At 58.2% G+C, this 115343-nt stretch carries 110 protein-coding genes, 2 tRNA genes and 1 riboswitch (2 of these 113 cut by a window edge); of the genes, 90 read left to right on the top strand and 22 right to left on the bottom strand.

Annotated features, from left to right (window positions below):
- A protein-coding gene (trhA, locus tag H9X81_RS01700) for a PAQR family membrane homeostasis protein TrhA (RefSeq protein WP_204719348.1) crosses the window boundary here: on the bottom strand, positions 1-457 show its 5' portion. Its footprint begins 200 nt before the window's first position; the window shows 457 of its 657 coding nt (coding positions 1-457); the start codon lies at positions 455-457; the stop codon falls past the left edge of the window.
- Positions 458-642: 185 nt separating this feature from the next.
- Between trhA and H9X81_RS01695 the strand changes: the two genes are divergently transcribed.
- Positions 643-1245, top strand: a complete 603-nt coding sequence (locus tag H9X81_RS01695; RefSeq protein WP_204719347.1) for a DUF1836 domain-containing protein — start codon at positions 643-645, stop codon at positions 1243-1245.
- 52 nt (positions 1246-1297) lie between these two features.
- Here H9X81_RS01695 and H9X81_RS01690 read toward each other — a convergent pair whose 3' ends face one another.
- The 4 genes from H9X81_RS01690 to H9X81_RS01675 form a co-directional block, all read right to left on the bottom strand.
- On the bottom strand, positions 1298-2737 hold the full coding sequence (locus H9X81_RS01690; protein WP_204719346.1) for a leucyl aminopeptidase family protein: 1440 nt from the start codon (positions 2735-2737) through the stop codon (positions 1298-1300).
- Between the two features lie 95 nt (positions 2738-2832).
- Entirely contained in the window at positions 2833-3615 is a 783-nt protein-coding gene (locus H9X81_RS01685; protein WP_204719345.1) for a polysaccharide deacetylase family protein, read from the bottom strand.
- A gap of 100 nt (positions 3616-3715) precedes the next feature.
- Positions 3716-4165, bottom strand: coding sequence for a hypothetical protein (locus tag H9X81_RS01680; protein ID WP_204719344.1), 450 nt, complete (start codon positions 4163-4165; stop codon positions 3716-3718).
- Between the two features lie 82 nt (positions 4166-4247).
- Positions 4248-4321 (bottom strand) — tRNA-Gln (locus H9X81_RS01675).
- 189 nt (positions 4322-4510) lie between these two features.
- On the opposite strand from H9X81_RS01675, the gene H9X81_RS01670 reads away from it, so the two are divergent.
- Positions 4511-5455: a S1 RNA-binding domain-containing protein gene (locus H9X81_RS01670; protein ID WP_204719343.1), complete on the top strand. Its 945-nt coding sequence runs from the start codon at positions 4511-4513 to the stop codon at positions 5453-5455.
- 63 nt (positions 5456-5518) lie between these two features.
- Here H9X81_RS01670 and H9X81_RS01665 read toward each other — a convergent pair whose 3' ends face one another.
- Positions 5519-6721, bottom strand: coding sequence for a coenzyme F420-0:L-glutamate ligase (locus tag H9X81_RS01665; protein WP_177504568.1), 1203 nt, complete (start codon positions 6719-6721; stop codon positions 5519-5521).
- A gap of 409 nt (positions 6722-7130) precedes the next feature.
- Between H9X81_RS01665 and H9X81_RS01660 the strand changes: the two genes are divergently transcribed.
- Positions 7131-8033: a DMT family transporter gene (locus H9X81_RS01660; RefSeq protein ID WP_191392398.1), complete on the top strand. Its 903-nt coding sequence runs from the start codon at positions 7131-7133 to the stop codon at positions 8031-8033.
- A gap of 46 nt (positions 8034-8079) precedes the next feature.
- Here H9X81_RS01660 and H9X81_RS01655 read toward each other — a convergent pair whose 3' ends face one another.
- On the bottom strand, positions 8080-8838 hold the full coding sequence (locus H9X81_RS01655) for a 4Fe-4S binding protein (protein ID WP_204719342.1): 759 nt from the start codon (positions 8836-8838) through the stop codon (positions 8080-8082).
- A 154-nt stretch (positions 8839-8992) separates the two neighbouring features.
- On the opposite strand from H9X81_RS01655, the gene H9X81_RS01650 reads away from it, so the two are divergent.
- Positions 8993-9442, top strand: coding sequence for an Rrf2 family transcriptional regulator (locus H9X81_RS01650; RefSeq protein ID WP_204719341.1), 450 nt, complete (start codon positions 8993-8995; stop codon positions 9440-9442).
- A 77-nt stretch (positions 9443-9519) separates the two neighbouring features.
- On the opposite strand, the gene H9X81_RS01645 is transcribed toward H9X81_RS01650, so the two are convergent.
- Positions 9520-9990, bottom strand: coding sequence for a hypothetical protein (locus tag H9X81_RS01645; RefSeq protein ID WP_204719340.1), 471 nt, complete (start codon positions 9988-9990; stop codon positions 9520-9522).
- Positions 9991-10231: 241 nt separating this feature from the next.
- Here H9X81_RS01645 and H9X81_RS01640 point away from each other — a divergent pair, with 241 nt between their 5' ends.
- The 14 genes from H9X81_RS01640 to H9X81_RS01575 all read left to right on the top strand — a co-directional run bounded on the left by H9X81_RS01640 (position 10232) and on the right by H9X81_RS01575 (position 23624).
- A complete protein-coding gene (locus tag H9X81_RS01640; RefSeq protein ID WP_191392402.1) occupies positions 10232-10987 on the top strand; it encodes an exodeoxyribonuclease III in 756 nt (251 codons plus the stop codon).
- A complete protein-coding gene (locus H9X81_RS12065; RefSeq protein ID WP_430673025.1) occupies positions 10987-11700 on the top strand; it encodes a GNAT family N-acetyltransferase in 714 nt (237 codons plus the stop codon). Before H9X81_RS01640 ends, H9X81_RS12065 begins: the two co-directional genes overlap by 1 nt.
- Before the next feature lie 77 nt (positions 11701-11777).
- On the top strand, positions 11778-12029 hold the full coding sequence (locus tag H9X81_RS01630; RefSeq protein WP_177504580.1) for a (2Fe-2S) ferredoxin domain-containing protein: 252 nt from the start codon (positions 11778-11780) through the stop codon (positions 12027-12029).
- The gene (locus tag H9X81_RS01625) at positions 12022-13710 is read left to right on the top strand and encodes a [Fe-Fe] hydrogenase large subunit C-terminal domain-containing protein (RefSeq protein WP_204719339.1); all 1689 of its coding nucleotides are present in this window, start codon (positions 12022-12024) and stop codon (positions 13708-13710) included. The genes H9X81_RS01630 and H9X81_RS01625 overlap by 8 nt, the downstream gene beginning before the upstream one ends.
- Positions 13707-14876, top strand: a complete 1170-nt coding sequence (locus H9X81_RS01620; RefSeq protein WP_177504584.1) for a SpoIIE family protein phosphatase — start codon at positions 13707-13709, stop codon at positions 14874-14876. Before H9X81_RS01625 ends, H9X81_RS01620 begins: the two co-directional genes overlap by 4 nt.
- Positions 14877-15224: 348 nt before the next feature.
- Positions 15225-15464 (top strand): FeoA family protein, encoded by a 240-nt coding sequence (locus H9X81_RS01615; protein ID WP_177504586.1) that lies wholly within the window; start codon positions 15225-15227, stop codon positions 15462-15464.
- A gap of 11 nt (positions 15465-15475) precedes the next feature.
- The gene (gene feoB / locus H9X81_RS01610; protein ID WP_204719338.1) at positions 15476-17485 is read left to right on the top strand and encodes a ferrous iron transport protein B; all 2010 of its coding nucleotides are present in this window, start codon (positions 15476-15478) and stop codon (positions 17483-17485) included.
- 33 nt (positions 17486-17518) lie between these two features.
- Positions 17519-17683, top strand: coding sequence for a FeoB-associated Cys-rich membrane protein (locus H9X81_RS01605; RefSeq protein ID WP_177504590.1), 165 nt, complete (start codon positions 17519-17521; stop codon positions 17681-17683).
- 210 nt (positions 17684-17893) lie between these two features.
- Entirely contained in the window at positions 17894-19246 is a 1353-nt protein-coding gene (locus tag H9X81_RS01600) for a YibE/F family protein (RefSeq protein WP_204719337.1), read from the top strand.
- A gap of 531 nt (positions 19247-19777) precedes the next feature.
- Entirely contained in the window at positions 19778-21067 is a 1290-nt protein-coding gene (locus H9X81_RS01595; protein ID WP_204719336.1) for a UDP-N-acetylglucosamine 1-carboxyvinyltransferase, read from the top strand.
- Between the two features lie 91 nt (positions 21068-21158).
- Entirely contained in the window at positions 21159-21953 is a 795-nt protein-coding gene (locus H9X81_RS01590; RefSeq protein ID WP_191392407.1) for an MBL fold metallo-hydrolase, read from the top strand.
- A 15-nt stretch (positions 21954-21968) separates the two neighbouring features.
- Positions 21969-22451, top strand: a complete 483-nt coding sequence (gene rlmH, locus H9X81_RS01585; RefSeq protein WP_243423887.1) for a 23S rRNA (pseudouridine(1915)-N(3))-methyltransferase RlmH — start codon at positions 21969-21971, stop codon at positions 22449-22451.
- An 86-nt stretch (positions 22452-22537) separates the two neighbouring features.
- Positions 22538-22807: a metal-sensing transcriptional repressor gene (locus H9X81_RS01580; RefSeq protein WP_191392408.1), complete on the top strand. Its 270-nt coding sequence runs from the start codon at positions 22538-22540 to the stop codon at positions 22805-22807.
- Positions 22808-22904: 97 nt separating this feature from the next.
- Positions 22905-23624 carry a TraX family protein gene (locus H9X81_RS01575; RefSeq protein WP_204719335.1) on the top strand — a complete coding sequence of 240 codons (720 nt, stop codon included), beginning with the start codon at positions 22905-22907 and terminating at the stop codon, positions 23622-23624.
- Positions 23625-23680: 56 nt separating this feature from the next.
- Here the strand turns inward: H9X81_RS01575 and H9X81_RS01570 are convergent, their stop codons facing one another.
- On the bottom strand, positions 23681-25210 hold the full coding sequence (locus tag H9X81_RS01570) for a YifB family Mg chelatase-like AAA ATPase (protein WP_204719334.1): 1530 nt from the start codon (positions 25208-25210) through the stop codon (positions 23681-23683).
- Between the two features lie 180 nt (positions 25211-25390).
- Between H9X81_RS01570 and H9X81_RS01565 the strand changes: the two genes are divergently transcribed.
- The 10 genes from H9X81_RS01565 to H9X81_RS01520 all read left to right on the top strand — a co-directional run bounded on the left by H9X81_RS01565 (position 25391) and on the right by H9X81_RS01520 (position 36995).
- Positions 25391-27070 carry a phospho-sugar mutase gene (locus tag H9X81_RS01565; RefSeq protein ID WP_204719333.1) on the top strand — a complete coding sequence of 560 codons (1680 nt, stop codon included), beginning with the start codon at positions 25391-25393 and terminating at the stop codon, positions 27068-27070.
- Positions 27071-27187: 117 nt separating this feature from the next.
- Positions 27188-27391, top strand: coding sequence for a 50S ribosomal protein L31 (rpmE, locus tag H9X81_RS01560; protein ID WP_177502593.1), 204 nt, complete (start codon positions 27188-27190; stop codon positions 27389-27391).
- Between the two features lie 114 nt (positions 27392-27505).
- Positions 27506-28135, top strand: a complete 630-nt coding sequence (locus H9X81_RS01555) for a YigZ family protein (protein ID WP_191392412.1) — start codon at positions 27506-27508, stop codon at positions 28133-28135.
- A 174-nt stretch (positions 28136-28309) separates the two neighbouring features.
- Positions 28310-29308, top strand: coding sequence for a deoxyguanosinetriphosphate triphosphohydrolase (locus H9X81_RS01550; RefSeq protein WP_191392413.1), 999 nt, complete (start codon positions 28310-28312; stop codon positions 29306-29308).
- Between the two features lie 23 nt (positions 29309-29331).
- Entirely contained in the window at positions 29332-31098 is a 1767-nt protein-coding gene (gene dnaG / locus H9X81_RS01545) for a DNA primase (protein WP_204719332.1), read from the top strand.
- A gap of 15 nt (positions 31099-31113) precedes the next feature.
- Positions 31114-32208: an RNA polymerase sigma factor RpoD gene (gene rpoD, locus H9X81_RS01540; RefSeq protein ID WP_204719331.1), complete on the top strand. Its 1095-nt coding sequence runs from the start codon at positions 31114-31116 to the stop codon at positions 32206-32208.
- A gap of 98 nt (positions 32209-32306) precedes the next feature.
- Positions 32307-32735, top strand: coding sequence for an RrF2 family transcriptional regulator (locus H9X81_RS01535; protein ID WP_204719330.1), 429 nt, complete (start codon positions 32307-32309; stop codon positions 32733-32735).
- A gap of 340 nt (positions 32736-33075) precedes the next feature.
- Complete coding sequence (locus tag H9X81_RS01530) at positions 33076-35052, top strand: fructose-1,6-bisphosphatase (protein WP_204719329.1); 1977 nt, start codon at positions 33076-33078, stop codon at positions 35050-35052.
- A 115-nt stretch (positions 35053-35167) separates the two neighbouring features.
- Positions 35168-35746: an HDIG domain-containing metalloprotein gene (locus H9X81_RS01525; RefSeq protein ID WP_204719328.1), complete on the top strand. Its 579-nt coding sequence runs from the start codon at positions 35168-35170 to the stop codon at positions 35744-35746.
- 70 nt (positions 35747-35816) lie between these two features.
- Positions 35817-36995, top strand: a complete 1179-nt coding sequence (locus tag H9X81_RS01520) for a M20/M25/M40 family metallo-hydrolase (RefSeq protein ID WP_204719327.1) — start codon at positions 35817-35819, stop codon at positions 36993-36995.
- 169 nt (positions 36996-37164) lie between these two features.
- On the opposite strand, the gene H9X81_RS01510 is transcribed toward H9X81_RS01520, so the two are convergent.
- Positions 37165-37740 carry a Crp/Fnr family transcriptional regulator gene (locus H9X81_RS01510; protein ID WP_204719325.1) on the bottom strand — a complete coding sequence of 192 codons (576 nt, stop codon included), beginning with the start codon at positions 37738-37740 and terminating at the stop codon, positions 37165-37167.
- Positions 37741-37964: 224 nt separating this feature from the next.
- Between H9X81_RS01510 and H9X81_RS01505 the strand changes: the two genes are divergently transcribed.
- From H9X81_RS01505 to H9X81_RS01495, 3 genes are read left to right on the top strand one after another with little or no spacing between them, the layout of a single operon-like run.
- Entirely contained in the window at positions 37965-39131 is a 1167-nt protein-coding gene (locus H9X81_RS01505; protein ID WP_204719324.1) for a M20/M25/M40 family metallo-hydrolase, read from the top strand.
- A 16-nt stretch (positions 39132-39147) separates the two neighbouring features.
- Positions 39148-39819: a nucleoside recognition domain-containing protein gene (locus H9X81_RS01500; RefSeq protein WP_191392421.1), complete on the top strand. Its 672-nt coding sequence runs from the start codon at positions 39148-39150 to the stop codon at positions 39817-39819.
- Between the two features lie 35 nt (positions 39820-39854).
- Complete coding sequence (locus H9X81_RS01495) at positions 39855-40310, top strand: nucleoside recognition domain-containing protein (RefSeq protein WP_243423885.1); 456 nt, start codon at positions 39855-39857, stop codon at positions 40308-40310.
- A gap of 424 nt (positions 40311-40734) precedes the next feature.
- Here H9X81_RS01495 and H9X81_RS01490 read toward each other — a convergent pair whose 3' ends face one another.
- The gene (locus tag H9X81_RS01490; protein WP_204719323.1) at positions 40735-41769 is read right to left on the bottom strand and encodes a hypothetical protein; all 1035 of its coding nucleotides are present in this window, start codon (positions 41767-41769) and stop codon (positions 40735-40737) included.
- A 22-nt stretch (positions 41770-41791) separates the two neighbouring features.
- Positions 41792-42418, bottom strand: a complete 627-nt coding sequence (locus H9X81_RS01485; protein WP_204719322.1) for a TraX family protein — start codon at positions 42416-42418, stop codon at positions 41792-41794.
- 324 nt (positions 42419-42742) lie between these two features.
- Here H9X81_RS01485 and H9X81_RS01480 point away from each other — a divergent pair, with 324 nt between their 5' ends.
- From H9X81_RS01480 to atpC, 13 genes are all read left to right on the top strand, one after another.
- Positions 42743-43471: an ATP-binding cassette domain-containing protein gene (locus H9X81_RS01480; protein ID WP_204719321.1), complete on the top strand. Its 729-nt coding sequence runs from the start codon at positions 42743-42745 to the stop codon at positions 43469-43471.
- Entirely contained in the window at positions 43468-44394 is a 927-nt protein-coding gene (locus tag H9X81_RS01475; RefSeq protein WP_177502577.1) for a SufB/SufD family protein, read from the top strand. Before H9X81_RS01480 ends, H9X81_RS01475 begins: the two co-directional genes overlap by 4 nt.
- Before the next feature lie 75 nt (positions 44395-44469).
- On the top strand, positions 44470-45534 hold the full coding sequence (locus tag H9X81_RS01470) for an FkbM family methyltransferase (RefSeq protein ID WP_204719320.1): 1065 nt from the start codon (positions 44470-44472) through the stop codon (positions 45532-45534).
- A 389-nt stretch (positions 45535-45923) separates the two neighbouring features.
- The gene (locus tag H9X81_RS01465; RefSeq protein WP_191393118.1) at positions 45924-46184 is read left to right on the top strand and encodes an AtpZ/AtpI family protein; all 261 of its coding nucleotides are present in this window, start codon (positions 45924-45926) and stop codon (positions 46182-46184) included.
- A complete protein-coding gene (locus H9X81_RS01460; protein WP_191393119.1) occupies positions 46184-46567 on the top strand; it encodes an ATP synthase subunit I in 384 nt (127 codons plus the stop codon). Before H9X81_RS01465 ends, H9X81_RS01460 begins: the two co-directional genes overlap by 1 nt.
- Positions 46564-47271: a F0F1 ATP synthase subunit A gene (gene atpB / locus H9X81_RS01455; RefSeq protein WP_191393120.1), complete on the top strand. Its 708-nt coding sequence runs from the start codon at positions 46564-46566 to the stop codon at positions 47269-47271. The genes H9X81_RS01460 and atpB overlap by 4 nt, the downstream gene beginning before the upstream one ends.
- A gap of 100 nt (positions 47272-47371) precedes the next feature.
- Positions 47372-47626, top strand: coding sequence for an ATP synthase F0 subunit C (atpE, locus tag H9X81_RS01450; protein WP_177502572.1), 255 nt, complete (start codon positions 47372-47374; stop codon positions 47624-47626).
- A 45-nt stretch (positions 47627-47671) separates the two neighbouring features.
- Positions 47672-48187, top strand: coding sequence for a F0F1 ATP synthase subunit B (atpF, locus tag H9X81_RS01445; protein ID WP_177502571.1), 516 nt, complete (start codon positions 47672-47674; stop codon positions 48185-48187).
- Positions 48188-48190: 3 nt separating this feature from the next.
- Positions 48191-48733, top strand: a complete 543-nt coding sequence (atpH, locus tag H9X81_RS01440) for an ATP synthase F1 subunit delta (protein WP_204719319.1) — start codon at positions 48191-48193, stop codon at positions 48731-48733.
- Positions 48734-48814: 81 nt separating this feature from the next.
- Positions 48815-50329 (top strand): F0F1 ATP synthase subunit alpha, encoded by a 1515-nt coding sequence (atpA, locus tag H9X81_RS01435; RefSeq protein WP_204719318.1) that lies wholly within the window; start codon positions 48815-48817, stop codon positions 50327-50329.
- Between the two features lie 25 nt (positions 50330-50354).
- Positions 50355-51227: an ATP synthase F1 subunit gamma gene (gene atpG, locus H9X81_RS01430; RefSeq protein WP_204719317.1), complete on the top strand. Its 873-nt coding sequence runs from the start codon at positions 50355-50357 to the stop codon at positions 51225-51227.
- A 63-nt stretch (positions 51228-51290) separates the two neighbouring features.
- On the top strand, positions 51291-52682 hold the full coding sequence (gene atpD, locus H9X81_RS01425; RefSeq protein WP_204719316.1) for a F0F1 ATP synthase subunit beta: 1392 nt from the start codon (positions 51291-51293) through the stop codon (positions 52680-52682).
- 3 nt (positions 52683-52685) lie between these two features.
- Positions 52686-53117, top strand: coding sequence for an ATP synthase F1 subunit epsilon (gene atpC / locus H9X81_RS01420; RefSeq protein ID WP_204719315.1), 432 nt, complete (start codon positions 52686-52688; stop codon positions 53115-53117).
- 724 nt (positions 53118-53841) lie between these two features.
- Here atpC and ucpA read toward each other — a convergent pair.
- Together ucpA and H9X81_RS01410 are read right to left on the bottom strand one after the other, a co-directional pair.
- Entirely contained in the window at positions 53842-54639 is a 798-nt protein-coding gene (ucpA, locus tag H9X81_RS01415; protein ID WP_204719314.1) for an SDR family oxidoreductase UcpA, read from the bottom strand.
- A gap of 101 nt (positions 54640-54740) precedes the next feature.
- Positions 54741-56153 (bottom strand): APC family permease, encoded by a 1413-nt coding sequence (locus tag H9X81_RS01410; protein WP_204719313.1) that lies wholly within the window; start codon positions 56151-56153, stop codon positions 54741-54743.
- A 512-nt stretch (positions 56154-56665) separates the two neighbouring features.
- On the opposite strand from H9X81_RS01410, the gene H9X81_RS01405 reads away from it, so the two are divergent.
- Positions 56666-56851 carry an alpha/beta-type small acid-soluble spore protein gene (locus H9X81_RS01405; RefSeq protein WP_177502353.1) on the top strand — a complete coding sequence of 62 codons (186 nt, stop codon included), beginning with the start codon at positions 56666-56668 and terminating at the stop codon, positions 56849-56851.
- Between the two features lie 311 nt (positions 56852-57162).
- On the top strand, positions 57163-58518 hold the full coding sequence (locus tag H9X81_RS01400; protein ID WP_204719312.1) for an MATE family efflux transporter: 1356 nt from the start codon (positions 57163-57165) through the stop codon (positions 58516-58518).
- Positions 58519-58524: 6 nt separating this feature from the next.
- Here the strand turns inward: H9X81_RS01400 and H9X81_RS01395 are convergent, their stop codons facing one another.
- The 4 genes from H9X81_RS01395 to sdaAB all read right to left on the bottom strand — a co-directional run bounded on the left by H9X81_RS01395 (position 58525) and on the right by sdaAB (position 61627).
- Entirely contained in the window at positions 58525-59040 is a 516-nt protein-coding gene (locus H9X81_RS01395; protein ID WP_177502355.1) for a hypothetical protein, read from the bottom strand.
- A gap of 93 nt (positions 59041-59133) precedes the next feature.
- Entirely contained in the window at positions 59134-59994 is an 861-nt protein-coding gene (locus tag H9X81_RS01390; protein ID WP_204719311.1) for an aminoglycoside 6-adenylyltransferase, read from the bottom strand.
- 74 nt (positions 59995-60068) lie between these two features.
- Positions 60069-60944: an L-serine ammonia-lyase, iron-sulfur-dependent, subunit alpha gene (gene sdaAA, locus H9X81_RS01385; protein ID WP_191392342.1), complete on the bottom strand. Its 876-nt coding sequence runs from the start codon at positions 60942-60944 to the stop codon at positions 60069-60071.
- 14 nt (positions 60945-60958) lie between these two features.
- Positions 60959-61627: an L-serine ammonia-lyase, iron-sulfur-dependent subunit beta gene (gene sdaAB, locus H9X81_RS01380; RefSeq protein WP_177502358.1), complete on the bottom strand. Its 669-nt coding sequence runs from the start codon at positions 61625-61627 to the stop codon at positions 60959-60961.
- Positions 61628-61998: 371 nt separating this feature from the next.
- On the opposite strand from sdaAB, the gene H9X81_RS01375 reads away from it, so the two are divergent.
- The 5 genes from H9X81_RS01375 (at position 61999) to H9X81_RS01355 (ending at position 67724) form a co-directional block, all read left to right on the top strand.
- Positions 61999-63774: a leucine-rich repeat domain-containing protein gene (locus H9X81_RS01375; protein WP_204719310.1), complete on the top strand. Its 1776-nt coding sequence runs from the start codon at positions 61999-62001 to the stop codon at positions 63772-63774.
- 168 nt (positions 63775-63942) lie between these two features.
- Positions 63943-64932, top strand: coding sequence for a UDP-glucose 4-epimerase GalE (galE, locus tag H9X81_RS01370; RefSeq protein WP_177502360.1), 990 nt, complete (start codon positions 63943-63945; stop codon positions 64930-64932).
- 141 nt (positions 64933-65073) lie between these two features.
- Entirely contained in the window at positions 65074-65832 is a 759-nt protein-coding gene (locus H9X81_RS01365) for an ABC transporter ATP-binding protein (protein WP_177502361.1), read from the top strand.
- Positions 65832-66674, top strand: coding sequence for an ABC transporter permease (locus H9X81_RS01360; RefSeq protein ID WP_177502371.1), 843 nt, complete (start codon positions 65832-65834; stop codon positions 66672-66674). The genes H9X81_RS01365 and H9X81_RS01360 overlap by 1 nt, the downstream gene beginning before the upstream one ends.
- Before the next feature lie 36 nt (positions 66675-66710).
- A complete protein-coding gene (locus H9X81_RS01355; protein WP_204719309.1) occupies positions 66711-67724 on the top strand; it encodes an ABC transporter substrate-binding protein in 1014 nt (337 codons plus the stop codon).
- A gap of 159 nt (positions 67725-67883) precedes the next feature.
- Here H9X81_RS01355 and H9X81_RS01350 read toward each other — a convergent pair whose 3' ends face one another.
- A complete protein-coding gene (locus H9X81_RS01350; RefSeq protein ID WP_204719308.1) occupies positions 67884-68414 on the bottom strand; it encodes a lipoprotein in 531 nt (176 codons plus the stop codon).
- Between the two features lie 328 nt (positions 68415-68742).
- Here H9X81_RS01350 and H9X81_RS01345 point away from each other — a divergent pair, with 328 nt between their 5' ends.
- From H9X81_RS01345 to spoIVA, 5 genes are all read left to right on the top strand, one after another.
- Complete coding sequence (locus H9X81_RS01345; RefSeq protein WP_204719307.1) at positions 68743-69864, top strand: FAD:protein FMN transferase; 1122 nt, start codon at positions 68743-68745, stop codon at positions 69862-69864.
- 7 nt (positions 69865-69871) lie between these two features.
- Positions 69872-70228 carry a hypothetical protein gene (locus H9X81_RS01340; protein WP_204719306.1) on the top strand — a complete coding sequence of 119 codons (357 nt, stop codon included), beginning with the start codon at positions 69872-69874 and terminating at the stop codon, positions 70226-70228.
- A 119-nt stretch (positions 70229-70347) separates the two neighbouring features.
- On the top strand, positions 70348-70515 hold the full coding sequence (locus H9X81_RS01335) for a hypothetical protein (protein ID WP_177502366.1): 168 nt from the start codon (positions 70348-70350) through the stop codon (positions 70513-70515).
- Positions 70516-70752: 237 nt separating this feature from the next.
- On the top strand, positions 70753-72273 hold the full coding sequence (locus H9X81_RS01330) for a DUF3794 domain-containing protein (protein WP_204719305.1): 1521 nt from the start codon (positions 70753-70755) through the stop codon (positions 72271-72273).
- 22 nt (positions 72274-72295) lie between these two features.
- Positions 72296-73774: a stage IV sporulation protein A gene (gene spoIVA / locus H9X81_RS01325; protein WP_204719304.1), complete on the top strand. Its 1479-nt coding sequence runs from the start codon at positions 72296-72298 to the stop codon at positions 73772-73774.
- 397 nt (positions 73775-74171) lie between these two features.
- On the opposite strand, the gene H9X81_RS01320 is transcribed toward spoIVA, so the two are convergent.
- Both H9X81_RS01320 and H9X81_RS01315 read right to left on the bottom strand, forming a co-directional pair.
- Positions 74172-74912, bottom strand: coding sequence for an alpha/beta hydrolase-fold protein (locus tag H9X81_RS01320; RefSeq protein ID WP_204719303.1), 741 nt, complete (start codon positions 74910-74912; stop codon positions 74172-74174).
- Between the two features lie 45 nt (positions 74913-74957).
- Positions 74958-76010 carry a hypothetical protein gene (locus tag H9X81_RS01315; RefSeq protein WP_204719302.1) on the bottom strand — a complete coding sequence of 351 codons (1053 nt, stop codon included), beginning with the start codon at positions 76008-76010 and terminating at the stop codon, positions 74958-74960.
- A gap of 154 nt (positions 76011-76164) precedes the next feature.
- Here H9X81_RS01315 and H9X81_RS01310 point away from each other — a divergent pair, with 154 nt between their 5' ends.
- The 34 genes from H9X81_RS01310 to H9X81_RS01145 all read left to right on the top strand — a co-directional run bounded on the left by H9X81_RS01310 (position 76165) and on the right by H9X81_RS01145 (position 113229).
- Complete coding sequence (locus tag H9X81_RS01310; protein WP_204719301.1) at positions 76165-76746, top strand: uracil-DNA glycosylase; 582 nt, start codon at positions 76165-76167, stop codon at positions 76744-76746.
- Between the two features lie 160 nt (positions 76747-76906).
- Positions 76907-77482, top strand: coding sequence for a PduL/EutD family phosphate acyltransferase (locus H9X81_RS01305; protein WP_177504188.1), 576 nt, complete (start codon positions 76907-76909; stop codon positions 77480-77482).
- 160 nt (positions 77483-77642) lie between these two features.
- Positions 77643-78065 carry a Fur family transcriptional regulator gene (locus H9X81_RS01300; protein ID WP_204719300.1) on the top strand — a complete coding sequence of 141 codons (423 nt, stop codon included), beginning with the start codon at positions 77643-77645 and terminating at the stop codon, positions 78063-78065.
- Between the two features lie 83 nt (positions 78066-78148).
- Positions 78149-78225 (top strand) — tRNA-Pro (locus H9X81_RS01295).
- A 258-nt stretch (positions 78226-78483) separates the two neighbouring features.
- Positions 78484-79128, top strand: a complete 645-nt coding sequence (uppS, locus tag H9X81_RS01290; RefSeq protein ID WP_204719299.1) for a polyprenyl diphosphate synthase — start codon at positions 78484-78486, stop codon at positions 79126-79128.
- Between the two features lie 168 nt (positions 79129-79296).
- Positions 79297-79408, top strand: a riboswitch (NiCo riboswitch).
- 100 nt (positions 79409-79508) lie between these two features.
- Positions 79509-80414 carry a cation diffusion facilitator family transporter gene (locus tag H9X81_RS01285; protein ID WP_204719298.1) on the top strand — a complete coding sequence of 302 codons (906 nt, stop codon included), beginning with the start codon at positions 79509-79511 and terminating at the stop codon, positions 80412-80414.
- A gap of 166 nt (positions 80415-80580) precedes the next feature.
- Complete coding sequence (locus tag H9X81_RS01280; protein WP_204719297.1) at positions 80581-81312, top strand: hypothetical protein; 732 nt, start codon at positions 80581-80583, stop codon at positions 81310-81312.
- A 254-nt stretch (positions 81313-81566) separates the two neighbouring features.
- Positions 81567-82190 (top strand): ECF transporter S component, encoded by a 624-nt coding sequence (locus H9X81_RS01275; RefSeq protein ID WP_204719296.1) that lies wholly within the window; start codon positions 81567-81569, stop codon positions 82188-82190.
- A 131-nt stretch (positions 82191-82321) separates the two neighbouring features.
- The gene (locus H9X81_RS01270) at positions 82322-85654 is read left to right on the top strand and encodes a PD-(D/E)XK nuclease family protein (RefSeq protein ID WP_191392359.1); all 3333 of its coding nucleotides are present in this window, start codon (positions 82322-82324) and stop codon (positions 85652-85654) included.
- Positions 85642-89178: a helicase-exonuclease AddAB subunit AddA gene (gene addA, locus H9X81_RS01265; protein ID WP_204719295.1), complete on the top strand. Its 3537-nt coding sequence runs from the start codon at positions 85642-85644 to the stop codon at positions 89176-89178. Before H9X81_RS01270 ends, addA begins: the two co-directional genes overlap by 13 nt.
- A 45-nt stretch (positions 89179-89223) precedes the next feature.
- Positions 89224-90021 (top strand): HNH endonuclease, encoded by a 798-nt coding sequence (locus H9X81_RS01260; RefSeq protein ID WP_204719294.1) that lies wholly within the window; start codon positions 89224-89226, stop codon positions 90019-90021.
- Positions 90022-90273: 252 nt separating this feature from the next.
- Positions 90274-90777 carry a translation initiation factor IF-3 gene (gene infC / locus H9X81_RS01255; protein ID WP_207750999.1) on the top strand — a complete coding sequence of 168 codons (504 nt, stop codon included), beginning with the start codon at positions 90274-90276 and terminating at the stop codon, positions 90775-90777.
- Between the two features lie 22 nt (positions 90778-90799).
- Positions 90800-90997 carry a 50S ribosomal protein L35 gene (gene rpmI, locus H9X81_RS01250; protein WP_177504204.1) on the top strand — a complete coding sequence of 66 codons (198 nt, stop codon included), beginning with the start codon at positions 90800-90802 and terminating at the stop codon, positions 90995-90997.
- A gap of 64 nt (positions 90998-91061) precedes the next feature.
- Entirely contained in the window at positions 91062-91415 is a 354-nt protein-coding gene (gene rplT, locus H9X81_RS01245; RefSeq protein WP_177504206.1) for a 50S ribosomal protein L20, read from the top strand.
- Positions 91416-91573: 158 nt separating this feature from the next.
- The gene (locus H9X81_RS01240; protein ID WP_204719293.1) at positions 91574-92377 is read left to right on the top strand and encodes a TrmH family RNA methyltransferase; all 804 of its coding nucleotides are present in this window, start codon (positions 91574-91576) and stop codon (positions 92375-92377) included.
- Positions 92378-92412: 35 nt separating this feature from the next.
- Positions 92413-93624: a DNA-processing protein DprA gene (gene dprA, locus H9X81_RS01235; RefSeq protein ID WP_204719292.1), complete on the top strand. Its 1212-nt coding sequence runs from the start codon at positions 92413-92415 to the stop codon at positions 93622-93624.
- A gap of 86 nt (positions 93625-93710) precedes the next feature.
- Positions 93711-95795 carry a type I DNA topoisomerase gene (topA, locus tag H9X81_RS01230; RefSeq protein ID WP_204719291.1) on the top strand — a complete coding sequence of 695 codons (2085 nt, stop codon included), beginning with the start codon at positions 93711-93713 and terminating at the stop codon, positions 95793-95795.
- The gene (trmFO, locus tag H9X81_RS01225) at positions 95792-97105 is read left to right on the top strand and encodes a methylenetetrahydrofolate--tRNA-(uracil(54)-C(5))-methyltransferase (FADH(2)-oxidizing) TrmFO (RefSeq protein ID WP_204719290.1); all 1314 of its coding nucleotides are present in this window, start codon (positions 95792-95794) and stop codon (positions 97103-97105) included. The genes topA and trmFO overlap by 4 nt, the downstream gene beginning before the upstream one ends.
- 3 nt (positions 97106-97108) lie before the next feature.
- On the top strand, positions 97109-98152 hold the full coding sequence (gene plsX / locus H9X81_RS01220; protein ID WP_191392366.1) for a phosphate acyltransferase PlsX: 1044 nt from the start codon (positions 97109-97111) through the stop codon (positions 98150-98152).
- Between the two features lie 5 nt (positions 98153-98157).
- A complete protein-coding gene (gene rnc / locus H9X81_RS01215) occupies positions 98158-98829 on the top strand; it encodes a ribonuclease III (protein WP_204719516.1) in 672 nt (223 codons plus the stop codon).
- 1 nt (position 98830) lies between these two features.
- The gene (locus H9X81_RS01210; protein ID WP_345941512.1) at positions 98831-99829 is read left to right on the top strand and encodes an elongator complex protein 3; all 999 of its coding nucleotides are present in this window, start codon (positions 98831-98833) and stop codon (positions 99827-99829) included.
- An 85-nt stretch (positions 99830-99914) separates the two neighbouring features.
- Positions 99915-103502, top strand: a complete 3588-nt coding sequence (gene smc, locus H9X81_RS01205; protein ID WP_204719288.1) for a chromosome segregation protein SMC — start codon at positions 99915-99917, stop codon at positions 103500-103502.
- Between the two features lie 22 nt (positions 103503-103524).
- Positions 103525-104442, top strand: a complete 918-nt coding sequence (ftsY, locus tag H9X81_RS01200; RefSeq protein ID WP_204719287.1) for a signal recognition particle-docking protein FtsY — start codon at positions 103525-103527, stop codon at positions 104440-104442.
- Positions 104443-104463: 21 nt separating this feature from the next.
- Positions 104464-105102 carry an RdgB/HAM1 family non-canonical purine NTP pyrophosphatase gene (gene rdgB, locus H9X81_RS01195; RefSeq protein ID WP_204719286.1) on the top strand — a complete coding sequence of 213 codons (639 nt, stop codon included), beginning with the start codon at positions 104464-104466 and terminating at the stop codon, positions 105100-105102.
- Positions 105096-105401 (top strand): ribosome assembly RNA-binding protein YhbY, encoded by a 306-nt coding sequence (gene yhbY, locus H9X81_RS01190; protein WP_177503160.1) that lies wholly within the window; start codon positions 105096-105098, stop codon positions 105399-105401. Before rdgB ends, yhbY begins: the two co-directional genes overlap by 7 nt.
- 34 nt (positions 105402-105435) lie before the next feature.
- Entirely contained in the window at positions 105436-106650 is a 1215-nt protein-coding gene (gene nadD / locus H9X81_RS11990) for a nicotinate-nucleotide adenylyltransferase (protein WP_204719285.1), read from the top strand.
- A gap of 18 nt (positions 106651-106668) precedes the next feature.
- Entirely contained in the window at positions 106669-107028 is a 360-nt protein-coding gene (rsfS, locus tag H9X81_RS01180; RefSeq protein ID WP_177503163.1) for a ribosome silencing factor, read from the top strand.
- A gap of 35 nt (positions 107029-107063) precedes the next feature.
- Complete coding sequence (gene leuS, locus H9X81_RS01175) at positions 107064-109478, top strand: leucine--tRNA ligase (RefSeq protein ID WP_204719284.1); 2415 nt, start codon at positions 107064-107066, stop codon at positions 109476-109478.
- A 152-nt stretch (positions 109479-109630) separates the two neighbouring features.
- Positions 109631-109807 carry a 30S ribosomal protein S21 gene (gene rpsU / locus H9X81_RS01170; RefSeq protein WP_177455770.1) on the top strand — a complete coding sequence of 59 codons (177 nt, stop codon included), beginning with the start codon at positions 109631-109633 and terminating at the stop codon, positions 109805-109807.
- Positions 109808-109899: 92 nt separating this feature from the next.
- The gene (locus H9X81_RS01165; RefSeq protein ID WP_243423881.1) at positions 109900-110625 is read left to right on the top strand and encodes an alpha/beta hydrolase; all 726 of its coding nucleotides are present in this window, start codon (positions 109900-109902) and stop codon (positions 110623-110625) included.
- A gap of 37 nt (positions 110626-110662) precedes the next feature.
- Positions 110663-111172, top strand: a complete 510-nt coding sequence (locus H9X81_RS01160) for a YqeG family HAD IIIA-type phosphatase (protein WP_191392244.1) — start codon at positions 110663-110665, stop codon at positions 111170-111172.
- Positions 111169-112038, top strand: a complete 870-nt coding sequence (locus H9X81_RS01155; RefSeq protein WP_204719282.1) for a TIM barrel protein — start codon at positions 111169-111171, stop codon at positions 112036-112038. The genes H9X81_RS01160 and H9X81_RS01155 overlap by 4 nt, the downstream gene beginning before the upstream one ends.
- A gap of 90 nt (positions 112039-112128) precedes the next feature.
- Positions 112129-112686, top strand: a complete 558-nt coding sequence (efp, locus tag H9X81_RS01150) for an elongation factor P (RefSeq protein WP_177503173.1) — start codon at positions 112129-112131, stop codon at positions 112684-112686.
- A gap of 81 nt (positions 112687-112767) precedes the next feature.
- The gene (locus H9X81_RS01145) at positions 112768-113229 is read left to right on the top strand and encodes a CD1247 N-terminal domain-containing protein (RefSeq protein ID WP_177503174.1); all 462 of its coding nucleotides are present in this window, start codon (positions 112768-112770) and stop codon (positions 113227-113229) included.
- A gap of 637 nt (positions 113230-113866) precedes the next feature.
- Here the strand turns inward: H9X81_RS01145 and H9X81_RS01140 are convergent.
- On the bottom strand, positions 113867-115343 hold the 3' portion of the coding sequence (locus tag H9X81_RS01140) for an alpha/beta hydrolase family protein (RefSeq protein WP_204719281.1). The gene runs 461 nt beyond the window's last position; the window shows 1477 of its 1938 coding nt (coding positions 462-1938); its start codon lies off the right edge, out of view; it ends in the stop codon at positions 113867-113869.

The following is a 115343-nucleotide window of genomic DNA, read 5'->3' as shown; positions in this document are numbered from 1 at the left end:
GGTCAAAGAGGATCGACCAGCCCATGAGCAGGTAGATGGCAGTGGACACCCACCGGGGCAAAAACCAGAACACCTTGACGCCGATGCCCACAGCGGCGACGATCCACAGGATCAGGCTGAATACCAGGGCCTCCTTTTTGGGATAGAAGGACATGAGCATGGGGGTGTAGCTGCCGGCGATGAGCACATAGATCATGGCATGGTCCAGCTTGCGCAGGTGGTTGATGTGTGCCGGGGTTCCCTGGCTGAAATGGTAGACACAGCTGGTGGTATAGAGGGCCAGGGTGGAGCAGCAGAAGATCAGTGCAGCCAGCAGGTGCAGGGGATCGCCGGAGCCTTTGACAAAATAGAGCAGTACCGACAGGGGCAGTCCGATGAGGAACAGCAGAACCCCCAGAAAATGGGTATAGCTGCTCATGGGCTCCCGGGCGGATTGAAACGAATGGTACCAGAGCATTGACCGTTCTCCTTTCCGAATATCTGTGGATATTATAACTCTGTTATGTAGTTTTGTAAACTACTTATTGCGTTTTTTAATCTGATTTGATATAATGAACCCAGTAAGCCGGACAGGCAGCGGAAAAAGACAGCCTGTCCGGGGACCGATCAGAAGAAAGCATAACAGGAAGGAGCGGAAAAAAGATGTCGGAACAGGAACTGCTGGAACAGCTGCGGGCGGGAATGGACACCACGCCGCTGCATACCGGAGATCTGCCGCCGCTGGACCTCTATATGGATCAGGTACTGGCAATGCTGGAGGAGCGCTTTCAGTCCGGAGCCCGGCAGCCGGGGGAGAAAACCATCACCAAGACCATCATCAACAACTATTCCAAGGCCCGGCTGCTGCAGAAGCCGGTGGGGAAGAAGTATACCCCCGAGCATCTGCTGGTGATCACCCTGATCCAGACTCTCAAGCAGAGTCTGTCGCTGGAGGACGTGGGACGGCTGTTTGCCGCCTGTCCGGAGTTTTCCGGGGAGGGACGGTACGACGCCGCGGCAGTCCATGCCCGGTATGAGGATTTTGAACGCATGAAGCTCAGCCAGGAAAAGCTGGCAGAGGCTATCCAGGAGAACATGAAGGACTGCCAGGCAGAGGATCTGTTCTCCCAGGTGCTGTACCTTGCCAATCTGTCCGGGGCGCTGAGCCTCACAGCACGGCGGCTCATCGATACCCTGCCCCAGCCGGAAAAGCCCGGACGGGGCAAAAAACAGCCCGCAGCTCCCAAGCCAGCCGCAGGCATATAAAAAGAACCCCGGAGGAATCGTCCTCCGGGGCTTTTTGCATGGATGGGGAGAATTATTCAGCCAGCAGGCGCAGGGTCTGGTAGAGCAGACGCACGCCATAGCCGGTGGCGCCGGTCTCCCAGCCGGGGAACCCGCTCTCCAGGAAGGCGGGGCCAGCGATGTCCAGATGGGCAAAGTGCCGTCCCTCGGCAAACTCCCGGATCAGCAGTCCGGCTGCAATAGTGCCGCCGCCCTTGCCGCCGGTGTGACGGTAGTCGGCAATGGTGGAGGTCTTCATCGGCTCCAGGAACAGTTCATCGGCCGGCATCTGCCACACCTTTTCGCCGCAGGCTGCCGAGGCCTTCTGGATCATCTCGGTGAGCACCTTGCTGTCGCTGATGAGGGCGGCATACCGGTAGCCCAGCGAAACCACCTGTCCGCCGGTGAGGGTGGCGATGTCGATAACTGCGAAGGCATTTTCCTTCTGAACCGCATAGGTCACGGCATCGATGAGGGTCAGACGGCCTTCGGCATCGGTGTTGATGACCTCCACAGTCTTGCCCGACATGGTGCGCAGCACATCGCCGGGCAGGTAGGCATTGCCCGATACCCGGTTTTCGCAGGCAGCCACCACCGCGGTGACATTGGCCTTGATGCCTGCCCGGGCAATGGCAAGCACAGCGCCGATCACAGCTGCCGCGCCGCCCATATCCGACTTCATGGTGGACATGCTCTCGTCGTCCTTGATGTCATAGCCGCCGGTGTCGAAGGTGATGCCCTTGCCCACCAGTGCCACCGTGCTGTCGTTCTCCGGGTCGCCCTGATAGCGCAGCACGATCAGACGGGGCGGATTGACACTGCCCCGGGCCACTGCCAGGAAGCTGCCCATACCCATCTTCTCGATCTCGAATTCATCGAAAATCTCATACTTGACGCCGCACAGTTCTGCCTGAGCCGCAGCCTTCTGCGCCAGCACCACCGGGGTCATGTCCGAACCGGGGGTGTTCACCAGATCCCGGGCCAGGTTGGTGCACTCGCCCAGCATCTTGCCGTTCTGCACCGCAGCCGAGTAATCCCGCTCGGAATAGACGGTAAAACGCACCTTGGGGGACTTTTCGGTCTTGTAGAGATCAAAGCGGTAGGCGCCGATCATCAGACCCTGACAGATCAGCGAAACTTCCTCATCGGTGAAGTCGGTTCCCACCGGGACAAAGATGTTCTGGGAGTGCATCTCCACAGCGGTGCGCACCGCTTCTGCCACGGTATTCACCAGCTTGAAATGGTCGTGGCGGCAGTCGAGGTTGGCAAAGACAATATTCTTGAGCCCCTCCTCAAAGGCCAGAACAAAGCCCTGGACAGTGCTGGGCTTGTGATCCATCAGCTCCTGACGGCTCACAGCGGTGTAAAGCGCCCGGACCGATGGAATCCGGCAGAGGGGATTTTCCCCTACCACCGGAGTGATCTGGGCGTCCATTCCCTCCAGCGACGGTGTATTGACAAATTTGATACTCATGCTTTCCCTCCTCATGGTGCGGTATCCTGTGTCCAGTATAGCATTTTGGGGGGCTGGGCTGCAATCATTCCGGGACGGGTTTGAGGAAAATTTTCTCAGTCCCCGGACAGGGCGTCCCACCAGTCGGAAAAGACCAGCGGGCGGGTGTCCGCTGTGAGGACGCCGAACCGGTATCCCCTGGCCTTGTAGGCCCGGATAATCTGCCGGACGGCCTCGGGAGTGGTGGTGAAGGGGTGGCTGTCATGGAGGAGGATCACCGGCGAGGACTGCCCCTCTCCGCGCTCCAGGGCGTTCCGGGCGATCTCCTCCGGCGGCAGCGGCACCGGCTGTCCCTCCCCGCCGTCGTCCCCGGAGGTGACGGTCCAGTCAAAGACGGTGTACCCGTCCCGGCTCAGCCCGGTGAGGATCTCCCGGAGCACCTGGGGATCGGCCTGGGCGTTCAGACTGCCGCCGGGCAGACGCACCAGCGTTTCATAGGGAATGCCCAGCTCCCGCAGCCCCGCTTCCAGCTCCCGGAGATCCTCCCGGTAGGACCGGGCGCTTTCATAGAGCCGGTCATAGTCGTGAACAGAACAGTGCAGCGCCACCCGGCTGCCGTTTTCACAGAGGGCGGCATAGGCATCGGAATAGTCCTCCCGTTCCGCCAGCGTTACAAAAAAGGTAGCGGGAACCTCCTCCTCCCGCAGGACGCTGAGAATGGCTTCAGTATTGCGGCTGGGGCCGTCGTCAAAGGTGAGATAAACGGTCCGGGGCTCCAGGGGGACTCCCGCAGGTTCAGCGGCAGGCCGGACCGGAGCAGCCGCCTGCATGATGGCTCCCAGTGTCAGCATGGCGGCGACCGCCAGCAGCCGGGAGCGCAGTTTCCGGCAAGGATTCATGGGGTATCATCTCCTGTCCTCCCATTCTATGGGGAAGCGCCGGAAAAATGAACTGTCTGCCGGGCAGCAAAAAAGCCGGGTCATCGGGACCCGGCGGGGATCAGCCCATAGGGGGCGGAAGCAGGATGGTGACCGGCGGCAGGAACAGCACCCAGGGAGCGGTGAGCAGCAGGAAGCTCCACCGGAACCGGCGTCCGGTGCCGGGGAGGGCGTACCACTCCATCAGGCGGTCTCCCAGCCAGAGGGAGAGGCAGAATCCGGGCAGGGCGGCAAGGGCTGAACCGGGGAACCCGAAGAAGAAGTCAAACCGGCTCAGCGGGATCAGGAGCAGGAGGAGGGTGCAGCCTGCCGCCCCCACATGGCAGACCCAGGCCAGCACACCCAGCCGCAGCCATGGACGCCGGGGCAGGACAGCGGGAAGGCTGTTCCGGTCAAGCCGGGAGGCTGCCAGGCAGAGCAGGCTGCTCCAGAGGGTCAGCGCCGGGAACAGGACGATCCAGCACAGCGGATAGAGCAGGAAAAACCAGATGGGAAGGGGGAGTTCATTCATACAGGACACCTCCGGACCGGATTTCGGGAAAGACGGATATAACGAAAAAAGCACGGTTATAAACCGTGCTTTTTCTTTGCTGTGGTTGCCCGACTAGGATTCGAACCCAGACAAACAGAGTCAGAGTCTGTCGTGCTACCTTTACACAATCGGGCATCGCTTACTGACAGCTTTATCATTATAGCAACATATTCCTGATTTGTCAACAGCTTTTTTCAAAAAACCAAAAAGTTTTTTCAGGGCTTTGGAGCATGCCCCGGACCCCGCTGGAATATACATGAAAACAGCCAAATAAAACAGCGGAGGAGTCTGCTGCGGGACTATCACACAGGAGGAATGGGAAAGATGAACTGTTATGAACCGGAAGGCCGGAAGATTGCCGGCACTGCCAATCAGCGGTATTGCGGATCGCTTGAGGGACTGCGGGAGGCCATGGCAGAGGGGGTGATCCTCGAGGGCTGGGGCGCCCGGATCAGCGGGGCACGCCCGGATCTGCTGGTGGACCTCGGAGGCATCCAGGGGGTGATCCCCCATGACGAGGGCGCACTGGGCATGGAGGACGGCTCCACCCGGGATATTGCGCTGCTCACCCGGGTGGGCAAACCGGTGTGCTTTGTGGTCACCGGTTTTGAGGAGCTGGCGGATGGTACCCCGCGTCCGGTGCTGAGCCGCCGTCAGGCCCAGCAGCGCTGCCAGGAGGAGTATCTGGACACCCTGGTGCCCGGGGACATCATCAGCGCCCGGGTGACCCACCTGGAGCCCTTCGGCTGCTTTGTGGACATCGGCTGCGGGATCGCGTCGCTGCTCCCCATTGACGCCATCTCGGTATCCCGGATCGCCCATCCGTCCGACCGCTTCCGGGTGGGTGAGGAGATCCGGGTGGTGGTCCGGGGCCGGGACGAGAAGAACCGCATTACCCTGACCCACCGGGAGCTGCTGGGCACCTGGGAGGAAAATGCCGCTGCCTTCTGTGCCGGGGACACAGTGCCGGGGATTGTGCGGTCGGTGGAGGACTATGGCATCTTCATCGAGCTCACCCCCAACCTGGCGGGCCTGGCAGAGCCCCGTCCGGGGGTATATCCGGGGCAGCGGGCCACAGTGACCATCAAGAGCCTCAATCCCGCCCGCATGAAGGTGAAGCTGATCCTCATTGACAGCTTTGACCAGCCGGGTGCGCCCCGGGAGATGAGCTACTTTGTCCAGGGCGATCACATCGACCGGTGGGAATATTCCCCGGCGGCCTGTGCCCGGAAGATCGTCACCGACTTCAGTGCTGTCAGGGCACAATAAAGCCAGCAGCAGAAAAACAGCCGGACCATCAGGCCCGGCTGTTTTCCTATGATAAGGGAGAAATTATTCAGCGTAGTTATCGAAGTAACCCTGGATCAGAATGATGGGGGTACCCTTGTCGCCGCTGCCGGAGGTCAGGTCGCACAGCGAACCGATCAGGTCGGTCAGGCGGCGGGGAGTGGTGCCCTCCGAAGCCATATCACCGGTGAGGTCGTGATCCTTGGCACGGATGGAGTTCTGAATGGCTTCCTTCAGAGCATCGCCGCTCAGGTCAGCGAAGTCGTTGTCAGCCAGATACTTGAGCTTCAGCTCGTTGGGACGGCCTTCCAGACCGGAGGTGTATGCGGGGGATACCACCGGGTCAGCCAGCTCCCAGATGCCGCCTACCGGGTCCTTGAAGGCGCCGTCGCCGTATACCATGGCTTCCACATGGGCGCCGGTGGCTTCGGTGATGCCCTTCTGGATCTTCAGGACTACATCCTGGCACTCTCTGGGGAAGAGCTTGACAGTGGTTTCAGTGGCCTTGTTGGAGCCCAGCAGGCCATACTTCTCATTGCAGCCGCTGCCGTTTACAGGAGCGGTGAGAATATCGTCCAGACCGCATACCAGCTCAGCACCGGCAGCACGCAGACGGCGCTTGGTACGGGCACGGGAGTGAATATCGCAGTTGAGGACATACTTGGTGTGCTTGAGGATCTCACGGGGATCGTTGGCAAAGATAACCTCGACCTCAGCGCCCTCGGCACGGATCAGATCGGAGTAGTAAGCCACATAGTCCACACCGGTGAAGGGGTGCTTGTTCTCGCCGAACAGCTCACGGTACCGGGCCAGATCCAGAACATCGGTCCAGGGATCGATGCCCTTCTCATCCAGGGCGTCCAGGCTTACCAGGGGGTTGCCCACCTCATCGGAGGGATAGCTGAACATCAGCACGATCTTGCTGCCGCCCAGAGCAGCGCCCTTGGCAATACCGCTCAGGCAGACACTGAACCGGTTCCGGCTCAGGATGGGGAAGATGAGTCCGATGGTGTTGCTGCCATACTTCTGATGCACATCAGCGGCAATATCATCGATGGAAGCGTAGTTGCCCTGAGCACGGGCTACAACGGCCTCGGTAACAGCGATGACATCCCGGTCGTGCAGGGTGATGTTTTCAGCCTTGACTGCGTCCAGAACCGAGTCGATCACGATCTGGGCAATATCATCGCCCTGACGGATAATGGGTGCGCGAACGCCGCGGGAAACGGTACCAATGGTCCTCTGCATAGCGGTAAACTCCTTTTTTATCAGTAACAGATTCTTTTACAAACGAATGAAATGGCTGTTTTCGCCAATGTTTATTATACCCAACGGAATAGCATAAGTAAAATATATATATTTGATATTTGATATAAACTGATATTATAATGAAAGGGGACAGCCCCTATCTATTGGGGCCGGGGATTTTGGCGGCAACGATAGGTAGAAAAACCACAAGAAATGGGGACTGCCATCGTGACAGTATACAGGTTGTTGTGGTGGAACAGGGGGTTGTGGAACCAAAATCCCTTTGATAAAATAGAATTGCAGGGGAAAATTCCCCATCCAAAGACTGGCTCCCAGCCGTCCGTGCGAAAACACAGGGCGGTTTTTTTGAGCCGGAATGGATCAATTTCTGAAATTACGGAGGTCGTTTATGGAGAAAAACAAGGTTGCGTTTATTTCGGATCTGATGCTTGCCGCAGTGGCACTGATCTGGGGACTGGGTTTCCCCGTGACCCAGATGGCCATTGATGCCCAGCTCAGCTCCGGGCTGATCGTAGCGCTGCGCTTCCTCATTGCGGCAGCGGTTATGGGGATCATCTTCCGGCGGGAAGCGCGTACCATCACCCCGCGGGATGCCCTGCTGGGCTGTGTAGCCGGGCTGATCCTGGGCATGGCGTTCCTGCTGCAGGTCATGGGGCAGAGTATGACCACCCCTTCCAATTCGGCCTTCCTCACATCGCTCAATGTCATTATTGTGCCGTTTCTGAGCTGGGGCTTCTTCCATCAGCGTCCCACCCGCAAAATGCTGCTGGTGGCCCTGGGATGCCTGGTGGGCGCCCTGGTGCTCACCCTCTCCCCGGGCGAAGGACTGCAGCTGGGCTTCGGTGACCTGCTGGTGCTGTGCTGTGCCGTGGCATTCTCGCTGCACATCTCCTACCTGGGCTGGGTTGCCGGACGCATCGAGGTGAAAAAGCTCACCTTCCTGCAGATGCTCACCGCTGGCTGTCTGGGCGGGCTCTATACCCTCGCCTTTGAACTGCCCCAGATCGCCGAGGCGGATTTCGCTGCCGGCTGGATGCCCATCCTCTATATGGGACTGCTCAGCACCGCCTTTGCCTTCTTTGCCCAGACCTATGCCCAGAAGCATACCTCTCCGGCCCGGGCGGCTGTGATCCTCGGCTGCGAGGGACTGCTGGGCAGCATCTTCTCGGTGCTGCTGGGATATGAGCCGCTTACCGTCAATCTGGTGGTGGGCGGAGCTATCATCTTCCTCTCCCTGCTGGTGATGGAAGTGAATCCCGCCGCGCTGCTGCGCCGCCGCACCGCCGAATAAGCAATAAAAAAAGACACCCGACCGGGTGTCTTTTTTTATTGCCGTCTTACAGGAAGAAGCAGTTGTCATGCCGTCCGCCTGCAACCTTGCCCAGGAAGCCGGTGAGCATCTGGGTCATGGGAGCAGCCAGGGAGCGGGCATTCTCCGGGCAGACTACGGTGCAGCGCATGCAGTGGATGCAGCGGTTGGCATCGGTGGTGTTGGGAGCGTCTGCCGGGATTGCGCCAACCGGGCATTCGGCGGCGCAGCGTCCGCACTTGATGCAGGCCTCGGATACCACCGGCGCCCAGGGCTTGTTTTCGGACTCCTTGTAGGGACGGTTGCCCGGAACTTCGGGGGTGGAATCATCGCCCTTTTCCAGCTTTGCCAGCACCTGACCGGCAAAGGCAGCCAGTTCCTTCTGGTCCTGGGCATCGGGACGGCCGGCGCCGATGGAGCGCACCATCGAGTGCTCGGCGATGGGAGCAGCCGAAGCGATCACCTTGAAGCCAGCGGCGGCAGCGGCGTCGTTGAGCTCGAGCAGTGCGTCGTCAAAGTCCCGGTTGCCGAATACAGCCAGGGTTACTGCCCTGGCATTGCCGCCCTGGAAGGCCCGGAGCTGCTCCAGTGCATAGGCGGGAATCCGTCCGCCGAATACCGGCATGGCAATGAGGACAGTATCCTCCGCGGTGAAGACGCGGGGAGTAACCGGACGGAGCAGATCGACAGTTTCCACCGATTCAGCCAGAGCCGAGGCAGTGAAGCCGGCAGCCTTGGCAGTACCGCCGGTGGGGCTGAAGCAGAGCACAGTGAGTTTGTTGAGCATGATTGATTCCTCCTGCAAGATGAATTGATGTAAATTTATTTATTACATCTTATGGCTGAAGTATAGCACAGGCTGAATGTAAAGTCAATGGTTACATCAAAACAGTTTACAAATTTCCGATAAGATGGTATCTTGTAATCAGAGGTGAAACACCATGCGCATCAGTACCAAATGTTCCATTGCGCTGCACTGTCTGATCTGCATTGCGGTATTTGACGGGCGGCGGATGACCAGCACCGGACTGGCAGCCAGCACCGGCAGCAATCCAGTGGTGATCCGCAATCTGTTCGGCGCCCTGCAGAAGGCAGGGATTCTGTCGGTGGCCCGGGGAACCGGCGGCGCAGTCCTGCTCCGCAGCCCGGAGGAGATCACGGTGTGGGATGTGTATGCAGCCCTGGAATCGGACGAAAAACATGAGCTCCTGGGTATGCACCCCAATCCCTCCCCCCAGTGTCCGGTGGGGAGCCGGATTCGCTCGGTGCTCCAGGAGCCCTATGATGAGATCTTCACCGCCATGCAGAAAAAGATGCAGGAGATTACCCTGCAGGATCTGCTGGACCGCTGGAAGGGACAGGCAGGCGGGAGTTTTCCTCCCGCGCTGTAAGCTCTTCATCACAGCCGGATCGCAGCCCAAAAGAAAAGAGCCCTCCCATCGGGAAGGGCTCTTTTTTGTGTGCAGGGTCAGCGATCGGTCTTTTCCGGATCTTCCTCAGGCTGGGCTGCTTCCAGTTCGGCTTCGGTTTCCTCCGCCAGCTCCACGGTTTCAGCGGCAACCACCGGGGAAGTTTCCTCAGCTGCGGCCTCTGCGGCAGCTTCCAGGGCAGCATTGGCTTCGGCAGCAGCTTTGGCCTCATCTTCCTCTGCCTGGAGCCGTTCAGCTTCCGCGATCATCTCCCGGTACTGACGGTCTGCCTCGTCCCGCTTGCGCATATCCCGGCGCAGCTTCCAGACCAGATAGATCGCCAGAAGAATGGCAATGACCAGAAGGCCGGGTTCTGCAATGAGATGGTCCCGCTCAAACAGCGGCAGAGCCTGCTGCTGACGCTCATATTCCGTGCGCAGCAGGGTGGCGGCCGGACTAGCAAGAGCGGTGGATACGGACAGTGCGGCGGTGGAAACAGCAGCCAGCGCACCGGTCAGAAATTTCTGCATGATGATTCCTCCAAAAGGCAAAAAAGTTTCGTAATACTCATTATATTAGCATGGTTTTCCGGTTTTGTCACTTGTTTTGACGAAAAGAACCGCTGTATTCCGGGGAAAAAAGAACCATTCTGCCCCCTGTTCAAGTCGGTTGGCAATAGTGTATAATGAGGGCAGAATGCCGCCGGGACTGCCCGGCGCGGACTATTACAATCTCCAGGGGAATTTTCCCCGGAACAGGAGCGTGAAGGATATGAAGCTGATCTCATGGAATGTCAATGGCATCCGGGCCTGTCTGGACAAGGGATTTCTGGACTTCTTCCGGCAGGAGGACGCGGACTTTTTCTGCATCCAGGAAACCAAGATGCAGCCCGGTCAGGCCGAAGTGGATACCCCCGGCTATCATCAGTACTGGAACAGTGCCGAGCGCAAGGGCTATTCGGGCACCGCTGTCTTTGCCAAGCGGGAGCCGGTTTCGGTGCGGTACGGCCTGGGCATCGAGGAGCATGACAAGGAGGGCCGGGTCATCACCCTGGAGTATCCGGAGTTCTGGCTGGTGACTGTCTACACCCCCAACTCCCAGGCGGAACTGGCCCGACTGGACTACCGCTGCCAGTGGGAAGATGTGTTCCGGGACTATCTCGGACAGCTCAAGGCCCAGAAACCGGTGATCGTCTGCGGCGACCTCAATGTAGCGCACAAGGAGATCGACCTGAAGAACCCCAAGACCAATACCAAGAATGCCGGCTTCACCCCGGAGGAGCGCCAGAAGATGACCGAGCTGCTGGACAGCGGCTTTGTGGACAGTTTCCGCAAGCTCTATCCCGATGCCGAGGGGATTTACAGTTGGTGGAGCTACCGGTTCAAGGCCCGGGAAAAGAATGCCGGGTGGCGCATCGACTACTTCCTGGTGTCCGAGGACGCCGGGGAAAAGATCACCGGGGCAAAAATCTACACCGATGTATTTGGCAGTGACCACTGCCCGGTGGGACTGGAGATCGACCTGTGATGCAGTATACAACCGAACGCCTGCGGCTGCGTCCGCTGGGCATGGAGGATACCGACGCGGTCTGGGAGCTGGTGTCGGACGAGGCCATCGGCGGACAGCTCTACTGCGGGGTGCAGCGCACCCGGGAGGAGGCGGCCCGGCTGGTGCAGGGCTATCTGGACGACCCCGACCGGCTGCCCTTTGCGGTGCTGGAGGGGGAGAGCGGCGCCTTTGCCGGCGTGCTGGTGCTGCGGCGGTACGGGCCGACAGCCTGTGAGCAGACCCTCTATCTGGGGCGCCCCTACTGGAACCGGGGCTATGCCCGGGAACTGCTGACCCGCTCCTTTTCCATGGCGGCGGATCTGCTGGGCGCCCGGGAGATGGTCAACTATGTGAGCCTGGACAATATCCCTTCGGTCCGGGTGCAGGAGAGCCTGGGCTTTGTGCTCTCCGGCACTGAGGAATACCCCGGCTGTCCGGCTGGGGTGGGCATCTTCCGCCGGGCACTCACTGCCGCCGAGGTGATCCATCCGGGACGCTGGCGGCACTTCAAGGGCGGCGAATACCAGGTGCTGGGCCTGGCCCGGCACAGTGAAACCGGCGAGGAATATGTGGTCTATCAGGCGCTCTACGGCGAGCGGGGATACTGGGTGCGTCCGGCCTCCATGTGGCTGGAAACAGTCACCCGGGACGGACAGACCCGGCCCCGGTTCGTCTGGATCAGCGGGGAGTGAACCGCTTGCGTCCGGGTGGTTTTTGCGGTATACTAACCTTGTTAATTCTGTAACGATTCAGGCGGAGGGATAGAACCATGGATATTTACATCTGCATCGGCAGTTCCTGCCATCTCAAAGGGTCCCGGTCGGTGATCGAAAAGATGGAGGAACGCATCCGCCGGGAGCATCTGGAGGACCGGGTGAACATCCGGGGATCGTTCTGTATGGGAAACTGCACCGATGGCGTCTGTGTCCGGGTCGGGGAAAAGACGGTCACCGGCGTGAACGCGGAAAACTTCGATGAAAAATTTGAAACCGAGATACTGGGAGAGCTGAGAGATGAGTGAACTGCTGCTCCTCAAAAAAGAGGATTGTAAAAGCTGTTATAAATGCATCCGGGAATGCGCGCTGAAATCCATCCGGTTTTCCGAAAACCGGGCACAGATTGTCGAGCGGGAGTGTGTCTACTGCGGACACTGCTATGTTACCTGCCCCCAGAGCGCCAAGGAGATCCGCCGGGATACCGATAAGGCCAGGGCTCTGATCGCCTCGGGCCGTCCGGTGATCGTCAGCCTGGCGCCCTCCTTTATTGCCGACTTCGGCGTGGGCGGTCTGGACGGCATGCGTCAGGCGCTTCTCAAACTGGGCTTTGCCGATGTGGAGGAGACTGCCCGGGGTGCCAGGATCGTCAAGACCGAATATGAGCGCATGATCGCCTCGGGAGAACACAAGCTCATCATCTCCTCCTGCTGCCACAGCGTCAACCTGCTGATCCAGAAGCGCTATCCCCAGGCCCTGCCCTATCTGGCGAAGGTGGATTCCCCCATGCTCGCCCATGCCAAGAGCATCAAGGAGCGGGTACCGGGCAGCGCCGTGGTATTCATCGGCCCCTGCATCTCCAAGAAGGACGAGGCGGAGCAGTACGGTCAGGTGGACTGTGTGCTCACCTTTGATGAGTTCATCGACTGGCTGGCAGAGGAGGGAATCGAACTGCCCGCCGGAGAACAGCCCGACGGCACTGAGGCCCGGAGCCGGTTCTTCCCCACAGCGGGAGGCATTATCCGGTCGATGGATCTGGACGACGGGTTCAGCTATATCCCCATCGACGGCCTGCACCGGTGCATGGACGCTTTGGAGGAGATCGAGCGGGGCGGCATGCAGAACTGCTTTGTGGAGATGAATGCCTGCGAGGGCAGCTGCATCGGTGGCCCGGTCATGCACCGGTACCACAGCGCGCCCATCACCTGCAAGACCCGGGTGGAACAGTACAGCGGCAAGAGCGGCCGGGACTTTGACGACCAGCCGGCAGACGATCTGCGCAAGTCGATGCAGTACATCGGTTCGGGCGCGGTGAAGCCCGGCGAGACCGCCATCCAGGAGGTCCTGCACAAGCTGGGCAAGTACCGTCCCGAGGACGAGCTCAACTGCGGCACCTGCGGATACAGCACCTGCCGGGAAAAGGCCATTGCGGTCTGCCAGGGCAAGGCCGACCTGACCATGTGCCTGCCCTTCCTCAAGGCGAGGGCAGAGAGCTTCTCGGGCGCCATTCTGGACAACACCCCCAACGCCATCATGGCAATGGATACCAAGCTGATCATCCAGCAGGCCAACGAGTCGGCAGCCCGGCTGTTCGGCATGGAGAGCCCCCGGGAGATGGTGGGCATGCCCATCGATGCCATTCTGGGCACGGTGGAATATCTCCAGGCCATTGACGGTGAGCGTCCGGACGGGTCCATCCGCCACTACCTGCCCGAGTATGACAAGTATGTGGAGGAGACCATCGCCTTTGACCCGGAATACAACCTGGTGATCAGCATCATCAAGGACATCACCGACGAGACCCGCCGGGAACAGGAACTGGACAAGGAGCGCCGCCGGACAGCAGAGCTGGCGGACCGTGTGATCGAAAAGCAGATGCGGGTGGCACAGGAGATCGCCTCGCTGCTGGGCGAGACCACAGCGGAGACCAAGATTGCCCTGACCCGGCTGAAGGATACCATTGAACCGGGCGGGGAGGTGAAGCGATGAACGGCCTCACAGCGGAAGTGGGCTATGTGAGCCTCATCAAAAAGGGAGAGGAACTCTGCGGCGACCGGGTGGAAACCGTGCGGTTCGAGGACAGCACCACCCTGGTACTGGCAGATGGTCTGGGCAGCGGCGTCAAGGCGAATATCCTCTCGACGCTGACCTCCAAGATCATCGCCACCATGATGGCAAGCGGCATGCCGGTGGAGGAGTGCGTGCGCACCGTTACCCGTACCCTGCCCATCTGCAAGGTGCGCAAGGTGGCCTATTCCACCTTCACCGTCATGCAGGTGAACCACCAGGACGAGATGACCCTGCTCCAGTTCGATAACCCCTCGGTGATCCTGCTCCGGGGCGGCGTATCCATCCACTATCCCCAGGAGGAGCTGGTCATCGACGGCAAGAAGGTCATCAAGAGCGTGGTGAAGGTCAAGCCCAACGACATTTTCCTCACCATGAGTGACGGCGCCCTCTATGCCGGCGTGGGCAAGATGTACAACTACGGCTGGCAGCGGGACAACATCATCGACTATCTGGAGGCCCGGTACGAACCGGATCTCTCGGCGAAGATGGCCTGTACCATCATAGCCGAGGAGTGCGACCGGCTCTATGACCATGCCCCGGGAGACGATACCACTGTGGCAGCCATCCGCATCCGGCCCCGGCAGACGGTGAGCCTGATGATCGGCCCGCCGGAACACCCCGAGGACGACCAGAAGGCGGTGGAGGAGCTGCTCGACGGCGGCGGCAAGACCATTGTCTGCGGCGGCACCACCTCGAATCTGGTGGCCCGGGTGCTGGATAAGCCCCTGATTCCCACCATCGAGTACTTTGACCCCGAGATCCCGCCCACGGCGAAGATCCAGGGCATCGACCTGGTGACCGAAGGGGTCATCACCATCGGTCATGTGCTCAAGCTCGCCAAGGGCTACCTGGAGAACGAGGATCTCTCCACTGCCTGGGCCGGCAAAAAGGACGGTGCCTCCCGGATTGCCCAGCTGCTCTTTGAGGAGGCCACCGACATCCGGTTCATTGTGGGACGGGCCATCAATCCCGCCCATCAGAACCCTGACCTGCCCATCAGCATTGTCATCAAGATGGGACTGATTGATGAACTGGCGGAGATCCTCCGGAAAATGGGCAAGCAGGTCACTGTTTCCTATTATTGATCCCTCCGGCGCAGGGCTGCGGCCTTTCAGGCGGCGTGTGACCCAGTCCTTCACAGAATCCAATCAGGCGTCTTTCTTCCCCGGAAGAAGGACGCCTTTCTGCACTCCGGCAGCCGACTGCACAAAATCCCGTTCCCGCAGACTGCCGGGTTTGTGTTTCTGACGAAATATGTAAAAATCCTCCTGCCCTGTCTTGACAGCCGGATAGGGGGTGGATAAAATGTTAGCTGAGGCTAAGTTGTATGGCTCCGGGTCTCTTACAGGGCCCGGGACACATAGAATGGTAACAGAGCCGGATTTTTTTGTAAGATAAGTTAGCTTAGACTAAATTGCGAGGCGGGATAGAATATGACACTGAGTGAACTGAAGATCGGCGAAAGTGCTGTGGTAACCGCGGTGGGCGGGGAAGGCATTCTGCGCCGGCGTCTGCTGGATATGGGCATCACCCCCAAGACAAAGCTGATGGTGCGCAAGATGGCGCCGCTGGGCGATCCCATTGAGATCCGCATCCGGGGGTATGAACTGACCCTGCGCAAAGAGGACGCTGCCAAGATCACCGTAGAAAAGCTCAGTGAGAGCGGAAAGTGAGGGGAACTGCCATGACATTTGCTCTGATCGGAAACCAGAACTGCGGCAAGACCACCCTCTTTAACCAGCTCACCGGCAGCAACCAGCATGTGGGCAACTTCCCGGGCGTCACCGTGGATAAGAAGGAAGGCACCATCAAGAATTCCGGCGGCGCTGTGGTAGTGGATCTGCCGGGCATCTATTCCATCTCCCCCTATACCATGGAGGAGATCGTCACCCGGGATTACCTGCTGGGCGGCGAGCCGGACGGCATCATCAACATTGTGGACGCCACCAACATCGAGCGCAACCTCTACCTGACCCTGCAGCTGCTGGAGTTGGAGATGCCCATGGTAGTGGCGCTCAACATGATGGACGAGGTAGCGGGCAGCGGCGGCAGCATCGACATCCAGAAGATCTCCGCCGGACTGGGTGTGCCGGTGGTGCCCATCTCCGCCTCCAAGAATGAGGGCGTCGCCGAACTGGTGACCGTGGCCCTGCGCACGGTCCAGAACAACGAACGCCCCAAGCACCATGACTTCTGCAAGGGCGAGGTACACCGGGCGATCCACTCCCTGGCGCACATGATCGAGGACCATGCCGAGGAGAAGAAGATCCCGCTGCGGTTCGCCGCCACCAAGCTGGTGGAGGGCGACGAGGCGATGATGGACAAACTGGAGATCAACCAGAATGAGCGGGAGATCGTCCAGCATGTGGCAGATGAGATGGAGGCCGCCCTCGGCACCGACCGGGAGGCTGCCCTGGCGGATATGCGGTACAGCTATATCGAGCAGATCTGCGCCGGAGCGGTTCACAAGCCCGGCGATACCGCCGAACAGCTGCGGTCGGTACAGATCGACCGCATCCTCACCCACAAGGTATTTTCCATCCCGATCTTCCTGGGCATCATGCTGCTGGTGTTCTGGCTCACCTTCGGCGTGGTGGGCTCCACCCTCAGCGACCTCTTTGCCGCGGGCATCAGCCTGGTGACCAACCTGGCCGATGAAGCCCTGACCCGGCTGGATGTGGCTCCCATGCTCCATGCCCTCATCATCGACGGCATCTTTGCCGGCGTGGGCAGTGTGCTGGGCTTCATGCCCACCATTGTGACGCTGTTCTTCTTCCTCTCCATTCTCGAGGACAGCGGCTATATGGCCCGTGTGGCCTTTGTCATGGATAAGCTGCTCCGGAAGATCGGCCTGTCCGGGCGCTCCTTTGTGCCCATGGTCATCGGCTTCGGATGCAGTGTCCCGGCAATCATGGCCTCCCGTACCCTCTCCAGTGAGCGGGACCGCAAGATGACCATCCTGCTCACCCCCTTCATGTCCTGTTCCGCCAAGCTGCCCATTTACAGCGTCTTTACCGCCGCTTTCTTCCCGGAGCACGGCGCGCTGGTGATGATGGCACTCTATGTCACCGGTATGGTGGTGGCAATTCTGGTGGGACTGCTCCTCAAGGGGACCATCTTCAAGGGCAATCCCATTCCCTTTGTCATGGAACTGCCTGCTTACCGTCTGCCCTCGGCCCAGAATGTGCTGCGCCACATGTGGGAAAAAGCCAAGGACTTTGTGGTAAAGGCATTTACAATCATCTTTGTGGCGACTATAATTGTATGGGTACTTCAGAACTTCAGTACGCATCTTTCCATCGTCACCGACAGCTCGGACAGCATCCTGGCTGCCATCGGTCAGGTGATCGCCCCGGTATTTGCGCCGCTGGGCTTCGGCGACTGGCGTGCCGCCACCGCTCTCATCACCGGCCTGATGGCAAAGGAAACCGTTGTCAGCACCCTGGCTGTGCTGATGAATGTGGGCGAACCTGCCATGCTGGTGCCGGTACTGTCCCAGCTCTTTACTCCGCTGGCGGCAGTGAGCTTCCTGGTATTCACCCTGCTGTATATGCCCTGTGTGGCAGCTATGGCAGCAGTGCGCCGGGAACTGGGCAGCCTGCGGGGCGCCGCTGCGGCAATGGCTTTCCAGACCAGTGTGGCCTGGGTGGCTGCGTTCCTGGTCTACCAGGTGGGAATGCTGCTGGGCTTCTGAGTGGAATTATCAGAATTACGGAGGCATCAGATCATGCAGAATGTCATTCTTCTGGCGGTAGTATGTGTGGGCTTTTTCTATGCGCTCTACCGTGTCTATAAGAATTCCGACGGCACCGAAGGCAGCTCCGGCTGCGGCGGCAACTGTATGCACTGCCCGATGGCAGGCGGCTGCGGTTCCCGGAAGGACGAACAGTAACAGACCACAGAAAGGACAGTACAGCCCGAACGGACGGTACTGTCCTTTTTTGTGGGGACGGCAGGTTTTCACAGTTCTGGTCTGTTATTTCCAGCCGGAACATGATAGAATAGCCGGGAGCGGGCGATTCTGCCCGCCAAGCGAAGTTTTCCCCCGGGGAACAGCCCGGGGATTTCCATGCGTTGAGGACAATCTATGAAAAAGCGTTTTTTGAACAGGGACAGGATTCTCTATTTTGTGGTGATGATTCTGTCGGTACTCTTTTTATATGTGGGCAACCGCATTGCTGTACAGGATAACTCCTATTTCCAGAGCAGCCGGGCGGACACCTATTACCGGGCGGAGGTCATCGCTGTGGGGGAACCCCAGCAGATCGAAAATACCTACGACGGCTGGAGTGAGTCCTATATCGAACAGGACATCACCATCCGGCTGCGGGAAGGGGCGCTCCGGGGCGAGGAAGTGACAGTCCATCAGCAGCTCCAGACCCCCAAGGAGGGTTATAAGACCTTCCCCTATGAGGTGGGGGATCAGGTGTTCGCGGGGTTCAACTTTGACTCGCAGATGAATGCCGACTGGTTCATTGCCGACCACCTCCGGGAGATGCCCATGCTCTTCCTGGTGCTGGCCTTCTTTGCGCTGCTCATCGGCTTCGGACGCTTCAAGGGCTTCAATACAGTGGTATCGCTGGTGCTCACCTGTGCCGCCGTATTCTTTGTGATGATCCCCGCCATCATCAAGGGGTACAATATCTATCTGGTCACCTTCATCACAGCGGTGTTCACCATCGTGATGACCCTGTGCATCGTCATCGGCGTCCACCCCAAGAGCATTGCCGCGGCGGTGGGCTGTACCTGCGGTGTGGGCTTTGCCGGCCTGCTCACCATCGCCATGCAGGACGCCCTGTTCATCACCGGCCTCATCGATGAGGATTCCAGCTTTGTCATGTACATCAACGCCGATACGGTCATCGACCTCCGGGGTGTGATCTTTGCCGCCATTGTCATCGGCGCGCTGGGCGCCACCATGGATGTAGCCATGTCCATTGCCTCCTCCCTGGACGAGATTCTCTACCATAAGCCGGATATCCGGGACTGGGAGCTGATGCGCTCGGGACTCAACATCGGACGGGACATCATGGGCACCATGGCAAACACCCTGGTACTGGCCTATGTGGGCAGTTCGCTGCACATGATCCTGCTGCTGCTGGCCTACAATAACGACATCGGCTCCATCATCAACCGGGAGACCATCGCGGTGGAACTGCTCCAGTCGGTGGCGGGAAGCATCGGCATTCTGCTCACAGTGCCGTCCACTGCGGCGGTGACTGTGCTGGCCCGGCGGTGGTTCCTGAGCCATGCCCAGCGCCAGAGGGAAGAGGAGGCTGCCGCCGAAGCAGCCGAGCCCCAGCCGCTGCCTGAACCGGAACAGGAGCCGGAACCGGAGGCATGTGCGGAAGCAGGTCCGGCTGTTCCGGAGGAGCCGGAAGAGGACACTCCCGAGCCGGAAGCGCCCCGGACGGTGGAAGAACTGTGGCGGGAATACCAAAAGAAGGAAAAATAACCGGACAGCCCGGAAAAACCGGGAGTTTTCCGATGGGACGGCGCTGTTTTGCCAAAAAAGCTATTTTATTTTTGTACGGTCAATGGTATAATAGCTGCAAAGGCAGCTATTATACATGTTTTATGGCCGGACGATTTGTCCTATTGGTCGATTATACCATTTCGCTTCGCTGCATGGTATAATGGCCTCAGAAAGACTGCTGAATGATCCTGCGTCTGCCTGGGACAGGCGCAGGAGGCAGTGCAGAACCAGAGGGTTCCGGAGCCGGGGAACCGAGTGATGCCCCTGCCCGGAATGGAGGAACGCCTGTGGACGGCAGGCGATACAAAACAGAACAGGTGCGGATTTTCTGCCTGGCAGGCGAGCCGGGCATGGTGGTCTGCGCCCGCTGAACCGCTCAGACAAGGTCAGGCAGTTTTAGTCCGGGCCGAAGAGAAAATTCTGGTGGTTTTCCGCTGGGGCAGGGAATGAACAACCCACAGCAGATGGATAATAGAATACGAGTACTATACAATACAGGAGAGAATGGGAATGGAAAAGTATGTAGTTACCGGAGGCGCAGTCCTCAAGGGCGAGGTCACGATCAGCGGCGCAAAGAATGCGGTGGTGGCGATCATTCCGGCTACTGTTCTGGCGCGGGATGTCTGTGTCATTGAAAATATCCCCAATATCAGCGATGTCACCGCGCTTCTCAATATCCTGCGGGATCTGGGCGCCAAGGTGCGCCTGCTGGACAAGACCACTGTGGAGATCGATACCACCCACATCGGGGAACCGGTGGTTTCCCATGAGCTGGCAAAGCCCCTGCGTGCCTCCTATTATTTCCTGGGCTCGCTGCTGGGCCGCTGCGGACGGGCCGATGTATCGCTGCCCGGCGGCTGCAACTTCGGCGGTGTGCGCCCCATTGACCAGCATATCAAGGGCTTCAAGGCTCTGGGCGCCGATGTATCGGTGAACTATGGCATGGTGACCATGGACAGCAAGGAGCTCCGGGGTGAGCACATCTACTTTGATGTGGTATCAGTGGGCGCTACCATCAATGTGATGCTGGCAGCGGTCAAGGCCAAGGGTGTTACCATCATGGAAAATGTTGCCAAGGAGCCGCATATTGTGGATCTGGCAAACTTCCTCAACTCCATGGGCGCGGATATCCGCGGCGCCGGCACCGATGTCATCAAGATCCACGGCGTGGATGTGATGCACGGCACCAACTATTCCATCATTCCCGATCAGATCGAAGCCGGTACCTATATGGTAGCAGCTGCTGCCACCGGCGGCGATGTGCTGATCCAGAATGTGATCCCCAAGCATCTGGAGTCCATCACCGACAAGCTCCGCAAGGCGGGCGCTGAGGTGGAGGAGTTTGACGACTCCATCCGGGTGCGCCGTACCGGCCCGATCCTGCCGGTGAATGTCAAGACCATGCCCCATCCCGGCTTCCCCACCGATATGCAGCCTCAGATGGCTACCATGCTCTGCTGCGCCGGCGGCACCAGCATCATCTCCGAAGGTGTCTGGGACAACCGCTTCAAGTATGTGGACGAGCTGCGCAAGATGGGCGCCAATATCCAGGTGGACGGCAAGGTTGCGGTCATCGAGGGAGTAGAGCAGCTCACCGGTGCGCCGGTGCGTGCGCTGGATCTCCGGGCAGGCGCTGCCACGCTCATTGCCGGCCTGATGGCAGATGGCTGCACCGAAGTGGAGGACATCCATCACATTGAGCGCGGCTATTCCGATCTGGTGGAAAAGCTCAACCGGCTGGGTGCGGATATCCGCAAGGTGACCTGCTCGGACAACGAAACAGAGCGGGCGCTGTCCTGATTTGTCTGACTGAAAACAGAGCGATCCGGCTTCTGTGTGGAATGCCGGATCGCTTTTTGATTGATTTTGGAAGAGAGGATTGTTTACCACAGTGGCAAGATTCTGTACTCTTTACAGCGGTTCTTCCGGGAACAGCACCTATATCGGCACCGGGACCGGCGGTATTCTGGTGGACGCCGGTGTATCCTGCAAGGCGCTGCTCACCGCCCTGTCCGCCCGGGACATCCGTCCGGATACCATCCGGGGACTGTTCCTCACCCATGAGCACATCGACCATATCAAGGGCGTGCGGGTGCTGCTGAAAAAATACGCCATTCCGCTGTTTGCCTCCCGGGAGACCCTGGAATGGCTGGCAGACAGGGGCGAACTGCCGTCCACCGGGCCGGTGCAGGAGATCTCCGCTTCCACGGTGATCGCGGCCGGGGATATGGAGATCCGGCCCTTTGCCACCAGCCACGATTCGCTGTCCAGCTTCGGCTATGCGGTGAACCTGCCCGATGGGCGCAGGATCTCGGTGGCCACCGACCTGGGCTATGTGAGCGATGAGGTGCATCAGGCCATTCATGGCAGCGATCTGGTGCTGCTGGAATCCAATTATGATGAGGCCATGCTCCGGTGCGGGCCCTATCCCTATCCGCTCAAGCGGCGCATTGCGTCGGACAGCGGACACCTGTCCAACGATTCCAGCGCGCTGGAGGCCCGGACACTGGTGGACAGCGGCACCACCCGTCTGGTGCTGGGGCATCTGAGCAAGGAGAACAATCACCCGGAACTGGCCCGGGAAACGGTGCGCAGTGAACTGACCCTGGCTGGCATGGCGGAGGGCGGGGACTATCTGCTGAGTGTGGCGCCCCGCACCGAACCGGGGCCGATGATGATCTTTTAAGGGAGGGGGAGACCCATGCTGAATGTGACGCTGATTGCGGTGGGCAAGCTTAAGGAGCGGTATCTCACCGATGCCTGTGCCGAGTATGAAAAGCGGCTGGGTGCCTACTGCCGTCTGCGGGTGGTGGAAGTGGACGAGTACCGTCTGCCCCAGAACCCGTCCGAAGCGCAGATCCAGGCGGGGATCGAGGCCGAGGGAAAGGAGATCCTTGCCAAAATTCCGGCGGGCAGCTATCTGATCCCGCTGTGCATCGAGGGCAAACAGATCGGCTCGGAGGAATTTTCCCAGACCCTGGACCGTGCGGCAGTGGACGGGAAGAGTTCCATTGTGCTGCTCATCGGCGGTTCCTACGGGCTGTGGGAGGAGCTCAAGAAGAAGGGCGACCTGCGGCTGTCCATGTCCCGGATGACCTTCCCGCACCAGCTGGCACGGGTGATGGTACTGGAACAGCTCTATCGGGCGATGACCATTTCCCGGGGTCAGAAGTATCATAAATAACGGCTGCCGTTGACAAGGAGCGGCAACCTGTTATAATGGACTTAATCCAGTAATATGGATTTGTGAATCCAGGAGGTGAAAAGGTCGTGACAGAAAAGGAACAGAGAGCCATTATCAGCCGGCTGCACCGGATTTCGGGACAGGTGGCAGGGATTGAGAAAATGGTATCTGAAGGAGCCCCCGAGGAAGAGATCATTATCCAGATCAACGCTGTAAAACAGGCAGCGCACCGGGTGGGACAGATGCTGCTCAATTCCAAGGTGAATGACTGTATCCGTTCGGTAGCCCAGTCCGGCGACGCGGAAGCGGGCATCGAAGCCTATCAGAAGACACTGGAGTTCTATTCCAGAATGTGACCGGCTGGTCTGGCCGAAATAAGGACCGAAGTGCCATTGGAGAGGGCAGTTCGGTTTTTATTTTGCAATTTTCCATGGAAACAGGAGGATTTCTATTATGGTACGGCTGAAAAACCAACCCAAGCTCCGAACCAATCTGGATACCGATTTTCTCAAGCTCATCGCGGTGCTGTCCATGACGGTGGACCATGTGGGAGCGGTCTTTTTCCCGGAGTATCCAGTGTTCCGCTGGATCGGACGCATGGCCTTCCCGCTCTTCTGCTACTGTATGACAGTAGGGCTGCTCTACACCCATGACATCCGCCGTTATCTTGCCCGGCTGGGGGTGTTAGCGCTCCTTTCCCAGCCGTTCTGGATTCTCGCCTTCAATGCCGATGACTTCCTGGGCAATCTGCTGAACTTCAATATCTTCTTCACGCTGTTTGTTTCGCTGCTGGCAATGTGGGGCTTCAAGGAGCACAACTGGCCGCTCTTCCTGGGCTGCGTGCTGCTGCTCGCCTTTGTGAACTTCGACTACTCGGTCACCGGCGTGATGCTCATGCTGATCTTCTACCTCTGCCGCCAGAAGCCAGCCCTGGGCGCGCTGCTCTATACCCTCAGCTACCTGCCGGCGCTGTGGGGCGGCTCTCCGGAAGATCCCCTGGCCTGCCATCTGGGGCCGCTGTGGATCAGCTTTGAGTTCTTTGCTCTGCTGGCACTGCCGCTCATCTTCTTCCGTACCCGTACCGGCCTGCGCATTCCCAAATGGTTCTTCTATGGCTACTATCCCGCCCATCTGCTGGCGATCTTCCTGGTGCGCACCCTGCTTCATATATAAAAAGAACGGCTGTCCGCTCCCGCTTCGGGAGGACAGCCGTTTTTTGATGCAGTTTTCTATCGTCCGGCCCAGTACTTCCGGTCCAGGGACCGGTACTGGATCGCCTCGGTGATATGCGGGGTGTCGATGCGCTCACTTCCATCCAGATCGGCAATGGTCCGGGCGATCTTGAGAATGCGGTCGTAGGCCCGTCCGGACAGATTCAGCCGTTCAAAGGCCATCTGCAGAATCCGGTCTGCCGCCGGTGTGAGCGGACAGACCTCCCCCAGTGCCCCGGCGGGAATGCGGGCATTGCAGCTCTCGCCATAGGGGGCCAGCCGGGTCTGCTGGATCTTCCGGGCCGCCGCCACCCGCTCCCGGATGGCAGCCGAGCCCTCCTCCCGGGAGGCGGAGGCCAGATCCTCATACCGCACCGGCGCCACCTCCACCTGGATGTCCAGGCGGTCGAGCAGCGGGCCGCTCACCCGTCCCAGATAGCGCTTGATTGCCGACGGGGTGCAGGTGCAGGGGCGGTCGGGGTGTCCGTAGTAGCCGCAGGGACAGGGGTTCATCGCCGCCACCGCCATGATCCGGCTGGGATAGGTCACACTGCCGCCGGCCCGGGAGATGGTCACCCGGCTGTTCTCCATGGGCTGGCGCAGGGCTTCCAGCGCCGACCGGGAAAACTCCGGCAGCTCGTCCAGGAACAGTACGCCGTTGTGGGCCAGGCTGATCTCGCCGGGACGGGGATTGGAGCCGCCGCCGGTGAGCCCCGCCGCCGAAACGGTGTGATGGGGCGCCCGGAAGGGGCGGTTCCGGAGCAGCGAGACCCCCTGGGGCAGCAGTCCGGCGATGGAGTGGATCTGGGTGGTTTCGATGGATTCCTCAAAGCTCAGTTCAGGCAGAATGGAGGGGAGCCGCTGGGCGATCATGCTCTTGCCCGAGCCCGGCGACCCCAGCAGGAGCAGGTTGTGTCCGCCGGCAGCAGCTACCTCTGCCGCCCGCCGGGCCACCGGCTGCCCCTTGACGTCCGCAAAGTCGGGACAGGGGGCTTCGGGTTCAGCGGAAACGGGCAGGCTGGAGGCCAGCGGCAGGATCTCCTCACCCCGGAGGTGCCGCAGTACCTCCTCCACCGAGTCGGCGGCATAGACCGGAAAGTCGGGGAACACCGCTCCCTCGGCGGCATTGGCCCGGGGGATTATGATGCCGGGCAGTCCCCGCCGCCGGGCATCCGCCACCATCGAGAGGATTCCGTTCACCGGGCGCAGGTGCCCGTCCAGCGAGAGTTCTCCCACCAGGGCCAGTCCCTCGGGCAGGGCCGGCAGCGCCCCGGTGGAGCAGAGGATTCCCACCAGAATGGGCAGGTCGTAGATGGCGCCGGTCTTTTTGGTGTCGGCAGGGGCGAGGTTCACCACCACCCGGCTGGACGGGAATTCCATGCCGCAGTTTTTCATGGCGGAGCGCACCCGGTCCTTGGATTCCTTGACGGCGGCATCGGGCAGGCCGACGATTTCAAAACAGGGGAAAGCCCGGCTCACATCCGCCTCCACGGTGACGGGGTAGCAGGCGATGCCGGTGAGTCCGAAGCTGCTGACACTGGAAAACATGACGGAATACCCTCTTTCTGAGCTGTTCTCAGGAAAATTATACCGCTTTTTCCAGGCAAAGGGAAGCGGAAGATTTCGCGGAAAATTCAGAAAAGAACGGTTGACACCCGCCGGGGGCGGATACTATGATAGACAGTGGAAAAGACAGGCCGGACCACTCCGGCGGAAAGGACGATGAAGATGGAATTTGACAGACGCTGGCTCGACCCGGACAAGGCCGGTGCGGAGCTGGCAGCCCGGGCTGCGGAGATCACCGCTGATCCGGAACTGCTGGCAGAGTGCTTCGGCGGGGAACTGGAATTCGGCACTGCCGGACTGCGGGGCATCCTGGATGCCGGCACTGCCCGGATGAACCGCCTCACAGTGGGCAAAGCCACCCAGGGTCTGGCCCGGGTGCTGCTGGAGGATCATGACTGTCCCGGCGTTGCCATCGCCTACGACAGCCGCCATTTCTCCCGGGAATTTGCCGAGGAGGCAGCCGGGATTCTGGCTGCCAACGGCGTGCATGTGTGGATCTATCCCGAGCTGATGCCCACTCCGGCGCTCTCCTATGCGGTGCGGGAACTGGGCTGTCAGAGCGGCATCATGATCACCGCCAGCCACAATCCCCCGGAGTACAACGGCTACAAGGTCTATGACCACACCGGCGGTCAGATCGTATCGGAGTTTGCCCGGCGGGTGAGTGAAGCCATCGCCTCGGTGGACCCCTTTGACGGCGTGCGCCGGAGCAGCCTGGAGGAGGGGCTCCAAAACGGAACCATCGAATACCTCACCCAGGAGTTCATTGACGGCTATATCGAAGCGGTGCTCCGGCTGCAGCTGGAGCCGGGTATCTTCCGGAAGAGCGGGCTGAAGATCGCCTATTCGCCCCTCAACGGCGCCGGTCACAAGAGCGTCATTGCGGCGCTCTCCCGGGCAGGCCTGGAGGAGATCTATGTGGTGGCGGACCAGTCCCGTCCCAACGGGGATTTCCCCACCTGTCCCTCTCCGAACCCCGAGAACCCCGACACCATGAAGATGACTCTGGATCTGGGCCGGTACATCCAGGCGGACATCGCCTTTGCCACTGACCCGGACAGCGACCGCATCGGTGTGGCTGCCCCTGAAGCAGACGGCAGCTGGCGGCTCTTCACCGGCAATGAGCTGGGTGTCCTGCTGCTGGACTATATCTGCCGGCAGCGCACTGCCCAGGGCACCATGCCCCGGAATCCGGTGGCAGTGATGAGCATTGTGTCCACCCCCATGGCAGCCCGGGTGGCAGAGCACTGGGGCGTGGAGATGCGCCGGGTACTCACCGGGTTCAAATACATCGGCGATGTGATGAATCAGCTCGTGTCCGCCGGGGAGCCGGAACGCTTCCTCATGGGCTTTGAGGAGAGCTGCGGCTATCTCACCGGCATGCATGTCCGGGATAAGGACGCCGTGAACGCCGCTCTGCTGGTATGCGAGATGGCTGCCCATTACAAGCTGGAGGGCAGGACCCTCTGCGCGGTGATGGACGGACTCTATGCCGAGTACGGCACCTACTACACCAAGGCAGACAGCTTTGCCTTTGCCGGAGCCGGCGCCATGGATCGGATGGGCGCTGTGATGGACCATCTGCGGGCAGAGCATCTCCCGGAGATCGCCGGAACTGCGGTCACCGGTTTCACCGACTACCGGGATACCTCCGCAACCGGTCTGCCCTCGGCGGATGTGCTCACCTGGGAGCTGGCAGACGGCTGTGCGGTTACAGTCCGTCCGTCGGGCACCGAACCCAAGCTCAAGCTCTACTTTACTGTGCGGGCGGGCAGCCGGGAGGAGTGCCTCCAGCGGTATGGTGCCCTGCGTGCTGCCATGACCGGAGCCGCCGGACTGTAAGCCTGAAATCCCCAAAAAGTTTTTTGTAAAAAGCCGGAAAAGCCCTTGCTTTTTGCGGCGGTTTATGATAACATACTACTGTTACAATTGTGCCGGTGGGCGAAAGAGGTGACAAAAATGAAAAATGGTATCCATCCCAAGTACCAGGACGCAAAGATCATTTGTGCCTGCGGCGAAGTGATTGAGACAAGATCCACCAAGCCTGAGATCAGAGTCGAGGTCTGCTCCAAGTGCCACCCGTTCTATACAGGTAAGCAGAAGCTGGTTGATTCCGGCGGTCGTGTTGACAGATTCAACAAGCGCTTCAATATGGGCAAGTAAGCTGATCGCACCTTTGCAGAAGGACGGCAGCGTCTTAATAGAAATGATCGCGGAGCGGTGCAAGAAGCGTTTTTTGCACCGCTCCATTTCTGTTGTCGGAGAGGAGGAACTGCCATGCAGGCAGAGTATACCACCCTGGCGGACTATGGTACCGATGAATTTGTGGAAAAGCGGTCCCGGTTCATCGGCTATGCCAAGCCGGTGACCACCGAGGAAGAGGCCATCGCCTTTGTAAACGAGATCCGTGCCCAGCACCGGGAGGCCAGCCACAATGTCTATGCCTATGCTCTGCGGGAAGGGCAGGTGCGCCGGTATTCGGACGATGGCGAGCCCCAGGGAACCGCGGGAATCCCGGTTCTGGATGTGCTGCAGAAGAGCGGTATTGTGGATGCGGTGGTAGTGGTGACCCGGTATTTCGGCGGCACCCTGCTGGGAGCCGGCGGATTGGTGCGTGCCTATACCGAGGGCGCTGCCATTGCGGTCCGGGCAGCCCGTCCCCGGGTGATGAGCCCCTGTACCGTGCTGCAGATGGACATTGACTACGGGCAGTACGGCAAGATCACCTATATCCTGCCCAAGTACCACACTGTCACGCTGGAGAGCGACTTCGGGGCGGCAGTGCGCATGCAGATCCTCATCAAGGACAAGTACATCGAGGCGTTCCGGAAGGAGCTCACCGAGCTCACCAGTGCCACGGTGGTGCCCTATGAGCTGGAACATCGCTTCGACGAGATCCCGGAATGATCGGGTGAGTATCCGAAAATCCGAACAGATCCCCCATGCTTTTGGTGTTTTGCCGTAAAAGCAGCGGGGGATTTTGTAAACTTCTCCCCTTTTTCAAAAAATCAAGGGGGAGATTCAAAAAAATCCGGTATATATAAAGTAGAGCTGATTTTGTCAGAAAGGAGGGGAAAGTCCATGACCATCCGGGAAAAACTGGAAGAACGGGAGCGGCAGACCCTGTCGCCCATGGCGTCATTGAGCGCCGAGAGCCGGGGCCGGCAGTTTCCGGCAGAGCCCTGTCCCATCCGTACCGAGTACCAGCGGGACCGGGACCGGATCATCCATTCCAAGTCCTTTAGGCGGCTCAAGCACAAGACCCAGGTCTTTCTCTCCCCGGAGGGGGACCACTACCGCACCCGGCTGACCCATACGCTGGAAGTCAGCCAGATCGGCCGGACCATCGCCCGGGCTCTGGGCCTCAACGAGGACCTGGTGGAGGCCGCCGCCATGGGACATGACATCGGCCATACCCCCTTCGGTCACGCCGGGGAATATGCCCTGCGGGAGATCTGTCCGCTGGGGTTCGACCACAACGAGCAGAGCGTCCGGGTGGCGGAACGCCTGGAAAATGACGGCAAGGGGCTCAACCTCACCTGGGAGGTACGGGACGCCATCCGGTGCCATTCCAGCGGCTGTCCGTCCGCCCAGACCTTTGAGGGCCGGGTGCTGCGGTATGCCGACAAGATCGCCTACATAAACCACGACATCGAGGACGCCATCCGGGCCGGGGTGCTCACCGAAGAGGATATCCCCTTTGACATCAAGTATGTGCTGGGGCGCACCAAATCCGACCGGATCACCGCTCTGGTGATGAATATTGTGGAAAACAGCGCAGACGATATCACCATGAGCCCGGAGATGCAGAAAACCTATGAGCGGCTCATCAGCTTCATGTTTGAGGCAGTCTACCGCAACCCCAAGGCCAAGGGGGAGGAGGGCAAGGCCAGGGATCTGGTGAAGTATCTCTACACCCACTTCACTGCCCATGTGGAAAAGATGCCCGAGGAATACCGCCGCATCGCCGAGCAGGAGGGTGCCGAGCGTGCCGCCTGCGACTATATCTCCGGCATGAGCGACCGTTATGCAGTATCGCTGTGTGAGGAGCTGCTGATCCCGAAATTCTGGCAGCTCTGATCCGGCAGGAAGGAGGCAGCGCCATGATACCGGATAGTTTTCTGGAGGAACTCAAACAGCGGTGTGACATCGAATCGCTGATCTCCTCCTATGTCCTGCTCAAACGGGCGGGACGCAATCTCAAAGGGCTCTGTCCCTTCCATTCGGAAAAGACCCCTTCCTTTGTGGTCTATCCCGAGAGCCAGTCCTTCTACTGCTTCGGCTGCGGAGCCGGCGGCGATGCCATCAGCTTCATCATGCGGGCCGAGAATCTCGAGTATATCGAAGCGGTGAAGTTCCTGGCGGAAAAAGCCGGACTGCCCATGCCCGAGAACACCGCCGAGGACCGCACCGGCAAACGCCGGATGCGCATCCTGGAGATGAACCGGGAAGCGGCACGGTTCTTCCACCGGTGTCTGGTGAAAGGGGAGGACCGCCGGGGACTGGAATACCTGGCGAACCGGGGCATGGACAAGAAGATGATCATCCGGTTCGGCCTGGGCTATGCCCCGGACAGCTGGAATGCCCTCCGGGATCACCTCCAGCAGAAGGGCTACTCCTGGGAGGAGATGCTGGATGCCGCCCTGGTCATCAAGGGGCGGAACGGCAGCGTCTACGATACCTTCCGGGGACGGGTGATCTTTCCCATCATCGACCTGCGGGGCAATGTCATCGGCTTCGGCGGGCGGGTGCTCAGCTCGGATAAGGGGCCCAAGTACCTCAACTCGTCGGATACCCTGGCTTACAAAAAGAGCCGGAACCTCTTTGCCATGAACTTCGCAAAGAACGCCGCCGACAAGCGGCTGATCCTCTGTGAGGGGTACATGGATACGGTGTCCATGCACCAGGCGGGGTTTGACAACGCTGTTGCCACCCTGGGCACGGCGCTCACCCCTGAGCAGGCCCGGCTCATCGCCCATTACACCGATGAGGTGATCCTGGCCTACGACTCGGATGAGGCCGGACAGAAGGCCACCCGCCGTGCTACGGCGCTGTTTGATGAGATCGGCGTCAAGGTGCGGGTGCTGAAAATCGAAGGCGCCAAGGACCCGGACGAGTTCATCAAGAAGTACGGCGCCACCCGCTTCAAGCTCCTGCTGGACGGGAGCAGCAGCGCGGCGGAATATGCCATCGCCCGGCTGCGGGAGCGGCACGACCTCACCACCGATGAGGGCAAGGTGCGGTTCCTGGGCGAGCTGGCGAACCTCATCGCCGGGCTGCCGAACCCGGTGGAGCGGGATATTTACATCAGCCGCTGGGCCGGGGAACTGGGGGTTTCCGCCGAGGCGTTCCGGCAGCAGGTGCAGAGCCAGTGGCGGAAAAAACGCACCGCCGAACAGAAGAAGCAGCAGACCGCCGATCTCCGTCCTGCCCCCCAGGAGGTGGAGATCAACCGCAAGGACCCCCAGCGTGCCCGGAATATGAGTGCGGCACTGGCGGAGGACAAGCTCATTGCGGCGCTGCTCAAAAACAATGATTTCTACGGGTTTATCCGGGAGCGGATCAGGCCGGAGGACTTTGTCACCGATTCGAACCGCACGATATTTGCCGAGCTGTGCCGCCGGCTGGAGGAGAACCGTCCGGTGTCCCTCACCGCCTTTTCCGAGGTATTGGACGAGGCGCTGATGACCCGGCTCTCCTGGCTCATTGCCGACAACGACAGCCTCCGGTTTGACCGGGAACAGGTGGAGGATTACATCCGCCGCATCCAGTCCAGCCGGATGAAGAAGAGCAGTGAGGAAGTATCGCAGATGTCTCCGGACAAGCTCGATGACTATATCAAAAAGATCGCAGAAAATAAAAGAGGATAAAAGGAGTGGTTGTGCATGGCATCGACCGATAAGAAGAATGTGATCAGTTCGCTGATCGAAAGCGGCAAGGCCAAGGGTAAGCTGTCCACCAAGGACATCACCGATGCGCTGGAAGAACTGGATTACGATGTGGAACAGGTCGACAAGCTGTACAGCATGCTGGAAGGCCAGAACATCGAGATCGTAGAAGAAGGCGCTTCCCTGGATGACGATCTGGATAAGCTGGATCTGGAAGGCGAGGACAGCGAAGATGCCCTGGACCTCTCCTTTGTGGACGGCGTCAACATCGATGACCCGGTAAAGGTCTACCTGAAGGAGATCGGACGGGTGCCGCTGCTCTCCCCGGATGAGGAAGTGGAACTGGCCCAGCGTATGGCAGAGGGCGATGCCTACGCCAAGAAGCGTCTGGCAGAGGCCAACCTGCGTCTGGTCGTCAGCATTGCCAAGCGGTATGTGGGCCGTGGTATGCAGTTCCTGGATCTGATCCAGGAGGGCAACCTGGGCCTGATCAAGGCCGTGGAGAAGTTCGACCACACCAAGGGCTTCAAGTTCTCCACCTATGCCACCTGGTGGATCCGGCAGGCCATCACCCGTGCCATTGCGGACCAGGCCCGTACCATCCGTATCCCGGTACACATGGTGGAGACCATCAACAAGGTCAAGAAGGTGAGCAGCCAGCTCCTGCACCAGAACGGACACGATCCGACGGCAGAAGAGATTGCCGCTGCCCTGGATATGCCGGTGGACAAGGTGCGTGAGATCATGCGGGTGGCTCAGGAGCCGGTATCGCTGGAGACCCCCATCGGTGAGGAGGAGGACAGCCATCTGGGCGACTTTATCCCCGATGATGACGCCCCGGCTCCGGCTGATGCAGCCAGCCATACCCTGCTCAAGGAGCAGCTGGGCGAAGTGCTCAAGACCCTGACTCCCAGGGAGGAAAAGGTTCTGCGTCTGCGCTTTGGTCTGGAGGACGGCCGCAGCCGTACCCTGGAGGAAGTGGGCAAGGAATTCAATGTAACCCGGGAGCGTATCCGTCAGATCGAGGCCAAGGCTCTGCGTAAGCTGCGTCACCCCAGCCGTTCCAAGAAGCTCAAGGATTTCCTGGACTGATTTTAACCGGATCTTTCTTGACAAATCCGGCCCGGAAGCGTATACTGGGTACAGAATAACGCACTATTATAGTATACTTTTTGTCTGGGAGGATCAGAATGCATATCACCTTGGAGGCGGATTACGCCGTGCGCATCGTCCACTGTCTGGCTAAGAACGGTCAGCGTATGGACGCCAAAAGCATTTCGGATGAAACGGGTGTGACGCTGCGTTTTTCCCTGAAAATCCTGCGCAAACTGGTTTCAGCCGGCATTATCAAGTCCTATAAGGGAACCCAGGGCGGCTATGAGATTGCCCGTCCGCTGGAGGAGATCACCCTCAATGATGTGATCGAAACAGTGGAAGGTCCCTTTGCCCTGAGCCGCTGTCTGCGTCAGGACTATGACTGCGGTCAGAACTGCTGCGGCGATGGGGACTGTAACTGTGTGTTCCGTGGTATCTATGGGGAGATTTCGGAGGAGGTCAAGGAGAAGCTCACCGCTGTGAAGTTCTCCGACCTGGTAAAACACGGGGAAACCCCGCAATAAAAAAGCGCACTGCGCCATCAATCCAACCGATCACAGACGGCAGAACCTGAAGTCCTGCCGTCTGTTTTTCTATGCGGAGAGAGTGTGTGACCCCTCCCTCTGGAGAAAAAACAGCATCCAGAATAGGAAAAATCCGGCATTGTTTACAAAAAGCCAAAGACTTTCGCCCGTTGATGTGCTATAATGTCCTCACCGGTTTTGAAAACCGACATGTGTATGATCTGATACTGTCCGGGAGGGGACGGCATGTTCCCGGGCCGGACAGGGTTTCTTTTGTTATCCTGCCGTCTTTTGGAAAAGACGGCGCATCGCATCTGAAAAGGGGGCATTTTCCACAGCAATGGAACATTTTGATTACAGTGACCGGTACCTGCGGCTGCTCTCCCAGAAATTCCGCACCGTCCAGGAGGTCAGCACCGAGCTGATCAACCTGGAGGCCATTCTGGCGCTGCCCAAGGGCACCGAGCATTTCATGAGCGACATCCACGGCGAGGACGAGGCCTTTGCCCATATCCTCAATAACTGTTCCGGCGTTGTCCGGGATAAGATTGACGCCGTCTATGGCGATACCCTCACCGCCGGGGAACGGGCGGAACTGGCAACCCTCATCTACTACCCCGAGCACAAGCTGGAATACATCAAGGCACACATGACCGGCGATCTGGGCGACTGGTACCGGGTAACCCTGCGGCGTCTTTCGGAGATCTGCCGGGTGGTGGCCTCCAAATACACCCGTTCCAAGGTCCGTAAGGCGCTGCCGGCGGACTTTGCCTACATCATCGATGAGCTGCTCAACACCGATCCCGGCGTGAAGAACAAGGAGAACTACTACAACCGCATTATCACCTCCATCATCGAGATCAACCGGGCGGATGCCTTCATCACTGCCATTGCCGGTGTGATCAAGCGGCTGGCAGTGGACCGTCTGCACATCATCGGCGATGTGTTTGACCGTGGCCCCCGGCCCGACCACATCATGGATATGCTCATGCATCACCACAGCGTGGATATCCAGTGGGGCAACCATGATATGCTCTGGATGGGCGCCGCCTGCGGCAGTGAGGCGTGCATCTTCAATATCCTGGGCATCAGCGTCAAGTACTCCAATATGGAGATGCTCGAGCGTGGTTATGGCATCAGCCTGCGCCACCTCACCAACTTTGCCCAGAAAACCTATGCCGACGGCGGCTGCTTCGCCCCCAAGGTGATCTCCGCCATGGACCGGGAGATCTCGGGCACCGACAGCATTGCCCGGCTCTACAAGGCCGTGCTGATGATCCAGTTCAAGCTGGAGGGGCAGGCCATTATGCGCAATCCGTCTTTCTGTATGGAGGACCGGCTGCTGCTGGATAAGATCGACTACCAGAACCGTTCCATTACCATCGGCGGCGTGACCTATGCCCTGGAGGACTGCGACTTCCCCACTGTGGATAAGAACGATCCCTACCGCCTCACCGATGAGGAGCAGGAGATTGTCAGCGAGCTGCGAACTTCCTTTGCTCATTCGCCCCGCCTCCAGGAACATATGGAATTCCTCTACCGGGTGGGATCGATGTACCTGTGCTTCAATGAAAACCTGCTCTACCACGGCTGTCTGCCCATGAACGAGGACGGCAGCTTTGCGGAACTGGTGATTGACGGAAAAATGTATGCCGGACGGGACCTGATGGACATTCTTGACCAGAAGTCCCGGTTCGCCTGGGTCAACCGCAAAAAGGGCGGGGAGGATGAGCGAAAGGCAGTGGACCTGATGTGGTACATGTGGTGCGGCAAAAAGTCCCCGCTGTTCGGGCGTGACCGCATGACCACCTTTGAGCGCTGCCTCATTGAGGACAAATCCGCCCACACTGAGCCGAAAAACGCCTATTACCGCCACACCGCCGACCCGGCTGTATGTGACCGCATCCTGCGGGAATTCGGTCTGGAAGGGGAGCATGCCCACATCATCAACGGACACATGCCGGTGAAGATCAAGGACGGCGAAAGTCCCATCCATGGCGGCGGCAAGATGCTCATTATCGACGGCGGCTTCAGCCGTGCCTACCAGAAAACCACCGGCATTGCCGGCTATACGCTGGTTTACAACGCCCATGGCCTCAAGCTCATCTCCCATGAGCCGTTCAAGAGCCGGGAGGATTGTGTCACCCGGGACGATGATATTCTCTCCAAGACCGAGATCCTCGAGTCGCTGCCCGAGCCCCAGAAGGTGGCGGATTCGGACATCGGACGGGAGCTGCAGACCCAGATCGACGGCCTCAAGCAGCTGCTGGCAGCCTACCGGAGCGGTACCATCAAGGAGGCAAATCTCCGTCCCTGACCTTGCATTTCCCGGGAACCGGTGATACACTTACAATAAAAGCCGGAAAAACCGGCAGCTTCGGCTCCCCGTTCGGAACGGGGGATTTTCAGTAAAAATCGGAGGATTGATTACAATGGCACTTCCCATGGACCGCGCAGCAGCGCTGGAACTTCTCAAGACACACACCCATACACAGTCGCTGATCCACCATGCAATCTCGGTTGAGGCCGCAATGCGTCACTTTGCTGAGTTCTATGGCGAAGATGTGGAATACTGGGGCATGGTTGGCCTGCTCCATGACCTCGACTATGAGGAGCACCCCGAGGAGCACTGTCAGTACACTCCCGGCTATCTCCGGGAAGCTGGCTTTGATGAGGACTTTATCCGTGCGGTTCTGTCCCACGGCTATGGTCTCTGCACCGATGTCAAGCCGGAAAAGCAGATGGAAAAGGTGATCTACACCGTGGACGAACTCACCGGGTTCATCACCGCGGTGGCTCTGATGCGTCCCAGCAAGAGCCTGCTCGACCTGGAAGTGAAGTCGGTGAAGAAAAAGTTCAAGGATAAGGCTTTTGCTGCCAAGGTGGATCGTGACCTGATCTGCGGCGGCGCTGAGATGATGGGCATGGAGCTGGATCAGGTGATGGAACACTGCATCCTGGCACTGCGCACCATCAATGCGGAACTTGGCTTCCAGCCGCTGGCCGAATAACAATCGTTCCAGACAGGGCCGGGGGTAAATCCTCCGGCCTTTGCTCTATAAAAACTGAGGAGGAATCAACATGGACCAGAGAAAAGAGGCGGTATTCCGGTATATTGACGAGCATCATCAGGAGATCCTGGATGACTGGAAGGCATTGGTGAACCATGAGGGCAGTCTGCGGCAGCCCGACGCCATGCACGCCGAGGCGGAATACCTCTGCGGACGCTTCCGGGAAGCCGGGGTGGACTGTGCGGTTTACAGTGCAGCGCCGGAGATTCCGCCGGTGGTAGCGGGTGAGATCGGCACCGGACGTCCGGGCAAGCCGGTGATCTTCGCCGGACATTTTGACACTGTATTCAACCCCGGCACCTTCGGGGAAAATCCCTTCCGCATCGAAGGGGACAAGGCCTATGGCCCCGGCGTCCTGGACATGAAGGGCGGCATCATCATCGCCTTGTGGACCATCAAGGCACTGGAAGCCGCCGGCTATGACGAGCGTCCCATCCGGGTCTGCTTCTGCAGCGATGAGGAGGGCGGCGACTTCCACGATCCGGCGATTGCGCAGTTCCGCCGCTGGGGCGAAGGCTGCTGCGCCGGCTTCAATATGGAAACAGCGCCGGTGGACAACAGCCTGTGTGTAGGACGGAAGTATCTGATGGCAGGCAAGGCTGTGATCCACGGCGTGAGCGCCCACTCGGGCAACAACTACCTCGCCGGACGCAACGCCATCCTGGAGGCAGCTTACAAGGTGATCGGCATCCAGGCGCTCAACGACCTGGAAAAGGGCACCCACATGAACCCGGCGATTGTCAGGGGCGGCACTGTGATGAATGCCATCCCGGACAGCTGTGAGCTGGACTTCAGCGGACGGTTCCCCACCCTGGCAGAGGTGGAGCGGGTCAAGGAGGGCCTTGCAAAGCTGTTTGGCGAGAGCACCATAGAGGGTACCCACAGCGAGTACACTCTCAGTGCAGCCCGGGGCGGCCTGGAGGTCACCGAAGAGGGCAAGCGGCTGCGCCGGTTCGTGGACAGCGTCAGCCAGGAAAACGGCTGGCCCGCAGTGGGCGAAGTGGTGCTGGGCGGCGGCTCGGATGCCGGCTACATCGCCGAAATGGGCGTGCCGATCCTGTGCAGCTGCGGCGTCCGCGGCGAGTGGAACCACACCGACCGGGAATATGCCCTGGTGGAGTCGATGTTCGAGCGTCCCAAGCTCTGGGCAGCGGTTGTGCTGGCTATGAACGGTTTCTCCGCAGAATAAGGACAGAATATAAAAAGCCGGATGACCCGACCAGAGTCATCCGGCTTTTTTCTGTCTGGTTATTCCTCCACAATATCGGTGAGTCCTACGAAATCCAGGATACAGTATTCGCTGTTTCGCAGGCGGATCAGCCCGCGTTTTTCCAGTTCGGATACTGCCCGGGATACGCTCACCCGGTCCGAGTAGATGATTTGGCGATGAGTTCGTGGGTCATGCGAATGGGTATGATGGTGCCGCCATCCCGGAAATGTCCGGTGCGGTAGGCCATGCTCAGCAGCAGGGCTGCCACCTTCTTGATGTTGGTGGGCAGTGCCAGGAACTCCAGCTTGCGGGAATAGACCATTCCCCGTTCGTACTCGCCGAACATGGCAAACCGGAAGAATTCCTCATTTTTCTGCATCTCACGGGATACAACCTCCGATGGAATTTTGTATGCAGAAACATCGGTGATGGCAGTGAGTGCTCCGCCATAGGGACGCCCGGAAAGACAGCTCCGGAATCCAAAGACATACCCGGTGCTGCCCAGGAAATGGATGCGCTCAATGCCGCTTTCATGCAGGAAGGACATGCTCACCAGACCAGTCTGGATCAGGATGACATTCTGGTCCTCGCCATAGTGCTGGCAGATGATGCTGCCCCGCTTGTAATGCCGTGGCGACTGGGTCTGAATGATGGGTTTCCAGCCATTGATGTCTGCGGTGAAATAGGGGGCATAGTCTGCAGTATAGCATTTGTATTGTTCCATAACGCTCAACTCCTCCTACCGCCATCTTACGGGAAGGCGGCTTTTTCTCAGTAGCAAATGTTACAGAGAAAGAGTGTCCGGAGCGATATAGTTTAGTCAAATCGAAGCAATTTTAACAGTTTTTCCAACAGTTTCAGCAACATTTTATCTAAATTTTTGGGCGAAAACTTGTGATAAACTGCTAAAGCGCTTTCCAAAACACAGACAAAATGAGGAGGATCAAGATGAAAAAGCAGATTCAGGAATTCATTGCACAGAACCGACAGAATATTATCGACGACTGGCGTGACCTGGTGAACATGGAAGGCAGCTGCCGTCAGCCCGACGCTATGCATACCATTGCTGACTGGCTGTGCGAAAAGTTCCAGCAGGCAGGTGTAGACTGTCAGGTTTACCGTGTCCGTGACGAAGTTCCCCCGGTAGTTGCCGGTGTGATCGGCGCGGACCGTCCCGGTACTCCGGTAATCTTTACCGGTCACTTTGATACCGTGTTTGATCCCAACACCTTCGGCCCCAACCCCTTCCGCATTGAGGATGGCAAGGCCTATGGCCCTGGCGTTCTGGATATGAAGGGCGGTATCATCATCACCCTGTATGTCATCAAGGCTCTGGAAGCAGCCGGCTACAAGGATCGTCCCATCCGCATCTGCTTCTGCGGCGATGAGGAAGCCGGAAAGTTCCATGCCTATGCCTGTGAGCAGTTCCAGAAGTGGGCGGATGGCTGTATCGCTGGCTTCAACATGGAAACCGGTCCGGTGAACAATGATCTCTGCACCGGACGCAAGTGGGCTATGTGGGGGCATCTGGATGTCCATGGCGTAAGTGCTCACTCGGGCAACAACTACACCGCCGGACGCAATGCCCTGGTAGAGGCAGCATACAAGATTCTGGCGATCCAGAACTGCAACGACATGGAAAAGGGTACCAACATGAACCCGGCTGTCATCAAGGGCGGTACCGTACCCAATGCCATTCCGGATGCGGTTTCCCTGGACTTCAGCGGACGCTTCCTGTATCTTGCTGAGGCAGAGCGTGTCAAGAATGAGCTGACCCGCATCTTCCAGACTCCCGATGTGGATGGCACCAGCATTGACTTCACCATCGGCGAGCCCGGCGGCGGCTTCGAAGACACCAAGGAAAACCATGAGCTGCTGGACTTCATCAACACTGTCTGTGAAAAGGAAGGCTATCCTGCTGTGGGCGGTATCGTCCTGGGCGGCGGTTCGGATGCCGGCAACATCGCTATGATGGGCGTACCGGTTCTGTGCAGCTGCGGTGTCCGCGGCGAGTGGAACCACACCGACCGTGAATATGCAGTGGTAGAATCCATGTATGAGCGTACCGAACTGTGGTGCATGGTTGTGGCAGCACTGGATCAGTTCAAGAAGTAAGAGGGGGAGTAGAGTCATGGCTGTGGAAACAGTACAGAATGAAAAAGAAAAGATCAAAGTCAGTCCGCAGGGCTGGCTGGCACTGGTGATCATGCTCTGTATGTTCTCCGGTTTCTTCGCTAATATGGAAGGTCCGCTGCAGTTCCTGCGGGTTCTGGACCTCAATACCCTGATCGGTTCCTTCGGTACCATCGGGGATACCGGAGCCAACTTCATGGGCAGCGGCGGCGCCGGCGCCCGGGATGGTTTCATGTTTGCCCTTTCGCTGGCACCCGGATGTATCTTCAGTATGGGTCTGATCGAAGTGTTCAGCAAAATGGGCGTTATGGAAGCCTTCCAGAAGGTGTTCACCCCCATCCTGCGGCCTCTGCTGGGCCTGCCCGGCAGCTGTGGTCTGGCTTTTGTAAACTCCCTGAACGGTTCGGATATCGCTGCTGTACTGACCAAGGAGCTCTATGACAACGGCCAGATCACCGATGATGAGAGAACTATTTTTGTATCGTTCATGTATCCCGGCTCCGCACCCATCGGCAATATGATCTCCACCCAGGCAGCTGTACTGCCCATCGCAGTAATGGCTATGGGTCCGATGATCCTGCTGGTGATCTTCTGCAAGCTGGTAGGCGCGAATATTGTCCGCCTGATCGTGATGCGTGGTAAAAAGAAGAATGCGGAGGTAGCAAAATGAGTGCGGAAACTTCTAAGAAGCCGGCAAAGGTCGGTATGATTGAAACATTTCTCTCCGGTGCGAAAAAGGGCTGGGGAATCGCCATCAACACCATTATGCCTGCGATGGTTCTGGGCTATGTACTGGTACAGGTCTTCAATGTAACAGGCGTTATGGATGTACTGGGCAATATCTGCGGACCGATCATGGGCGTCTTCGGACTGCCCGGTGAGGCGATTACCGTTCTGATCAGTGCGTTCTTTGCCAAAGCAGCAGGTGCTGCCACAGCCTTCAACCTCTATCAGACCGGTGTGATCACAGCGGCACAGGCGACCATCTGTGTAATGCCCTCGATGCTGATGGGTACTCTGGTTGGTCACTATGCCCGTATCGTACTGGTAACCGAAACCAATAAGAAGTACACACTGCTCATGTTCCTGATCCCGCTGTTTGACGCGGCTCTGGGCATGATCCTGATGCGGCTGATTCTCACCGCAATGGGCCTGATGTGATACGACAATAATCCATCCTCCGTGCATGAACGAAAAAGACCGGCTGAAAAGCTGGTCTTTTTCGTTTGCCCTAAAGGGAGCAAAGCAGGTATCCGGTTTGGTGCACTGCTTCGTCCTCCCCGTACAGCGTTTTAAAAAGGATTGAAAATCCTCTGTTCCAGCGACATGCAAAACGGCTGATTTCTTCCTCCGCAGTGGATTTTCTGGACTGTCATAGGCGGCAAGGGCAGTGCCATACAAAAGATAGTGAAGTCAGACGGATACAGCGGGGAGAGGCAGCGGACTGGCAGGCGGGAGAAAGCGGCAGGGCAACGTGGATCTGGAAGTCTGAAAACAGCAGATGGTGGAGAACTGCACAGAAAACCGTGAAAAGAGCAAAAAAACAACCCCCATCTCACAGGAGAGGGGGCTGTCAGAGTGTAGATCAATAGGCGCTGTTGTAATAGGAGGCGATGACCTCATCGGTGGTGATGGTCTGGCCTTCGCTCAGCGGGAAGGTGTAGCAGACGGATTCATAGCTGCCGTTCTCCCGGTCATAGTAGTCGAACTGGATCACATAGGAGAGATCATCCAGGTATTCCTTCTCCACCAGGTAGGGAATATAACCGCTCACACTCTCCTGACCATCCATGTAGGCGATCTCGAAGTCCTGCAGGAAGTAATAATAGGAGTCCGGGAAGAGGAGGTTGACCAGCTCTTCATTGTCATAGGAGGTCATATCCATCGCGGGATAGTAGGTGTAGTAGTCGCTGTCGGTGAGATAGGTGGTGAAGTTCATGGTAGCGTATTCGTCGGAGGGAAGGCCACAGGAGGCATCCATCTTCACGGCAACCACCGCGTAATCCGGCTCCAGTGTATCGCCGGTGTCCACAATGGCAGAACCGCCCATGGCGAAGGTCAGGTCATTGAGGGTGTAGGTGTAGCCGGGCACACCGCTGTTGTATGTTGTTTCGTATTCCGATGCAGGCGCTTCGCTGTACGAGACATCATAATCCTCATAATTGCTGCTTTCAAATGTGTTGCTGATCAGCGCAAAGATGAGCGGAGCAATCAGGTTGAAGAATACAATGATGAAGATGAAAATAACCAGCGGCTTCAGACAGCCGGCATTGGATTTGTTGGTCTTGGCTTTACGGGAGAATTTCTTGGTGCCGAAATCACCGCCGAATGCGGATTTGAACACATCTTCGGTGGTTTCCAGCCGGTCCAGCCTCTGTCTGGCCCGGGCATATTTCTGCTGCAGACCCCGGTCAATGCTGGTATCCGGACGGACAACTTCCTGGGAATCATCATGCTCAGCGGATTTCATCTCAATGATCCGCTCCACATCCTCGGCTCCGCAGATGTGCTGATGGGCGCCCTTGATATAGTTGAATGCACCGCAGTTGGGGCAGGCCTCACTTTTCAGATAGTCATACCGTTTCCCGCAGGATTCACAGGTAATCATTTGTCTGGCCATACTCATACGCCTCCTCTAATTCTTACAATACAAACCGCAGTATCCCCAATACGCACAGATGCGCGGGATAGTACAGATAAAAAAGCCGCCGGTCGTCCCGGCCCCGTTTGCCGTTATATAGCCACAGCAAGGGCAATGCGATCAAGGACAGGGTCTGGGTCTGCAGGCCGAAAAACGCCAGATTGAGCAGAGCTGCCCCAGCCAGCTGTTCGGAACGGGCACTGTGGAACCGATCCAGCAGCAGGATCAGCAGTACCCCGTACATTCCATAGTCACAGCCGAGCAGTTCAGCAGCCAGTGCCGCTGTCAGTGCCAGGAGCCAACCCTCCATGCCCCGGCTCTGAATTGCCCACAGTGCCAGAAGTCCCAGTGCCAGTGTGAAATATACATTCTGGTGCCCCCATTCGATCCCGCCATAAAAGGCCAGGTCAAAGGGCAGCTCCGAAAGCAGCGCAAACCCGGTCAGACGCAGCAGGTACCGCCGGGGACTGCGGGTGTGACGGAGCCCTTCTCCGATGAAGAAGCACAGCACCGGCATCGCCAGCCGTCCGATCCAGCGCAGCAGCGGGATCTCCGGGAAAAATACAGCACCGATATGGTCGGCAGTCATGGCCAGCATCGCCAGCAGTTTGAGCTGAAATCCGGTCATCTTCCGCCTCCTTCGCGGTCTGCCGCAAAAAGCACAGATCCGGGACTATACCTTTATTATATGCTCTGTTTTATTCCAGCGCAAGAGCGCACCGGCGCTTTTCGACCGATTCCGCCATTTCCACAGGCGGCGCCTGCCTGGAGCTGGAAGGGAAAACGCATATTCCATGCTGGTTCTGCCAAAGTTTTTTCTATTGGCTAAATTGCTACTTGACAGAGCAGGAAGAGATTGCTATAATTTGATTTGGTAAATGTATACCGCATTGGTATACCAAAGCCAACCAACCAAGTGCAAGAATCATATCCGATTCAGGAGGTGTTCCGCGTGCTGGAACTCAAAGATATATGTTATACACTGCCGGACGGCAAGGAGATCCTCAAGCATATCGATCTCACAGTCCGGGATAATGAATTCATGGTCATCACTGGCCCCAATGGCGGCGGTAAATCCACCCTCGCCAAGCTCATTGCCGGTATCGTGACCCCCACTTCCGGACAGATCCTGCTGGATGGCCAGGATATTACCGGGCTGGACATCACCAACCGTGCCAATATCGGCATCAGTTTTGCATTCCAGCAGCCGGTGCGCTTCAAGGGCATTACAGTCCGGGATCTGCTCTCGCTGGCTTCGGGCAAGGATCTCTCGGTGCGGGAGGCCTGCGGCTATCTCACCCAGGTGGGACTGCATGGCGCCAGCTATGTGGAGCGTGAAGTGGATGCCACCTTCTCGGGCGGTGAGCTCAAGCGTATTGAGATCGCCATCGCCCTGGCAAGAGAATCCCGTCTTTCCATCTTCGATGAGCCGGAAGCCGGTATCGACCTGTGGAGCTTCAAGAACCTCATCGCGGTGTTCGAACACCTGCATGAGCAGAACAACGGCTCGATCATGATTATCTCCCATCAGGAGCGTATCCTCAATATTGCCGATGAGATCGTGATCATCGCCGATGGCCGGGTGGCAAACAAGGGCAGCCGGGACGAGATCTATCCGCTGCTGCTGAGTGAGGAGACCGCAGTACCCTGCGGCTGCTGCAAAGGAGGGAACTGCAGATGAACAGCTATGATCTGATTATGGATCTGGTGGGCAAGGTATCGGATATCAGCGACCTGCCGGCAGTCGGCGCCTACAATATCCGGGCGGACGGCTGCGGTACAGCCCGTCAGAACTCTGAGAATATCGAAATTATCACCAAGACGGACAAGCCTGGCATTGATATTATGGTCAAGCCCGGCACCAAGGGTGAAACCGTATACATTCCGGCAGTCATCACCCATGGCGGTGTGGACGATCTGGTCTACAACGACTTCTATATCGGGGAAGACGCCGATGTCACCATTGTAGCGGGCTGCGGCGTACACAACTGCGACTGCGAGGATTCCCATCACAATGGTATCCACCGCTTCTTCCTGGCAAAGAACTCCAAGGTGCTGTATCTGGAAAAGCACTATGGTGAGGGCGATGGTTCCGGCAAGCGGATCATCAATCCCGAGACCGAGGTCTTTGCAGAAGAGGGCAGCACCATGGAGATGAACACCGTCCAGATCAAGGGCGTGGACTCCACCAAGCGGGTGAGCAAGGCAGAACTCAAGGACGGCGCCAAGCTGGTGATCACCGAAAAGATCATGACCCACGGCGACCAGACTGCGGAAACCAGCTTTGATGTCATCATGTCCGGCAAGGACAGCAGCTGTCATCTGGTATCCCGTTCGGTAGCCCGGGATAATTCCAAGCAGGTATTCCGCTCCTATATGCGGGGCGATACCGAGTGCTATGGTCATTCCGAGTGCGACGGCATCATCATGGATAACGGTGTGGTATCGGCAATCCCCGAGATCATCGCCAATGATGTGGATGCCCGTCTGATCCACGAGGCAGCCATCGGCAAGATCGCCGGTGAACAGCTCATCAAGCTGATGACCCTGGGCCTGACTGAAAAGCAGGCAGAGGAACAGATCATCAACGGCTTCCTCAAGTAATACAGAACCACGCAAAGGCAATATCCCGGTTTTGGGCTATTGCCTTTTTTCATGCAGCAGAGAGGAGAATGGGAGTTGAATCTGGTTATCAACGAATCGCAGCCGCTGTGGGAGTATCTGCGCTGCGCAGAGAAGCCGGTGGTGCTCTACGGCATGGGAGACGGCGCCCTGAAGATCCTGGCTGTGTGCCGGCAGTATGGCATTCCCATCGCCGGTATCTTTGCCAGCGATGAATTTGTCCGGGGACACAGCTTCGAGGGCTACCCGGTGGAGAGCCTCGCGCAGATCGAGGAGCGGCTGGGGGATTTCATTGTGCTGCTCTGCTTCGGGGTGGATTATGATTCCATGCTGGAGCGCATCGCGGAACTGTCCCGCCGCCATGAAACCTATGCCCCGGATATTCCGGTGTTCGGCAGCGACCTGTTCACGCCGGAATACTTCCGGGAGCATCAGGCCGAGTTTGAGCAGGTCTATGGGCTGCTGGCTGATGACGAGTCCCGGCAGATCTATGCCGATCTGCTGGCCTACAAGCTCAGCGGCAAGCTGGAGTATCTCTACCGGCACATGGGCAGCCGGGAGGAGGACTTCGGCAGCATTCTGACGCCGGGCCCCGGGAGTGTCTATGTGGACCTGGGCGCCTATGACGGAGACACGGTGGAGGAGTTTATCCGGCACTGTCCGGACTACGGCTGGATCTGGGCACTGGAGCCCGACCCCAAGAACTTCCGGAAGCTCCAGGCAGCCGCCGGGGAACTGCCCCGGACGACGATGGTGCCCAAGGGCAGTTACAGCGGGGAAGGGGAGCTGACCTTCTCGGCCCGGGGCGGACGCAATTCGGCGCTGGCGGAGAGCGGTAAAAAGCTGCGTCCGGTGGAGCTGACTTCGGTGGACGCTTTACTTCAGGGCAATCGTGCCGACTATATTAAAATGGATGTGGAAGGCGTGGAACGGGAAACTCTGCTGGGCTGCCGGGAGACCATTGCCCGCTGGAAACCCCAGCTGAGCGTAGCGGCCTATCACCGCACTGGGGATCTGTGGGAACTGCCGCTGCTGGTGCGGGAGCTTGGTCCGGATTACCGGCTGTATCTGCGCCGGCACAAGTATGTCCCGGCCTGGGAGATTATACTGTACGCCGTATAAGGGCAACAGTCGTTCATAAATGGATTGTAATACTTCACAAAAATTTACAAACATTCACAGAATAAAGAAGAAGTTCTTACGAAATTGTGATAAAATTTTTTGAAGGCAAATGGACAAGTCAAAAAACAAAATGCAGGGTAAAATTCTGGAAGCTGCAAATTTTCGTTAAATATATAACTAACTAAGCCGTTTGCGGGAATTTTTTGTTGAAAAAATGAATATAAAAGCCGATGGCACAGCGAAAAACTTCCAAAATTCCGGATTTTTCAGCGCTTTGGGAGATCAAAGCGTGCTTTGATTTGTAACCGAAACGATGTTGCAATATTTTTAGTCATTTAGTATAATATGAAAAACACAAGTTTGTTGCTTTTACTGCGGGAGGATGGGATTTGGACAGAAAAACCCTTCGGGCTCTGGCGCGCAATCTGCCGCTGGTGACCCAATTCGGACTATCACTGGTTTTGCCGCCGATCCTTTGCTTTTTTGGGGCGCGGTGGCTGATGGACCGGTTCGGTCTGGGCAGCTGGGTGCTTCTGATTGCAGTCCTGTTGGCTCTGGCCTCCATCGTTTCGGCCTTTACCCAGTTCTTCCGCTACATGCTTCGGCAGGCGGAAGAGGAAGAACGCGATTATAAGGAGGGTGGCCTCTGATGGAGATAGCGCTGGAGGAACTCCGACGCCTGCGCTGGGAACTCCTGGTTTGCAATCTGCTGTTATTGGGCGGATTGCTCCTGCTGGGACGGGATCTGGTCCCGGTGCTGCTGGGCATGGCGCTGGGCAACAGTGCAGCCGCGGCAAATTTTGTGCTGACAGGCATAGCAGCGGAAGAAGCGGTTCAGCTTCCTCCCGATCAGGCCCGCCGGAAAATGGCATCCAGCTATTTTTCCCGGATGCTTATGCTGGCTCTGGTGCTGGCAGCCGGTCTGGTAATTTCCTGGTTTGATCCAATCAGTGTGGTATTTCCACTGTTCTTTGTGAAGATATCACTGACTGTGGGATATATCTTTTTGGGGAAAGGAGGAAATAAAAATTGAATGGTCCTGAAATACTGTTCTACATTCCGTTGTTCGGCGGACTGCCGGTGACGGAGACGCTGGTGAACTCCTGGATCGTCATGGCATTTCTGATTGTGCTGTCCCTGTGGCTGACACATGACATGAAGAAGCAGCACATCAGTAAAAAGCAGGCGGTCGTGGAGACAGTCGTCAGGATGCTGTACCAGTTGGTAGGCGATACCATGGGGGAGGACAGGCTCTACTTTACTCCCTATATCGGAACCCTGTTCCTGTTTACACTGTGTGCCAACCTGATGGGATTGCTCACTTTCCGTTCACCGACAGCCGATCTGAATACCACAGCAGCCTTTGCAATTATCTTCTTCGGGCTGGTACAGGTATTCTCGATCAAGGCGAATGGTCTGAAAAACCGTATCAAAGGCTTTGCGGAACCGGTGCCGGTGGTACTGCCGCTCAACATTGTGGGTGAGTTTTCCACTCCCATTGCGCTGGCACTCCGTCTGTTCGGAAACATGGCCTCAGGTATTGTGGTAACTTCCCTGTTGTATCAGGCTCTTACCTGGGTATCCAACCTGGTATTCGGCTCGATCACATCTTTCCCGGTGTTCGCTGTGGGTCTTCCTGCGGTGCTGTCCATCTACTTTGATCTGTTTACAGGTTGCATGCAAGCTTTCATCATCAGTATGCTGACCATGGTATTTGTATCCATGGCTATGGATTGATGCATGAACACACCTTCGTCAAAATACCGCAAAACCTTTGCGTATTTGCGTATTTTTAATAATGATATAATGGAAACAACATGAAGGAGGAAATTATATTATGGAAAAGGCAATTGTACTGGGCTGCTCGGCTTTGGGCGCAGGTATTGCAATGATCGCGGGTCTTGGCCCTGGTATCGGTCAGGGTTATGCTGCCGGCAAGGCTGCTGAGGCGGTGGGCCGTCAGCCCGAGGCCGCCGGTACCATCACCCGTACTCTGCTCACCGGCTGTGCCGTAGCGGAGTCCACCGGTATTTACTCGCTGCTGATCGCTCTGGTGCTGATCTTCGTTAACCCCCTGGTAGGTATGCTTTAATTCCAAAGCTCAGAACCAACTGCATACTGTAAGGAGGATATAACAGTGAGTCATTTGTTTTTGTCGCTGGGCAACCAGCCGTTCATCAGTCTGGACTGGCAGGTCGTAGCGCAGCTGCTCAACACTCTTATCCTCTTCCTGATCCTCAAGAAGATTCTCTTTGTAAAGGTAAAGGAATTCATCGATGCCCGACAGACTGAAGTTGACAAGATGTATGCCGATGCCGACACAGCAATGGCAGAAGCAGAACGCCTGAAAAATGTATACAGCGAAAGCATAGCAGGTGCCCGGGACGAAGCACAGCGCATTGTAACAGATGCCCGCAGGAGCGCCCAGGATCAGGCCGATGCCATTCTGGCAGAAGCCCGTGCTGAAGCTGCTGTTCTGCGTGAAAAGGCTGAAGCGGACATCGTCAGCGAAAAGAAGAAGGCCGTCAACGAGATCAAGGATGAGATTTCGGATATCGCGATCCTGATCGCGGAAAAGGTGGTAGAAAAGGAGATCACTCCTGCCGACCATGAGAAACTCATTGCCCAGTTCATAGACAGAGTAGGTGAATAAGTCATGTCAAGCCTGATCGGTAACCGTTACGGCGAGGCCTTTTTTGAGGCCGGCCGGGATGAAAACTGCCTGGACAGCCTGTATGACGATGTCTGCCTGCTCCGGGGTGTGCTCGGTGAAAATGAGGATTTCCTGAAAGTGATGAATGCCCCCTCGGTAGCCAAAGAGGAGCGATCCCGGCTGCTGGACACCATTTTTGATGGGAATCTCCAGCCGCTCACCCTCAACTATCTGCACCTGCTGGTGGATAAAAGCCGTTTTGGCGCCCTGCAGGATTCGCTGGAAAAGTTTATAGAGCTGTATCGGGAATACAAGGGAATCATCTGTGCCGCTGCTGTCACCGCTGTACCGATGAGTGAAGAACTCACCAATCGTCTGCGGGACAAGCTCGCCGCTGTAACCGGCAAGCAGGTGGAACTGACCTGTGAAGTGGACCCTGCCCTCATCAGCGGCATCCGTCTGCAGATGAACGGGGAACAGTTTGACAGCTCGGTACGCCGGCGTCTGGAAAACCTCAGGAAGTCGATTGAATCGGCTATATTCTAAAGGCTTTTTCCTGCCGGTACAGACCTTTGGATAAGAAGAATTGTTGTTTTAGCGTTAGTATAAGAGAAAGTTGGTGAGACAATGCAGCTGCGTCCTGAAGAAATCAGTGCCGTGATCAAGGAACAGATCAAGAACTATCGCACCAAGATCGATATGGATGATGTCGGTACAGTTGTCCAGATCGGCGATGGTATTGCCCGCCTGCACGGTCTTGATAAGTGTATGGCGAACGAGCTGCTGGAGTTTGAAGGCGGAGTGTATGCAATGGCACTCAGCCTGGAAGAGGACAGCATCTCTGCTGTTATGCTCGGCAGCAGTGAGAATATCAAGGAAGGAGACACTGTCCGCAGAACCGGTCGTGTCGTATCCGTCCCCGTAGGCGAGAAGCTGCTGGGACGCGTTGTCAACGCCCTGGGTCAGCCCATTGACGCCAAGGGCCCCATCGAGGCGGCTGAGATCCGCCCCGTAGAATCTCCGGCTTATGGCATTATCGAGCGCCGTTCGGTATATCAGCCGGTCCAGACCGGTATCAAGGCCATCGACTCGATGATCCCCATCGGTAAGGGTCAGCGTGAGCTGATCATCGGCGATAAGCAGACCGGTAAGACTGCCATTGGTATTGATACCATTATCAACCAGCGCGGCAAGGATATGATCTGTGTCTATGTCGCCATTGGTCAGAAGAACTCCACCGTCCTGCGTGTAGTAGACAGCCTGGAAAAGGCCGGCGCCATGGATTATACCATCGTGGTAGCCGCTACTGCCGCTGAGCCGGCTCCGCTGCAGTATATCGCTCCCTATGCGGGCGTTACTATGGCGGAATACTTCATGCAGCAGGGCAAGGACGTCCTCATTATCTATGATGACCTGTCCAAGCACGCGGTCGCTTACCGTGCCATGTCGCTGCTGATCCGGCGCCCGCCGGGACGTGAAGCCTATCCCGGTGATATCTTCTACATTCACTCCCGTCTGCTGGAGCGTGCAGCCAAGCTCAGTGATGAACTGGGCGGTGGTTCCATCACGGCTCTGCCCATCATCGAGACCCAGGCCGGCGACGTTTCCGCCTATATCCCCACAAACGTTATCTCCATCACCGATGGTCAGATCTTCCTGGAGACCGAGCTGTTCAACGCCGGTGTCCGTCCCGCTGTAAACCCGGGTATTTCGGTATCCCGTGTCGGCGGTTCAGCTCAGATCAAGGCCATGAAGAAGGTGTCCGGTTCGCTCAAGCTGCTCTATTCACAGTACCGTGAACTGCAGGCCTTCTCCCAGTTCGGTTCCGATCTGGATGCTGATACCAAGGCCCGTCTGGCCAATGGTGAGCGCATCGTGGAAGTGCTCAAGCAGCCCCAGAATACTCCCATCAGCGTAGAGCATCAGGTTATGATTATCTATGCGGTTGTAAATGGCCTGCTGGACGATGTCAAGGTAAGCGATATCCAGACCCTGCAGAACGGCCTGTTCAGCTATATCGACACCCGTTTCCCGGAGATCACCAAGAGCATTCAGACCACCGGCGACCTCGATGACGAAACAGCGCAGAAGCTGCATGATGCCATCGTAGAGTTCAAGAAGCCGTTCGATCTGATCAAGTGAATCGTTTGGCAGAGGAGGAGAGAACATGGCAGGAGCCGGTATGAGAGATGTCAAGCGGCGCATCAAGAGTGTGGAAAGCACCATGCAGATCACAAAGGCGATGCAGCTGGTAGCATCTTCCAAACTGCGTCGTGCAAAAGAACGTGTGGAAACTGCCAGACCTTATTTTAATACCCTCTACGAAACCATTTGTGCCATGGCAGCCGGCAATACAGACAAGACCAATCTGTATACCCGTCCCCGGGAAGTCCGGCGCAAGGCCTATGTAGTAATTGCCGGTGACCGTGGGTTGGCCGGCGGCTACAATGTGAATATCCTGCGCTTTGCAGAGAGCCAGATGGACCCCGAAACTGCCCTGGTAATCCCGGTGGGCAAGCGTGCGGTGGATTATTTCAGCCGCCGTGCCTATGAAACCCGGGTATTCCAGGAGTACGCGGCTGTGGAATCCATTGATCTGGAGCGCAGCTTTGAGCTGGCCCGCCTGCTCACCGATCTGTTCCGCAGCGGTGAAGCAGATGAAGTGGTGCTGGTGTATACTGAATTCGCTTCGATGCTGTCCCAGGTGCCGGCCTGCCGCAAGATCCTGCCGCTGTCCTTTACAGCGGAGGAACTGGAAGGCCACAGCCCGGCAGATACCTTTGGCGCAGCAGAATTTGATCCGTCCATCGGGGATGTCATGGCCCGGATCGTGCCCCAGTTTGTGGGCGGCATGATCTTTGGCGCCATCTCGGAATCCTTCGCATCGGAACAGGCAGCCCGGCGTACCGCCATGGAAGCTGCCAGCGACAATGCCGAAGAGATGATCAGCTCGCTGAGCCTGGCATACAACCGGGCCCGTCAGGGAGCCATCACCCAGGAGATCACCGAGATTTCCTCCGGATTCGAAGCGCTTCGGTAATAAGGGAAACAAGGTTTTTCACACGAATGATAGAAATAGTAAAAGAAGGAGGAGATTTTGCAGATGAGTCAGCAGCATGTCGGCACAGTTACTGCGGTAAACGGTCCTGTGCTTGATATTAAATTTGCCGACGGCACTCTGCCCAATCTGATGAATGCCATTGAAGTGGAAATGGCAGACAAGAAGATTGTAGCAGAGGTAGCACAGCATCTGGGTGACGATGTTGTGCGCTGCATCGCAATGAGCTCGACCGACGGTATGGTCCGCGGCACCAAGGCTGTGGATACCGGTGCGCCGATCTCGGTGCCGGTTGGCAACGCGACCCTGGGCCGGATCTTCAATGTACTGGGTGAGGTCGTAGATAACGGCGCCCCGGTTGAAGCGGAAAAGTGGCCGATCCATCGGGAAGCCCCCAGCTTTGAGGAGCAGGAGGGTATCACAGAGATTCTGGAAACCGGTATCAAGGTCGTTGACCTGATCTGCCCTTACCTCAAGGGTGGTAAGATCGGTCTGTTCGGTGGTGCCGGTGTCGGCAAAACCGTACTGATCCAGGAACTGATCCATAACATTGCCCAGGAGCACGGCGGTCTGTCGGTATTTGCCGGCGTCGGCGAGCGTACCCGTGAAGGCAATGACCTGTATAATGAAATGAAGGAGTCGGGGGTTATCAATAAGACCGCCCTGGTGTATGGCCAGATGAACGAGCCGCCAGGAGCCCGTATGCGGGTTGGCCTGACTGGTCTGACCATGGCGGAATACTTCCGTGATGAGCAGAACCAGGATGTACTGCTCTTCATTGATAACATCTTCCGCTTTACTCAGGCGGGTTCTGAGGTATCGGCTCTGCTGGGCCGTATGCCTTCGGCAGTAGGTTACCAGCCTACCCTGGCTACTGAAATGGGTGAGCTGCAGGAGCGTATTACTTCCACCAAGAAGGGGTCCATCACATCGGTTCAGGCTGTTTATGTGCCCGCCGATGACCTGACTGACCCGGCTCCGGCTACTACCTTCGCCCACCTGGATGCTACTACCGTACTGTCCCGTGACATTTCGTCCCTGGGTATTTATCCGGCAGTAGACCCGCTGGATTCCACATCCACCATCCTGACCCCGGAGATCGTAGGCTATGAGCACTACAATGTAGCCCGTCAGGTTCAGGCAATCCTGCAGCGCTATAAGGAGCTCCAGGACATCATCGCGATTCTGGGTATGGACGAGCTCTCCGATGAGGATAAGCTCACTGTATCCCGTGCCCGTAAGGTACAGCGTTTCATGTCCCAGCCCTTCAGCGTAGCGGAGCAGTTCACTGGCTTCCAGGGCCGCTATGTACCCATCAAGGAGACCATCCGTGGCTTCAAGGAAATCATCGAAGGCAAGCATGATGACGTTCCGGAATCTGCTTTCCTGTTCGCTGGTACCATTGACGATGTTCTGGCAAAGGTAAAGGGGGAGTAGCGTATGGCCGCTCTCTACCAACTGGAGATCGTTACCCCCATGGGCAGAAAATTTGAAGGCCTGGTGGATAACTGTGTATTCCGTTCCACCGAAGGCGATGTGGGCATTCTCAAGGGACATTCTCCCTATGTAGCTGCCATCGAGACCGGTGAGATCAAGATCCATACCGAGAATGGTCAGACCCGTTACGCAGCAGCATCGGAAGGCTTTGTCCATGTGAGCAGCGATCTGGTCCGGATTCTGGTGAGCTCCTGTGAGTGGGCCGAGGAGATCGACCCCGATCAGGCCAAGGCGGAAAAGGAAGCTGCCCGTGCAAAGGTAGCAGAAGCCAAGACCCCTGAGGAAAAGGAACTGGCGAAATATGTGCTGCAGAAGGCACGCATCCGCCGTCGGGTTGCCAAGAAGCGTCCCGACTATGTCGCCAATAAAAAGTAAGGCTTTCATCAGCCTGTAAAAAAGGACTCCCGTTTTTCGGGAGTCCTTTTTATTATGCCGGGGGCAGGCGGATACAGCACAATCCCGGAAGCCAGACAGCTCCGGACGGCAGACAGGGCGCCGCACTTTGTCCCGGACGGCATTGTGATATGCTGCCGGACAGTGTCCGGTGGAGGGCGTGTGCTTCGGTTTCAGGGCGCCGCCTGATGGAGAAGCCCAGGTCCTCTGCTCCCGGTCGCAGCTGACAAAGCGCCGCTCTGAGCTTCTCCATGCGGGTTGCGCGCAGCACTTCTTCCTGCACTTGTGCTGGCGCTGCACAGATCTTGTATGCAGGAGAGAGCTTTCCATTGCGTACCGGCTCATACCCGGCGCACAGTGTGCGCCGGCCTGGATCGCAGCTTTGCCCTGTCTGGAATGCTCTGGGGAGTGGCACAGGTCGACCTGTGCCGGACACTTCCGGTTTCTGGTTTCTTCCCGTTGTAAACCGGACTGCGGGGATCAAGCACCGATTCCATGTATGAGCGCCCATTCTCAGAAGTTGGCTTGTGCGTTTGCGTATCAGAGCGGCAGGCAGCGGTCAGGGCGACGGAGCATCTGGAGCGGCAGATCCCCAGCACAGCTGGCAGCGGAGTTTCACAGCCGTCTGCCGCTGTTTTCAGACAGAACAAAAACACCCCCGGATTTCTGCTTCCGGGGGTGTTTTTTATCGGGGATTGTGAGAAACTCAGTTGGTACCGATGCTCATGGTCTCAGGCAGGGTGCTGCCGCCATCGATGACGATCTGGGAACCGGTGAGGTAGCTGGATTCATCGCTGCCCAGGAAGGCAAACAGCTCGCCGACCTCGGTGGGCTTGGCCAGACGCTTCATGGGAACGCCAACCGCAATATCCCGGATTGCGCTCTCGGGATCTTCGGGGTTGGATTCCACAGCCATCTTCTCTACCATGGGGGTTCTGGCGTAGCCGAGCTGGGTGCAGTTCACACGGATATTCCGGGTGGCGTATTCCACAGCCAGGCACTTGGTCAGACCAACCAGTGCGGCCTTGGTCATGGCGTAGGCTGCTTCACCGGCATCGGCAACGATGTCGCCGGTTACCGAGGAGGCAATTACAATATTGCCGCCGCCCTGCTGGAGCATGTAGGGGATTACAGCCTGGCAGGTGTTCCAGACGCCCTTGATGTTGACATCAATGTGGAAGTCCCGCATCTCATCGGTGAACTCCTCGAAGGGAGCCAGACGGCAGACACCAGCGTTGCAGCAGCACACGCTGATTTCGCCGAACTTTTCCGCAGTCTTGGCAGCGGCTTCCTTCATCTGAGCCTTGTCAGCCACATTGCCCACATAGGTGATGATGTCAGCGCCATATTCCTTGCGCAGACGGTCAGCGGTCTTCTCCACTTCGGGGGAGAGGTCTACCATGCACATCTTGGCGCCATACTTGGCATACACTTCTGCAATGCCTTCGCCCAGACCCACGGCAGCACCGGTGATCAGTGCGACTTTTCCTTCCAACTTAGCCATTTTAATCGACTCCTTGTCTTATTCCGGGCCGGATTATCAAGACGCTCCGGTCCCGTTTCTAATATTGTATCATACTTTTATCCCCGGAGGGAATCATAAACTCAGAACTGCTGTTCTCCATCGGGAGTTTCGATGATAACGCCCGACTTTTTCCAGCGGATTGCGACCATCCACAGCCAGATCACAACGCCGACGCCCATATAAACGCCGAAGGAGATCCAGGAACCACGGCCCTGACCCAGGGTGCAGAAGAAGGCGATGGACAGCATGATAACCATAGCCAGAATCCGGGTGAAATCGCCGCCCTTGACAACATTCTTGTTGTCCTTGTACCATTCGGGGTGCTTGCGGTGGATGCGCACTGCCGAAACCATGGTGAGGGCGTATGCACAGGCGCAGCCAAAGGACATGAGGTTGAAGAAGTCATTCATAAAGGTAGTGGCGTTCTGCATCAGGATAAAGGTCAGGCTGATGCCCAGCAGGAAGAGGTTGGGCAGGATGGGCTGCTGATGGGAGTTGACCTTGGTGAAGATCTCCGGCAGGAAGTTCTTCTTGCCCATGGAGTAGAGCATCCGGGCAGTGGACATCCAGAAGCCAAAGATCGAAGCGGTCATACCCATGAGGATAGAAACACAGCCATAGATCAGGGGCCAGATCTTCCAGCCCAGCAGGTTCTGCATGGCAGTGATGGTCATAAAACCGTTCTGGGCATCGCCCGAGAGCAGGGTCTGGAAGGAATCCAGGCCAGCCACGCAGAAGAAGAAGAATACATAAATCGTACCGCAGGTGAGAACCGAACCACAGATGGCCTTCTTGGTATTGGAGGTGGGGAAGTCGCCTTCCTCGACCATCTGGGGCACTGTTTCAAAGCCAAAGAAGGGGGTGATGAGCAGCGCCATACCGATGATCCATCCGGGAATGCCGGCGGAGGGCTCCAGATTGGTCTGGAACAGGTTGGCGACATTGGCAAAGCTCCAATGGCCTGAGAAGAGCAGCAGTACGCCGGTGAGCAGGGTAGTGGTGATGTTGGCGAACAGGCAGACTGCCTGAGCCTTGACCAGGAACTGAATATCCTGCATGCTCATCAGGAAGACAGCCACCAGAATGATGATGCCGATGATCATGGTATGCCCGAAGGTGAGCCCCAGACCAAAGGTACGGCTGATAAAGGTGACAATCGCCATGACAACAGCGGGGGGAACCGAGATCCAGGCAGCCATAATGAGCCAGGATGCCAGGAATCCCACATGGCGGTTGAATCCGACGGTGTTGTAGATCAGTTCACCACCGGCGGTGTGGAACAGCGGGGAGATCTCACTGTAAACCAGAGCAATGGGCAGGATCGCCAGAGTCATGAGGGCGAATGCCAGGAATGTGCCGGGACCGCAGTAGCTGAAGAACACCGAATCCCAGTAGCTGACATAGGTGAAAATGGAACCTGTCGCTACTGTGTAGACAAAGATCAGTGCCAGGCTTTTCTGCAGCCCGTTTTGTTTCTTGTCAGTGGAAGACATTTTTCTTACCTCTCTTTCGGCTCTAAACATAGTGTTTTGTCAAATTATTATCAATATATAATTTGAACAAAATTTGAACACAAACCGCAAGATTTTCGGGGAAAAACGCTGTTTTGGACAAATTTATAACAATCCTGATTTAAGCTAAAAACCATAGGTTGAAGCGGAAAACAGGCTGTAACAGAAATAGTTCTCAGATTATTGGCAATTTGATGAACCGAGTGCCGGAACCCTCTGAAAAAAGAGCCGGATGGGGAGGGGGACAGCGCAGAAAATATATGCTTTTCTGCTTTGCATGAGCGAAGCGATGTATCTCCACAATGGACAATTGCTTCTTTATCCCAGATGATGAATCAACCAGAATATTCCATGTTTGAACCGGGCGGGACTGCACATAACAATACAGGAAACAGCGAGCGACGCTGATTCCACCGGAATACAGGTTCTGCGGACAACACGGTCCGCGGCAGCTGTACCGGAACGATAAGAAAGAATAAGGAGTGTATGTAACTATGACAGGTCCCGTAGTACCGGAGGCTAAGGAAGCTCTCAACAAGTTCAAGATGGAAGCTGCCAACGAGGTTGGCGTAAACCTGAAGGATGGCTATAACGGTCACCTGACCTCCAAGGAAGCCGGCAGTGTCGGCGGCCAGATGGTCAAGAAGATGATCGAGTCCTACGAGAAGGGCATGAAGTAACCCGATCCGGGATACAAAGCCGAAATAGCTAAAAGTCCCCTGACTGACAGCTGACCGAAGAGCCAGTAAGCAGGGTGCTTCAACAGCAGAGAACCGGTGCGCTGCAATGGGCAGACGCGCCGGTTTTTTGTTGGTTTGTAACATACAACTTTCAGTCATGTTAAAGTTGGCAGAATGTTCAAAAAAGCTCTTGACTATCCATTGGATTTTAATATAATAATACTTCGTAAATAAGAAAACAGCCTAAAAATGATCGGTATTTTTTAGCGAAATTGCCTGAGTTTTTGGTAGAATCGGAGGGACTTACTTCTATGAAACAGCGTTCCATGACTTCCGGGAACATTGTACAGCTTTTGATCCTCTTTACACTGCCGCTGCTGATCGGAAACATTTTTCAGCAGTTTTACAGCATGGCAGATACCTTTATCGTGGGCCGTACCATCGGTGTGGATGCCCTGGCTGCCGTCGGCTGTACCGGCAGTATCACCTTCCTGATTATTGGCTTTGCACAGGGCTTTACCTCCGGACTTTCCATCCGTGTGGCCCAGCGTTATGGCGCCGGCGATGAGGAAGGCGTGCGCCGGGGCATTGCCTGCGGTGCGCTGCTCTCCCTGGCTGCCACTGTGATCCTCACCGTTGTCAGCTGTGCCTTTACCCGCACCATTCTGGTTGCCATGAACACTCCCGTAGAGATTCTGGAACAGGCCTATGATTACCTCATCGTAATCTTTGCCGGTACCGGTACCACCATGCTTTTTAACTATGTATCCAATATCTCCCGTGCCCTGGGGGACAGCCGTACCCCGCTGGTCTTTCTGGTGGTGGCCTGCATCATCAATATCTTCCTGGATTACTTCCTGATCCTCAATGTGGGCATGAATGTGGAAGGCGCCGCTTATGCCACCATCGCCGCCCAGCTTCTCTCGGGTGTGGCCTGCCTGGTGTATATGCTCCGGCGGTTCCCGCAGATGCATCTGCATGGCTCGGACTGGAAACTCACCTGGGATTCGGTCTCCCATGCTCTGGCACTGTCCCTGCCCATGGGCTTCCAGATGTCGGTTATCGCCCTGGGTCAGATCGCCGTCCAGTTTGCCCTCAACGGCCTGGGCTCGGTCTATGTAGCAGCCTTCACTGCCTCCCAGAAGATCGATAACATGGCGATCCAGCCGGCCCTTTCCTTTGGCGTGGGCATCTCCACCTTCGCCGCCCAGAACTATGGCGCCGGCAAGATTCACCGCATCAAGGAGGGTATCCTCAAGTGCGGCCTGCTCTCGGGCGGGTTCAGCATTGCGATCGGTGCTGTGATCGTCCTGTTCGGCAAGAACCTGGTTGCCCTCTTTGTGGGCGCCGGTGAGACTCAGGTTATCGATCTTGCCAACACTTACCTGATGATCAACGGTTCGCTCTATGCGATCCTGGCAGTGATGGTCATGCTGCGCAGCGCTCTGCAGGGACTGGGTCAGGGCGGTATCACCACCTTCGGCGGCGTGATGGAACTGACCATGCGTACCGCGGTGGCACTGGCCTTTACCGGCAGCTTCGGATTTGTGGCTGTGTGTGTTGCCAGCCCGCTGGCCTGGGTCGGCGCTCTGATTCCGCTGGCAATCTATGCCGTGCGGTATCTGCATCAGCTGTCCCAGGAGGAACAGGCTGCGGCTGCCCAGTGATTCTCCCTACAATGTGATCCCTGGCAGCTGGCTGCTCTTCCCGCAGAGGAGCAGCAGGGCGGCACAGGCCAGCAGATCAAAGCGCTTGGTGTCCTCCCGGCGGAAGAGCGGAAATTCCTGCGGCAGGAGTTCCCGCCCGCCCAGAGTAACCAGTGCCGCCTGTAAGCTGATGACCGCCTGTTCGCCGTCAAAGCTCGAAAAGGTCAGGGCGTCCTGCTGATGCATTCCGCAGGTGAGGATCTGGGCTCCGGGAAACTGGCGGCGGAGCTCCTCAGCCTGGAAGAAGTCCGAATTGGCGATGACTGCGAATACCGCTCCGGACCCGATGACCGGCTCATGGAGAGCCTTGGGCAGGATCAGAATCGGGGCCTGTGCGGAGATCTGGGAGACCCGACCGGTTTCCAGCAGATTGAGCGGACGCTCCTCTCCGCCAAAGACCGGGGCTTCAAAATAGTGCCGGACAGCGCACAGCCGGTCGTACAGACTGGAAGCACTGTCGCAGCAGATAATGACATTGTACAAAATAAAACACACCTCTTGTCAGAGCAGTCCTTTGCCGATAATATGGCCCGGCAAGGCGCTGTTTAGACAGGAGGTGTGTTTCTTTTCAGCGGCTCAGAACAGCCGGTATTCGGTCAGCAGACGGCGGCAGCGCTGTTCGACCCGGTCCAGTTCCGCTGGCATGGGATACCCCAGCTTTCCGGCGGCAGAGGTGCAGTGCCGGCGGAACAGTCCCAGGCTGAGCATCAGGGCACCGGCACAGCTTTCGGGGCCGGAGAGGTCGTACAGACTGTGCCACCGGGCAAGCTCTCCGGGCAGCAGGAGCCGGGGGAGGTACTTGTTGCCGGCCCCCAGGGAAACAGCATAATCCGAGTCAAAGCCACGGTCAAAGGAAACCATCCGCACCAGCTCAGGCAGGACACAGTGATTCATGTGCCAGACGGCATATTCCAGTTGACCCCGGCAGAGGCCTTTGACCACATAGAGGCTGGTCCAGAGCAGTTCATTGCAGCAGTCGGCAAACTCCCGGCTGGTTGGGCGGTGCAGGGAAAACAGACTGTGTCCGGTGGGTTCCAACCCGTCAAACAGGCCGTCCTTGTCCAGAAAGGGGGTGAGCCCCGGTTCCATGGCATTGTACCAGCCAGCCCGCTCCACTGGGAGCAGACGCAGGTCGATGCGGGTTTCTTCGAACTGCATCAGCCAGGTAAACCAGGGAGCCGAACCCGCTTCCGCACCCATAGCATCGGGACACTGGCAGATTACCAGTCCGCCGAACCGGGGTGCCAGCAGGGCGGGATAGTCAGTCTGTTTTGCCCGTTCCAGATCCCGGACGAAAAAGACCGCATCACAGTCGGAAAAGAGGTCCGGTGTACTCTGGGGATCGGTGAGCGATCCGGATACCGCCGCGGCCCGGATCTGGCTGTCCGATTCTGCCAGGGACCGGAGTGTTTCAATGGCGCCAAAGGGGTCAAACATGGCAATCCTCCGTTCTTGGAAAAATAAAAAGGGAAAGGAAACAGTCCTTTCCCTTTTTTGCGGTTCTGTGCGGATCAGCCGAAGATCTGCTTGGAAAGACGGCAGCCGGTGGGAGAACCAGCCACACCGCCCAGAGCAGTTTCCCGCAGCTCAAAGGGAATGCTCCGGCCTACCGAGTACATCACATCGATGACCTCATCCAGCGGGAGCAGGTTGCCCACGCCAGCCAGAGTGATCTGAGCCGCCACAATGGCGTTGGAAGCACCCATGGCATTCCGCTTCTGACAGGGGGCTTCCACCAGTCCGGCAATGGGGTCGCAGACCAGGCCGAGAATGTTGGTGATGGCAGTGCCGGCAGCGCTCATGCACTGTTCGGGTGTACCGCCCATGAGTTCCACAGCGGCAGAGGCAGCCATGGCGCTGGCAGCACCCACTTCAGCCTGGCATCCGCCCTCAGCGCCAGCAACGGTGGCGTTGCGGGTGATGAGGTAGCCGATGGCGCCGGCATTGAACAGGGCACGGACCATCTGGTCATCGGTGAAGCCATACTCCTCCTGGAGCGCCACAAAGACGCCGGGAATGACACCGGAGCTGCCGGCAGTGGGAGCGGCGACAATGAGACCCATGGAGGCGTTGACTTCCAGCACGCCCATGGCATAGCCGATGGCCTTGGAGATCACCGAACCGCAGAGCGGCTTTTCAGTGCTGGCACGATAGGCGTCCATCTTCTTGGCTTCACCGCCGATGAGTCCGCCAATGGAGCGGATATCTTCGGTGACGGCACTGTGGACCGCATTCTTCATAATTTCATAGGAATGTTCCATCCGGGAATAGGTGGTTACAGTATCGGCACCCAGATAGAGGGTTTCCCGGTCGATCATGGCCTGGGAGATCGGAATCCCGCTGGCCTGACAGATTTTAAGCAGTTCTGCTGCAGACGAAAAATCCATAGTAATACCCCTCCTTACAGTTCAATGACAATGGCACTTTTGATATTGGGATTTGCCTGGATCTCGTCTACCAGACGCTCATCAAGTTTTTCATCGGTTTCGATGATGGTATAGGCATTTTCACCCTTATTGTCGCGGTAGAGCTTCATGAACGCAATATTGACATTGTGATCGTTCAGACACTTGGAGATATGTGCCACAACACCCGGACGGTCATACTGCTGTACAAACAGGGTGGTGAGATTGCCGGACAGGCTGATGTCGGCGCCATTGATCTGCTTGAGCTTGACATTGCCGCCGCCGATGGAAACACCCAGAATGGAAGTGGTAACGCCTTCCTCATTGGTGATGACCACTTCTACGGTATTGGGATGGTATCCCTTGTTTTCAGTACAGGGGACAAATTCATATTCAATCCCTGCTTCATCCGCCAGACGGAAGGAATCCCGGATGCGGTAATCCTCGGTATTCATGCCCAGAATACCAGCCAGCAGGGCCTTGTCGGTACCGTGGCCCTTATAGGTCATGGCAAAGGAGCCATACAGGATAAACTTTACCTTTTTCGGCTTGCCTTTGGAGATCTTTCCAGCCATCAGCGCAATACGCAGGGCACCGGCGGTGTGTGAACTGGAAGGTCCGATCATGTTGGGACCAACCACATCAAATACACTGATTTCCCTCATAATATCCTCCTTTTTTGATCATTTCAGGGGTGGTGTGTGAACCTGTTTTCCATACCTTGAGTATAGCACAGATATGGGCGATTTACCACAGAACCCGGATGGATTTCACAGAATTTTCATGCTTTGTGTATAAGTGACAGAGAAAAATGAAGAACATAATAATATGTTATATATTGGATAAACAACTAAAAAAATAGAATTATAATTTGCGCAATTCATTCAAAATACTGAATTTGCAGGCAAAGGATGTAGAATTTCAAATCCCCACATTGACGCGTAAATCCGGGGGGGGGGTATAATCGGTACTGTATACAGGTTTGCAGGTTGGAGATGCAGACTTGCATGCGAAAAATTGTAAAGGAGAGAATGAAATGAACAACAAAAAGCTAATAGCTCTGCTGCTTGCTGCCATGATGAGTGTTTCGACGGCCTCGGTAGCATTTGCAGCACCGGAAGACGAAATTACCAAGGGCTATCCGGATGGCGATGTATGGGAGAGCAAGCTCTATAACGCTATGCTGGAAGCCGGAGATTCGAACGATGATGGAAAGCTGACAGAGGGCGAAGCCGCTGCTATCGAAACCCTGACCATTGACAGCCTGAGCCTGGGCGCACTGAAGGGCCTGGAGAACTGCACCGGTCTGACGTCCCTGACTGTAACTGACAGCCAGGTACAGGATCTGAGCTTCCTGTCCGGTCTGACCAGCCTGACCAGCCTGACACTGTCTGGCAACAATATTCAGGACCTGTCGGCTCTGTCCAGTCTCACAAGCCTGAAGACCCTGGATCTGTCCGGCAACAATATTCAGGACCTGTCGGCTCTGCCCAGTCTCACAAGCCTGGAGACCCTGGATCTGTCGGATAATGCCTCTCTCGCAGATCTGTCCAAGCTGTCTGGCCTGTCCAGCCTGAAGACCCTGGATGTGTCCAATACAAAGGTACGCGATCTTGCCGGCCTGCCCACTGGACTGACCAGCCTGAAGGCCAGCGGCAACAACATTGAGGATATGAGCAAGATTTCTGGTCTGACCAGTCTGGAAACTCTCGATCTCAGCGACAACCTGATCAGCGTTCTCACAGACCTGAGCAGTTTCAGCAAGCTGGAAAACCTCAATCTGCAGGGCAACTCGTTCTCCAATATTGATAGTCTGGAAAGCAAACTGCCTGCTTCCATCAAGGATAACGCTGATTGGAAGAACAGTGTATTCGGTACACCTTCTTCTGAAACTGTGGACAAGACTGCTCTGAAGGCTGCTATTGCCAATGCGCAGGCTCTTCTGGATGCCACTGTTGCCAGCGAGAATGGAGCAGATGTAGCCACATCAAATAAATGGGCAACTGCTGCTAATATTGAAACATTCACTGATGCAATCAACGCTGCACAGGCTGTTGTAGATAAGGAAGATGCCTCCAAGGAAGAAGTAGAACAGGCAGTTACTACTCTGAATGACGCTAAGTCCACTTTTGAAGGCCAGAGAAAAGATGGTACAGCTGATTATGATTCGGCTCCTCTGACTGAAGCCATTAAGGCAGCTGAAGCACTGCTTGCAAGTGTAGAGCAGGCTGAGAGCGCAGACGCTGTGGAATCCGGCAAGCAGTGGGTTACCGCAAGCGATTACAGCACCTTTGAAGCTGCAATTCAGACTGCTAAGGATGCTCTGGCAAAAGCCGATGACTCGGGGGATATTACAAGTGCCGTTTCTGTACTTGAGGGAGCTCGTGATACATTCCGTGCGGCTATCCGTTTTGGCACAAAGCCCACAACCCCCACACCCAACCCTGATCCCACACCCAGCACCAGCCGTGAATACTCCGACTACTACGGCAACGAGAAGTGGGACGAGCTCAAGGACAAGATTGCCAAGCTCATCGAGGATGGCAAGGAAGGCGAAACCATCGAGTTCAACGCCACTGGCCTGCCTTACTTCCCGGCCAGTGTGGCCCGTGCGCTGAAGGGTGAGGACATCACTCTGAAGGTTCGCAAGAACGGTGTGACCTATACCATCAACGGTCTGGAGATCGGTACTGTTCACAAGATCTGGTATGATTTTGAGGACATTGAATCGGAGCTGCTGACTGCTGACGGCGCCGAGGACGAGACTTCCTCCTCCACCGGCGACAAGGAAAACCCCAGCACCGGACGGTAACCGGTTCTGACTGTTTGTAACAGACAGATCTGTTCAAAACTCCCCCGCATTCTGATGTGCGGGGGAGTTTTTTCATTTTGCGGGATTTTCACAAATTCCCTTGAAGCGGCTGGCAGAACCCGCTATACTAAAGGAAGAAATCTGTCGAATAAGAAGGAGCTGAAAAAGATGGCAATTCTGGTATGCGGCGGCGCCGGATATGTGGGCAGCCACTGTCTGGAGGGACTGCGTCAGGCCGGGTTTGACTGCATCGTTGTGGATAACCTCACCCGGGGCCACCGGGCTGCGGTAGGGGATACACCCCTCTATGTGGGGGATATTTCCGATCCGGCGTTTATGGACCAGGTCTTTGCGGAGCATTCCATTGAGGCGGTGCTGCACTTTGCGGCAGCCAGCCAGGTGGGGGAGAGCATGAAGGACCCGCTGCTCTACTATGAAAACAACCTCTGTGCCACTGTGGCACTGCTGCGTGCCATGGAGCGCCATGATGTGAAGAAGATCGTCTTTTCCAGTTCGGCGGCAGTTTATGGGGAGCCGGAGATCACTCCCATTGTGGAGGACAGTCCCAAGTCCCCCACCAACACCTACGGGGAGACCAAACTGGCCATGGAGCGGCTGATGCACTGGTGCCATACCGCCTATGGCCTGGAATATGTATCCCTGCGGTACTTCAATGCCGCGGGCGCCTCTCCGGGCGGACTCATCGGTGAGGATCATACCCCCGAAACCCATCTGATCCCGCTGGTGCTCCAGGCGGCACAGGGCAAGCGGGAGAGCGTTTCCATCTTCGGCACCGACTATCCCACTCCGGACGGCACCTGCATCCGGGATTACATTCACACCAGCGATCTGGCTTCGGCTCACCGGCTGGCACTGGAATACCTGCTCCGGGGCGGTAAGAGCGAGATCTTCAACCTGGGCAGTGAGCACGGACTTTCGGTGCGGGAGATTGTGGAAGCCGCCCGGGAGGTGACCGGTGTGGACTTCCCGGTGAAGCTGGCGCCCCGGCGGGCCGGCGATCCGGCGGTGCTCATCGCCTCCAACCGCAAGGCCCGGGAAGTGCTGGGCTGGGTACCGCAGCACAGCGATGCCCATACCATTCTGGCCTCGGCCTGGAAGTGGCACCGGGACCATCCCAATGGCTTTGATGACAAGTAAATCGGGAGTTTCTTCAAACGCCTCTCACAGTTCCCATGGGACTGTGGGGGGCGTTTTTCTCACCTTTTGAAATTCCAGCCATATAATGGACTGTGCAGGAACTTTTCTGCAAATTTACTACAAATCAGTGAGGTGATGAGAATGCGGGAACTTCTCACCATGCAGAATGTCACAGCCCGGTATCAGTCGCCGGATGGGGAACTCACTGCTGCTGAGAATATCAGTCTGACTGTTTCCCAGGGGGAATTTGTCAGCATTGTGGGGCCCAGCGGCTGTGGAAAAAGCACCTTGCTTACCATTATGGCAGGGCTCAAGCGTCCGTCGGAGGGGAAGGTGCTGCTGGATGGAGAACCCATCACCGGCCCTGGCGGAAAAATCGGCTACATGCTGCAGAAAGACAATCTGCTGGAATGGCGTACCATATATAAAAATATCCTGCTGGGTCTGGAGATCCGGAACCGTCTGACCCCTGAAAACATAGAATATGCCAGGGGATTATTAAGGACCTATGGTCTTTGGGATTTCCGGGACCGATATCCTTCCCAGCTTTCCGGAGGAATGCGGCAAAGGGTGGCACTGATCCGTACCCTGGCAGTCAAGCCGGAAATTTTCCTTCTGGATGAGGCATTTTCTGCACTGGATTATCAGACCCGCCTGACTGTGACCGATGATATCTACTCGATCCTGCGCCGGGAAGGGCAGACCATGGTCATGGTGACCCATGATATTCCGGAAAGCGTCAGTATGTCGGACCGGGTGGTAGTCCTCAGCGGGCGTCCGGCCCGGATCAAACAGATCCATACCATTGAACTCGGGGATCTCACTCCATTGGAGCGTCGGGACGATATCCGGTTCAATGAATACTCCAACGAGATATGGAAGGAGCTGCGTGAATCGTGATGAACCACAAATGCACACCTCCGGGCGGCAATACGACCGCCGGCGCAGAGCTCTCGGCGGAGCGCAGAGCCTATCTGCGGCAGGTCCGGCGGCAGAAACAGGAGATCACCCTCTGGCGGGCAGGCGTCCTGGTGGGACTTCTGCTGCTGTGGGAAATTGCTGCCCGGCTGGGCTGGATCGACAGCTTTATCATGAGCAGTCCCTCCCGGATTCTGGATACCCTCTTCTCCCTGGCAGACAATCAGATCCTCATGCATTTTTCCGTTACACTCTATGAGACCCTCACCGGGTTTGTCATCGGTGCGTTCGGAGGCTTGCTGCTGGCGATCCTGCTCTGGCAGTCGGAACTGGTTTCCAAAATCCTGGAACCCTATCTGGTGGTCCTCAATTCCCTTCCCAAAATTGCCCTCGGCCCGGTGATCATCATCTGGGTGGGCGCCGGTACAGAGGCGATCATTGTGATGGCTGTGGCAATCTCCATGATCGTTACTGTACTGGAAATGCTGGAAGGCTTCCGTTCCACCGACCCGGAACTGATCCGCATGGCAGAAACCTTCGGGGCCAGCCGTCAGCAGATCTTCCGGAAGATTGTATTCCCTGCCAATATCCCGGTGCTCTTCAACTCTCTGAAGATCAATATCGGGCTTTCGCTGGTGGGAGTCATCGCCGGGGAATTCCTGGTGTCCAAGGCGGGACTGGGGTACCTCATTGTCTATGGCGGGCAGGTGTTCCAGCTGGATCTGGTGATGACCGGTGTGATCATTCTGGCGCTGATGGCAGTGGGTATGTACCGCTGCATCACCCTGGTGGAGAACCGGGTTCTGCGGGGGCGCAGACGCTGACTGAATTTTGTATTGTATGACAGGAGCTGATGGAGTTTGAAGAAGTGTGTTCGTGTGCTGGCAGCCATGCTGGCTGTGCTGATGATGGTCTCCCTGAGCGGTTGTACCTCCCAGGAGGAAGCCGATGGCCTGCGCACCATCGATGTCTGTGAAGTGACCCATTCGGTCTTTTACGCGCCGCAGTATGTGGCAATGAGCCAGGGCTTCTTTGCGGAGGAGGGGCTCTCGGTGGAGCTCACTGTGGGCCAGGGAGCTGACAAGGTGATGGCGGCGGTGCTGTCCGGCAGTGTGGACATCGGTCTGGCCGGGCCGGAGGCTGCCATTTATGTGATGGGCGAGGGCCGGGAGGATTATCCCCAGGTCTTTGCCCAGCTCACCCAGCGGGACGGCTCTTTCCTGGTGGGTCGGGAGCCCGATGAGGACTTCCAGTGGGAGGATCTCAAGGGCAGCCATCTGCTGCCGGGCCGGAAGGGCGGCGTTCCCTATATGACCTTGGAATATGTGGTGCGGGAACACGGGCTCACCCCCGGGGAAGATGTGCTGTTTGACGACAGCGTGGACTTTTCGCTGATGGCATCGGCCTTTGCGGCAGGCACCGGCGACTATGTCACCATCTTTGAACCCACAGCTTCTGCCATGGAGATGCAGGGCCAGGGCTATATCCTGGCATCGGTGGGCGAGGCCAGCGGCGAAGTGCCGTTTACAGCCTACTTTGCAGCCGGCAGTAAGATCGAGGAGGACCCCGAACTCTTTGAGGGCTTTACCCGGGCTGTGTACCGGGGACAGAAGTGGGTGGAGGAGCACTCTGCCGAAGAGGTGGCGGAAGTGCTGCAGCCCTACTTTGCCGATACCGACCTGGAAGTGCTGGTTTCGGTGGTGGAGAACTACAAGGCCATTGATGCCTGGGCCCACACACCGGTGATGAGCCGTCCGGGGTTTGAAAAGCTCCAGGACATCATGCAGCAGGCCGGTCAGCTGGAGGAACGGGTCGCCTATGACGATCTGGTGAACACCGAGTTCGCGGAACGGGTGACTGCGGAAGAAGCATAAAGCGGAGTCCGGCAATGAAGCAAAGCCACTGAGAAAAAAGCCCCTCTGTTCCATAGCGGGACAGAGGGGTTTTTTATGGTTGGGGCCGGGGGTCAGGGAATTCCCGGATATAAAAAAGCACCGGAGTGATCCGGTGCTTTTTTGAAATCGTAAGAAAACTTACTTGGCGTTGGCAACAGCCTTCTCAGCGGCAGCCAGGAAGTCGCCGATGTCCATGGTGCAGGAAGAAGCCAGGTCTTCTACATCCGGAACAGCAGTGTGGTGCTCGTCCTTAGCCTTGGTGGGGGTAGCTACGAAGTCAGCAGCAGCCTTGCCCAGAGCATACTTCTCCAGAGCGTCGATCTGCTCATACCACTCCTTGCCGATGGGGGAAGCGGGCTTCATGTTGTAGTCTTCCTTGAGTTCCTTCTTGGTCTTGAACTCGGTAGCCAGGTCGGTAGTGATAGTACCGGTAGCATCGAAGTTAACCTTGGTCTGAACAACATCGAAGGAAATGCCTACGATGGTGCCCTTGGAGTCCAGCATTACAGAAGCTGCGGTAACGTCAGCCTGAGCCAGACCGGCGGCCTCTTCAGTAGCGGACTTGGAGCTGCCGATGGAGTTTACCATACCCAGACCAGAGGTGTAGGTCTCAGAGGAGCAGCCAGCCAGAACCAGCAGAGCCAGAGTGATAGCAACAATCTTCTTCATTATAAAAATCCTCCCTTAGCATAAAGCTAATTTCATTCCATGGCATCCAACAAGATGCCATCAACTGTATAAATTATAACGAAAGTGTGTCCTAAAATCAAGCAAATTTGGCTTTGCTGTATGACTTGGACAATTTTTTGTCATTATTGCAATAAAAATATCACGAAAAAATAGCAGTTTTGCTATGTATTTCAAAGCAAAAAAATACAGTTTCCGCGTAATTTTTCTTTTGAAAGTCGTGACAGTCTGCGGTATAATTATTTATAAGTCTGCTTGTCCTCTCCGGACAGCCGGACAAATACTGCTATAATAAAGGAACTGTGATCTGATGACTTTCAAGACCGTCCGAGAATTTACAGCTGCGGCACTGGCTTCCATCCTGCTGCTCACCGGATGTATTGCCGGCTCAGAACCGGAGCCGGAATGGAGCCGTTACCGGATCTCGTATATGGATACCTTTGATACCATTGTGCAGAATGTGGGCTATACCCATACCGGTGAGGATTTCGACCGCTATTCCGAAGAGATGCATGAACTGCTTCTCTATTATAATCAGCTCTTTGACCGCTACAACAGCTATGAAGGCATGAACAATGTCAAGACCATCAATGACAATGCCGGCATTGCTCCGGTCAAGGTGGACGAGCCGCTCATCGACCTGCTGGAGCAGTGTGTGGAATGGGAGGAGCAGTCCCAGGGAGCGGTGAATGTCTGCATGGGATCGGTGCTGGAGATCTGGCATGAGTACCGGGAGCGGTACATCGGCACCGAGAACGGTGAACTGCCGCCCATGGAGGAACTGGAAGCAGCTGCCCAGCACACCGACATCAACAGCCTGGTCATTGACCGGGAGGCGGGGACAGTCTATCTCACTGACCCCGAGGCCTCGCTGGATCTGGGCGCGGTTGCCAAGGGCTATGCCACTGAACAGATCGCCCGGAAGCTCTATGCCGATGGATTTACCTCCTTTGCCATGAGCAGCGGCGGCAATGTCCGGGTGATGGACGCCCCGGCAGACGGCAGCAAGACCGCCTGGGTCATCGGCATCCAGGACCCGTCCGCCTCGATGGAGTCGGGGGATTATGTGGACTCGGTGATTGCCAACAACATCTCGGTGGTGACCAGCGGCGACTACCAGCGCTATTATGTGGTGGACGGCGTCAAGGTGCATCATATCATTGACGGCGAAACCCTGATGCCCGCTGACCGGTTCAGCTCGGTGACCATTGTCTGTGAGGATTCGGGCCTGGCGGATATGCTCTCCACAGCACTGTTTATCCTTCCCATGGAGGAGGGAAAGGCGCTGGCGGAACAGCATGGCGCAGAGGTGATGTGGATCGAAACCGACGGCACTGTGACCTGTACCGACGGACTGATCCCGCTGCTCAAGGAGCGGGGCGGCGCCACTTCGGTACCGCCGTCGGCACAAGAGGAATCTGGAAAGGAGTAAGTTGGCTGTGAGCGAGAAGAAACCCTTTGAACTGAAGAAAATGTGGCAGTGGCTGGTCTACCTCTATGTGGTGCTGCCGGCACTGCTCTTCCTGCTGGGCTTCCTGACCCGGAATATGGATATGGGCATCCTGTTCGCCCGGCTGTTCCACTCCTACTGCCTGTATGTGGTCAATCCCATTCCCGATGTGCCGTCCATGACCGGCATTCTCGGGGCAGTATTGGCACTGGGTGTGGTCTTTTACACCCTGTACCGCCGGGATTTCCGGGACTTCGGCGTGAGCCTCGCACTCATAGCGCTGAATTTTCTCTACTATTTCACCCAGACAAACTATCTGCTGATCCGCTATCTGCGGTTTATGTAAATCTGGCTTTTCATACGCCGGTTTCGGGATTTCTCCCGGAGCCGGCGTATTTTACATGGTAACACTTCCCCGACCTGCTGCGTATAATGGGGTAGAACGCACAGAAAGGGGGAATGACCATGGGCTGCCGTGGCTCCGGCGGGGATCTGGCACGGTGCTTTACCGCAGCGGCGCTGGCTTTTGCAGCCGGTGTGGTGCTGGGACTGCTCTGTACATACAATGTCATTCTGGTCTTTTTGTGCCTGTTCCTGATCGGCGTGGTGGTCATCGGTCTGGTGAAACGATAATGCAATCGAGGTGATAACAGTGAAAATCATGGTTTACCGCAGCCCCAGATTCCTGAGCGCAATCCTGCGGGTACTGCTGGGCGTCCGGTCGGACAGTGCCCGCTGAACTCCCCTGTCGGCATTGCCTCCTCCCAAAGCTCCTCCCCACTGGAGGAGCTTTTTTGCCGTATCCGGTGCTAAACCGGCTGTCCGTTGAATATAAGTGAAGCAGTAAACTGGTAAGGAAAGGGTGTTATTATGGAGCTTTCTCTGGAACGCAAACCGATCACTGTCAACGAAACGATCCTTGATATAAATACCGAACAGGCAGTGGAGAGCGATATGCTGCTGGCGGATTACTATCCCCGGATCAGCCGGATTCTGCGCTGCTGTGTGGAAACTTCAGTGGATCAGGCAGTGGTGAGCGGGGAAAGACTGATCGTGGACGGTGTAGCGCTCTGCCGGGTATTCTATAAGTCGGAAGAGGGCCGTCCTGCGTCGGTCATGGTCAAGCTCCCCTATACCAAGGCAGTGGAGCTGCGCCGGGCCCCGCAGAAACCGCAGATCGCGGTGCAGTCCTATCCGGGATATTTCAGCTGCCGGGCTGTGAATTCGGGCAGGCTGGAGATCCGGGGGGCTGTGGCGCTGCACTGCCGTGTCACCGCGCCCAGTGAGACCCAGGCTCTGCACTGGGCCGAGGGCAGCGGAATGCAGTGCCGGTGCCGTCCTCTCTGCTGCGGACAGCTGCTGCGGTGCAGTACCCGCAGCCTCACCGCCCGGGGCGAAGAGCGCCTGTCGGACGGGATTCCCTCGGATGCTGCCCTGCTCCGGGCGTCCTCCCGTGTGGGGGACACCACCTTCAAGGCAGTGGGCGGCAAGCTGGTAGCCAAGGCGGACGCTGTAACCGAGCTGGTGCTCATCGGGCCGGACGGGACACTCTACCGGGAGGAACTGGAGATCCCGGTGAGCGAGATCCTGGACGCCGAAGGCGCCGATGAGAACGCCATCTGTTCGGTGAGCTTCACCGTGGACTGGACCGATGCCAAGCTCAGTTCGGTGGCGGCGGATGAGCAGCCCATGGCCAGTGTGGAACTGAGCCTGACCGCCTGGATCTGGGCGATGGTCAATGAAACCGACAGCTTTATGACCGACTGCTTCTCCACCTGTTATGAAACCACCCAGGAGACCCGTCCCTTCCAGCTGCTGCGGGGAGTGGAGCCGGTGCACCGGAACATTCCCATTGAGGCGGAGATCCCGCTGCCCGAGGGGTCGGGCGAGGTGATGGATCTCTGGGCGGAACTGGCGGAGCAGAGTGCCGCCGGCGGCGAGGGAAGTCTGCGTCTGACCGGGCGGGTACGGTTCGCCGGTCTGGTGCAGACCGGCGGGGAACCGGAGTACTTTGAGCATCTGGCGGACTTCAGCGAGGAGATCCCGGTGGACGGCACTGTGGGCGAGCAGCTTGCGGACTTCCGGGTGGAGCTGCAGGACAGCTCCCGGACTGCCGGCGGACTGAATGTCCGGGCCCAGGTGAAGGCAGATGCGGCTATGGCGCTGCAGGAGACAGCCCGGCTCATCACCGAAGCGGCAGTACAGGAACAGAAACCGGTCAAACAGCGGGGCGCAGGCTGCCTGACCCTCTACTTCCCGGAGCCCGGGGAGCAGGTCTGGGAGATCGCCAAGCGGTACAGCACGGCGCCGGCAGCCATTCTGGAAGAGAACGGCCTGACCGATGACGGCGCTGCAGGGGAAGGCATGCTGCTGATCCCCGCGGTACGATAACCGGGAAAGGGGAGAAGAGATTTTGGAACATCAGACCATCTATCAGGATATTGCCGAACGGACCGGCGGAGATATTTATATTGGCGTGGTGGGACCGGTGCGCACCGGCAAGTCCACCTTTATCAAGAAATTCATGGAGAACCTTGTGATCCCCAACATCCAGAACGAAGCCCGGCGGGAACGGGCGGTGGATGAGCTGCCCCAGTCGGCGGCGGGACGCACCATCATGACCACCGAGCCCAAGTTCATTCCCGAGGAGGCAGTGGAGGTGGCGCTGGAGGACGGCTCAGCCTTCCGGGTGCGGATGATCGACTGTGTGGGCTATATTGTCCCCAGTTCCATCGGCTATGTGGAAAACGAAGCGCCCCGCATGGTGATGACCCCCTGGTTCCCGTCCGAGATCCCCTTCAATATGGCGGCGGAGATCGGCACCCGCAAGGTCATCAATGAGCATTCCACCATCGGCCTGGTGGTGACCACCGACGGCAGCATCAGCGATATTCCCCGGGAGGAATACCGGGAGGCGGAGGAGCGGGTGATCCGGGAACTGCAGGAGATCCACAAGCCCTTTGTAGTGCTGCTCAACTGCATGGACCCCCAGAGCGAACAGGCCCAGAAGGTGCAGCAGGAGATGGAGGAGGAGTACGGCGTACCGGTGCTGGCGCTGTCCTGCCTGGATCTCGGGCGGGAGGACATTGTCCGGGTGCTCACCGAGGTGCTGTACCAGTTCCCGGTGCGGGAGATCGCCGTGCAGATGCCCCGGTGGATTCTCTCACTGCCTGCGGACCACTGGCTGCGCCGGAGCCTCTTCGACAGCGTCACCGAGGCAGCCAGGGGCATCACCCATATCCGGGACGCTGCCGGCTGTGCCCAGCGGCTCTGTGAGGCGGAGTATGTCACCGATGCGTCGGTGAAGGAGGTCCTGCCCGGGGAGGGCGCCGCCCGCATCCGCATGAACATCGACGAGGGCCTCTTCTATAAGGTACTGGGGGAGACCTCCGGGCTGGAGATTGAAAACGAAGAGGAACTGATGCAGTCCATCACCGAGCTGGCGGCAGCCAAACGGGAGTATGATAAGATCAAGGACGCCATCGATCAGGTCAACGCCACCGGCTATGGCATTGTCATGCCGTCCATTGACGAGCTGACCCTGGACGAACCGGAGATCGTCAAGCAGGGCGGACGGTACGGCGTGCGGCTGCGTGCCTCGGCGCCGTCCATCCACCTGATGCGGGCGGACATCACCACCGAGGTGGCCCCCATCGTGGGCAGCGAAAAGCAGTCGGAGGATCTGGTCATGTACCTGCTCAAGGAGTTCGAGGACTCGCCTGAGAAGATCTGGCAGTCAAACATCTTCGGCAAGAGCCTGCATGAGCTGGTCAACGAGGGGCTGCACAACAAGCTCAGCCGGATGCCCGGCGACGCCCGCATCAAGCTGCAGGAGACTATCGAACGGATCATCAACGAGGGCTGCAGCGGCCTGATCTGTATAATCCTGTAACAATAATACAATTTGTAGCGGGATTTCCCGCAAAAAAACAGCCCGGCAGATGATCCGGGCTGTTTTTGCGTCTGTCTGGGTGGCTGGGATTTCCCTTGAAAACCGCCGTTCTGGTGTAAAGGTGCAGGGCTTGCCATGGTGATCCAGCCCCGAAAGCTTCTGTCGCTGGGGGCTGAATCGTCACCCGGCGGGGGGCCATGGAACGGCTGGTTCCGGCAGAATCAGGACGGTTTTTGAATAACAATCTGTATAAATATGTTCGATATTTCAGATTGGAATCTGAAATACAGCACAAAATGGAATAATCTGTCGGAATTATCCCATCTGTATATGAATTGGGCCGGAAACTGTCCCGGCTGATTTGGGAGTTCCATCCCAGCCGGGACAGGTCAGATTGCTATTCCGGGAGTTTCCCATAGAGCTGGAACCAGGCCAGCGCCGCTGTGTACCGGGCCACCCGTTTGGTGGTGTGGCGTCCGCTGTCGCTGGTCACCGTCACATGGTCGTCCCCCAGGCGGCTGCGCAGGGCAGCGGCGGCTGCTTCGGCACATTCGGCGGCGTCCTTCTGCATCGAGAACTTCCCCGCACCCTCGGCCCGTCCGTAGGACAGGAAGAACCGGCAGTCGGTGAGGGGGTCATGTTCCCGGAAGAAGGGGATCAGCCCTTCGTACCAGTTGGAGCCGGACAGACTCATGGCATAGCCGAAGCTGGGGGACACATAGGGCGCATAGGAGGCCAGCAGCCCGCCCAGGGAGAACCCGAGGATTCCCACATCGCCGGGCTGGTCGGAGATGGGCCACTCCGCCCGGAGCGCCGGCAGCAGCTCCCGGTCGATCCACTGAAGATATTCTCCGGCCTTGCCGGGGAAATCGGGATAGTCCGCGTCAAACCCCGGCGCAGGCCAGGGGGTGTAGTCGGCGTCCCGGTTTTCGCTGTGCAGCCCCACCAGGATCAGACCCCGGTTCTCCTCTGCCATCCGGGCTTCCAGCGTATTCGCCAGCTGGGTGAGGATCTCAAAGAGCAGCTCCCCATCCGCTGCCAGCAGCAGGCGGCAGGGCGTATTGCGCAGTGCCTTGGGCGGCAGGTAGAGGGAGATCTCCTGTCCTGCCAGTGTCAGTTTCTGTATGCTTCCCCGCATCGGTATCACCTCTCTGGCCTGATTGTAGCACAGGGAGGCGCTTTTTTACAAGACCCCGGACTGCTCCAGCTCTGCCAGTACCCGGGCCAGATCCCCGGACAGATCGCCGGGGTCGCCCAGCAGCAGAGTGTCCATCTCCCGGCTGAGGGAACCGGCTTCCGCCAGACTGCGGGCTGCCCCGGTCAGGCTCTGGCGCTGCAGGCGCTTGCGGTCGAGAAGAAGAGCCTTTTCCCGGCGGAGTGTCCCGGCACTCACAAACCGGCGGGCATTGATGACCCGCTGGGGGTCATCCGGGAAGGTGTGGAAGTGGTTGGAGGTCACGAATCCCAGCCGGAGCGCCGGCAGGAACAGGTGCTCGATGGTGCCGTCCGACGCCAACAGACAGCGGCAGATCAGCTGCTCCTGACGGTATTCCCGGGCGGCAGCCGAGAGCTGGCTGAGCAGCTCAGGGGCAAAGGCGCCGTAGGGGTCCTCCAGCCGCAGGATGCGCCAGTCTGCGGGGAAGGCGGCGGCGATCTGCTGTCCGGCGGCGCCCACTGCGGTGAGCCACCCCTCCCGGACGGTGCCGCTTTCGCCCCGGGCAAACTCCTGGGCAATGAGCCGTTCCCCCAGGCGGCGGATCTTGCGGGGGTCCGCATCGGGGCAGACCGCCTGGCGGCATTCCTCCCGGGCAGCGGCGCCGGTGAGCAGATAGAGCCGTCCCTGCCGGAGCAGCCGTTCCCGGTGGGAGCGCAGCAGGGCTGTCTGTTCCAGGGCTTCCCGGCTGGGGCAGGGATGCGCCAGCGGCAGGTGGCAGGCTGCCAGCCGGGCATCGGGGTCGGTGAGCAGTGTTCCCGGCAGGATCAGCAGAGGCCCGATCAGCAGGGCTTCGGGTTCTCCGGGGAAATCCGGCGAAAAGACTGGCTGAAACCGGACTTCCATCCAGGTCAGCTGGTCTGCCAGAAGGCCCAGCAGCCGGACGGATGCCGCCATCGGCAGTCCCTCCAGCGCGAGGGTCTGCCGCTCCGGCGCCAGGGCAGCGGCATCAAACCGGTTCACCGGACCGGTACAGGTTTCAGTGCGCAGGAAAAATCCCGGGCACTCCAGTTTGTATTCCATTGGTATCCTCCTTTTCCGATGATGTTCCATCCTATTCCAAACCCCGCCGGTCTGTCACCCGAAGCGGGCTTTTTTCGGGAAATCCATCGACTTTTCCTGTCGGGATATGCTATACTGGTCTGCAGAATCCATCGTTTTGATAAGGAGGCAGGTTATGTCACGGACAGCCATACTCCGGCAGATGCAGGAGGATCTGCAGCAGTGCCGGAACTGCGGATTGTGTGAGGGACGGACCCAGGCGGTATTGGGGGCAGGAGTTCCCAATTCCCGGATTGTGATCGTAGGGGAGGGCCCCGGCCGCAATGAGGACGAACAGGGCAAGCCCTTTGTGGGACGCAGCGGACAGCTTCTGGACCAGATGCTGGAACAGGTGGGACTTTCCCGGAACCGGAATGTGTTCATCACCAATATTGTGAAGTGCCGTCCGCCGGAGAACCGTGACCCGATGCCGGAGGAATGCCTGGCCTGCCGTCCCTGGCTGGACAAGATCCTGGAGCTCATTGACCCGAAGATCATTCTGTGTGTGGGACGGATCGCCGCTCAGCAGCTGTTTGACCCCAGTTTCCGGGTGACAAGACAGCATGGCGAGATCCGGGAGAGGGATGGACGCCTTGTAATGGCAACCTTCCATCCGGCAGCTCTGCTGCGCAATCCCTCCTACAAACCGATGATGGAAGAGGATCTGCGCAAGCTGGCAGAGATCATCGCAGAGGAACAAAACGCACAGATTCTCTGATCCATTGGAAGCGGATGTATATTTTTTGTAAAATCACCGGCAGGATTTTCGGATTGACTTGTCGGGCTGTGCGAGATGTTGTATAATAGGGGTGTTCCGAGAAATTAAGGATCACCGCGACAGGAATTGCCGTGGTTTTTGAAATGGAGGAAATCGTATTATGGCAAAGAAGATTCTTGTTGAAACCAGCGCAAGACATGTCCATCTGACTGATGAGCACCTGAAGGTACTGTTCGGTGCAGATGCCGTTCTGCATAAGAAGAAGGACCTCTCTCAGCCCGGTCAGTTCGCCTGCGAAGAGAGAGTTGATGTTGTAGGCCCCAAGAAGACTCTGGCAAGAGTATCGGTTCTGGGCCCCACCAGAAAGCAGACCCAGGTAGAGCTGTCCATGACCGATGCCCGTTCCATCGGTATTGATGCTCCGATCCGTGAGTCCGGTGTGCTGGAAGGTTCTGCTGGCTGCAAGCTGGTAGGTCCCTGCGGCGAAGTGGAGCTGACTGAGGGCGTGATCGTTGCCATGCGTCATATCCACACCACTCCCGAGGATGCTGCTGAGCTGGGCGTAACCAACGGCGAAGTTGTAAGCCTGAAGGTTGACACTCAGGAGAGAAACCTGATCTTTGGTGATGTAGTAGTTCGTGTAAGCCCCAACTATGCAACTGTTGTTCACATCGATACCGATGAGGCCAATGCTGCCAACTGCAAGGGCGAAGTTTACGGCGAGATCGTAAAGTAAGATCAATTTCTGATCCGAACTGAAAGCGGACAGACTGGATAGATTCCGGTCTGTCCGTTTTTTTGCATCCGCACAAAGTGGGAATTGACTTTTCGCCTGGGATATAGTATTATAATCAATAATAAGAATCATAACTATAATTGTTTTTAGGTGATCGACTATGAAATACTCCCGTCAGAGGGAGAGCATCCTCAACTCCTTGAATGAAAAACTGGACCACCCCACAGCGGAGATGGTCTACAACTGCGTGAAAAAGGAACAGCCCAACATCAGCCTGGGTACTGTATACCGGAACCTCAATCAGCTGGTGGAGCAGGGTGTCCTGCGGCGGATTGCCACACCGGCCAGCGGAGACCGGTTCGATATCCGTACTGATCCCCATGCCCATCTGCTCTGTACCCGGTGCGGCAAGGTTCTGGATCTGGAGGACGACCTGATCTCGGAGCTGGACCGGAATGTTATGCGCACCACCGGTTTTCTGGTCAATGACCGTCAGCTGCTGCTCAGCGGAATCTGTGCGGATTGTCTGGCAGCACAGCAGGTGCGTCTGACAGAAGAAACCGAAGATCAGCAGGCCGTTTGAAAATTTTACAGCGATCCGGCGGGATTTTCCAAATCCGCTCTTGACAATTCACGCCGGATACGGTAAAATATTTCTTGCGTTGTCGGGGTATAGCGCAGTTTGGTAGCGTGCTTGGTTCGGGACCAAGAGGCCGCGGGTTCGAGTCCCGCTACTCCGACCACCACACTGAGTCTGGATGCGGATGTGCGTTCCAGGCTCTTTTTGTTTGCTTCCATAAGCGTTACGAGACGCAAGAACCGGAATCGCCGGCGCCTATGATCCGGCTGAGTCTGGACACAGTTCTGTGTTCCAGGCTTTTTTTCTGCACGGGAGCGGTTCTGATGCGATTTTCTCCGGGGCGGCTGTTTCCGGGCTGCCGGGACTGTATAGGGGCTGACCGGCGGGGCAATACTTCCTCCAAACGAAGGAAGGTGATGCTATGCGAATCCCCAAGCATATCGGGATTATACCGGATGGGAACCGTCGCTGGGCCAGTCAGGCGGGGCTGGAGAAAAAGGACGGCTATGTCCACGGGCTGACCCCGGGACTGGAACTGCTGCGGCTTGCCCGTCAGGCCGGAGTGGAGGAGATCACATACTATGGATTTACCACCGATAACTGCGGCCGGCCTCAGGAACAGGTCCGGGCATTTTCCGCCGCCTGTGTGGAGGCTGTGAAGCTGATCGCAGCCGAGCCGGTTTCGCTGCTGGTGATCGGGAATACCGAGGCGGCAGTGTTCCCCAAAGAGCTGCTGCCCTATACCGGAGCCCGTGCAGATCTGAATGGCGGCGGCATCCGGGTGAATTTCCTGGTGAACTATGGCTGGGAATGGGATCTTGCCGGTCTGGACCGTCCCGGAAGCGACCGGAAGCAGATTTACAGGGAACTGCATTCCCATGATGTGTCCCGGGTGGATCTTGTGATCCGCTGGGGCGGCATGCGCCGGCTGTCCGGATTCCTGCCGGTGCAGTCGGTCTATGCGGATTTCTATGTGGTGGATCGGCTCTGGCCCGATTTCCAGCCCGAGGATTTCCATCAGGCGCTGGCCTGGTACCAGAAGCAGGATATTACCCTGGGCGGCTGACCGCCGCGGCATTTTCCCCAAGACCAGCTCACAGCCGTCCGGCAGAAAATCTGTCGGACGGCTGTTTTTTGTCTCCGCTGGAGGAACATTGACACCTGCTTTTGCGTATGGTATAATACCTATATTCTCTTTGCGCTGCATCGGACTTCCGGAATACCGGGGGAAACTACAGTACAAACTGAACAGGCCGTGAGTCTTTTCGTATGGAAAAGCTCTGGGAGCCGGGCCGCTCAGGCGGCAGCAGATGAACTGACTTATTTCGTACATCTGTGGGACAGGAAGTATGTTCCACGGGTGTATTTTTTTATACCCGGGACTTACAAACTGTTGTGATGATGAGTGCCATAAGAGCTATCTTTCCCATTCAGGAGGGTACATTTATGGACAGAAATCAAAAAGAAGCACTGGCAATGCGGGTCTCGGTGGTGACTATTCTCGGAAACCTGGCCCTGACCATTTTCAAGCTGGCAGCGGGCGTTCTGGCTCACTCCGGCGCCATGATCTCCGATGCCATCCATTCCGGCTCGGATGTGATGAGCACCTTTGTGGTCATTGCCGGAGTCAAGCTATCCGGTCAGGAATCGGATCAGGAACACCCCTTCGGACATGAACGGTTTGAATGTGTGGCAGCGATCCTGCTCTCGGTGATGCTGGCTGCCACCGGCGCCGGAATCGGCTGGGCCGGCATCCAGAAGATCTTCGGTGACGCCGGGGAACTGGTTGTCCCCGGACAGCTCGCGCTGATCGCCGCTGTGGTATCCATTGTGTCCAAGGAGGGCATGTACTGGTATACCCGGGCCGCCGCCAAAAAGATCGAATCCTCGGCTCTGATGGCAGATGCCTGGCACCATCGTTCGGATGCCCTTTCCTCCATCGGCAGCTTTGCCGGTGTACTGGGCGCCCGTCTGGGCATGCCGGTGCTGGACCCGGTTGCCAGCGTGGTAATCTGCCTGTTTATCCTCAAGGCTGCCTGGGATATCTTCCAGGACGCCATCTCCAAGATGATCGACCGTGCCTGCCCTGCTGAGGTGGAAGCCCGGATGCGTACTGCCGCGCTGGAGCAGGAGGGTGTTCTGGGGATCGACCGGCTCCAGACCCGGCTGTTCGGCGACCGCATTTATGTGGAGATCGACATCGCTGCCGATGCGGATTCCACTCTGGCAGAGGCTCACACCGTTGCGGACCGGGTACACGACTGCATCGAAGAGGAATTCCCCAAGGTCAAGCACTGCATGGTGCATGTCAACCCCTTTACTCCTCAGCCGGTTCCGGAACCCTGCATGTAGGATAAGCTCATTTTCTGCCCTCCGGGGCAGCACAGGCGGTATGTGGTTTTCCACATACCGCTTTTACATTTTACGCCTTGTTTGGGGAACCGGCAGGTGCTACACTGAAGAAAAAGGGACCCCTCTGCCGGATGCTTCCGGCAGATCATGAAATGAGGTGTTTTGTATGAAACGATGGATTCTTCTGCTCTGCTGTATCCTGCTGGCCTTTTCCGTGACCGGCTGTACCGGGGAGAATTCCTCTTCGGACAGCAGTTCGGAGCCGTCTTCTTCCCAGACCCAGCTGCAGGAGGACCCGGTGGACCCGGAGACTGCCGCCGCTCTGGAACTGGTGGCAGAGTCGAACTGCGAAGTGCCCGATTTCCTCACAGAAGAACAGCAGACCCTCTACCGGAAAGCCCGTACGGCTTATGCGGAGTTTACCCTTGTTGCGACTGGCTTCGGCGCCACCGAGTGGACACCGGTGACGATAGAGGGGAACGAAGAAGGACGCTTCTTTGTGGGCGATGGTTCCATCACCACCTGGAACGACTTTGAAACCGCCATGCTGGGGCTGTTTACACCCGATTATCTGGAAGCGCTCAACATCAATATCAATGTATTGGGAGATGGAACAACATACCGCTATGTTCACTTTGCTGATTATCAGGGGCAGCTGGCCTTTTCGGACGGCGCCCGGGGCAGCAATATCACCTATCTGGGGCCGGATACCTTTGAGCTGATCTCCCAGACTGAGGACGAGATCCGGTTCTATGTCATCGGCACCTATCAGGACTATGTGGAAAACGAAGCTGGGGAACTGGTGCAGGAAGGGGAGATCACCCAGCGGAAGTATGAGATCGTGCTGACCCATACAGAAAATGGCTGGCGGTTCAGCCAGTTTGCCCTGACCATTTAAGCAGGGCGGCAGGGGAGAAGTGTAAAATTCCGGTATAATTTCCATGGAACCGCTTGCGGAATTTCGTCATTTGGTATAAGATTAGGGCTGTGAATCTGTGCAGCAGGCTGAATGATCTGTTGGAGCGGGATCTGTCCGGGGGCAGACCTGCATCCGAAAATCCATCACACAGCCGGTCTGTCCGGAGGAGCCAAACTATTTTGATTACGCTGTATCCGTATCAAGGCGGAACGGCAGTAAGGAGATCCTGACAAATGAATCTGAATCAGAAAACGGTCCGTCTGAGCCGGCTTGCGCTGTTTTCGGCGCTGATTTTGCTGCTCAACTACACCCCGCTGGGCTATATCCGTGTCTTTGCACTGGAGATCACCCTCATCATCATTCCGGTGACCCTGGGTGCCATGCTCCTGGGCCCGGCAGACGGCGCCATCCTCGGCGGCGTCTTTGGCCTGACCAGCTTTGCCACCTGCTTTGGTTCCAGCCAGTTCGGTGTCACTTTGCTGGCGATTAACCCCATCGGCACCTTCATCACCTGTGTGGTGGCCCGGGTGCTGGCTGGCGGTCTCACCGGCCTGGTGTTTGAGCGTCTGCATCGCTCGGAAAAGCTCCGCCCCATCTCCTATGCAGTGGGCGGTCTGCTTGGCCCGGTGTTCAATACCCTGTTCTTCATGAGCTGCATCGTGCTGTTCTTCTGGAACACCGAGTTTATCCAGGGCATGGCTGCCACCATGGGCGCCGCCAATCCCCTGACCTTCGTGGTGCTGTTCGTGGGCATCAATGCAGTCTTTGAAACAGTGGTCAGCTTCCTGGTGTCCACCGCTCTCTGCCGGGTGCTCTATCCGGTGGTACACCGCGGCACTGCTGCCATCGCAGCCTGACCTTCCCTCTGATCTTTCCCCGGAGCCTCTGTCCCATCTATGGGACGGAGGCTTTTTTCTTTGTTTCTATCCGGGAGGGATTGTGTTAAAATGAAGGCAGATCATCTTTTTACGCAGTCAGGAGGGACACCATGCTGCAGCTCATTTTAGGCCGGGCCGGAAGCGGCAAGACCACCGAACTCTACCGGCGGATCGGACAGGTGGCAGAAGCCGGCGGACAGGCCATTCTGCTGGTGCCGGAACAGTTCTCCTTTGAAAACGAACGGGAACTCTATCTCCGTCTGGGACCGGAGCTCTCCTCCCGGGTGGAGGTGCTGGGCTTCGGACGTCTGTGTGACAATGTATTCCGGTATTACGGCGGTCTGGCGGGACGGGCGCTGGACGATACAGCCCGGCGCATCCTCATGGGGGTAACCCTCCAGGAGATGGGCAGCGGACTGGAGGTCTATGCGGCCCAGGCGGACAAGCCCGGCTTCATCGAGGACATGATCGGTGAGATCGGCGAACTCAAGGCGGCAGGCGTCACACCTGACCGTCTGTTCGGTCTTGCCCTGCCCGGAAATCCCTCCCTGACCGAGAAGATCGGCGACATTGCTTCGATCTATGCCGCCTATCAGGCGCTCATCGACCGCAGTTATCTGGACGGCGAGGACGACCTGATCCGGGCGGTGCAGATGCTCAGTCCCCGGGAATTCTTCGGCGGGGTGAGCGTATTCATCGACTCCTTTACCGCCTTTATGGAGGCGGAATATCAGATGCTCGGCGCTATGCTGGCGGGGGCATCGGATGTGACCGCCGCCTTTACCTGTGACGGGCTGGACGATCCCGACCAGGGGCTGGGCGTCTTTTCCGCCTCGAAGGAGAGTGCTGCCCGGCTGGTGCAGATGGCCGGGGACAGCGCTGTGCCGGTGGCAGAGCCCATCCTCATGGGAGAGCCGCTGCGGTTCCAGAGCGAGGGACTCCGGCGGGTGGAGCAGTACTTCCTGCGTCCCACTGCCGGGGGTGAGCCGTCCGGGGAGGGGGTCACCCTGGTCCGGGCCGCCGACCCCTATGAGGAGATTGCGGCGGTGGCGGCTTCCATCTGTGAGGACGTGCGCCGGCGGGGACTGCGCTACAAGGAGATCGCGGTGATCTGCCGGGATCTTGCGCCCTATCGCATCGCGCTGGAGCGCACCTTCGGAAAGTATGGTATCCCCTTCTTTGCCGACCTGCCCCAGGGGGCGGCGGATACCCCAGCGGTATCGGCAGTGCGGGCGGCACTGGACTGTGCCGCCGAGGGATTTACTGCGGGGAATATCCTGCGGTTTGCCAAGGCAGCAGCCGTGGGCATCGACCCCGAAGCTGCCGCCGAGCTGGAAAACTACTGCTATGTGTGGAATGTGGGCCGCAGGGACTGGCAGAAGCCCTTTGAGAACCATCCGGGGGGCTTCCAGGCGGAGTTTTCGCCCGAGGATACCGCCCGTCTGGAGCGCATCAATGGGGTGCGCAGCCGGGTGATCCTGCCGCTGGAGCGGTTCCGCCGGGAGCTGCGGGAAGCAGATGGCCCGGGATTTTCCACAGCGGTCTATCACCTGCTGGAGAGCATCGGGGCGGCAGACCATATCGAGGCCCTCTGCCGTGCCGCCGAACCGGAGGAGGAACGTCTGCGGCAGCTGGAAGAACAGGACCGGGTCTGGGAGGAGCTGATGAACCTGCTGGACACCCTGGCGGCGGCGATCGGACCCCGGCGGCTGCCGCTGCGGGTGCTGGCAAGCCTCTTTGACAGCGGCGCCGCTGCCATCCGCATCGGGGAGATCCCCCAGACGCTGGATCAGGTCATTGTCGGCACAGCCGACCGCATCCGTCCCACTGGCATCCGCAGCGCCTATGTCATCGGCGCGTCCGCCGGGGTATTCCCGGCAGCCTGCGGCAGTGTGGGGCTCTTCGGGGAAAACGAGCGTGCCCAGCTCATTTCGGCGGGGCTGCAGCTCTCCCAGACCGCCCGGGTACAGGCCGTGCGGGAAAAATTCTACGCCTACTTCGCGGTGACAGTGCCGTCAGAACGGCTGTGGATCAGCTGGCCTGCCGCCGGTCTGGACGGCAGCAGCAATACGCCGTCGGTGATCGTCACCGAGGCACAGACACTCACCGGAGCTGCTCCCCGCACACCGGAACAGCTCGGCCTCTCCGGGGCGGTGAACCGGTCGGTTGCCATGGAGCAGCTGGCGGCGGGTTCCGGGTCTCCGGAGTACCGCAGCGCTCTGCGGGCGGCGCTGGACAGCGGCTTCTCGCTGGAGGAACACGCCGATGCCGCATACAGCTACCGGGCGGCGCTTTCGGATCTGGGACTGGCCCGGCGGCTGTTCGGCGGGGATATGACCCTCTCCGCCACCAGGCTGGAGAAGTTCTATGGCTGTCCCTATGCCTATTTCTGCCGGTACGGCCTGGGGCTCACCCCCCGGAGCCGGGCGGAGCTCAGCCCGCTGGAGCTGGGCAATGTGATCCACCTGGCGCTGGAGGAACTGCTCCGGCGCTATACCCCGGAACAGCTCCGGGATCTGGAGGACAGCGCCCTGCGCCGGGAGATCCGCTCCATTGCCGACGGCTCCCTCTCCGCCCGCACCCAGGACCGGGACGCCCTGCCCAAGCGGTTCTTCTACCTCTACGGGCGCATGGTGGATCAGATCTTCCGGCTGGTGCGGATGCTGGCCCAGGAGCTCTGTCAGAGCGAGTTCCGGCCCCTGCGGTTCGAGTACCCCATCGGGGAACAGGAGGGCACCCGCCCGCTGCGCCTTGGCACTGCCTCGGGCGATGAGGTCCGGGTGGAGGGCAAGGTGGACCGGGTGGACTGCTATCACGGCAGCGACCGGGACTATATCCGGGTCATCGACTACAAGACCGGCGGCAAGAAATTTGATCTTTCGGAAGTGGTGCAGGGGCTCAATATGCAGATGCTGCTCTATCTGTTCACCCTGGGGGAAAACGGCGTGGCCGATCTTCCCAGTCCGGGGGAAGCAGGTGTTTTGTATATGCCGGGCAGCGGGCATTTTACCCGGGACCGCCGGGACGCCAGCGCCGAGAGCATTGCCGAGGATCAGCGCAAGAGCTACTGCATGAGCGGTATGGTGCTGGACAATCCCGAGGTCATCGAGGCCATGGAACTGGGCACCGCCGGGCGGTATATCCCGGTGAGCCTCAAAAAGGACGGCAGCTATACAGCGGCAAGCTCGGTGATCACCGAGGAACAGCTCGGACTGCTGCGCCGGCAGATCGCCGGCAATGTGGTGCGGATGGCAGAGCTGCTGCATGAGGGAAAAATCGGGGCAGTGCCGGCGAACCGGAACGGACGCCTGCCCTGTGAATACTGCGACTACCGGTCTGTGTGCGGACGGGAGGCGGAATGGCCTGACCGCCCGGTGGTCAAGTTGGAAAAAGCGGAGATTTATGAGCAACTGGAAGGAGGACAGCTGGCATGGCAGATGTGACCTGGACCGAAGAACAGCTGGCGGCGATCACAGCCCGGAACCCGGGCATTCTGGTGTCGGCGGGAGCGGGCAGCGGCAAGACAGCGGTGCTCACCGAACGGGTGGTGCAGCGCATCTTTGACCCGGTGGACCCGGTGGATGCCGACCGGATGCTCATCGTCACCTTTACCCGGGCAGCCGCGGAGGAGATGCGGGAGCGCATCGCGGTCAAACTCCGGGCCGTGCAGCGGGAACACCCCGAGGACAGTTCGGTAGCCCGGCAGCTCATTCTGCTGGAAAAGGCGGACATCAGCACGGTGCACGCCTTCTGCCAGCGCGTCGTGAAGGAGAACTTCCAGCTGCTGGATATTCAGAGCGGCTTCCGCATTGCCGATGAAAAGGAGCTGGAGGTCTGGCGCACCGAAGCCGCCGGAGAGATCCTCGAGGAGGAATATGCCGCCGGGGAGGAGAGTTTTCTCTCGCTGGTGGAGCTGCTCTCGGAGGAGCGCAGCGACCGCCGGGTGACCGATACCCTGCTGCGGCTCTACGATTTTGTGCGGGCGCATCCGTTCTATGAGGCCTGGCTGGAACAGGCACTGGAGCGCTACCGCAGCGAGGCTCCCATCGGTGAAACCGACTGGGGAAAGCTGCTCATTGCCGATGCTCTTTCGGGGGCCAGACAGGCGCTGGAAGCCATGGAGGAAGCCCGGGACCTGCTGGACGGCGACGAGAAGATCCAGAAGGCCTACGGCAGCTATGTAGCCACCCTGTATGCGGCGGCAAAAGGGATTCTGGACTGCCTCACCGCCGGGGACTGGGACGGCGCCTATCAGGCGGCACAGCACATTGACGGACGGTTTTCGGCTCTGCGGGGCTATGAGGACGAGTGGAAAAAGGCCCGGGTGACTGCTCTGCGGGATCAGGCCAAGGAGCTGCTGGAAGACCTGCGGGACGAGGTATTCCTCTGCACCGAGGAACAGTTCCAGTCCGACCGCCGGGCGCTGCTGCCCATGGTGGAAAAGCTCTTTGCCATGGCGTCGGAACTGGACCGCCGGTATGCCGAGCGCAAACGGGCCAAGAATGCCCTGGACTTCTCTGACCTGGAGCATCTGGCGATCCGGCTGCTCATCGAGCGCAGCCCGGAGGGGGAGGAGCATCCCACCCGGCTGGCAGAGGAGCTCTCCCGGCAGTTCCGGCAGGTGTTCGTGGACGAGTACCAGGATACCAACGCCGTACAGGACCGCATCTTTCGGGCGGTGTCGGACAACGGACGGAACCTCTTTATGGTGGGCGATGTCAAGCAGAGCATCTACCGGTTCCGGCAGGCCGACCCGGCGATCTTCTTGGAAAAGAAGGAGCAGTTTGCTCCCTGGCCTGTGGAGGCGGATCAGCCGGCGGCAATTTCGCTCAATAAGAATTTCCGCAGCCGGCAGGAGGTCACCGAGGGGATCAACTTCCTCTTTGAGCAGACCATGAGCCGGACAGTGGGGGAGATGGACTACCGGGACGGCGAACAGCTCCAGGCCGGGGCAGTCTATCCTCCGGCGGAGGGCTGCGGGTGCGAGGTGCATCTGGTGCAGAAGCAGAAGGGCGAGGATTCCGCCCGGGAACAGGAGGCCGAATACATTGCCGGCCTCATTGAAGAGATGATCCATAGCGGGTACCAGGTGTCGGATCACGGGGTGATGCGCCCGGTGCGTCCGGCGGATATCTGTATCCTGCTGCGGTCGGTGAAGGACAAGGCCGGGGTCTATCTCCAGGCGCTGGAAAAGCGGGGCATCAGCGGCATCGGGGAAAGCGGCGGCGGCTATCTGTACAGCCGGGAGATCTCGGCGGTGCTGTCGCTGCTCCGGGCGGTGGACAACCCCCTGCTGGACATCGACCTGGCTGCTGCCATGCTCTCGCCGCTGGCGGCCTTCACCCCCGATGAACTGGCGGAGATCCGGCTGAAGGGCCGGGACCGCTCGCTCTATGCCTGTCTGGTGCTGCACGCCCAGGAGAACGCAAAATCCGCGGACTTCCTCCGGCTGGTGCAGCACCTCCGGGCGAGGTCGGCGGGAATCCCCGTGAGCCGGCTCATCACCGAGCTCTATGACCTCACCGGCTTTGAGTCGGTGGCCCGGGCCATGGAAAACGGGCGTCAGCGCCTGCAGAATCTGCGGCTGCTTCCGGAGTATGCCGCTGGCTATGAGGAGCGGGGCTATTCGGGGCTGTCCGCCTTCCTGCGGCTCATTGACCGGCTGGTGGAATCCGGGGCGGATCTGGACAAGGGCACCGTGGTGTCCGCCGGGGAGAATACCGTCACCGTCATGAGCATCCACAAGTCCAAGGGACTGGAATTCCCGGTGGTGATCCTGGCGGACTGCGGCAAGACCTTCAACCGGCAGGATCTCTCGGCTCCGGCGCTGCTCCATGGCAAGCTGGGCTTTGCCTGCCGGCTCCGGGATCAGCAGCGCCGGCTGGAATACGATACCCTGCCCTTAGCTGCCCTGCGACGGAAGCTGGGTGCTGAGCTGTGCAGCGAGGAACTGCGGATGCTCTATGTGGCGCTCACCCGGGCACGGGAGCGGCTGATCCTGGTGGGGACCGTTTCCACCACCCAGGACAAATTCTGTGCCAAGGAGGTCACCGACCTCGAGGACGGACGGCTGCCGGCTGCGGCAGTGCGGGGCGGCAGCACCTATCTGGACTGGATCGTCATGGCGCTGCTTCACCACCCGGACGGCACTGCTCTCCGGGAGCTGGCGGACTGCGAAGAGGAATTCCCGGCCTCCTGTCCGGGACACTTCCGGATCTTCACCGGGCTGGAGGCGGAATGCCGGACGGCAGAGGCTGCCCCGGAGGAGGAACTGCCCCCGCCTGACCCGGCGCTCACCGAGGAGCTCCGGCAGGAGATGGACTGGCAGTATCCCTGGCAGGACGCCACCGAGCTCTCCTCCAAGTTTGCCATCTCCCATCTGGCAGAGGAGGTGGGCGAGGTGGAGAAGCCCCGGTTTGCCGCACGTCCGGCCTACCTTTATAAACAGGGGCTCACTCCGGCGGAAAAGGGCAGCGCCATGCACACCTATATGCAGTTCTGCAGCTATCCGGCGGCGGCACGGGACGCCGATGCCGAGCTGGAGCGTCTGATGGAGGACCGATTCCTCACCGAGGAACAGGGCGCTGCCATCGAAACCGACCGCATCCGCACCTTCTTTGAATCGCCGCTCTACCAGCGCATTGCCGGGGCCCGGCAGGTGTGGCGGGAGTACCGTTTCCTGGCGGTGATCGGCGAGGAGGAGCTCGCCGGTCTGGCCGATGCCGGGCTGGGGGAGAACCGCACCACCGTCCAGGGCGTAGCCGACTGCATCTTTGAAGAGGAGGACGGCATCGTCATCGTGGACTACAAGACCGACCGGGTCTTTTCCGAGGAGGCGCTCCGGGAGCGTTACCGGGTGCAGCTGGGGCTCTATGGACGGCTCATCGGGCGGGCACTGGGTCGCCCGGTGAAGGAATGCCTGCTCTACTCCTTTGCCCTGGGCCGGACAATCGAAGTGCCGTTTTAATATATAAATATACAACTTTAGTTGGGCAGAGAGGTTATTATATTTATGGAAATTATTCTGGTTGCTTTAATTTTATTAGGAATATGGATGATTTTTCATGTATGGCAAGAAAATACCGTAAAGGAATCAAGTGAGCGTATAAAAAAATTGTTAGAATTGAATGAACAAACAGAGTTTCTTGACGGCTTTCGCAGTGAATTTTTTTATGATGTAAATCTATCAACAAAGCCGAAGTTTGATAGATTTGATTTGAACACTCTCTATGACGACGCTGTACGGAAAGATGAGCAATTATATAATTCAGCTTCGAATGTACTGAAAAATCAACAGATATATCAAGATTATCAGCAAAAAACCGCTGAACTAGAGTCAACTATTACACCTGAGGAATCTAAGAAAATCCATATTGGATATAAAAAATATAAAATTATAGAAGAAAAACTGTTTTGCGAGTTGATGAAGAAGCCAATTTTAACTGGTAGTGTAACTTGTGTAGCTAATTACAGAAGTCCTAAGGGACGAAATAGTTACTCTAAAAGGAAAGAGTATGCCTTGAATAAGGTGTTAGAGCGATATGAGGAACTTAAACAGATAGATGCTAATTCTCAAACCGAGATGGCACGTCGTAGTAGGGAAAGAGCTCTCATGACAGACAAGTTAAGGTATTCGATTTTGAAAAGAGATGGATTTCGTTGTCAAATTTGTGGGCGTACAGCTCAAGATGGAGTTAAATTACATGTTGATCATATTATCCCTGTTTCAAAGGGTGGAAGAACGATACCATCAAATTTGCGAACATTGTGCGAAGATTGTAATCTGGGAAAAAGTGATGAGCTAGAGTAAGAAATAAACTACAAATTATATAGAAGTGCTTGACATTCCGGTGGGGAGCTGGTATACTGTTCTGGTAAATCAAGTAGAGCGGTAGTTCGCTTTCACCGGTGCGCGATCAAGCAGCACATGGTAGATACGGGTTCATGGACGGTTTCCCAAGGGAGATCGTTTTGTGATGTGTGTTTATCAGAGCGTGGGCGGAATACTGCCTGCGCTTTATCTTTTTATTCAGTCTAATGGAGGTGCGTTAGCATTAAGGATTTGCCGATCAATGAAGAAATCCGCGACAAGGAAGTACGAGTGATCGATACCGATGGCAGCCAGCTGGGCATTATGTCCGCCCGGGACGCCTACAAGATCGCTCTGGAAAAGAATCTGGATCTGGTGAAGATTGCGCCCCAGGCCACTCCGCCTGTGTGCCGCATCATCGACTATGGCAAGTACCGGTTCGAGCAGTCCAAGCGCGAAAAGGAAGCCAGAAAGAATCAGAAAACCATTGATATCAAGGAGATCCGTCTTTCGCTGAATATTGATGTCAACGACTTCAATACAAAGGTAAAGCAGGCCATCAAGTTCCTGGAGGGCGGCGACAAGGTCAAGGTTTCGATCCGTTTCCGCGGTCGTGAAATGGCCCACCCGGAACTGGGTACCACCATCATGCAGCGTTTTACCGAAAGCGTAGCCGGATACGGCACGGTGGAAAAGCAGCCGAAGCTGGAAGGCCGCAGCATGACCATGTTTGTTACCGCAAAGAATGGTAAGTAAAATTTAGGGAGGATTCATTATTATGCCGAAGCTTAAGACACACAGCGGAGCCAAGAAGCGCTTCAAGATGACCAAGAAGGGCAAGATCAAGAGAGCTCAGGCTTTCAGAAGACATATTCTGAACAAGAAGAGCACCAAGCGTAAGAGACTGCTGAGAAAGGCTGCCTATGTACATGGCACCAACCTGAAGGCTCTCAGACTGCTGATGCCTTACAAGTAAGCCGACCGCTTGCTGAAAAAATCGGATCACTACTTTATTGTATAAACTCTTGGAGGTATAGGAAATGGCTCGTATCAAGGGCGCGGTTATGACCCGCAAAAGAAGAAAGAAGACTCTGAAGCTCGCCAAGGGCTACTTCGGCGCAAAGAGCAAGAGATTTAAGATGGCGAAGCAGGCCGTGATGAAGTCCGGTCAGTATGCTTACATCGGCAGAAAGCAGAAGAAGAGAAACTTCCGCTCTCTGTGGATCACCCGTATTTCGGCTGCCTGCCGCATGAACGGTGTGAACTACTCCACCTTTATGAACGGTCTGAAGAAGGCTGGCATCACCCTGAACCGCAAGATGCTCTCTGAGCTGGCTATCAACGATGCTGCCGCTTTCACCGCTCTGGTAGAGAAGGCTAAGGCTGCTCTCTAATTTTTCGCACAGAAACGCCCGTTTTTCACAGAAAGCGGGCGTTTTTTGATACCCGGAAACACTGCCGGAATCAGTCCGGCGGATTGACAAGAGGCACACTCTGGGCATACAATAGGAAATTGAACAAAGCCCCCGGTTCTGCCGGGAGAAAAGGAACGGTGACCGTGCAGGAAATCACATCTTCACAGAATCCCCGGATCAAGGAACTGGTCAGGCTCTCCAGCCAGAAAAAGGAGAGGAGCCTGAGCGGTCTTTTTGTCGTGGAATCGGCTAAACTCGTGGAGGAAGCAGCCCTTGCCGGCATCGGCATTGAGGCGCTCTACCGCACCGATGAAGCCGCCGAAAAATATGCACCCTATCTCGCCCCGGCCCAGGCAGCCTGCGGCAGTGAGGTGCGCATCACCCGTCCGGTGGCGGAAAAGCTGGCGGCGTCCCAGCATACCCAGGGGGTCTTTGCCCTCTGCCGTATCCCCGAGCCCTCCCTCACTGCGGAGAGCCTGTCGCCCCAGGGACGCTATCTGGTGCTCAGCTCGCTCCAGGACCCGGGCAACATCGGCGCTGTGCTGCGTTCAGCCCTGGCCTTCGGCTGTGACGGGCTGATCCTCTCGGACGACTGCCCCGACCTGTACAGCCCCAAGGTGCTGCGGGCTGCCATGGGCGGCGTGTTCCGCCAGCCGGTTCTGGTGAGCCGGGATCTGCCTGAGCTGATCCGCTCCATGCGGGAAAAGGGCATCGACACCCTGGCAGCTGCCCTGGACCGCTCTGCCATGACCAGCGATGAAGCCCGGCTCGACCGGGACGGCGTGGCGGTGGTCATCGGCAATGAGGGCTCCGGTCTTTCCACCGAAATGATCGAAGCCTGTGGAAAAACAGTGTTTATCCCCATCTCGGCCCGGTCCGAGAGCCTCAATGCCTCGGTGGCTGCCAGCATTTTCCTGTGGGAAATGCGCCGCCGGGGATAACAGGACGATTTCTTTGGGAGTTGGGAGGGAATCCTATGGATCAGGCTGTTTATTGGCTGTGGTTTGCTGGGCTGTTCGGGCGGGGAACCCGGCTTTCCCATGAAATGCTGGAGTTCTACGGCTCGGCAAAGGCAGTTTTTGAGGCGTCGGAGCAGGAACTGCGGCAGACCGCCCTGCTCACCCGGGAACGGATCGCCCGGGTGCTGTGCCATGACACCGATGCCGCCCAGCGCCAGTATGACGAGGCGCTGCGGGAGGGCTGCCGGGTGCTCACCCCCGGGGACGACGAATATCCCGACTGTCTGCGGCATATCTATGCACCGCCGTCCGCCCTGTTCCTGCGGGGAAGCCTGGCGGGGCTGGAGGAGCGGCCTGCCATTGCGGTGGTGGGTTCCCGGCACAGCGATGAATATGGCCTGACCGTAGCTTCCCGGCTTTCGGAGGAGCTGGCGGCAGCCGGGGTGAGCATTGTCAGCGGGCTTGCCATGGGGATCGATCAGGCGGCACATCGGGCCGCTATCAAAGCCGAGGGCGTCACAATCGGCGTTTTGGGCTGTGGTATCGAACTCGATTACCCCAAGGGCACCCGTCCCCTTCGGGAACTGATGACAGAAAAGGGCGCTGTCCTCACCGAATATCCGGTGGGAGAGCCGGCCCGCCCGGGAAACTTCCCCATGCGCAACCGCATCATCTCGGGACTGTCCCGGGGTGTGCTGGTGGCGCGGGCGGACGAGTACAGCGGTTCGCTCATCACTGCCGGGCATGCCCTCAGCCAGGGGCGGGATGTGTTCGCCGTGCCGGGACGCATCGACGAAGCCCTCTCCCGGGGCACCAACAAGCTGCTGCTCCAGGGCGCCAAACCGGTGACCTGTGCCGGGGATATTCTGGAGGAGTATGCCTCGGTGCCCAGCTGGGGCAGGAGCGTTCCCAGTCAGGTCACACCCGACCCGGTGCGGTTGCGCTCCGGGAGCCGTCCCCGTCCCCAGCGCAAACCAGCGGGACAGCGGTCCGGTCTGCCGGCAGATCCGGCAGTCTGTCCTGATCCGCCCCGGCGCCGGCCCGTTCCCGACTATCTCAGCCGCAGCCAGGCGGACCTGCTCGGGCAGATCGGTTCCCAGCCGGTCACAGCCGCCCAGCTGGCAGTCCAGACCGGGCGTCCGGCAGGGGAGATCCTCTCCTCGCTCAGTGAGCTGGAGATCTACGGACTGATCGAGAGCCATGGCCCGCTGGGCTATACGGCACTCTGATTCTATATGAAATGTTCCGGCCTTCGGGCCGTTTGGCAGACGGTTCTTTTCATTCGGGAACCGTCCGATAAAGGAGTGGAAACGATATGTCAAATCTGGTGATTGTGGAGAGCCCCGCAAAGGCCAAAACGATCAAGAAATATCTCGGTTCCGGTTATGAAGTGGTGGCGTCCATGGGACACATCCGCGACCTGCCCAAGAGCAAGATCGGCGTGGACATCGAACACGGCTTCAAACCGGACTACATTGAAATGAAGGACAAGAAGGAGCTTATCTCGTCGCTGAAGAAGCAGGCGAAAAAGAGCGACAAGGTCTATCTGGCAACCGACCCGGACCGGGAAGGCGAAGCCATCTCCTGGCATCTGGCCTATATCCTGGGGCTGGATCTCAACGATCAGAACCGTGTGACCTTCAATGAGATCACCAAGAGCGGTGTGAAAAATGGTATGGAACACCCCCGCACCATCAACATTGACCTGGTGAACGCCCAGCAGGCCCGTCGTATCCTTGACCGGATCGTGGGCTATAAGCTGTCCCCGTTCCTGTGGAAAAAAGTGCGCCGGGGTCTCTCCGCCGGACGGGTGCAGTCGGTGACTGTCCGCCTGATCTGCGACCGGGAAGAGGAGATCCGCAAGTTCGTTTCGGAGGAGTACTGGACCATCGATGCCAAGCTGCTGGCTTCGGGCAGCCGCAGCCCCTTTGCCGCCAAGTTCTACGGCACCCCCGAGGGCAAGATGGAGCTTGCCAACCAGGAGGAGACCGACCGCATCCTGGCAGAGCTGGAAGGGGAAGCCTTCACCGTTGGAGCGGTGAAGAAGGGCATCCGCAGAAAGAGCCCGGCACCGCCCTTCTCCACCTCGACCCTCCAGCAGGAGGCCTCCCGCAAGCTGGGCTTCCAGGCCCGCCGCACCATGAAGGCAGCCCAGGAGCTCTACGAAGGCGTGGAGGTAGCGGGCATGGGCGCTGTGGGTCTTATTACCTACATGCGTACCGACTCGCTGCGTATCTCGGACGAGGCCCAGGCAGACGCTGCCAAGTACATCGGCGAAAAGTTCGGCACCCAGTACCTGCCGCCGTCCAAGCGGGTGTATAAGTCCAAATCCAATGCCCAGGATGGACATGAGGCCATCCGTCCCACCATGATCGAAATGAGCCCGGACAAGGTCAAGGACAGCCTCTCTGCCGACCAGTACAAGCTCTACAAGCTCATCTGGGAGCGGTTCCTCGCCAGTCAGATGGCAAATGCCCTCTACAATACAGTGGCAGCGGATATTCACGCCGGCAAGTACCTGTTCAAGGCCTCGGGCTTCAGCGTGAAGTTTGACGGCTTCACCACCCTCTATGAGGAGGGCCGGGACGATGCTGAGGACGCCGAAGGCAAGCTGCCGCCCATTGAAACCGGTGACGCCCTCAAGGTGAAATCCCTGGGCGGCAACCAGCATTTCACCCAGCCGCCGGCCCGGTACACCGAAGCTTCCCTTATCAAGACACTGGAGGAAAACGGCATCGGACGCCCGAGCACCTATGCCCCCACCATCACCACCATTCTGGCCCGGGGCTATATCGAGCGGGAACAGAAGGCCCTGAAGCCCACCATTCTGGGCGAAGTGACCACCAAGCTCATGGAGGAGCAGTTCCCGAACATTGTCAATGTGAAGTTCACCGCCAACATGGAAAAGAGCCTGGACGAGGTGGAAGAGGGCAAGGAGGACTGGGTCAGCACCCTGAGCGAGTTCTATGACGAGTTCTCCGCCACCCTGGAACAGGCGGAAAAGAATATGGAAGGCACCCGGGTGAAGATTCCCGACGAGGAGACTGACATCATCTGTGAGAAGTGCGGACGCCCCATGGTGATCCGTCTGGGCCGGTACGGCAAGTTCCTGGCCTGCTCCGGTTTCCCGGAGTGCACCAACACCCGCCGTCTGGTGGAGGACACCGGCGGCATCTGTCCCAAGTGCGGCGGACGCATCGTGGTGAAGAAGTCCAAGAGCGGACGCAGCTTCTATGGCTGTGAAAACTATCCCACCTGCGATTTTATGACCTGGGATAAGCCCATCGAGGAGAAATGTCCCCGGTGCGGCAGCACCCTGTTCAAAAAGACCGGACGCTTTGCCAAGATCCACTGCCTGAAGGAAGGCTGCGGCTATGAAAAGGGGGTATCCAAGGAATGACCCCTGTCACTGTGGTAGGAGCCGGATTTGCCGGCTGTGAAGCCGCCTGGACCCTGGCTCAGAACGGCATTCCCGTCACCCTCTGGGAGATGAAGCCCCGGAAGTTTTCCCCGGCGCATCACTCCCCGGACTTCGCCGAGCTGATCTGCTCCAACTCCTTCAAGGCCAGCCGTCTGGAATCGGCAGCAGGACTGCTCAAGGCGGAGATGGAACGGCTGGGAAGCCTGTGTGTCCCCTGTGCCAAGGAGACAGCTGTGGCTGCCGGCGGCGCCCTGGCTGTGGACCGGGACCGATTCTCGGCGCTGGTCACCGAAAAGATCCGCAGTCATCCGCTCATCACCGTCCGGGAGGGCGAAGTCACTGAGATTCCGGACGGGAATGTGATCATCGCCACCGGCCCGCTCACCTCCGAGGCGCTTTCCGCCGCCATCGGGGAGCTGATCTCGGCGGAGTATCTCAGCTTCTTTGACGCCGCCGCCCCCATTGTGGAGGCGTCCAGCATCGATATGGACAAGGTGTTCTTCGCTGCCCGGTATGGTCGGGGGGACGATGACTATATCAACTGCCCCTTTGACAAGGAGGGCTATGAGAAGTTCGCCGGGGAACTGGCAAACGCTGAGAGCGTGGAGCTCAAGGAGTTTGAAAAGCGGGACTTCAAGGTCTATGAGGGCTGTATGCCCATCGAGGTCATGGCCCGCCGGGGCGCTGACACCATGCGGTTCGGCCCCCTCAAGCCTGTGGGGCTCCGGGACCCGAAAACCGGTCACCGTCCCTGGGCAGCGGTCCAGCTGCGCCGGGAGAATGAAGCCGGTACCCTCTACAACATCGTCGGCTTCCAGACCAACCTCAAATTCCCGGAACAGAAGCGGGTATTCTCGATGATCCCCGGTCTGGAACACGCGGTCTTTGCCCGGTATGGCGTCATGCACCGCAATACCTTTATGAATTCGCCCAAGCTGCTCCATGCGGACTTCTCGCTGCGCAGTGACCCCCGCATCTTCTTCGCCGGTCAGATGACCGGCGTGGAGGGGTATATGGAGTCGGCTTCGTCGGGACTCATCGCCGGCATTGCCATGGCCCGGCGGCTGCGGGGACTTCCCCCGCTGGAGCTGCCCGAAACCACCATGCTCGGCGCGCTGACCCGGTATATCAGCTCGTCCACGGCGGAGGATTTCCAGCCCATGGGCAGCAATATGGGCATCCTGCCGCCCCTTCCCGAGAAGATCAAGGGCAAGGCGGAGCGCTACGGCGCACTGGCTGCCCGTGCCATGCAGGATCTGGAACAGACCCTGAGAGATTTGGAGGCATAAGCTATGAAAATTATCGTTGACGCGTTCGGCGGCGACCATGCGCCGCTGGCTGTGATAGAAGGCTGCCGTCAGGCAGTGGACGAGCTGGGGGCAGAGATCCTGCTCACCGGTGATGAGGAGAAGATCCGTCAGGCTGCTGCTGAGGCGAAGATCTCCCTGGACGGCATGGAGATCGTCCATGCGCCGTCGGTGATCCCGGTGGAGGAGGACCCCACCACCCTGCTCAAGAAGTACGCTGATTCCTCGATGGCAGTGGGTCTGCGCCTGCTCAGCGAGGGCAAGGGCGAGGCCTTTGTGTCCGCCGGAAGCACCGGCGCCCTGGTGGTGGGCTCCACCCTCATTGTCAAGCGTGTAAAGGGCGTGCGCCGTATTGCCATCGGCACCCTGGTTCCCAATGCCGGAGCCGGTTACCTGCTGGTGGACGCCGGTGCCAACCATGACTGCCGTCCGGAGATGCTCCTGCAGTTCGCCCTCATGGGCAGCGCCTATATGGAAAAGGTGCAGGGCATCCCGAAGCCCCGGGTGGGCCTGGTGAACATCGGCACCGAGGAGAACAAGGGCACCCAGCTCCAGCTGGATGTGCTGCCCCTGCTCAAGGAGGCGCCCATCCACTTCACTGGCAATGTGGAAGCCCGGGGTCTGCCCCTGGGCGAAGTGGATGTCGCCGTGACCGACGGCTTCACCGGCAACATCATTCTCAAGACCACCGAGGGCATGGGCAAGTTCTTCTCCAATGAGCTCAAATCCATGGTCAAGAGCTTCCCGGGCGTGCTGGGAGGTCTCCTGCTGGCGGGCAAGTTTGGGGCCCTCAAGAAGAAATCCGATTCCAACGAGGCCGGCGGCGCTCCGCTGCTGGGCCTGCGCAAGCCGGTCATCAAGGCCCATGGCAGCTCCAATGCCAAGGCCTTCAAGAACGCCATCCGCCAGGCCATGACCTGCCATCAGAACAATATGGTCGGCCTGATTGAAGAATATATGGAAAGCTACCGTGCAGCTGAGGCCGCCGCCAAGGCAGAAGCTGCCGCCGGAGAGGAGGAAGCACAGTGAGAGAGATGCATGAGCTGGAAAAAACCATCGGCTATGAGTTCAAAAATGAGGGATACCTGCGCACTGCGCTGACCCATTCCTCCTATGCCAATGAGATGCGCTCCCGCTGCCCGTACAACGAGCGGCAGGAGTTCCTGGGGGACGCGGTGCTGTCCATCATCGTGTCCGACTACCTGTTCAAGAGCTCCCATCTGGCAGAGGGCGACCTGACCAAGCTGCGGGCCTCCATTGTCTGCGAGAAGTCGCTCTGGGGCTGGGCCAAGGAGATCCACCTCGGCGATTATATCCTGCTGGGCAAGGGCGAAGAGAACTCCGGCGGACGGGAACGCCCCTCCATCCAGGCCGATGCCTTTGAGGCACTCATCGCCGCCGTCTATCTGGACAGCGGCATGGAGCGCACCCGGCAGTTCCTGATGCCCTTTGTGCTGCGCAGCCTGGAAAACGAGGAAAAGCCCGCCTTCAAGGACTACAAGACCCTGCTGCAGGAGATCGTCCAGAAGAACCCCGAGGAACAGCTCAGCTATGAGCTGGTGGAGGAGCGCGGCCCCGATCACGACAAGACCTTTGTGGTACAGGTGAAGATCAACTCCAATGTCATCGGGCACGGCGAGGGCAAGAGCAAGAAGGCCGCGGAACAGATGGCTGCCAAGGAAGCCGTCGAGCTCATGGGAGAATGAGGTGAAGCACGCCAACATCGCCCTGTTTGTGCCGCATATCGGCTGCCCCCACCGGTGCAGCTTCTGCGACCAGAACGCCATCTCCGGAGCGGAGCGTCCGCCGGAGCCCGCTGATGTCACCGCCGCCTGTGAAACGGCCCTACAAAGCCTGGGCAGCCGGGCGGCTGAGGCGGAGATCGCCTTCTTCGGCGGGAGTTTCACCGCCATCGACCGGGGGTATATGCTCCGGCTGCTGGACGCTGCCCGGCCCTATGTCCGGGCGGGGAAGGTGCGGGGCATCCGGCTCTCCACCCGCCCCGACGCCGTGGAGCCGGAGGTGCTTTCCCTTCTGCGGGAGTACGGCGTCACCACCATCGAGCTGGGCGCCCAGTCTATGGACGACCGGGTACTGGCACTCAACGGGCGGGGTCATACCGCGGACCAGGTGCGCCGGGCGGCGTGCCGGGTGCGGGAGATGGGCTTTTCGCTGGGGCTTCAGATGATGACCGGTCTGCCCGGGGATACCCCTGAGGGCGCCTGGTACACCGCCCGGGAGCTGGCAGCCCTCTCCCCGGCAGAGGTGCGCATCTATCCCACGGTGGTGCTGGACGGCACCCGCATGGGGAAGTGGTACCGCCAGGGCATTTACCAGCCGCCGGGAGTCCGGGAGAGTGTTCCGCTCTGCGCCGGGCTGCTGGAATTTTTCGAAGACCAGGGCATCCGGGTGATCCGCCTGGGGCTCCATGCCAGCCGGTCGCTGGAGGAGCGTCTGCTGGGCGGGGCATATCATCCGGCGTTCCGGGAACTGTGCGAAGGGGAACTGCTGGTGCAGCGGCTGCTCCGGGGCCTTGCCGGGCGTGTTCCTGGCCCGGTGACGGTGCGGCTCAATCCCCGGGACCGGTCGAAGTTCACCGGGCCGCACCGGCAGAACCTGACCCGTCTGGCAGAACTGGGCTGGCAGGTCACTATCCGGGAAGATACAGAGATCCCGGCGGGACAGATCCTGCCGGAGTTGGAATAAAAAACGGACGGCTGTCCGTCCCGAATCGGCGCAGCAGCGCAGACTGGGGACAGACAGCGGCAGAACCGAGAGGAGTGAGGGTATTTTGCAGATCAAATCGCTGGAGATCCAGGGCTTCAAGTCCTTTCCCGACAAGGTGAAGCTCACCTTTGACCAGGGGATCACCGCTGTGGTAGGCCCCAACGGCAGCGGCAAGAGCAATATTGTGGACGCCGTGCGCTGGGTGTTCGGAGAACAGTCCACCAAGACCCTCCGGGGCAGCCGCATGGAAGATGTGATCTTCGGCGGTACTGCCAAGCGCAAACCCCAGGGCAGTGCCATGGTCAATCTGGTGCTGGACAACTCGGACCGTCTGCTGCCGGTGGACAGCGATGAGATCTCCATCACCCGCAAGCTCTACCGTTCGGGCGAGAGCGAGTACCGTCTGGGCGGCGCTTCGGTGCGTCTCAAGGATATCTATGAGCTGTTCATGGATACCGGCCTGGGACGGGACGGCTATTCGGTCATCGGACAGGGACGCATCGCGGAGATCATCTCCAGCCGCAGTTCCGAGCGCCGGGAGATCTTCGAGGAGGCAGCGGGCATCTCCAAGTACCGCTACCGCCGGGGTGAAGCCCAGCGCCGTCTGGATGCCGCCGAGGAGAACATGCTCCGGCTCCGGGACATTCTCTCGGAACTGGAGGGACGGGTGGAACCGCTGCGCAAAGAGGCGGAAAAGGCCCGGGAATATCTGGCGCTGGCAGACGAGCGCCGCACTCTGGAGATCGGCGTGTGGCTGGCGAAGATCGACCAGCTCTCCGCCCAGTACCGGGAGCTGCAGGATAAGTTCCTGGCAGCCCGGGGCGAGTATGACAGCCTGGCCCGGGAAGAGGAGGGCATGGAGGAGCGGATCAATCTGCTCTACACCCAGATGCAGGACTGTGCCGTCACAGCGGACGGACTCCGCACCCGCCTGCGGGAATGGGAGGCGGAGGCAGCCCAGATCCGGTCGGATCAGGCGGTGGGGGAGAACAATATCGCCCACAGCCGGGAGAGCATCGCCTCGCTGGAAGCGGAGCACCGTCAGGGGCTGGAACACACCGATGCCGATCAGGCTGCCGCCGCTGAGGCGGAGAAGCGCATTGCCGCCCTGGAACAGGCCGGGGAGGAGATCCGCAGCCGCCTGACCGAGGAAACAGCCCGTGCTCAGCAGAACGAAAAGCAGCTGGCAGAGCTGGACGGGGAGATCGAATCTCTCAAGTTCCGGCGCACCGCCATCTATAAGCAGATCGATGATGCCCGGTTCTCCGGGGCGGCGAGTCAGTCGCTGCTGGAGGAGACCCACCGCCGTCTGGAGGAGATCCGCCAGGCGAGCGGCAGCCGGGATGGGGAACTGGAGCGCACCCGGCAGGAGCTGGCGGAGTGCGAGGAACTGCTCGCCGGCACCGATGCCCGGCAGGAGGAGTTCCAGAATGCCCGGAAGGGCTGGGAGATGCGCCTGCAGAGCCGGAAGGAACGCTGGCAGCAGCTGGCGGATCAGCTTGCCGCTGTACAGAATGAAGCGGCCCAGAAGCGCCAGCGGGCGGGCATCCTCGAGGGAATGGAAAAGAGCCTGGAAGGCTATACATACAGCGTAAAGTTTATCCTGCAGCAGAGCAGCCGGGGAATGCTCCGGGGCGTGCATGGGTCGGTGTCCCAGCTGGTGGCAGCTGCCGATCCCCGGTACTCCACCGCCATTGAGATCGCTCTGGGCGCCGGTATGCAGAACATCGTCGTGGAGGACGAAAACGCCGCCAAGCAGTGCATCCGCCTGCTGGACCGGGAACGCAAGGGCCGTGCCACCTTCCTGCCCATGACGGCAGTGCGGGGACGGCGCATGGACGACCGGGAGTTTGCCGGTATGGAGGGCGCCGTGGGCATTGCCTCGTCGCTGGTCACTGCCGAGAGCCGTTTCTCCGGCATTGTGGAGCATCTGCTCGGTCGCATCCTCATCGCCGAGGATCTGGACTGCGCCGTCGCTATTGCCAAGCGGTGCGGCTACAAATTCCGCATCGTCACCCTGGACGGACAGGTCATCAACACCGGCGGCGCCATGACCGGCGGTTATACTGCCAAGAGCGCCGGTCTGCTGGGACGGCGGGGCGAGATCGACCAGCTGGAAGCCGAAGCCGCTGCCCTGGAGCAGAAGGCTGCGGAACAGGAGCGCACCCTCACCGCCGCCAGGGAGGAGATCAGCCGCATCGAAGCGCAGATCTGGAGCATTGACGCCGGTCTGCGGGAGGTATCGGACGACCGCATCCGGGCCGAGGGGGAGAAGAAGCGCCTGGAACAGATCCTTGCTTCGGCAGGGGAATCCGCCGCCAAGGAAAAGGCGGAGGAAGCGGCGCTGGCAGCCCGTGTGGAACAGCTCACCGGCGAGAACCGCAGCGCGGAAACGGTGCTGTCCGGTCTGACCGGAGAGCTGGATCAGGTTTCCGCTAAGATTGAAGCCCTGCAGGAGGAGCGCCGAAAGGCAGATGAAGCCGGACGGGATCAGGAGCGCCGCAAGGCAGCCCTGGATCTGCAGCGGCTGGAACAGGAAAAGGATCTGGCGGCGGCAAAGGCGGAACAGGAACGCCTGACCGCCCGGCAGGAGGACAGCCGGAACCGTCTGGCGGAGATCCGGGAGCGGATCGCCGAACTGGAGCGCTCCATCCAGACCGACCGCAGTGCCATTGAGGCCGGGTCGATGCGTCTGGAGCAGCTGGCGGAACAGACCGTCACTGCCAATGAGCGCATCCGCCAGAGTGAGGAGACCCGGCGGGACTGCGAACAGAAGGTGAGCAGCCTGCGTTCCCAGAGCCGGGAGCTCTCCGCCCGCAAGGAAACCCATGCCCGGGAAGCCGCCCGTCTGGACGAACGGCTCCAGGCAGCGGGCAGCGAGCGGGATCAGGTGGTCGCCAAACTGTGGGAGAGCTATGAGCTCACCCCAACCATGGCAGTGCAGCAGGTGTCCGCGCCCGAGGACCCGGCGGAGGCCGAGCGCCGTCTGACAGCGGTGCGCAGCCGCATCCGGGGTCTGGGCAGCGTCAATGTGGGCGCTGTGGAGGAATATGAGGAGGTATCCCAGCGGTACAGCTTCCTGTCCGCCCAGCTGGACGATGTGGAAAAGTCCAAGCGGGAACTGGGCAGGCTCATCGAGGAGCTCACCTCCCAGATGCGTCAGCTCTTCCTGGAGAGCTTCGGGGAGATCAACCGTCACTTCGGACAGATCTTCACCGAGCTGTTCGGCGGAGGCCGGGCAGAACTGCTGCTGGAAGACCCTGCTGATCCCCTGGGCTGCGGCATCGAGATCAAGGTGCAGCCCCCGGGCAAGGTCATCAAGAACCTGGCGGCGCTCTCGGGCGGCGAACAGGCCTTTGTGGCGATCGCCATCTACTTTGCCATCCTCAAGGTGAACCCGGCGCCTTTTGTTATTCTCGACGAGATCGAGGCGGCGCTGGACGATGTGAATGTAGCCAAATATGCCCGGTACCTGCGCAGCATGACCGGTCATACCCAGTTTATTGCCATCACCCACCGCCGCGGTACCATGGAGGAAGCCGATGTACTGTACGGTGTCACCATGCAGGAGGAAGGCGTATCCAAGCTCATCGAACTGCGGGTGGGCGAACTGGAGGAAAAACTCGGGATCGGTGCGGGCCAGAATGCCTGACCGACCCCGTTAGGAGGATACTATGGGATTTTTTGAAAAGATCAGCGCCGGGCTGAAAAAGACCCGGGATTCGCTGATGGGCCGTCTGGAGGATCTGGCTGCCGGTTTTACCAAGGTGGACGAGGACTTCTTTGACGAGCTGGAAGAAACACTCATCATGGGCGATGTGGGCGCCAATGTGACCATGCGCATCATGGACGAGCTCCGGGACCGGGTACGCCATGCCGGCATCACCGAGCCCACTGAGGTCATCGGACAGCTGCGGGAGATCATCACCGGCCTGATGGGGGAGGAGAGCCCGCTGGATCTCTCCACCAAGCCCTCGGTGGTGCTGGTGATCGGCGTCAACGGCGTGGGCAAGACCACCACCATCGGCAAGATGGCGGCCTATCTCCGGGGCGAGGGCAAGCAGGTGCTGCTGGCAGCAGCGGATACCTTCCGTGCGGCGGCAGCGGAACAGCTGGCAGTCTGGGCAGACCGTGCCGGTGCCGAGCTGATCCGCCACGAGGAGGGCAGCGACCCCGCTTCGGTGGTGTTTGACGCCATCCACGCCGGCAAGAGCCGGGGCGCCGATGTGATTATCTGCGATACCGCCGGACGCCTGCACAACAAGAAAAACCTCATGGACGAGCTTTCCAAGATCGCCCGGGTCATCAGCCGGGAACTGCCCGACGCGGCAGTGGAGGTGCTGCTGGTGCTGGATGCCACCACCGGTCAGAACGCCATCTCCCAGGCCCGCAGCTTCCAGGAGGCCGCCGGGATCACCGGTATTGTCCTCACCAAGCTGGACGGCACCGCCAAGGGCGGCGCTGTCATCGGCATCCGGGAGGAGCTGGGCGTGCCGGTGAAGTTCATCGGCGTAGGCGAAGGCATTGACGATCTGCGTCCCTTTGTGCCGGCGGAATTTGCCGCTGCGCTGTTTGAGGGACAGGAGCTGTAATACAAGGGAGAGAAAACGGACATGAAAGTGATCGTAGCCACCGGCAATGCCGGCAAAATGCGGGAATTCAAGCGCATCCTGGAGCCGCTGGGCTTCCAGGTGACCAGCATGAAGGAAGAGGGCATTGATGTGCCCATCGTCGAGGACGGCACCACCTTTGCGGAGAATGCCCGCATCAAGGCCATGACCGTGCATCAGCACACCGGAGAAGCAGTGATCGCCGATGACTCGGGCATCTGTGTGGATGCCCTGGGCGGACGCCCGGGAGTCTATTCGGCCCGGTACGGCGGGGAGGACCTGCCCCATCCCGAGAAGATCAAACTGCTGCTCTCCGAACTGCGGGATACACCGCCGGAACAGCGGGGCGCCCGGTATGAGTGCGCCATTCACTTTGTGCTGGCAGACGGTCGGGAATATGCCTTCCATGCCGACTGCCCCGGCATGGTGGGATATGAAACCAGGGGACAGAACGGGTTCGGCTATGACCCGATCTTTTATATCGGCGAGCGCAGCTTTGCCGAATACAGCGACGAGGAAAAGGACCGGATCAGCCACCGGGGCAAAGCGCTCCGGCAGATGGCGGAGGAGATCGGACGCCGGGTGGAAAGCGGCGAGATCCGGGTGACAAACCCCAGTGAAAAGGAGAATAACAGATGCTGACAAGCAAGCAGAGAGCCTATCTGCGCAGTCTGGCAAACAGTGCCGAGACCATTCTGCAGGTGGGCAAAGAGGGAATTTCGGAGAATCTCATCAAGCAGGTGGACGACGCGCTCACCGCCCGGGAACTCATCAAGGGCAAGGTGCTGGAAACCGCTCCGGGCTTTGCCGGGGAGATCGCTGCCCAGCTGGCAGAGGCCACCGGCAGTGAGGTGGTACAGGTGATCGGCATGCGGTTTGTACTGTTCCGCCGGAACCTGAAGAACCCGAAGATCAGCCTGAAAAAGGACGATGTCCGCTGAGTGACGGACATAGAAGCCGGAGGAGGAATGGACAGTGAAGATCGGCATTCTGGGGGGGACTTTCAGCCCCATCCATGACGGGCACCTGCGCCTGGCAAAGACCTATCAGCAGGAGCTGGGGCTGGAAAAGATGCTCCTGATCCCCACCTATCAGCCGCCCCACAAGCACACCGACCATCTGCCGGACGGCGAACACCGCTGCCGCATGGCAGAGCTGGCTTCGGAAGGGCTTCCGGGATTTGAGGTTTCGGACATCGAGATCCGCCGGGGCGGCAAGAGCTATACGGTGGATACCCTGGAAGAGCTGCGGCAGCTCTATCCGGACGGGGAGTTCTATCTGCTCACCGGCAGTGATATGTTCTGCACCGTGCTGGACTGGCACCGGGGCGCGGAACTGGTGAAGCTGGCGGAGATCTGCACCATGGAGCGGGGCGGGGATACCGCCGAGATGCTGGAAGCCCAGGCGGAACGCATCCGGGCAGCGGGCGGAAAGGCACGGATCATCCACAAGGAACCCTTTGACTGTTCCTCCACCGAGATCCGGGAGCGCATTGCCGCCGGCTGCCGGGACAGCCGGGAACTGGGGCTTGATCCCAAGGTGCTCTCCTATATTTTGCAGAACGGGCTCTATGGAAGCGATGTCCGGGACTGGGTCTATGACGAGGAAAAGTTCGTGGAAACAGCCCGCCGTCTGGAAAAACCCAAGCGGTTCCAGCATTCCATGAATGTGGCGGACCGGGCGGAGGAACTGGCGGGAATCTATGGGGAAAACCCCTATCTCTGCCGGATTGCCGGGATTCTGCACGATGTCTGTAAAAATCTTCCGGAAGAGGAGCAGTTTTCGCTGGTAAAGCGGTTGCGTGGCCCCATAAAGAATGATATAATGAATGATAATTCCTTTGGCCTTGTACCGCCCATCTGGCATGGTCCGGCGGCAGCGGCTTACATCTGGGAGACTCTCGGGGTCTATAACCGGGAGATCCTCTATGGTGTGGCCTATCATACCACCGGACGCACCGGCATGAGTCTGTTTGAAAAGATCGTCTATATTGCCGATCTCACCTCGGCAGAGCGGGATTATCCCGATGCCCTGGAGGTGCGGGAACTGGCTGACCGGGATCTGGATGCAGCACTGCGGTGCTCACTGGAATTTACACTGAAGAAAATGCGCGCCAATGCCACCCCCATGACACGGGATACCCTGGAGATCATGCGGGAATATGGCATTGACTGCGGGGAATATTGCTGATGGAAAGGAGGAGATGGAATGACAGCATTGGAACTGGCCGGAAAGATTGTCAGCTGCATTGACGCCAAGAAGGGCGAGGATATCAAACTGCTGGATGTGCATGATCGCACCACTCTGTGTGATTATTTCGTGATCGCATCGGGTTCCAGCACCCCTCAGCTCCGGGCCATGGCAGATGAGATCGATGAAAAACTCAGCGAACTGGGCATTGATGCCCGCCGCCGGGAGGGCTGGGAAACAGCTGACTGGCTGCTGCTGGATTATGAAACGGTCATCGTTCATCTGTTCCGGGGAGAAGTCCGTGAATTCTATTCGCTGGAGCGACTATGGAGAGATGCCCAGGAAGTGGATATTTCAAACATGGTTAAGCCCAACTGAGGGCTTCGGACAAACTGGAAGGGAAGAATGATTTTATGAAATACGATTTTGCCGCAGTGGAAAAGAAATGGCAGGACATCTGGGAAAAGGAAAATACCTTTGCCGCCTCCAATGATTACACCAAGCCCAAGTTCTATGCGCTGGTGGAATTCCCCTATCCGTCGGGACAGGGCCTGCATGTGGGTCATCCGCGCTCCTATACCGCGCTGGATATTCTGGCCCGCAAGCGCCGTATGGAAGGCTATAATGTTCTCTATCCCATGGGCTGGGACGCCTTTGGTCTGCCCACCGAGAACTATGCCATCAAGAATCACATCCACCCGGAAATCGTCACCAAGAACAATGTAGCCAACTTCAAGCACCAGCTCAAGAGCCTGGGTCTCTCCTTCGACTGGACCCGGGAGATCAATACCACCGATCCCGATTACTACAAGTGGACCCAGTGGATCTTCCTGCAGCTCTTCAAGCATGGTCTGGCTTATAAGAAGGAAATGTCGGTGAACTGGTGCACCTCCTGCAAGTGTGTACTGGCAAATGAAGAGGTTGTAGGCGGCGTCTGCGAGCGCTGCGGCGGCGAAGTGGTCCACAAGGTCAAGAACCAGTGGATGCTCGGCATCACCAAGTATGCCCAGCGCCTGATCGATGATCTGGATACCGTGGATTATATCGACCGTGTCAAGACCAGCCAGATCAACTGGATCGGTCGCTCCACCGGTGCGGAAATCGACTTCGATACCACCGCCGGTGATACCCTCACCGTATTCTCCACCCGCCCGGATACCCTCTATGGCGCCACCTATATGGTTATCGCGCCGGAGCATCCCTATATCGAGAAGTGGGCGGACCGCATCACCAATATGGAAGCCCTGCGTGCCTATCAGGCGGAAGCTGCCCGCAAGAGCGACTTCGAGCGCAGTGAAATGGCTGCCGACAAGGAAAAGACCGGCGTCTGCATCGAAGGCGTCCGGGGCATCAATCCGGTGACCGGGGGGGAGATCCCGATCTTTATCTCCGACTATGTCCTGATGACCTACGGTACCGGCGCCATCATGGCAGTTCCCGGTCACGATGACCGTGACTGGGCCTTCGCCAAGAAGTTCGGCCTGCCCATCATCGAAGTGGTAGCGGGCGGCAATGTGGAGGAAGCTGCCTTCACCGACTGCAATACCGGCATTATGGTCAACAGCGGCATGCTGGACGGCCTGACTGTGGAAGAGGCCAAGAAGAAGATCACCGAGTGGCTCAGCGAAAACGGCAAGGGCCGGGAAAAGGTCAACTACAAGCTGCGTGACTGGGTATTCTCCCGTCAGCGGTACTGGGGTGAACCCATCCCGATCATCCACTGCCCGCACTGCGGTATGGTTCCCGTACCGGAGAGTGAACTGCCGCTGCGTCTGCCCGAAGTGGACTCCTATGAGCCCACCGATACCGGCGAGAGCCCCCTGGCTGCCATGACCGACTGGGTGAACACCACCTGTCCGGTCTGCGGCGCGCCTGCCAAGCGGGAGACTGATACCATGCCCCAGTGGGCTGGTTCCAGCTGGTACTTCCTGCGGTACTGCGATCCGCACAACGACAAGGAACTGGCCTCCAAGGAGGCGCTGGACTACTGGATGCCGGTAGACTGGTACAACGGCGGTATGGAGCATACCACCCTGCACCTGCTGTACAGCCGGTTCTGGCACAAGTTCCTGTATGACATCGGCGTGGTATCCACTCCCGAGCCGTACCAGAAGCGTACCAGCCATGGTATGATCCTGGGCGAGAACGGCGAGAAGATGAGCAAGTCCAGAGGCAATGTAGTCAACCCGGACGACATCGTCAAGGAGTACGGCGCTGATACCCTGCGTACCTATGAGATGTTCATCGGCGACTTTGAAAAGAGCGCCACCTGGAACACTTCGGCGATCAAGGGCTGCAAGCGCTTCCTGGACCGCATCTGGAACCTGATGGATATTGCTGTGGAGGGCGATGCTTACAGCGAGAAGCTGGAATCCTCCTTCCACAAGACCGTGAAGAAGGTCAGCGAGGACATCGAGGCGATGAAGTTCAACACCGCCATCGCTGCCATGATGAGCCTGCTCAATGAGATCTATGATGCCGGCAGCATCACCCATGAGGAACTGCGCACTCTGCTCAAGCTGGCGAATCCCTTCGCACCCCATGTCACTGAGGAGATCTGGAGTGTGATGAACTTCGGCGGTCAGATCAGCGGACAGAGCTGGCCCACCTATGATCCTGCCAAGTGCGTGGACAGCATGGTGGAGATTGCTGTGCAGCTCGCCGGCAAGATCAAGGCCCGTATCATGGTGCCCGCCGACATCACTGCTGCCGATGCCATCGCCGCTGCCAAGGCAGATCCTGCCATGGCACCGCTGCTGGAAGGCAAGACCATCATCAAGGAGATCTATGTTCCCGTCAAGCTGGTGAACATTGTGGCAAAAGGCTGATTTTCTACCGGTTCTTTCGGAGAAAACCACTTGACACTGCCCGATGGATTTAGTATAATATCTTGTGTTATCCACTTAATCTGCCGTATTAAGTGGCAGAGAACATGGTTGGATATCAACTCCTGCCGTGTGGCGTAGGGAGGGAAATGGAAATGTCAGAGATCAGAATCAAGGACAATGAGTCTCTGGAGAGCGCACTGCGCCGCTTCAAGAGACAGTGCGCGAAATCCGGCGTTCTGGCAGAGGTTCGTAAGAGAGAACACTACGAGAAGCCTTCTGTAAAGCGCAAGAAGAAGTCCGAGGCTGCGCGCAAGCGTAAGTTCAAGTAAGCGTTACTTGATAATACCGTGTTGAAGCGAGTGGAGAAATCTGCTCGCTTTTTCATTTGTCCGGAGGTCCCGGAAAAGGAGAAACCATGGAGATGAAACCGATCACCCTCTGCGGCGTGTCGGCACTGGCCTGGGGAAAGGATTCCGACCGGCGCATTCTGGCAGTGCACGGCATGATGTCGCACAAGGCCGATGAACCCATCCGCCTGCTGGCAGAGGCGGCAGAAAAGCAGGGCATCCAGACGGTGAGCATCGACCTGCCCGGTCATGGCGACCGCAAAGGGGAGATGGCACTCTGCACCGCCCAGCACTGTGTGCCGGAACTGCATGCGATGCTGGAATCCCTGCTGGAAGAGAGCCGGGAAGTGGGACTGTTCGGCGTCAGCCTGGGCGCCTGCTTCGGCCTGATGGCGGCGGCAGGTCTGCCGCTTTGCCAGGCCCTGCTGGTGTCGCCGGTGGTGGATATGCCCGGCCTTATCGAGGGCATGATGCGGGCTGCGGGTGTCACCCCGGAGCAGCTCGAGCGGGAAAAGGTGATCCCGGTGCCGGACGCCCAGCCACTGGACTGGGAGTATTACTGTTATGTCCGGGAGCACCGGCCTGATTCCTGGACGGTGCCCACAGCGGTGCTCATCGGGGAGCGGGACGAGCTGGAGCCCCCGGCAGTGACCGAGGCCTTCTGCAAGGCGCACGGCTGCGGCCTGGAACAGATCCCCGGGGCGGGACACTGGCTGCACACACCGGAGGAACTCGCTGTTCTGCGAAGCTGGCTGGAGCAGAACCTCAGCGGTTGCGGAAAGCCGGAAAATCGTATATAATAGCGGAAGAATGCCAAGGCTTATCAGGAGGTGGACCATGTCCCGTTTGCAGCCCGATTACTATATTCCCCATATCACCGGTGTGACGCTGGAATTCTTACGCCGGCACGGGATACGGGGGCTGATCCTCGATGTGGACAACACCCTCACCACCCATGACGACCCCACACCGCACCCGGATATTGCCGCCTGGCTGGACGGGATGCGGCAGGCTGGTGTGGGCATGATGATCGTCTCCAACAACACTGAGGAGCGGGTGCGGCCCTTTGCGGAGATCCTGGGACTGCCCTATGTGGCGGACGGCAAAAAGCCCGGCACCGATGGAATGCGGCGGGCAGCGGAAAAGCTCGGCGGTCTGCGCCCGGAAGAGACAGCGGTGATCGGCGACCAGATCTTCACCGATGTGTGGGGCGGCAACCGGTTCGGAGCGCTCACCATCATGGTGGCGCCGCTGGGGCCGGAGATTGTGCCGTTTATCAAGCTCAAGCGTGTGGCAGAAAAACTGGTGCTGCGGGGCAGAAAGCCGCGGAAGTTGGAGGAAGTATGATTCGGTTCGGACCGGCGGGGGCAGCGGACAGCTTTGCCGCCATGGGTTATAAAAAGACGGCACAGATGCCGGAATATCTGGAGAAGATGGGGCTTACGGCCTTTGAGTACCAGTGCGGACGGGGTGTACGCATCACCGATGAGGCAGCCCGGGCACTGGGAGAGGGCTTCCGGCAGCGGGACATCGCTGTGTCGCTGCACGCGCCCTATTATATCTCCATGTCCTCGCTGGACGAGGAAAAGCGGCTGGGTAGCCTGCGCTATATTCTTGAGTCGGCCCGGGCAGTGACTGCCATGGGTGGGCGGCGCATTGTGATCCATGCCGGTTCCACTGCCAAGATGCCCCGGGCGGATGCCCTGGAACTGGCGCTGGACACCTTCCGGCGGGCCATCGCGGCGCTGGACGAAGCCGGGTACAGCCAGGTGATTCCCTGCCCGGAGGTGATGGGCAAGCTGGGACAGCTCGGGGATCTCTCCGAGGTGCTGGCCATGTGCGGCGTGGACGAGCGGATGCTCCCCTGCATCGACTTCGGTCACCTCAATGCCCGGACCTTTGGCACTCTCAGGACCCGGGCGGACTATGCCGCGGTGCTGGATGCCATTGAAAATGCCATCGGTCTGGACCGGGCCAGACAGATCCACTGCCATTTTTCCAAGATCGAGTACACCCAAAATGGCGGGGAAAAACGGCACCTCACCTTTGCGGATACGGTCTATGGCCCGGAGTTTGAGCCGCTGGCAGAGGAGTTCTATCGCCGGGGATACAGTCCTGTGGTGATCTGCGAATCCGCCGGAACTCAGGCGGAAGACGCGGTATTGATGCAGAATGCCTATCAAAAGGCGTCTTTAGCCGGGGAAAAGGCGTAAAAATTCGCCGTTCCCCTTGAAATACCAGCGTTTTACTGATAAAATTATACTGTTAAAACTTTAAGCACTAATTGCTTTGGAGGTTCAAATATGATTTCTGCAGGTGAATTCAGAAACGGCGTTACCTTCGATATCGATGGAACCGTGTTCCAGATCATCGAATTCCAGCACGTTAAGCCTGGTAAGGGCGCTGCTTTCGTGAGAACAAAGATCCGTAATGTGATCTCCGGTGCTGTACTGGAGCGTACATTCAACCCCACTGAAAAGTTCCCCACCGCTTTCATTGAGCGTAAGGATATGCAGTACCTCTACAATGATGAGGCCCTGTATTACTTCATGGACAACGAGAGCTTTGAAACTGTGCCGATCAACGCTGACAAGCTGGGCGACAACTTCAAGTTCGTCAAGGAAAACACCGACTGCAAGATCCTGTCCTACAAGGGCGTGGTATTCGGTGTAGAGCCTCCGAACTTTGTAGAGCTGGAAGTAACCGATACCGATCCCGGTTTCGCCGGCAACACTGCCACCAACGCTACCAAGCCCGCTACTCTGGAGACCGGTGCTGAGATCCGTGTGCCGCTGTTCATCAACCCCGGCGACAAGATCCGCATCGACACCCGTACCGGCGAGTACATGGAGCGTGCCTAAACAGAACCCCGGGTTCTGCTTTCATCACCCTTTCTGCGGGAATCACCCGCTGGGATAAAGGCTGTAAAGGAGGATTTCACAATGACTGTTACAGAAAAGGTTTCCTATCTCAAGGGTCTGGCCGAGGGGCTGGGCATTGATGAGAATGAGAAGAATGGCAAGGTAATCAAGGCCATTATTGATGTGCTGGACGATCTGGCCTTCACAGTTGCCGATCTTGAGGACGGCTTCGATGAACTGATCGAGCAGGTTGATGCCATTGACGAGGATCTCGGCAGCCTGGAAGATGATTTCTATGAGGACGAAGACGAGGACGATTACGACTACGAGGACGACGATGAGGAACTCGATGACGAGGAACTCTACGAAGTTACCTGCCCCAGCTGCGGCGACACCATCTGTGTAACCGAGGATATGCTGGACGAGGGTTCGGTAAATTGTCCCAACTGCGGTGAGCTGCTCGAATTCGATTTCGATGACGAGTGCGACTGCGGCGATGATGACTGTGGCTGCGGCTGCGGTCACGACCATGACCACGAATAATCTCCTCTGATCAGCGGAAAAAGCCCTTCCCATCGGGAAGGGCTTTTTTATGTTCGCGAAGCAGATCAGGTCTGGGTATATCCTGTGGAAAACCGGCCCGGAGCCGGTCAGGCATAGCCACAGCGGAGAACGCCCGGCTTTTGACTGCCGCCCCTGCTCTGGAATGGTCAAATCCTGCACAGACGGCAAGTTTCATCAGGCCGGGGAATACGCCGTCGTCGGCAGTATGGGGGAGAACAGACTCCCTCGGCCAGCACCCGTTCCAAAGAGATTCTCAGGGATAGTGCGGTAGGGGGCAAGCTATTTCAGCCAGCGCCCGCTCCAAAGAAACGCCTGGAGAATAGTGCGGAAAAGGCCGGACTGTTCCAGCTGGTGTCTATTCAAAGGAAATTCCCGGGGATAGTGTGGAAAAGATCAGGCTGCCCAGGCGGTGCCTGCTCCAAAGGGATTCCCGGGGATAGTGTGGAAAAGTTCAGGCTGCCCAGACAGACCTGTTCCGAAGAAATCGCCGGGACAGGGCAGACCGGCGGCATTAGTTCCGAAGCGCCCGTCTGGGGGAACCAACCCGCAGACACACGCACAGAAAAACACCCGGAAGGTCATCGGGCCTTCCGGGTGTTCTGTTATGTAGGGGAGATTACTTCTTCAGGTAGGTTTCGAACCACCGCAGAATCTCCTTCAGGCGGCGCTGCCGGTGCAGGGGCTTGCCCGACCGGGACAGCTCATGGTTTTCGCCCTTGAAGAGCACCATTTCACTGGTGACGCCGTGGTACTTCAGAGCCGCGAACATCTCAAAGCCCTGGGAGAGCGGGCAGTTGTAGTCCTCCAGCGAGTGGATGAACAGGGTCGGGGTCTTGACATAGGGGGCATACTTGAGAGGCGCATGGTCCCACATCCGGTCCAGACCGTTCCAGGGTGTGGCAGCGAATTCCTTGGCATCGAAGGTGTAGCCGATGCAGGAGTTGCCGAAGTCACTGATGGGGTTGCAGAAGGACCGCTGGGATACCGCCGCGGCAAACCGGGTGGTATTGCCGATGATCCAGTTGGTCATATAGCCGCCGTAGCTGCCGCCCAGCACGCCCAGACGGTTCTTGTCGATCTGCGGGCAGCATTCCAGTACATGGTCGGTGAACTCCATGAAGTCCTCAAAGTCCACAGTGCCGTACTTGTTCTTGATGTCGGCGAACTTGGCGCCCCGGCCATCCGAACCGCGGGGGTTGCAGAAGAATACGAAGTACCCCTGACCAGCCAGCATCTGCATCTCATGGACGAACAGCTCGCCCCAGGCTACACAGGGACCGCCGTGCATCGAGAGCAGCGCCGGATAGCTCTTGTTCTCATCATAGCCGAAGGGCTTGATGATCCAGCCATCGATGCGGGTGCCCTGGGAGTTCACAAAGCCACAGTATTCCGGCTCGCCCACATACTTGCCGGAGAGGGCATGGGTATTGAGCCGGGTGAGCTGACGGATCTTGTCGTCCTTCCAGCACCACAGTTCCTGGAGCTTGCCCTTCTTCATGGCAGTGAAGAGGACAGTGTCGCCGCAGACTGCCACGCCGTCCACTGCGCCGTCAAACGGGAACAGCACTTCCATGGTGCCGTCCGGGCCCAGCAGCTTGGGGAAGCAGGTCTTTTCCACGGTGGAGAGATAGAGCAGCTTGCCCTGGTACTCTGCCATGGAAGAGGAGCGTCCGTACCGGCAGTCGGTGGTGATATTGCAGCCGATGGTATAGTCGTTGTCCAGGATCTTTTCGAGCTTGCCGCCCTTGAGAATGTACCAGTCATTCTTCTCGGTGCCGCCCATCTTGTCGCAGAAGGAGGCAGCCACATACAGCTCGCCGCCGGCACACTTGATCTGACCGATGCGCATCTTGTCCTGGGGAAGCAGCTCCTTCACCTTGCCGGTGAGCGCATCCAGCTCATACAGACCGCTCTTGTCCAGCTTCATCTGGGTGTACTCGGCGCCGGTGTACCACACCTTCTTGCCGTCCGCCGAAACAGCGGTATTGCCCAGGGCAAACTTCTCACCGGTGATACGCTTCTTCTCGCCGGTCTTTTTATTATAAAGGAAGAGGGTGTCCCGGTGACCGCTCACATAGCCCACGCCGTTATCC

This window comes from Hydrogenoanaerobacterium saccharovorans, from assembly GCF_016901815.1.
GTDB classification, from domain to species: domain Bacteria; phylum Bacillota; class Clostridia; order Oscillospirales; family Ruminococcaceae; genus Avimicrobium; species Avimicrobium caecorum.
The sequence above is the reverse complement of the archived record's forward strand: the minus strand, read 5'-3'. Positions and strand labels throughout refer to the sequence as shown.

What these genes read in the sequence shown, in the direction of transcription:
- H9X81_RS01605 (WP_177504590.1), top strand. Translation starts at nt 17,519, where the DNA reads ATGCAGAATGTCATTCTTCTGGCGGTAGTATGTGTGGGCTTTTTCTAT.
- H9X81_RS01655 (WP_204719342.1), bottom strand. Translation starts at nt 8,838, where the DNA reads ATGCTCAACAAACTCACTGTGCTCTGCTTCAGCCCCACCGGCGGTACT.
- H9X81_RS01525 (WP_204719328.1), top strand. Translation starts at nt 35,168, where the DNA reads ATGGCACTTCCCATGGACCGCGCAGCAGCGCTGGAACTTCTCAAGACA.
- H9X81_RS01640 (WP_191392402.1), top strand. Translation starts at nt 10,232, where the DNA reads ATGAAGCTGATCTCATGGAATGTCAATGGCATCCGGGCCTGTCTGGAC.
- ftsY (WP_204719287.1), top strand. Translation starts at nt 103,525, where the DNA reads ATGGGATTTTTTGAAAAGATCAGCGCCGGGCTGAAAAAGACCCGGGAT.
- H9X81_RS01475 (WP_177502577.1), top strand. Translation starts at nt 43,468, where the DNA reads ATGAACAGCTATGATCTGATTATGGATCTGGTGGGCAAGGTATCGGAT.
- H9X81_RS01275 (WP_204719296.1), top strand. Translation starts at nt 81,567, where the DNA reads ATGAATCTGAATCAGAAAACGGTCCGTCTGAGCCGGCTTGCGCTGTTT.
- rplT (WP_177504206.1), top strand. Translation starts at nt 91,062, where the DNA reads ATGGCTCGTATCAAGGGCGCGGTTATGACCCGCAAAAGAAGAAAGAAG.
- H9X81_RS01690 (WP_204719346.1), bottom strand. Translation starts at nt 2,737, where the DNA reads ATGAGTATCAAATTTGTCAATACACCGTCGCTGGAGGGAATGGACGCC.
- H9X81_RS01260 (WP_204719294.1), top strand. Translation starts at nt 89,224, where the DNA reads ATGGAAATTATTCTGGTTGCTTTAATTTTATTAGGAATATGGATGATT.
- atpD (WP_204719316.1), top strand. Translation starts at nt 51,291, where the DNA reads ATGAGTCAGCAGCATGTCGGCACAGTTACTGCGGTAAACGGTCCTGTG.
- H9X81_RS01320 (WP_204719303.1), bottom strand. Translation starts at nt 74,912, where the DNA reads ATGCGGGGAAGCATACAGAAACTGACACTGGCAGGACAGGAGATCTCC.
- H9X81_RS01595 (WP_204719336.1), top strand. Translation starts at nt 19,778, where the DNA reads ATGGAAAAGTATGTAGTTACCGGAGGCGCAGTCCTCAAGGGCGAGGTC.
- trmFO (WP_204719290.1), top strand. Translation starts at nt 95,792, where the DNA reads ATGACCCCTGTCACTGTGGTAGGAGCCGGATTTGCCGGCTGTGAAGCC.
- H9X81_RS01520 (WP_204719327.1), top strand. Translation starts at nt 35,817, where the DNA reads ATGGACCAGAGAAAAGAGGCGGTATTCCGGTATATTGACGAGCATCAT.
- H9X81_RS01460 (WP_191393119.1), top strand. Translation starts at nt 46,184, where the DNA reads ATGGAGATAGCGCTGGAGGAACTCCGACGCCTGCGCTGGGAACTCCTG.
- H9X81_RS01390 (WP_204719311.1), bottom strand. Translation starts at nt 59,994, where the DNA reads ATGTTTGACCCCTTTGGCGCCATTGAAACACTCCGGTCCCTGGCAGAA.
- H9X81_RS01575 (WP_204719335.1), top strand. Translation starts at nt 22,905, where the DNA reads ATGGTACGGCTGAAAAACCAACCCAAGCTCCGAACCAATCTGGATACC.
- H9X81_RS01645 (WP_204719340.1), bottom strand. Translation starts at nt 9,990, where the DNA reads ATGCAGAAATTTCTGACCGGTGCGCTGGCTGCTGTTTCCACCGCCGCA.
- leuS (WP_204719284.1), top strand. Translation starts at nt 107,064, where the DNA reads ATGAAATACGATTTTGCCGCAGTGGAAAAGAAATGGCAGGACATCTGG.
- yhbY (WP_177503160.1), top strand. Translation starts at nt 105,096, where the DNA reads ATGCTGACAAGCAAGCAGAGAGCCTATCTGCGCAGTCTGGCAAACAGT.
- dprA (WP_204719292.1), top strand. Translation starts at nt 92,413, where the DNA reads ATGGATCAGGCTGTTTATTGGCTGTGGTTTGCTGGGCTGTTCGGGCGG.
- rlmH (WP_243423887.1), top strand. Translation starts at nt 21,969, where the DNA reads ATGCTGAATGTGACGCTGATTGCGGTGGGCAAGCTTAAGGAGCGGTAT.
- H9X81_RS01650 (WP_204719341.1), top strand. Translation starts at nt 8,993, where the DNA reads ATGCGCATCAGTACCAAATGTTCCATTGCGCTGCACTGTCTGATCTGC.
- H9X81_RS12065 (WP_430673025.1), top strand. Translation starts at nt 10,987, where the DNA reads ATGCAGTATACAACCGAACGCCTGCGGCTGCGTCCGCTGGGCATGGAG.
- H9X81_RS01345 (WP_204719307.1), top strand. Translation starts at nt 68,743, where the DNA reads ATGACTTTCAAGACCGTCCGAGAATTTACAGCTGCGGCACTGGCTTCC.
- H9X81_RS01505 (WP_204719324.1), top strand. Translation starts at nt 37,965, where the DNA reads ATGAAAAAGCAGATTCAGGAATTCATTGCACAGAACCGACAGAATATT.
- H9X81_RS01695 (WP_204719347.1), top strand. Translation starts at nt 643, where the DNA reads ATGTCGGAACAGGAACTGCTGGAACAGCTGCGGGCGGGAATGGACACC.
- atpE (WP_177502572.1), top strand. Translation starts at nt 47,372, where the DNA reads ATGGAAAAGGCAATTGTACTGGGCTGCTCGGCTTTGGGCGCAGGTATT.
- rpsU (WP_177455770.1), top strand. Translation starts at nt 109,631, where the DNA reads ATGTCAGAGATCAGAATCAAGGACAATGAGTCTCTGGAGAGCGCACTG.
- H9X81_RS01510 (WP_204719325.1), bottom strand. Translation starts at nt 37,740, where the DNA reads ATGGAACAATACAAATGCTATACTGCAGACTATGCCCCCTATTTCACC.
- H9X81_RS01350 (WP_204719308.1), bottom strand. Translation starts at nt 68,414, where the DNA reads ATGAAGAAGATTGTTGCTATCACTCTGGCTCTGCTGGTTCTGGCTGGC.
- H9X81_RS01375 (WP_204719310.1), top strand. Translation starts at nt 61,999, where the DNA reads ATGAACAACAAAAAGCTAATAGCTCTGCTGCTTGCTGCCATGATGAGT.
- H9X81_RS01490 (WP_204719323.1), bottom strand. Translation starts at nt 41,769, where the DNA reads ATGGCCAGACAAATGATTACCTGTGAATCCTGCGGGAAACGGTATGAC.
- atpG (WP_204719317.1), top strand. Translation starts at nt 50,355, where the DNA reads ATGGCAGGAGCCGGTATGAGAGATGTCAAGCGGCGCATCAAGAGTGTG.
- H9X81_RS01685 (WP_204719345.1), bottom strand. Translation starts at nt 3,615, where the DNA reads ATGAATCCTTGCCGGAAACTGCGCTCCCGGCTGCTGGCGGTCGCCGCC.
- H9X81_RS01165 (WP_243423881.1), top strand. Translation starts at nt 109,900, where the DNA reads ATGAAACCGATCACCCTCTGCGGCGTGTCGGCACTGGCCTGGGGAAAG.
- atpA (WP_204719318.1), top strand. Translation starts at nt 48,815, where the DNA reads ATGCAGCTGCGTCCTGAAGAAATCAGTGCCGTGATCAAGGAACAGATC.
- rpmI (WP_177504204.1), top strand. Translation starts at nt 90,800, where the DNA reads ATGCCGAAGCTTAAGACACACAGCGGAGCCAAGAAGCGCTTCAAGATG.
- H9X81_RS01305 (WP_177504188.1), top strand. Translation starts at nt 76,907, where the DNA reads ATGGCAAAGAAGATTCTTGTTGAAACCAGCGCAAGACATGTCCATCTG.
- H9X81_RS01495 (WP_243423885.1), top strand. Translation starts at nt 39,855, where the DNA reads ATGATTGAAACATTTCTCTCCGGTGCGAAAAAGGGCTGGGGAATCGCC.
- atpH (WP_204719319.1), top strand. Translation starts at nt 48,191, where the DNA reads ATGTCAAGCCTGATCGGTAACCGTTACGGCGAGGCCTTTTTTGAGGCC.
- addA (WP_204719295.1), top strand. Translation starts at nt 85,642, where the DNA reads ATGGCAGATGTGACCTGGACCGAAGAACAGCTGGCGGCGATCACAGCC.
- H9X81_RS01410 (WP_204719313.1), bottom strand. Translation starts at nt 56,153, where the DNA reads ATGTCTTCCACTGACAAGAAACAAAACGGGCTGCAGAAAAGCCTGGCA.
- rpmE (WP_177502593.1), top strand. Translation starts at nt 27,188, where the DNA reads ATGAAAAATGGTATCCATCCCAAGTACCAGGACGCAAAGATCATTTGT.
- H9X81_RS01300 (WP_204719300.1), top strand. Translation starts at nt 77,643, where the DNA reads ATGAAATACTCCCGTCAGAGGGAGAGCATCCTCAACTCCTTGAATGAA.
- rnc (WP_204719516.1), top strand. Translation starts at nt 98,158, where the DNA reads ATGCATGAGCTGGAAAAAACCATCGGCTATGAGTTCAAAAATGAGGGA.
- H9X81_RS01280 (WP_204719297.1), top strand. Translation starts at nt 80,581, where the DNA reads ATGAAACGATGGATTCTTCTGCTCTGCTGTATCCTGCTGGCCTTTTCC.
- H9X81_RS01565 (WP_204719333.1), top strand. Translation starts at nt 25,391, where the DNA reads ATGGAATTTGACAGACGCTGGCTCGACCCGGACAAGGCCGGTGCGGAG.
- rdgB (WP_204719286.1), top strand. Translation starts at nt 104,464, where the DNA reads ATGAAAGTGATCGTAGCCACCGGCAATGCCGGCAAAATGCGGGAATTC.
- galE (WP_177502360.1), top strand. Translation starts at nt 63,943, where the DNA reads ATGGCAATTCTGGTATGCGGCGGCGCCGGATATGTGGGCAGCCACTGT.
- H9X81_RS01615 (WP_177504586.1), top strand. Translation starts at nt 15,225, where the DNA reads ATGACACTGAGTGAACTGAAGATCGGCGAAAGTGCTGTGGTAACCGCG.
- H9X81_RS01625 (WP_204719339.1), top strand. Translation starts at nt 12,022, where the DNA reads ATGAGTGAACTGCTGCTCCTCAAAAAAGAGGATTGTAAAAGCTGTTAT.
- H9X81_RS01500 (WP_191392421.1), top strand. Translation starts at nt 39,148, where the DNA reads ATGGCTGTGGAAACAGTACAGAATGAAAAAGAAAAGATCAAAGTCAGT.
- H9X81_RS01670 (WP_204719343.1), top strand. Translation starts at nt 4,511, where the DNA reads ATGAACTGTTATGAACCGGAAGGCCGGAAGATTGCCGGCACTGCCAAT.
- H9X81_RS01530 (WP_204719329.1), top strand. Translation starts at nt 33,076, where the DNA reads ATGGAACATTTTGATTACAGTGACCGGTACCTGCGGCTGCTCTCCCAG.
- H9X81_RS01360 (WP_177502371.1), top strand. Translation starts at nt 65,832, where the DNA reads ATGAACCACAAATGCACACCTCCGGGCGGCAATACGACCGCCGGCGCA.
- sdaAA (WP_191392342.1), bottom strand. Translation starts at nt 60,944, where the DNA reads ATGGATTTTTCGTCTGCAGCAGAACTGCTTAAAATCTGTCAGGCCAGC.
- uppS (WP_204719299.1), top strand. Translation starts at nt 78,484, where the DNA reads ATGCGAATCCCCAAGCATATCGGGATTATACCGGATGGGAACCGTCGC.
- H9X81_RS01660 (WP_191392398.1), top strand. Translation starts at nt 7,131, where the DNA reads ATGGAGAAAAACAAGGTTGCGTTTATTTCGGATCTGATGCTTGCCGCA.
- H9X81_RS01285 (WP_204719298.1), top strand. Translation starts at nt 79,509, where the DNA reads ATGGACAGAAATCAAAAAGAAGCACTGGCAATGCGGGTCTCGGTGGTG.
- H9X81_RS01665 (WP_177504568.1), bottom strand. Translation starts at nt 6,721, where the DNA reads ATGCAGAGGACCATTGGTACCGTTTCCCGCGGCGTTCGCGCACCCATT.
- H9X81_RS01155 (WP_204719282.1), top strand. Translation starts at nt 111,169, where the DNA reads ATGATTCGGTTCGGACCGGCGGGGGCAGCGGACAGCTTTGCCGCCATG.
- rpoD (WP_204719331.1), top strand. Translation starts at nt 31,114, where the DNA reads ATGGCATCGACCGATAAGAAGAATGTGATCAGTTCGCTGATCGAAAGC.
- H9X81_RS01310 (WP_204719301.1), top strand. Translation starts at nt 76,165, where the DNA reads ATGTCACGGACAGCCATACTCCGGCAGATGCAGGAGGATCTGCAGCAG.
- atpC (WP_204719315.1), top strand. Translation starts at nt 52,686, where the DNA reads ATGGCCGCTCTCTACCAACTGGAGATCGTTACCCCCATGGGCAGAAAA.
- H9X81_RS01335 (WP_177502366.1), top strand. Translation starts at nt 70,348, where the DNA reads ATGGGCTGCCGTGGCTCCGGCGGGGATCTGGCACGGTGCTTTACCGCA.
- rsfS (WP_177503163.1), top strand. Translation starts at nt 106,669, where the DNA reads ATGACAGCATTGGAACTGGCCGGAAAGATTGTCAGCTGCATTGACGCC.
- H9X81_RS01680 (WP_204719344.1), bottom strand. Translation starts at nt 4,165, where the DNA reads ATGAATGAACTCCCCCTTCCCATCTGGTTTTTCCTGCTCTATCCGCTG.
- H9X81_RS01550 (WP_191392413.1), top strand. Translation starts at nt 28,310, where the DNA reads ATGACCATCCGGGAAAAACTGGAAGAACGGGAGCGGCAGACCCTGTCG.
- H9X81_RS01630 (WP_177504580.1), top strand. Translation starts at nt 11,778, where the DNA reads ATGGATATTTACATCTGCATCGGCAGTTCCTGCCATCTCAAAGGGTCC.
- H9X81_RS01570 (WP_204719334.1), bottom strand. Translation starts at nt 25,210, where the DNA reads ATGTTTTCCAGTGTCAGCAGCTTCGGACTCACCGGCATCGCCTGCTAC.
- ucpA (WP_204719314.1), bottom strand. Translation starts at nt 54,639, where the DNA reads ATGGCTAAGTTGGAAGGAAAAGTCGCACTGATCACCGGTGCTGCCGTG.
- H9X81_RS01535 (WP_204719330.1), top strand. Translation starts at nt 32,307, where the DNA reads ATGCATATCACCTTGGAGGCGGATTACGCCGTGCGCATCGTCCACTGT.
- H9X81_RS01400 (WP_204719312.1), top strand. Translation starts at nt 57,163, where the DNA reads ATGAAACAGCGTTCCATGACTTCCGGGAACATTGTACAGCTTTTGATC.
- H9X81_RS01555 (WP_191392412.1), top strand. Translation starts at nt 27,506, where the DNA reads ATGCAGGCAGAGTATACCACCCTGGCGGACTATGGTACCGATGAATTT.
- H9X81_RS01270 (WP_191392359.1), top strand. Translation starts at nt 82,322, where the DNA reads ATGCTGCAGCTCATTTTAGGCCGGGCCGGAAGCGGCAAGACCACCGAA.
- dnaG (WP_204719332.1), top strand. Translation starts at nt 29,332, where the DNA reads ATGATACCGGATAGTTTTCTGGAGGAACTCAAACAGCGGTGTGACATC.
- H9X81_RS01330 (WP_204719305.1), top strand. Translation starts at nt 70,753, where the DNA reads ATGGAGCTTTCTCTGGAACGCAAACCGATCACTGTCAACGAAACGATC.
- H9X81_RS01620 (WP_177504584.1), top strand. Translation starts at nt 13,707, where the DNA reads ATGAACGGCCTCACAGCGGAAGTGGGCTATGTGAGCCTCATCAAAAAG.
- H9X81_RS01145 (WP_177503174.1), top strand. Translation starts at nt 112,768, where the DNA reads ATGACTGTTACAGAAAAGGTTTCCTATCTCAAGGGTCTGGCCGAGGGG.
- plsX (WP_191392366.1), top strand. Translation starts at nt 97,109, where the DNA reads ATGAAAATTATCGTTGACGCGTTCGGCGGCGACCATGCGCCGCTGGCT.
- feoB (WP_204719338.1), top strand. Translation starts at nt 15,476, where the DNA reads ATGACATTTGCTCTGATCGGAAACCAGAACTGCGGCAAGACCACCCTC.
- topA (WP_204719291.1), top strand. Translation starts at nt 93,711, where the DNA reads ATGTCAAATCTGGTGATTGTGGAGAGCCCCGCAAAGGCCAAAACGATC.
- efp (WP_177503173.1), top strand. Translation starts at nt 112,129, where the DNA reads ATGATTTCTGCAGGTGAATTCAGAAACGGCGTTACCTTCGATATCGAT.
- H9X81_RS01160 (WP_191392244.1), top strand. Translation starts at nt 110,663, where the DNA reads ATGTCCCGTTTGCAGCCCGATTACTATATTCCCCATATCACCGGTGTG.
- H9X81_RS01485 (WP_204719322.1), bottom strand. Translation starts at nt 42,418, where the DNA reads ATGACCGGATTTCAGCTCAAACTGCTGGCGATGCTGGCCATGACTGCC.
- H9X81_RS01365 (WP_177502361.1), top strand. Translation starts at nt 65,074, where the DNA reads ATGCGGGAACTTCTCACCATGCAGAATGTCACAGCCCGGTATCAGTCG.
- H9X81_RS01315 (WP_204719302.1), bottom strand. Translation starts at nt 76,010, where the DNA reads ATGGAATACAAACTGGAGTGCCCGGGATTTTTCCTGCGCACTGAAACC.
- H9X81_RS01405 (WP_177502353.1), top strand. Translation starts at nt 56,666, where the DNA reads ATGACAGGTCCCGTAGTACCGGAGGCTAAGGAAGCTCTCAACAAGTTC.
- sdaAB (WP_177502358.1), bottom strand. Translation starts at nt 61,627, where the DNA reads ATGAGGGAAATCAGTGTATTTGATGTGGTTGGTCCCAACATGATCGGA.